At 35.9% G+C, this 115,343-nt stretch carries 93 protein-coding genes, 1 tRNA gene and 1 rRNA gene (1 of these 95 running past the window's edge); 50 read left to right on the forward strand and 45 right to left on the reverse strand.

Features of this window, described 5'->3' with window-relative positions:
- The 6 genes from FHR29_RS21790 to spt all read right to left on the reverse strand — a co-directional run.
- Nucleotides 1-538: ribosomal RNA gene (locus FHR29_RS21790) — 16S ribosomal RNA — on the reverse strand; it reaches 992 nt to the left of the window's first position.
- 1,262 nt (nt 539-1,800) lie between these two features.
- A complete protein-coding gene (locus FHR29_RS21795; protein WP_021190541.1) occupies nt 1,801-2,187 on the reverse strand; it encodes a GtrA family protein in 387 nt (128 codons plus the stop codon).
- Between the two features lie 3 nt (nt 2,188-2,190).
- On the reverse strand, nt 2,191-2,880 hold the full coding sequence (locus FHR29_RS21800; protein ID WP_132768988.1) for a CDP-alcohol phosphatidyltransferase family protein: 690 nt from the start codon (nt 2,878-2,880) through the stop codon (nt 2,191-2,193).
- Between the two features lie 11 nt (nt 2,881-2,891).
- On the reverse strand, nt 2,892-3,884 hold the full coding sequence (locus tag FHR29_RS21805; RefSeq protein WP_183917210.1) for an NAD(P)-dependent oxidoreductase: 993 nt from the start codon (nt 3,882-3,884) through the stop codon (nt 2,892-2,894).
- A complete protein-coding gene (locus FHR29_RS21810) occupies nt 3,881-5,005 on the reverse strand; it encodes a hypothetical protein (RefSeq protein WP_168127528.1) in 1,125 nt (374 codons plus the stop codon). The genes FHR29_RS21805 and FHR29_RS21810 overlap by 4 nt, the downstream gene beginning before the upstream one ends.
- Nucleotides 5,006-5,014: 9 nt before the next feature.
- On the reverse strand, nt 5,015-6,214 hold the full coding sequence (gene spt / locus FHR29_RS21815) for a serine palmitoyltransferase (RefSeq protein ID WP_021190543.1): 1,200 nt from the start codon (nt 6,212-6,214) through the stop codon (nt 5,015-5,017).
- A gap of 389 nt (nt 6,215-6,603) precedes the next feature.
- Between spt and smpB the strand changes: the two genes are divergently transcribed.
- Complete coding sequence (gene smpB / locus FHR29_RS21820) at nt 6,604-7,059, forward strand: SsrA-binding protein SmpB (protein WP_132768994.1); 456 nt, start codon at nt 6,604-6,606, stop codon at nt 7,057-7,059.
- 4 nt (nt 7,060-7,063) lie between these two features.
- Here the strand turns inward: smpB and FHR29_RS21825 are convergent, their stop codons facing one another.
- On the reverse strand, nt 7,064-7,972 hold the full coding sequence (locus FHR29_RS21825) for a helix-turn-helix domain-containing protein (protein WP_132768996.1): 909 nt from the start codon (nt 7,970-7,972) through the stop codon (nt 7,064-7,066).
- 208 nt (nt 7,973-8,180) lie between these two features.
- Between FHR29_RS21825 and FHR29_RS21830 the strand changes: the two genes are divergently transcribed.
- Entirely contained in the window at nt 8,181-9,683 is a 1,503-nt protein-coding gene (locus FHR29_RS21830) for an aldehyde dehydrogenase family protein (RefSeq protein WP_132768998.1), read from the forward strand.
- Between the two features lie 84 nt (nt 9,684-9,767).
- A complete protein-coding gene (locus FHR29_RS21835; RefSeq protein ID WP_021190548.1) occupies nt 9,768-10,145 on the forward strand; it encodes a DUF779 domain-containing protein in 378 nt (125 codons plus the stop codon).
- Between the two features lie 42 nt (nt 10,146-10,187).
- On the opposite strand, the gene FHR29_RS21840 is transcribed toward FHR29_RS21835, so the two are convergent.
- The 5 genes from FHR29_RS21840 to FHR29_RS21860 form a co-directional block, all read right to left on the reverse strand.
- Complete coding sequence (locus FHR29_RS21840; protein ID WP_132769000.1) at nt 10,188-10,592, reverse strand: acyl-CoA thioesterase; 405 nt, start codon at nt 10,590-10,592, stop codon at nt 10,188-10,190.
- A gap of 6 nt (nt 10,593-10,598) precedes the next feature.
- Nucleotides 10,599-12,422, reverse strand: coding sequence for a MutS-related protein (locus FHR29_RS21845; protein WP_021190550.1), 1,824 nt, complete (start codon nt 12,420-12,422; stop codon nt 10,599-10,601).
- 370 nt (nt 12,423-12,792) lie between these two features.
- Nucleotides 12,793-13,449, reverse strand: a complete 657-nt coding sequence (locus FHR29_RS21850; RefSeq protein ID WP_021190551.1) for a protein-L-isoaspartate(D-aspartate) O-methyltransferase — start codon at nt 13,447-13,449, stop codon at nt 12,793-12,795.
- Between the two features lie 129 nt (nt 13,450-13,578).
- Nucleotides 13,579-16,080, reverse strand: a complete 2,502-nt coding sequence (gene priA, locus FHR29_RS21855; protein WP_231577372.1) for a primosomal protein N' — start codon at nt 16,078-16,080, stop codon at nt 13,579-13,581.
- A gap of 79 nt (nt 16,081-16,159) precedes the next feature.
- The gene (locus FHR29_RS21860) at nt 16,160-16,549 is read right to left on the reverse strand and encodes a DUF423 domain-containing protein (protein WP_021190553.1); all 390 of its coding nucleotides are present in this window, start codon (nt 16,547-16,549) and stop codon (nt 16,160-16,162) included.
- A gap of 157 nt (nt 16,550-16,706) precedes the next feature.
- On the opposite strand from FHR29_RS21860, the gene FHR29_RS21865 reads away from it, so the two are divergent.
- From FHR29_RS21865 to FHR29_RS21890, 6 genes are all read left to right on the forward strand, one after another.
- The gene (locus FHR29_RS21865; RefSeq protein WP_183917212.1) at nt 16,707-19,346 is read left to right on the forward strand and encodes a PQQ-binding-like beta-propeller repeat protein; all 2,640 of its coding nucleotides are present in this window, start codon (nt 16,707-16,709) and stop codon (nt 19,344-19,346) included.
- Between the two features lie 117 nt (nt 19,347-19,463).
- Nucleotides 19,464-20,474 (forward strand): bifunctional oligoribonuclease/PAP phosphatase NrnA, encoded by a 1,011-nt coding sequence (locus FHR29_RS21870; RefSeq protein WP_183917214.1) that lies wholly within the window; start codon nt 19,464-19,466, stop codon nt 20,472-20,474.
- Nucleotides 20,475-20,492: 18 nt separating this feature from the next.
- On the forward strand, nt 20,493-21,476 hold the full coding sequence (locus tag FHR29_RS21875) for an FKBP-type peptidyl-prolyl cis-trans isomerase (protein WP_132769008.1): 984 nt from the start codon (nt 20,493-20,495) through the stop codon (nt 21,474-21,476).
- A 429-nt stretch (nt 21,477-21,905) separates the two neighbouring features.
- Nucleotides 21,906-22,892, forward strand: coding sequence for an FKBP-type peptidyl-prolyl cis-trans isomerase (locus FHR29_RS21880; RefSeq protein WP_183917216.1), 987 nt, complete (start codon nt 21,906-21,908; stop codon nt 22,890-22,892).
- 638 nt (nt 22,893-23,530) lie between these two features.
- Nucleotides 23,531-24,298 carry a TatD family hydrolase gene (locus FHR29_RS21885; protein ID WP_183917218.1) on the forward strand — a complete coding sequence of 256 codons (768 nt, stop codon included), beginning with the start codon at nt 23,531-23,533 and terminating at the stop codon, nt 24,296-24,298.
- 8 nt (nt 24,299-24,306) lie between these two features.
- The gene (locus FHR29_RS21890) at nt 24,307-25,326 is read left to right on the forward strand and encodes an asparaginase (RefSeq protein WP_021188735.1); all 1,020 of its coding nucleotides are present in this window, start codon (nt 24,307-24,309) and stop codon (nt 25,324-25,326) included.
- 192 nt (nt 25,327-25,518) lie between these two features.
- Here the strand turns inward: FHR29_RS21890 and FHR29_RS21895 are convergent, their stop codons facing one another.
- The 13 genes from FHR29_RS21895 to FHR29_RS21955 all read right to left on the reverse strand — a co-directional run bounded on the left by FHR29_RS21895 (nt 25,519) and on the right by FHR29_RS21955 (nt 44,119).
- Nucleotides 25,519-26,817, reverse strand: coding sequence for a folylpolyglutamate synthase/dihydrofolate synthase family protein (locus FHR29_RS21895; RefSeq protein ID WP_183917221.1), 1,299 nt, complete (start codon nt 26,815-26,817; stop codon nt 25,519-25,521).
- A 12-nt stretch (nt 26,818-26,829) separates the two neighbouring features.
- Nucleotides 26,830-27,657 (reverse strand): energy transducer TonB, encoded by an 828-nt coding sequence (locus FHR29_RS21900; RefSeq protein ID WP_132769014.1) that lies wholly within the window; start codon nt 27,655-27,657, stop codon nt 26,830-26,832.
- Nucleotides 27,658-27,716: 59 nt separating this feature from the next.
- Nucleotides 27,717-28,124 carry a biopolymer transporter ExbD gene (locus tag FHR29_RS21905; RefSeq protein WP_132769016.1) on the reverse strand — a complete coding sequence of 136 codons (408 nt, stop codon included), beginning with the start codon at nt 28,122-28,124 and terminating at the stop codon, nt 27,717-27,719.
- 43 nt (nt 28,125-28,167) lie between these two features.
- Nucleotides 28,168-28,869: a MotA/TolQ/ExbB proton channel family protein gene (locus FHR29_RS21910; protein WP_132769018.1), complete on the reverse strand. Its 702-nt coding sequence runs from the start codon at nt 28,867-28,869 to the stop codon at nt 28,168-28,170.
- Between the two features lie 34 nt (nt 28,870-28,903).
- Entirely contained in the window at nt 28,904-30,088 is a 1,185-nt protein-coding gene (locus FHR29_RS21915; protein ID WP_183917222.1) for an SPOR domain-containing protein, read from the reverse strand.
- Between the two features lie 43 nt (nt 30,089-30,131).
- Nucleotides 30,132-31,868: a TonB-dependent receptor gene (locus FHR29_RS21920; protein WP_132769022.1), complete on the reverse strand. Its 1,737-nt coding sequence runs from the start codon at nt 31,866-31,868 to the stop codon at nt 30,132-30,134.
- Between the two features lie 6 nt (nt 31,869-31,874).
- On the reverse strand, nt 31,875-34,910 hold the full coding sequence (locus FHR29_RS21925) for a tetratricopeptide repeat protein (protein ID WP_183917225.1): 3,036 nt from the start codon (nt 34,908-34,910) through the stop codon (nt 31,875-31,877).
- 237 nt (nt 34,911-35,147) lie between these two features.
- Nucleotides 35,148-36,086: an aspartate carbamoyltransferase catalytic subunit gene (locus FHR29_RS21930; protein ID WP_021188731.1), complete on the reverse strand. Its 939-nt coding sequence runs from the start codon at nt 36,084-36,086 to the stop codon at nt 35,148-35,150.
- A gap of 27 nt (nt 36,087-36,113) precedes the next feature.
- The gene (pyrR, locus tag FHR29_RS21935; RefSeq protein ID WP_132769026.1) at nt 36,114-36,662 is read right to left on the reverse strand and encodes a bifunctional pyr operon transcriptional regulator/uracil phosphoribosyltransferase PyrR; all 549 of its coding nucleotides are present in this window, start codon (nt 36,660-36,662) and stop codon (nt 36,114-36,116) included.
- Between the two features lie 86 nt (nt 36,663-36,748).
- A complete protein-coding gene (locus tag FHR29_RS21940; protein ID WP_132769028.1) occupies nt 36,749-38,143 on the reverse strand; it encodes an APC family permease in 1,395 nt (464 codons plus the stop codon).
- A 158-nt stretch (nt 38,144-38,301) separates the two neighbouring features.
- Nucleotides 38,302-38,934, reverse strand: a complete 633-nt coding sequence (locus FHR29_RS21945; RefSeq protein WP_183917227.1) for a gluconate 2-dehydrogenase subunit 3 family protein — start codon at nt 38,932-38,934, stop codon at nt 38,302-38,304.
- Nucleotides 38,935-38,939: 5 nt separating this feature from the next.
- Complete coding sequence (locus FHR29_RS21950) at nt 38,940-40,676, reverse strand: GMC oxidoreductase (RefSeq protein WP_132769032.1); 1,737 nt, start codon at nt 40,674-40,676, stop codon at nt 38,940-38,942.
- Between the two features lie 434 nt (nt 40,677-41,110).
- On the reverse strand, nt 41,111-44,119 hold the full coding sequence (locus FHR29_RS21955) for a DUF2723 domain-containing protein (RefSeq protein WP_132841240.1): 3,009 nt from the start codon (nt 44,117-44,119) through the stop codon (nt 41,111-41,113).
- Nucleotides 44,120-44,410: 291 nt separating this feature from the next.
- Between FHR29_RS21955 and FHR29_RS21960 the strand changes: the two genes are divergently transcribed.
- The 9 genes from FHR29_RS21960 to FHR29_RS22000 all read left to right on the forward strand — a co-directional run bounded on the left by FHR29_RS21960 (nt 44,411) and on the right by FHR29_RS22000 (nt 53,184).
- Nucleotides 44,411-44,481 (forward strand) — tRNA-Gln (locus FHR29_RS21960).
- 652 nt (nt 44,482-45,133) lie between these two features.
- On the forward strand, nt 45,134-46,090 hold the full coding sequence (locus FHR29_RS21965; protein ID WP_021188717.1) for a ribose-phosphate pyrophosphokinase: 957 nt from the start codon (nt 45,134-45,136) through the stop codon (nt 46,088-46,090).
- 140 nt (nt 46,091-46,230) lie between these two features.
- The gene (locus FHR29_RS21970) at nt 46,231-46,827 is read left to right on the forward strand and encodes a 50S ribosomal protein L25/general stress protein Ctc (RefSeq protein ID WP_183917229.1); all 597 of its coding nucleotides are present in this window, start codon (nt 46,231-46,233) and stop codon (nt 46,825-46,827) included.
- 179 nt (nt 46,828-47,006) lie between these two features.
- Nucleotides 47,007-47,861: a substrate-binding domain-containing protein gene (locus FHR29_RS21975; RefSeq protein ID WP_183917231.1), complete on the forward strand. Its 855-nt coding sequence runs from the start codon at nt 47,007-47,009 to the stop codon at nt 47,859-47,861.
- Nucleotides 47,862-47,869: 8 nt separating this feature from the next.
- Nucleotides 47,870-48,760, forward strand: coding sequence for a phosphate ABC transporter permease subunit PstC (pstC, locus tag FHR29_RS21980; RefSeq protein ID WP_183917233.1), 891 nt, complete (start codon nt 47,870-47,872; stop codon nt 48,758-48,760).
- Complete coding sequence (gene pstA, locus FHR29_RS21985; protein WP_183917235.1) at nt 48,750-49,607, forward strand: phosphate ABC transporter permease PstA; 858 nt, start codon at nt 48,750-48,752, stop codon at nt 49,605-49,607. The genes pstC and pstA overlap by 11 nt, the downstream gene beginning before the upstream one ends.
- Nucleotides 49,597-50,343: a phosphate ABC transporter ATP-binding protein PstB gene (gene pstB / locus FHR29_RS21990; RefSeq protein ID WP_132769040.1), complete on the forward strand. Its 747-nt coding sequence runs from the start codon at nt 49,597-49,599 to the stop codon at nt 50,341-50,343. Before pstA ends, pstB begins: the two co-directional genes overlap by 11 nt.
- Before the next feature lie 90 nt (nt 50,344-50,433).
- Nucleotides 50,434-50,997, forward strand: coding sequence for an aminoacyl-tRNA hydrolase (pth, locus tag FHR29_RS21995; RefSeq protein ID WP_183917237.1), 564 nt, complete (start codon nt 50,434-50,436; stop codon nt 50,995-50,997).
- A gap of 150 nt (nt 50,998-51,147) precedes the next feature.
- Entirely contained in the window at nt 51,148-53,184 is a 2,037-nt protein-coding gene (locus FHR29_RS22000; protein ID WP_183917239.1) for a beta-N-acetylhexosaminidase, read from the forward strand.
- Between the two features lie 71 nt (nt 53,185-53,255).
- On the opposite strand, the gene FHR29_RS22005 is transcribed toward FHR29_RS22000, so the two are convergent.
- Together FHR29_RS22005 and FHR29_RS22010 are read right to left on the reverse strand one after the other, a co-directional pair.
- Nucleotides 53,256-55,328: a M56 family metallopeptidase gene (locus tag FHR29_RS22005; protein WP_183917241.1), complete on the reverse strand. Its 2,073-nt coding sequence runs from the start codon at nt 55,326-55,328 to the stop codon at nt 53,256-53,258.
- Nucleotides 55,329-55,330: 2 nt separating this feature from the next.
- Complete coding sequence (locus FHR29_RS22010; protein ID WP_183917243.1) at nt 55,331-55,696, reverse strand: BlaI/MecI/CopY family transcriptional regulator; 366 nt, start codon at nt 55,694-55,696, stop codon at nt 55,331-55,333.
- A gap of 452 nt (nt 55,697-56,148) precedes the next feature.
- Here FHR29_RS22010 and FHR29_RS22015 point away from each other — a divergent pair, with 452 nt between their 5' ends.
- The 17 genes from FHR29_RS22015 to FHR29_RS22095 all read left to right on the forward strand — a co-directional run bounded on the left by FHR29_RS22015 (nt 56,149) and on the right by FHR29_RS22095 (nt 74,185).
- Nucleotides 56,149-57,054 carry a LysR family transcriptional regulator gene (locus FHR29_RS22015; protein WP_132769046.1) on the forward strand — a complete coding sequence of 302 codons (906 nt, stop codon included), beginning with the start codon at nt 56,149-56,151 and terminating at the stop codon, nt 57,052-57,054.
- 79 nt (nt 57,055-57,133) lie between these two features.
- On the forward strand, nt 57,134-58,114 hold the full coding sequence (locus tag FHR29_RS22020; protein ID WP_183917245.1) for a c-type cytochrome: 981 nt from the start codon (nt 57,134-57,136) through the stop codon (nt 58,112-58,114).
- 3 nt (nt 58,115-58,117) lie between these two features.
- Complete coding sequence (locus FHR29_RS22025; protein ID WP_021188704.1) at nt 58,118-58,588, forward strand: DsrE family protein; 471 nt, start codon at nt 58,118-58,120, stop codon at nt 58,586-58,588.
- A gap of 14 nt (nt 58,589-58,602) precedes the next feature.
- Nucleotides 58,603-59,514 (forward strand): substrate-binding domain-containing protein, encoded by a 912-nt coding sequence (locus tag FHR29_RS22030; RefSeq protein WP_183917247.1) that lies wholly within the window; start codon nt 58,603-58,605, stop codon nt 59,512-59,514.
- Between the two features lie 329 nt (nt 59,515-59,843).
- Entirely contained in the window at nt 59,844-61,130 is a 1,287-nt protein-coding gene (locus FHR29_RS22035; RefSeq protein WP_132769051.1) for a citrate synthase, read from the forward strand.
- Nucleotides 61,131-61,299: 169 nt separating this feature from the next.
- Nucleotides 61,300-62,373 (forward strand): complex I subunit 1 family protein, encoded by a 1,074-nt coding sequence (locus FHR29_RS22040; RefSeq protein ID WP_232789404.1) that lies wholly within the window; start codon nt 61,300-61,302, stop codon nt 62,371-62,373.
- Nucleotides 62,374-62,388: 15 nt separating this feature from the next.
- Nucleotides 62,389-62,952, forward strand: a complete 564-nt coding sequence (locus FHR29_RS22045) for a 4Fe-4S binding protein (protein ID WP_132769054.1) — start codon at nt 62,389-62,391, stop codon at nt 62,950-62,952.
- Nucleotides 62,952-63,500: an NADH-quinone oxidoreductase subunit J gene (locus tag FHR29_RS22050; protein ID WP_183917249.1), complete on the forward strand. Its 549-nt coding sequence runs from the start codon at nt 62,952-62,954 to the stop codon at nt 63,498-63,500. Before FHR29_RS22045 ends, FHR29_RS22050 begins: the two co-directional genes overlap by 1 nt.
- Nucleotides 63,497-63,802 carry an NADH-quinone oxidoreductase subunit NuoK gene (gene nuoK / locus FHR29_RS22055; RefSeq protein WP_132769058.1) on the forward strand — a complete coding sequence of 102 codons (306 nt, stop codon included), beginning with the start codon at nt 63,497-63,499 and terminating at the stop codon, nt 63,800-63,802. The genes FHR29_RS22050 and nuoK overlap by 4 nt, the downstream gene beginning before the upstream one ends.
- Before the next feature lie 2 nt (nt 63,803-63,804).
- A complete protein-coding gene (locus tag FHR29_RS22060) occupies nt 63,805-65,847 on the forward strand; it encodes an NADH-quinone oxidoreductase subunit L (protein ID WP_132841222.1) in 2,043 nt (680 codons plus the stop codon).
- Nucleotides 65,848-65,850: 3 nt separating this feature from the next.
- Entirely contained in the window at nt 65,851-67,452 is a 1,602-nt protein-coding gene (locus FHR29_RS22065; protein WP_132841220.1) for a NuoM family protein, read from the forward strand.
- Nucleotides 67,453-67,456: 4 nt separating this feature from the next.
- Complete coding sequence (locus tag FHR29_RS22070) at nt 67,457-68,947, forward strand: NADH-quinone oxidoreductase subunit N (protein ID WP_183917251.1); 1,491 nt, start codon at nt 67,457-67,459, stop codon at nt 68,945-68,947.
- Between the two features lie 156 nt (nt 68,948-69,103).
- Complete coding sequence (locus FHR29_RS22075) at nt 69,104-69,709, forward strand: DUF4254 domain-containing protein (protein WP_132769066.1); 606 nt, start codon at nt 69,104-69,106, stop codon at nt 69,707-69,709.
- On the forward strand, nt 69,709-70,734 hold the full coding sequence (locus tag FHR29_RS22080; RefSeq protein ID WP_183917253.1) for a glycosyltransferase family 9 protein: 1,026 nt from the start codon (nt 69,709-69,711) through the stop codon (nt 70,732-70,734). The genes FHR29_RS22075 and FHR29_RS22080 overlap by 1 nt, the downstream gene beginning before the upstream one ends.
- A complete protein-coding gene (locus FHR29_RS22085; protein ID WP_183917255.1) occupies nt 70,735-71,982 on the forward strand; it encodes a glycosyltransferase family 4 protein in 1,248 nt (415 codons plus the stop codon).
- Complete coding sequence (locus tag FHR29_RS22090) at nt 71,982-73,100, forward strand: glycosyltransferase family 1 protein (RefSeq protein ID WP_183917257.1); 1,119 nt, start codon at nt 71,982-71,984, stop codon at nt 73,098-73,100. Before FHR29_RS22085 ends, FHR29_RS22090 begins: the two co-directional genes overlap by 1 nt.
- On the forward strand, nt 73,097-74,185 hold the full coding sequence (locus FHR29_RS22095) for a glycosyltransferase (protein ID WP_183917259.1): 1,089 nt from the start codon (nt 73,097-73,099) through the stop codon (nt 74,183-74,185). The genes FHR29_RS22090 and FHR29_RS22095 overlap by 4 nt, the downstream gene beginning before the upstream one ends.
- A gap of 62 nt (nt 74,186-74,247) precedes the next feature.
- Here the strand turns inward: FHR29_RS22095 and FHR29_RS22100 are convergent, their stop codons facing one another.
- The 5 genes from FHR29_RS22100 to FHR29_RS22120 all read right to left on the reverse strand — a co-directional run bounded on the left by FHR29_RS22100 (nt 74,248) and on the right by FHR29_RS22120 (nt 80,601).
- Nucleotides 74,248-75,324 (reverse strand): glycosyltransferase family 1 protein, encoded by a 1,077-nt coding sequence (locus FHR29_RS22100; protein WP_132841207.1) that lies wholly within the window; start codon nt 75,322-75,324, stop codon nt 74,248-74,250.
- A gap of 524 nt (nt 75,325-75,848) precedes the next feature.
- Complete coding sequence (locus FHR29_RS22105; protein ID WP_183917261.1) at nt 75,849-77,006, reverse strand: glycosyltransferase; 1,158 nt, start codon at nt 77,004-77,006, stop codon at nt 75,849-75,851.
- A gap of 10 nt (nt 77,007-77,016) precedes the next feature.
- Nucleotides 77,017-78,267 carry a glycosyltransferase gene (locus FHR29_RS22110; protein ID WP_183917263.1) on the reverse strand — a complete coding sequence of 417 codons (1,251 nt, stop codon included), beginning with the start codon at nt 78,265-78,267 and terminating at the stop codon, nt 77,017-77,019.
- Entirely contained in the window at nt 78,264-79,298 is a 1,035-nt protein-coding gene (locus FHR29_RS22115) for a glycosyltransferase (RefSeq protein ID WP_183917265.1), read from the reverse strand. The genes FHR29_RS22110 and FHR29_RS22115 overlap by 4 nt, the downstream gene beginning before the upstream one ends.
- 70 nt (nt 79,299-79,368) lie before the next feature.
- Nucleotides 79,369-80,601, reverse strand: coding sequence for a hypothetical protein (locus tag FHR29_RS22120; RefSeq protein ID WP_132841199.1), 1,233 nt, complete (start codon nt 80,599-80,601; stop codon nt 79,369-79,371).
- A gap of 315 nt (nt 80,602-80,916) precedes the next feature.
- Here FHR29_RS22120 and FHR29_RS22125 point away from each other — a divergent pair, with 315 nt between their 5' ends.
- Genes FHR29_RS22125 through FHR29_RS22135 form a run of 3 tightly spaced genes read left to right on the forward strand, consistent with a single transcriptional unit; the run spans nt 80,917 to nt 83,956 of the window.
- Complete coding sequence (locus FHR29_RS22125; RefSeq protein WP_021192343.1) at nt 80,917-81,402, forward strand: histidine phosphatase family protein; 486 nt, start codon at nt 80,917-80,919, stop codon at nt 81,400-81,402.
- A gap of 22 nt (nt 81,403-81,424) precedes the next feature.
- Nucleotides 81,425-83,428: a thioredoxin domain-containing protein gene (locus FHR29_RS22130; RefSeq protein ID WP_132841197.1), complete on the forward strand. Its 2,004-nt coding sequence runs from the start codon at nt 81,425-81,427 to the stop codon at nt 83,426-83,428.
- A 30-nt stretch (nt 83,429-83,458) separates the two neighbouring features.
- Complete coding sequence (locus tag FHR29_RS22135) at nt 83,459-83,956, forward strand: peptidylprolyl isomerase (RefSeq protein WP_021190473.1); 498 nt, start codon at nt 83,459-83,461, stop codon at nt 83,954-83,956.
- A gap of 863 nt (nt 83,957-84,819) precedes the next feature.
- Here FHR29_RS22135 and mnmD read toward each other — a convergent pair.
- The gene (mnmD, locus tag FHR29_RS22140; RefSeq protein WP_132769087.1) at nt 84,820-85,485 is read right to left on the reverse strand and encodes a tRNA (5-methylaminomethyl-2-thiouridine)(34)-methyltransferase MnmD; all 666 of its coding nucleotides are present in this window, start codon (nt 85,483-85,485) and stop codon (nt 84,820-84,822) included.
- Nucleotides 85,486-85,688: 203 nt separating this feature from the next.
- Between mnmD and FHR29_RS22145 the strand changes: the two genes are divergently transcribed.
- Entirely contained in the window at nt 85,689-86,900 is a 1,212-nt protein-coding gene (locus tag FHR29_RS22145; RefSeq protein WP_165902376.1) for a VCBS repeat-containing protein, read from the forward strand.
- A gap of 61 nt (nt 86,901-86,961) precedes the next feature.
- Here FHR29_RS22145 and FHR29_RS22150 read toward each other — a convergent pair whose 3' ends face one another.
- The 5 genes from FHR29_RS22150 to FHR29_RS22170 all read right to left on the reverse strand — a co-directional run bounded on the left by FHR29_RS22150 (nt 86,962) and on the right by FHR29_RS22170 (nt 94,932).
- Complete coding sequence (locus FHR29_RS22150) at nt 86,962-88,113, reverse strand: metallophosphoesterase (protein ID WP_132841193.1); 1,152 nt, start codon at nt 88,111-88,113, stop codon at nt 86,962-86,964.
- 8 nt (nt 88,114-88,121) lie between these two features.
- A complete protein-coding gene (locus FHR29_RS22155) occupies nt 88,122-89,573 on the reverse strand; it encodes a RagB/SusD family nutrient uptake outer membrane protein (protein WP_132841191.1) in 1,452 nt (483 codons plus the stop codon).
- A 9-nt stretch (nt 89,574-89,582) separates the two neighbouring features.
- On the reverse strand, nt 89,583-92,930 hold the full coding sequence (locus FHR29_RS22160) for a TonB-dependent receptor (RefSeq protein WP_183917267.1): 3,348 nt from the start codon (nt 92,928-92,930) through the stop codon (nt 89,583-89,585).
- Between the two features lie 132 nt (nt 92,931-93,062).
- Complete coding sequence (locus FHR29_RS22165) at nt 93,063-94,250, reverse strand: FecR family protein (RefSeq protein ID WP_183917269.1); 1,188 nt, start codon at nt 94,248-94,250, stop codon at nt 93,063-93,065.
- Nucleotides 94,251-94,350: 100 nt separating this feature from the next.
- Nucleotides 94,351-94,932, reverse strand: coding sequence for an RNA polymerase sigma factor (locus FHR29_RS22170; RefSeq protein WP_132841186.1), 582 nt, complete (start codon nt 94,930-94,932; stop codon nt 94,351-94,353).
- Between the two features lie 393 nt (nt 94,933-95,325).
- On the opposite strand from FHR29_RS22170, the gene FHR29_RS22175 reads away from it, so the two are divergent.
- Nucleotides 95,326-96,576 (forward strand): dicarboxylate/amino acid:cation symporter, encoded by a 1,251-nt coding sequence (locus tag FHR29_RS22175; protein ID WP_132841184.1) that lies wholly within the window; start codon nt 95,326-95,328, stop codon nt 96,574-96,576.
- On the opposite strand, the gene FHR29_RS22180 is transcribed toward FHR29_RS22175, so the two are convergent.
- Nucleotides 96,565-97,512, reverse strand: coding sequence for a lipid A deacylase LpxR family protein (locus FHR29_RS22180; protein WP_021190466.1), 948 nt, complete (start codon nt 97,510-97,512; stop codon nt 96,565-96,567). The genes FHR29_RS22175 and FHR29_RS22180 overlap by 12 nt on opposite strands.
- Before the next feature lie 357 nt (nt 97,513-97,869).
- On the opposite strand from FHR29_RS22180, the gene FHR29_RS22185 reads away from it, so the two are divergent.
- From FHR29_RS22185 to FHR29_RS22200, 4 genes are all read left to right on the forward strand, one after another.
- A complete protein-coding gene (locus FHR29_RS22185; protein ID WP_132769103.1) occupies nt 97,870-98,280 on the forward strand; it encodes a cytochrome c maturation protein CcmE in 411 nt (136 codons plus the stop codon).
- Between the two features lie 20 nt (nt 98,281-98,300).
- Nucleotides 98,301-100,766: a heme lyase CcmF/NrfE family subunit gene (locus FHR29_RS22190; RefSeq protein WP_132841180.1), complete on the forward strand. Its 2,466-nt coding sequence runs from the start codon at nt 98,301-98,303 to the stop codon at nt 100,764-100,766.
- The gene (locus tag FHR29_RS22195) at nt 100,766-101,530 is read left to right on the forward strand and encodes a Rossmann-like and DUF2520 domain-containing protein (RefSeq protein ID WP_132841179.1); all 765 of its coding nucleotides are present in this window, start codon (nt 100,766-100,768) and stop codon (nt 101,528-101,530) included. Before FHR29_RS22190 ends, FHR29_RS22195 begins: the two co-directional genes overlap by 1 nt.
- A 217-nt stretch (nt 101,531-101,747) precedes the next feature.
- Nucleotides 101,748-103,298, forward strand: a complete 1,551-nt coding sequence (locus FHR29_RS22200) for an FMN-binding glutamate synthase family protein (protein WP_021190463.1) — start codon at nt 101,748-101,750, stop codon at nt 103,296-103,298.
- A gap of 41 nt (nt 103,299-103,339) precedes the next feature.
- Here FHR29_RS22200 and FHR29_RS22205 read toward each other — a convergent pair whose 3' ends face one another.
- On the reverse strand, nt 103,340-103,786 hold the full coding sequence (locus FHR29_RS22205; protein ID WP_021190462.1) for a MarR family winged helix-turn-helix transcriptional regulator: 447 nt from the start codon (nt 103,784-103,786) through the stop codon (nt 103,340-103,342).
- A gap of 241 nt (nt 103,787-104,027) precedes the next feature.
- On the opposite strand from FHR29_RS22205, the gene FHR29_RS22210 reads away from it, so the two are divergent.
- Entirely contained in the window at nt 104,028-104,345 is a 318-nt protein-coding gene (locus FHR29_RS22210) for a hypothetical protein (protein WP_132841177.1), read from the forward strand.
- A 5-nt stretch (nt 104,346-104,350) separates the two neighbouring features.
- Here the strand turns inward: FHR29_RS22210 and FHR29_RS22215 are convergent, their stop codons facing one another.
- Together FHR29_RS22215 and FHR29_RS22220 are read right to left on the reverse strand one after the other, a co-directional pair.
- Complete coding sequence (locus FHR29_RS22215; protein ID WP_021190460.1) at nt 104,351-105,127, reverse strand: amidohydrolase; 777 nt, start codon at nt 105,125-105,127, stop codon at nt 104,351-104,353.
- Between the two features lie 91 nt (nt 105,128-105,218).
- Complete coding sequence (locus tag FHR29_RS22220; RefSeq protein ID WP_132841175.1) at nt 105,219-106,187, reverse strand: polyprenyl synthetase family protein; 969 nt, start codon at nt 106,185-106,187, stop codon at nt 105,219-105,221.
- 273 nt (nt 106,188-106,460) lie between these two features.
- On the opposite strand from FHR29_RS22220, the gene FHR29_RS22225 reads away from it, so the two are divergent.
- Nucleotides 106,461-107,630 (forward strand): glycosyltransferase family 4 protein, encoded by a 1,170-nt coding sequence (locus FHR29_RS22225; RefSeq protein ID WP_165902375.1) that lies wholly within the window; start codon nt 106,461-106,463, stop codon nt 107,628-107,630.
- A 1-nt stretch (nt 107,631) separates the two neighbouring features.
- Nucleotides 107,632-107,961 (forward strand): metal-sulfur cluster assembly factor, encoded by a 330-nt coding sequence (locus FHR29_RS22230; RefSeq protein WP_021190454.1) that lies wholly within the window; start codon nt 107,632-107,634, stop codon nt 107,959-107,961.
- 36 nt (nt 107,962-107,997) lie between these two features.
- Here the strand turns inward: FHR29_RS22230 and FHR29_RS22235 are convergent, their stop codons facing one another.
- The 3 genes from FHR29_RS22235 to FHR29_RS22245 form a co-directional block, all read right to left on the reverse strand.
- On the reverse strand, nt 107,998-109,239 hold the full coding sequence (locus FHR29_RS22235) for a cation:proton antiporter (protein ID WP_183917272.1): 1,242 nt from the start codon (nt 109,237-109,239) through the stop codon (nt 107,998-108,000).
- A 24-nt stretch (nt 109,240-109,263) separates the two neighbouring features.
- Complete coding sequence (locus FHR29_RS22240) at nt 109,264-109,743, reverse strand: cation:proton antiporter regulatory subunit (protein WP_021190452.1); 480 nt, start codon at nt 109,741-109,743, stop codon at nt 109,264-109,266.
- 215 nt (nt 109,744-109,958) lie between these two features.
- On the reverse strand, nt 109,959-110,738 hold the full coding sequence (locus FHR29_RS22245; RefSeq protein WP_183917274.1) for an MBL fold metallo-hydrolase: 780 nt from the start codon (nt 110,736-110,738) through the stop codon (nt 109,959-109,961).
- 113 nt (nt 110,739-110,851) lie between these two features.
- On the opposite strand from FHR29_RS22245, the gene recJ reads away from it, so the two are divergent.
- From recJ to FHR29_RS22260, 3 genes are read left to right on the forward strand one after another with little or no spacing between them, the layout of a single operon-like run.
- On the forward strand, nt 110,852-112,552 hold the full coding sequence (recJ, locus tag FHR29_RS22250; RefSeq protein ID WP_021190450.1) for a single-stranded-DNA-specific exonuclease RecJ: 1,701 nt from the start codon (nt 110,852-110,854) through the stop codon (nt 112,550-112,552).
- A gap of 49 nt (nt 112,553-112,601) precedes the next feature.
- Nucleotides 112,602-113,342 (forward strand): LPS export ABC transporter ATP-binding protein, encoded by a 741-nt coding sequence (gene lptB, locus FHR29_RS22255; protein WP_021190449.1) that lies wholly within the window; start codon nt 112,602-112,604, stop codon nt 113,340-113,342.
- 18 nt (nt 113,343-113,360) lie between these two features.
- On the forward strand, nt 113,361-114,875 hold the full coding sequence (locus FHR29_RS22260; RefSeq protein WP_132841170.1) for a GH3 auxin-responsive promoter family protein: 1,515 nt from the start codon (nt 113,361-113,363) through the stop codon (nt 114,873-114,875).
- Nucleotides 114,876-115,343: the final 468 nt, after the last annotated feature.

The following is a 115,343-nucleotide window of genomic DNA, read 5'->3' on the forward strand; positions in this document are numbered from 1 at the left end:
CCGTATTACCGCGGCTGCTGGCACGGAGTTAGCCGATCCTTATTCTTCAGGTACATTCAGCTTCCTACACGTAGAAAGGTTTATTCCCTGACAAAAGCAGTTTACAACCCATAGGGCAGTCATCCTGCACGCGGCATGGCTGGTTCAGAGTTGCCTCCATTGACCAATATTCCTTACTGCTGCCTCCCGTAGGAGTCTGGTCCGTGTCTCAGTACCAGTGTGGGGGATTCTCCTCTCAGAGCCCCTAGACATCGTAGCCTTGGTGAGCCGTTACCTCTCCAACTAGCTAATGTCACGCGAGCCCATCCATATCCTATAAATATTTGATCAAAAACCGATGCCGGTAAATGATGTTATGCGGTGTTAATCTCTCTTTCGAGAGGCTATCCCCCTGATATGGGTAGGTTGCTCACGCGTTACGCACCCGTGCGCCACTCTCATCAGTTTGTAGCAAGCTACTCCCTGAATCCCGTCCGACTTGCATGTATTAGGCCTGCCGCTAGCGTTCATCCTGAGCCAGGATCAAACTCTCCATTGTAAAATGAAGTGTAAGATCAAGACTATTTATAATAAATAGAATTGTCTTGTATTTTAATTTCTAATTCTAAAATTGAACAGGTTGATTTTTTTAACTTTCGTCGTTTCTCAACACTACTCGTTACGTTACATGATTATATTTTTAAAGAACTTCTGTCGCTTCCGCATCTCGCTTCGGCTTTTATGATGTCGGCATTGCGCCGTTATCGATCTTATTCTGTTTCCCTTCGTTTCCGTTGGGACTGCAAAGGTAGAAATCTTTTTGGTTTCTCCAAAATAAATGTGAAAATTTATTTTTTTTGTTTTCCTGCTGTTTCTGCGTTTAACCTGAATTAAACCCTTCTTTTTTCAGTGCCTATCCTTTCGGATCAGCCGTTCCTCCCTTGCGGAGTGGTGCAAAGATAGCGACTTTTTATAATCACTTCCTAATCTTTTCCGGAAATAGTTTACCGTGAACCGGTAAACAGCTTATAACCTGACCGATAAATTTACCCACGACCTATTACAGGGGCTGAGAAACGGACAATCCTGGCTTTAAACTATAAAAAGGGGTAGCGGGGGAACTGTTCGTCCTGAACCGTCTTTTATGGATGCAGTATGCTTTTACGGAATAGCCAAGTGGAAATGATATCTTTTTCGGTACAGCGGCATCATCGACACTATTACTATTACTATTACTATTACTATTACTATTACTATTACTATTACTCTCCGTACAGATACTCCAGAATAAGGCATATTATAACCTGATCAGGAACTGAAAGGGACCTGATTATTACTTAAGCTAGGATTTATAGAGAGATTACTGGGATTTTATAGGGGGTTAATAGGGCTTGACCCCTACTAACCCCCTATAAACCCCCTCTTATCCCCCTGTTATATCTCTACTATATTCGAACAAGATCCCTACTTGCTTATAACATGGTATCATCTCGCTAACAATAGTAGGTTTCTTTTTATTTACTTAAGTACAGTGTGATTTATGATGTTACTAATTACTTTAACGTCGTGCTATCATCTTGTCAAAACAATGCTGCTCCATGAAAAAATCACACCTTGAAATCCCTTTAAATAAATGAAAGCTATAGCGTCCTTACGATGAGCATCGTAATATTAAGGAAAAATAAAATTGAAGTAAAAATCAAAATATACGCAAAGAAGCTCTGATTCATTTTATTCCGGAAAAGGCCTAAAAATAAAAAAGTCATCTCCCTTGAGATGACCTTAATAATCTTATTCCATAAATATTTTAAAAGCCGATTTCTACTTTTTAAAAACCCAAAATCGCTGAAGTGTATAATTAAATCCCAAGGAAACAATAATCTCCACTATTACTTTGGAGACTAATGGATGTAAGTGCCATATATCATCCAATAAATAAATACCACCCGACTTTAATAAAATACTTCCTGCAACTACAACTACAAATTTACCGAGCTGCTGGCCCAACGGGGCGGCAGTATTATTGAAAGACCAATAACGGTTAATAACGAAATTAACAATGGCTCCTAAAGAGCCACTGATTACATTTGAAAATGCTGGAGAAAAACTCAGCACTTTATAACAAAAAGTATAAATACCAAAATCGGAAAGACCACCTACAAAAGCAGATAACTGCGCCTTAAAGAACTCTTTGATTTTTGGGTTCATATCTTATAAATTTTCTGACTCTTTAGTTTTCTTCTCTTCAGCATCTCTGATATCGCCTAAATCTAATAACTTTTTAGTATCAATAGAATTGATAACAAAAAGAATAGCACAGATACCCATCACTAAGTAATGAATTGCACCTACAAAAAACACTTCTATAAGTAAAACAAGACATATAATGACCCTGATTTCTGTAGGCCCAACAATTCCAGCATCTATTGTATACTTATCTGTTACCTTATAACGCAACAAAGAAAGAATCATGGCCCAGCCATACAAAGCTACCAATACAAAACCTGTTAATTCAAAATTACCTTTTGCATAAAATACATACCCCAAACCAATCAGTACCGTACTGATCCAATCCATTACAATATCCAGTGAAAATCCATACCATTTACGCGATTTATTTCTATAAAAAGCAATACGGCCATCAAGAGAGTCCCCGAACCATTGAATAAAAAAGCCTAGAATACCTAGCAGTAGATAATTAATGTCACAATATTGGGCCAAGATAAAACTTGCCATAATCATGACGGATCCAAATAGACCGATCGCTGTCAAACCATCGGACGAAATCCAATTTGGAATACGTGGAACTAAATATGAAATAAATTTCTGTTCCGGATTACTCAATATATTTGTTCTTTTTCTATCTTGAAAAAGTTTTTTATTTATTTTTTGACCACTCATCTCTCTTTTTATTATAACCAATTATTATCACGGTACCACTGAATTGTAACCTTCAGTCCAGCATCCAAATCATAACGCGGTCTATATTGAATATTTTCTTTTGACGAACTGATGTCACATGCCCAACTGGCTGCTGTCAATTCATTTAATCTTTCCGGATACAATACCGGTATGGTGCTGGAATTTTTATAAGCCCGCTCCATAACCTGAGCAACACCTTTCACAAGACTAAATGGAAGATGAAATCTATATAATGATTTTGAAGTGTATTTCTTGAAAATTGTCGCCATTTCATAACGACCATAAACTTGACCGTCTGTAATATTGTAAGATTTTTTATTTCCATTATCGAGAAAACAAGCATTTAAAATAGCATCTGTCAGATCTTTCACAAAGACAAACGTTAATTTTTGTGGCGATTTCCCGATATAGGCATCAAATCCAGCATTTAATGTTTTAAATAAAACAAAAAGATCTTTCTCTTTGGGACCATACACCGCGGTGGGGCGAATAATCGAAAGCTTATTAGCTACATATTTTTCAAGCATGCGTTCTGCTAACACCTTACTTCGACCATAAGCAGTCACAGGATGATACTCATTTTGTTCATTGATAGCTGGTGCATCATAGGCCACCGGGCCAATAGCTGCCAAACTACTGATAAAAACAAAACGTTCAAGAGGAATATTAGCCTGAAATACCGCATCCGCTAAAACTTCAGTATAACCGACATTAACATCAACAAGATCCTGCTCATTCTTCGCTCTAGTCATAGCTGCTCCATGAACAATATAGGCATATTGCTCTTGCTCCAGCAGTTTCAATAATGAATCCTTATCTTTAAAATCAGGATAAACAAATTGATCAACAAAAGACTTTATTTCACTGACATCACTGGTTTTCCGAACAGCTGCATGCACCTCCAAACCTGCCTCACGGGCAGCTTGAACGAGATGATAACCGACAAAACCACTTGCGCCTGTGATTAGGATTTTTTTTCTCATAGCGCTTGCTCATACAAACGATAGCGTTTGTATAATTCTCCATTGATTTGCTCGATGGCGTGATTCATCATATAATTAGTATCAAGCATCCACGAGCATTCTGCTCCTTTGACGGTAAAGCCATCGCCAGAGTTTTTAATTATCCTACCATAAAGGCAGGCTTCTATTCCTAATTTACGATACTCATCCAATACGCCAAGCATCAAAACTCGAATTAGGTTTACCTTTTTCAATCCAAAGAGCAATTTAAAAATCCCAGTCGGCAATAGTCTACCACGTTTGATTTTAATTAGAATCTGATTGATATCCGGAATTCCTAAAGCGAATCCAATGACCTTCCCATCCTTTTCAGCCAATAAAGCATATCGAGGATCAACGATCATTTTCATTTCCTTTGCAGCGTAGTTAAATTCATCTTCCGTAAAAGGCACAAAACCTAAGTTTTTATCCCAAGCTTTATTATAAATCTCCCTAATTCGCTCGGTTTCATTTTTAAAATCCTTCAAGTTCATTTGACGAATCTTAATTCCCGAACGGTTTAATCGTTCTTCCAGTTTCTCCAACAACAGCACAGATCGTTTACTTGCTTTATTTTCCATCACTAGGTAGGCACGCAAATCAACTTTTTTTTGAAAACCTGCTTGAGTAACTAATTCTGGATAATAAGGAAAATTATAAGGCATCATCGCTACAGGTGGGCTATCAAATCCTTCGATCAATAAACCACAAGTATCATTAGTCGTTAAATTAATTGGACCAACAATATTAGTTCCACCTTTAGCTTTCACCCAATCCTTTGCTGCTTGAAACAAAGCATTTGCAACCTCTTGATCGTTAATACAATCAAAAAATCCCCATTGCCCTTCCTGCACTTGATTGAATGCATTATGATTAACATTCCAAATTGCGGCGATACGACCGACCAGTTTTTGATCTTTGTATGCTAAAAATAATTGTGTGGAGGAATGTTTGTAGAAAGGATGCTTACCAGGAGTAAGCAAATCATACTGAGCAAGATATAGCTCTGGTACATAATAAGGATTTTCCGCATATAAACTATGCGGAAAATCTATATATAACCGTTTCTGTTTCTTTGTTTCAACGGGAATAACCTGTATCATAATAGACACTTAGATTAAAGATTCAACATCTGCTAATTTGAAGACTTTTACCATCTTCTCAATAGCTTCATCAATTTGATCAAAGCTATGTGTTGCCATTAAAGAGAAACGAATCAATGATTCTTCTGCAGGAACAGCAGGTGAAACTACTGGATTAACAAAAACCCCATCGTCTTGAAGCATTTTGGTTACCCAGAATGTTTTCTCGTTATTTCTAATAAAGATCGGTAATATAGGGCTTTCTGTAGCACCTAAATCAAATCCACTTTCTAAAAGTAATTTTTTAGCATAATTTGTATTTGACCATAATTTCTCAATATGCTGAGGTTCGGTTTGTATAATCTCCAAAGCTTTCAATGTCGAAGCGACAGAAGCTGGTGTCATACTTGCACTGAACATAACTGAACGCGCAGAGTGTTTCAAGTAATCGATAACATCAGCATCGCCTGATACAAAGCCACCTAGAGAGGCAAATGATTTACTGAAAGTACCCATAATTAAGTCGGCACTGTCAGTTAATCCAAAGTGAGAGGCAGTACCTGCACCTTTTTCTCCGATTACACCTAAACTATGTGCATCATCAACCATAACAGTTGCATCAAATTCATCTGCAATCTTTATCAATTCAGGCAAATTAACAATATCTCCCTCCATACTGAAGATACCATCCGTTGCAATCAATTTACCACTTTCTTCTGGTAATCTAGCAATTTTTGCACGCAGATCATTCATATCATTGTGTGCATACTTGATTACTTTAGAAAAAGATAATCTACTTCCATCAATGATAGAAGCATGATCACGTTCATCCAATAAGATATAATCATTGCGACCAGTAAGACATGATAATGGGCCCAAGTTTGATTGAAAACCTGTACTGAATAAAATAGTAGACTCTTTCCCCACATAAGCCGACAATTTCTCTTCAAGCTCCACATGAATATCTAAAGTACCATTTAAAAAACGAGATCCAGCACAACCGGTTCCATATTTTGCTAATGCGTCTTGAGAAGCTTTGATAATACGTTCATCCGTCGTTAACCCTAAATAAGAATTAGAACCAAACATCAAAACACGCTTGCCATCAATTTTCACTTCGGTATCCTGTCTCGACTGAATCGGTCTAAAATAAGCGTATAAGCCCTTAGCTTTTAATTCATTAACGATTTTAAATTGCGATATTCTCTCGCCTAATTTTCCTTTACTCATGCGATTAAAAGGTATTTCTTAAATTTTATAATTGTTTTTGATTGTAATGATTACCAAAATAATAGCTTCATCATCAACACTTTCAATTCCTACTTCCAAATAGATTAACACAAAATGACTTCATAATACTGCACGAAAAACAGTATTAAATCAAAAACGATGCAAACATACGAAAACAAAAGCTGACTTTCACTTAATGTTAGTCATATTTTTCACATATAAATATCGTAAAAATAATTTTAATTTAACACTTAAATTAAAATCCAAAAATAACAATGCTAAAAAAACACCATTATAATATTTATATTTGCTTTCCTATGTGATTACATTTAACAAACTTAATCTGGTTTGTATTGGAAATGGAATAGGAATAAATATATTAAGAAATTATGGCAATATCATCAGATATCAATATAAAAAATAAAAGAGCTTCATTTGAATACAACCTTCTGGACAGGTATGTTGCAGGAATACGTTTACTAGGCACTGAAATTAAATCAATTAGGGAAGGGAAAGCAAATATCAACGACAGTTTCTGCAACTTTTTCCATGATGGACTTTATTTGCGGAACATGCATATTGCCGAGTATTCGCATGGATCTTTTTACAATCATGAAGCAAAACGAGATCGCCAGTTGCTTTTAACAAAAAAAGAATTAAAAAAATTACGCGTGAAAGGTGAAGAGAAAGGCTTTACAATCGTTCCTTTACGTATTTTCATCAGTGCCAGAGGATTTGCAAAAGTCGAAATTGCCTTAGCACAAGGTAAAAAAGACTTTGACAAGCGTGATACAATCAAGGAAAGAGAAGGCAAAAGAGAGCTTGATAGGATGATGAAAAAATAAAATTTTATTCTCCTATTATATAAGCACCGGGTGTCACTCCCACCCTGCTTTTAAAGAGACGGACGAAGTAGTTTACATCATTAAATCCCAAACTAAAGCACGTCTCTTTAACACTTCTTGTTTTCCGTAATAAGCTCTTTGCCTGTTGCATACGCGTTCGTATGATATATTCGATAGGCGTTATTCCCAACTCATTCTTAAAAAGGCGAAATAGACTTGATTTACTCATATTTGCCTGCTTTTCCAAAATTTCCACAGTAATGGATTCTGAAAGGTTGGCATGTATATAGTTCCGAATATGCTGTAATACCGTGTTTGTTTTTGTCTTGGCAATATCAAGTGATAATAGTGACTGCGTCTGTAGAAGACGAATAACTAATTCATTAAATGCTAAATCTGCTAATGCATCTTTCAACACATTATCTCCCGTAATGGTCTGAAATAATTTATTAATTAAATCTGTCAATTCGGGTGTATTATAGAGATGGAATAAATTCATATCTAATTTCCAATCTGCTAAATGTTGTTCTTTGGGATAGCACTCATTTAAACGGCTGATCACACCGTCTATCTTACTTTTACTTATGGTCAGCGCCGTACATTGCGTAGGGTCGGTAAAAGTCGCTTCGGGAAAATCGATCTGCATCTTACTATAGGCTGGCAAAACCATGGTCTGACCCGGTAAATAATCAAAGGAATCCACCTGTTGCAAATGCATCACTTTTTTACCCTGAATCATATTGATCATTACCAGATCATCAAACTGTAACGCTACTTTTTCTGACGCCTTATATGTTTCAAAGACATTAAGCTCCAAATTTTCTAACGTAAAAGCTCTCCTATTTTCTACCAAAGTAGAAAGTTCATGACGCGACGAAAATGGTAATGTATTTACAAGCCTGTTATTTATCATATCCCTATCTTTTATTATAATTGGCTGGTAATCAAACTTAGACAAATTGTCTTAAATATCCAATAGTGTTAACTTGATTAATAGAAATATTTGCTGACAGTGTTGCACCTATAGTGCTATCGTTTGAAACTATAATGCTATACGAGAACAATCGTTTTCGTTAAATTTGGTATTCAACAATTTGTATAACATTATAAAAATAAATATTATGGCAGCAATTCAAAGACCATCGTTTAAAGAACGTTATGGAAATTACATTGGTGGAGAATTTGTTCCACCTACATTAGGTAAATATTTTGACAATATTTCTCCCTTAGATGGAAAAGTATTTACACAAGTCGCACATTCTACAAAAGAAGATTTAGAACTAGCTGTTGATACTGCCGCGAAAGCATTTGAAACTTGGGGAAAGACTTCAGCAACCGAAAGAAGCATCATTTTAAATAAAATAGCAGACCGCATCGAACAGAATTTAGAATATATTGCCACAGTGGAAACTGTTGACAACGGAAAAGCTGTTCGCGAAACATTAAATGCCGATATTCCTTTAGCCATTGATCACTTCCGTTATTTTGCAAGTGTTATCCGTGCTGAAGAAGGTTCACTAAGTGAATTGGATCAAAATACGGTGTCTCTTATTGTGCATGAACCTATTGGTGTGATCGCGCAGATTATCCCTTGGAACTTCCCTATTCTGATGGCTGTATGGAAATTAGCTCCTGCATTAGCTGCAGGTAACTGTGTGGTTCTAAAACCTGCGGAAAGTACCCCCACATCAATTCTTGTTTTAATGGAAATAATCGGTGATTTACTTCCTGCTGGTGTTGTTAACATCGTGAATGGTTTTGGTGGTGAATTAGGTCGCGCATTAGTAACAAACCCTAAAGTTTCTAAAGCTGCATTTACAGGTTCTACCGCAACAGGTCGTATGGTAATGCAGTATGCAACTGAAAATATCATTCCTGTAACATTGGAATTGGGCGGTAAATCTCCAAATGTTTTCTTCAGTTCTGTCATGGACCACGACGATGCATTTTTAGACAAAGCAATTGAGGGAGCTGTTCTGTTTGCATTAAATCAAGGTGAAATTTGCACTTGTCCATCGCGTTTATTGATTCAGGAGGATATTTACGAACGCTTTATTGCTAAAGTAATAGACCGTGTGAATCAAATTAAAGTTGGTGATCCTTTGGACCCTGAGACTATGATGGGTGCACAGGCTTCAAAAATCCAAAAGGATAAAATCATGTCCTATATTAAATTGGGTAAAGAAGAGGGGGCAGAAGTATTAACTGGTGGCGATGAGAACCATTTGGGTGATGGCTTAGAAGATGGTTATTATATCAAACCAACTTTATTTAAGGGTCATAACAAAATGCGTATTTTCCAAGAGGAAATATTCGGCCCGGTATTAGCAGTAACTACATTTAAAGATGAAAAAGAGGCTTTAGAAATTGCTAATGATACCATTTATGGACTGGGAGCTGGTGTATGGACACGAGATGCTCATCAATTATACCAGATCCCGCGCGCTATCCAGGCTGGACGTGTATGGGTCAACCAATATCACTCTTATCCTGCAGGCGCTCCTTTTGGTGGTTATAAGCAATCGGGTATCGGACGTGAGAATCATAAAATGATGCTCGACCATTACCGTCAAACAAAAAATATGCTGATTTCTTATAGCAAAGAGAAACTTGGATTTTTCTAATCAGCAAAACACAATATTAAAAAATGGGGTTATCGATATAATCCCATTTTTTAATTTCTTATGATACTGATATAAAAGCAATATATGATGACAGAGCGTTTAGCAGTTACTGAAAAAGCCAAAGAACTGATTCGTGAATTAGTAGCTCAACACGGAGATCTGATGTTCTATCAGGCTGGAGGGTGTTGCGAAGGCACACAGCCGCAATGTTTTGAAAAAGGTGGATACTATCCCAGAATGAATGATGCTATGATCGGGCTTGCTGAAGGTTATGAATTTTGGATCGATCGGGATTTATTTGAATATTGGAAATTTTCACATTTCACACTTGATGTACTTGATGGGTTTGGCCCGGGGGGATTTTCTTTAGAGTCTTCTTTGGGGAAAACTTTCAAAGTACACTATAGGCTATTTACTGAGGAAGAGTTAAACGACCTATCTCCTATAAAACGTATGGAATAACACGACCTGTTATTCCATACGCAATTTAGGATATCCGATATACTAATCTTCGATTTCCAGTCCCTGTAAAACTGGTATCGGCTTTTTATTGTCATCTAAGGCAACAAATGAGAAAACACCCTTCACCGCTAATTCTCTTCCATCTTTATACATATCTTCTAAGAAGATCTCCACTTTTACCTTTAAGCTAGTTCTTCCTACATGTATTACTTCCGCAATAGCTTCAATCATACTACCTGCAGGGATTGCTTTTTCAAAATCAATCTTATCTGAGGAAACAGTTACGAGTGCTTTTCTACAAAACCGTGTTGCACACATAAAAGTTACCTCGTCCATGATCGCCATGGCTTTACCACCAAATAATGTTGCGTGGTGATTTGTTGTAAACGGAAAAACAGTTATAAAATGATGTGTTCTCGACTGTTCAATTCTTTCTTGTAATGTCATTTTTGTTTAATTTCTTCCTTGTTCTACGTCGACTCCAATACCTTTTAACAACATTGAAGCATTAAATATTTTACACTCTCCTATTTTCAGTTTATAATCGAATAGCATTTCTCCTTGGATCACCTGTATATCAAAGTGGTAATTCTTTACAACCTGTGGATATTCATCGGCTAACGTTGATAATTGCAGATCATGCGTTGCAACCATTCCCTTTCCTTTTTCTGTAATCAATTTTTTGATAATAGCTCTAGATCCTAAGTATTTATCAACAGAATTAGTTCCTCTTAACATCTCATCGATTAAAAAGAAACTATCGTTGCGTTCCGCTACAGTTTCTAAAATAAATTTCATACGGTCCAATTCTGCTTTAAAAGTTGACGTACTTTCATTCAGATTATCCTTAATGCGCATATAAGATATCAAATGAAACATCGGAATTTTGAAAGATCTTGCTGGCACTACTGCTCCCGCATAAGCCAAAACAGCATTTATACCGACAGTACGCAGAAATGTACTCTTTCCAGCCATATTGGATCCTGTCACCAAAGCGATTTCATGGTCAGCATTGGTATAGGTATTGGCAATAGATTTATCAGAAGCAATCAAGGGATGCGCCAAATCGACAGCTTCTATGGGTGTCTCCAGATGGTCAAGAATAATTGGGGTAGTCCATTCAGCATGATTACGCTTCCAAGTACCTAAACTCACCAAAGCCTCTACTTCTGCTAAAGTATCAAAAGCTTCCAAAATATTAGCTTGATACTTAGCTTTCCAGTCTACAATGGCCAATACCTGCTTAAAATCCCATAAAAATATCAGATTTAAAACTGTCCCGACCATCATGTTGTTTCGGGCATCCAGATTACTGATCAGCTTACCCAATTTCTTGAACGCATGGGAAACCGAATCTGATGACCCCTCTATTTTTAATTTTTCCTGTAATTCCTGGTTACGGTTCGCTGTCCAAGCCCTATTTTCGACCAGTTCCATACTTGCGGCATATGAATCCAGCAGATTTCCTACTTTATCGATCCGACTGGAAAAAAAAGAAATTTTGCCACCATTGAACATTGACCAAAGGATATGGATCAATCCTATGATGACTGGGAGGTATGCCACAGATGGAACAAAAACGGCTAAAACGACCGATCCTATAAATATAAAAGGGGCAAGCTTAACATAGATCCGCATAATTGCGCTTCCGAATGTAAAATCTCCGGACTCAAAATAGGTTGCTAAAAAAGACTTTACATCTAGCTTCTGATTCAGATTTGATAAAAGCTTTGCTTGAAAATCCTGACTCCAACGCATATCACTAGCTATTTCAGCTGCAGCTTCCTGACGTTTCACAATCTCGCCACGCTTTGCATCATTAAGTAACCAACTACCTAATACCGCTATACTCAGTTTTGTAGTTGAGCGGTTTAATAACTCAAATAGCGAATGATTTCCTACAATGTCCAGATCGGAGCTGTAAGGATGCTTACCATCTTCCAGATGCATACCGTTATCGTAGATATTGACTCCTGTATTTGCTAGCGTTAGCTCATTGACATTGACCGCTAATAACGCTTTCTGGTAATCACTTATTTTTTCTAATTTACTTTGTCTATTAACCAAAAAAGCAAAAAGAAATATCAGTGCAAAAAATAAAATCAATACAAGAACAAGATTTTCAAGCTGAAATGAATAGAATAGCGCTGCCCCACCAAAAATAATAACACCGAGGCGATAAAAACTATTCTTATTGATCACTCTGTCGAGCTTTTTTACTTCCTGTTCAATCTGTTCCTTATTGCTAAGATATAAATCCATTATTTTATCTTTCATTGAAGTATAATTTGTTGTTTAACGGTAATGAAGCGAGCATAAGCATACTCCTCCCCAAAAGCAATACATATGCTCATGCTCGCTTCCATCTGAATATAATTATTTATGAGTATCCATTTTCAACGGCATTATAGGCACGTTACACTCATTTTGTTTACTTTTTATTAATTATTTAAGGCATTCACATCTTCTTTACCAGCAGTTTGATGTATCATTAGTTATTAGATGCACGCAGTAAAACTGCCTCATTAATTTGATGCATTGAGATCACAGTGCTATTCTTTATCATCAGCCCTATATTCATCATTTCTCTGAACATTTAATAGTAAGAAGGGATCATAATCCAAATCGCTAAAAAAAAGCCTGGTTATTACCAAGCTTGATCCCCAACCAAAGGGACAAATCTAAATGTATCTAATTCAATTCTATCAAAATCATTCTCACCAACCCGAATGATTGTGACCATTTTTTGTTCTTTCTCATCACCTACCGGTATTACAAATATACCCCCTATTTTTAACTGCTTCAGCATAATCTCGGGTACAAATGGAGCACCCGCAGTTACGATAATCTTATCATATGGTGCATGCTGTTCAATTCCTTTGGAACCGTCCCCACAGAAAAAATGGGGTTTATATCCCATATATGGCAATACCTGTATGGTTCTATTATATAAATTTTCTTGTCGTTCTATGGTATAAACCTGAGCGCCTAGCTCCAGCAGTATACAAGTTTGATATCCCGAACCTGTTCCTATTTCTAAAACCTTATCTCCTTTTTTAACATGCAGCAGTTCCGATTGATAAGCAACAGTATACGGTTGAGATATCGTTTGTCCATCGCCGATTGGAAATGCGATATCTTTATATGCTTGATTCCAAAAGGTTTCATCAAAGAAAAAATGACGTGGTACTTTAGCAATGGCATTCAGCACATTCTGGTCACTAATACCTCTTGTCTTCAGCAGCTGCACCAATTGCTTACGAGCACCTTTTTCTCTATAATTATCTACAAATTTATACGCCATTATGACTCAAAAATACTATTGTTATTTAACAATTACCACTACAAGAACTTTTTCATAACTAATCAATTAGCCTGCAAGCTATTTCATTTGAAAAGAATAATTTTTGGCTAATTTCATCTACCGATTCCTCTAATAAGGATCTACATCGATCACAATGCGTGAACCCGTGTTTGCTTTATCTGCAATAAAATCATTCTTCACCATCTTAATCAGATCTTTTACTTTAACAATACTGATGTTATTGCGTTCAATTTTCAATGTGATCGTCTGAATAAAATAATTACGTACTCTTCCTACTAAAGGGGTTTCTGGTCCAAGAACCCGTGAACCTAATTGCTGGCGCAGACCTGACGCAAATTTTTTAGCTCCGTCATAACATTTCTGGATATCCATATGCTTAATATCAATTCTGATCACACGGTAGAACGGCGGATATGCGAAATTTTTACGTTCAATGATCTCCGTATCAAACATGGCTTGATAATCATGCGCAACAACCTGTTCTAACACACGGTGTTTTGGTGTGTAAGTCTGAATGATAACCTGTCCTCCTGCCTCTCTTCTTCCTGCACGTCCTGCGACCTGCAAGAAAAGTGAAAAAGCTCTTTCATAGGCTCTAAAATCAGGAAAATTAATCATGGTATCTGCATTGATGATACCGATTAAGCTGACCTTTCCAAAATCCAGTCCTTTTGCAACCATTTGTGTACCGATCAGAATATCAAATTCATGTTCATCAAAAGCACCTATAATTTTATCAAAACCATTTTTCCCTTTTGTAGAATCTAGATCCAAACGTCCTATTCGGACATTAGGCATCAGTAATTCCAGTTCTTCCTCTACACGCTCGGTTCCAAAACCTTTACTTTCGATATGTGGCATACCACATGCGGGGCAGATTTTAATTGGAGGTTCCACGTGGCCACAGTAATGGCAATGCATCATGTTTGAACTCTTATGATAAGTCATACTGACATCACAGTTCACACATTTAGCTACAAAACCACAGGTGTTACATTGAATTATGGTGGTATGTCCACGTCGATTCTGAAATAGAATCACTTGTTCCTTACGTTCCAATGCTCCTTCTATAGCTTTTAATAAAGTACCCGAGAAGTATGAAAACATATTTTCCTTTCTTCCTTCTTGCGGTATATCGACAATATGGATTTCTGGCAATTGTGCTTGACCAAAACGTTCTAAAAGCTGTACAAAACCATATTTCTTGGATTTTGCATTATAGAAACTTTCAATAGATGGTGTTGCAGAACCTAGTAAGACTTTAGTCTGATGAATATACCCCAAATATATCGCTGTATCACGAGCATGATAGCGCGGTGCGGGATCATATTGTTTGTAAGAACTCTCATGCTCTTCATCGACAATAATAATTCCCAGATCTTGAAAAGGTAAAAACACGGAAGAACGGGCGCCTACGATAACCTTAAATTCGTTTTTCATTACCTTATGCCATACCTCAGCACGTTCGTTATCATTAAATTTCGAATGATATACACCAAGTTTATCGCCAAAATGCAATTTGAGACGTGCGGTAATCTGTGATGTTAAAGCTATTTCAGGCAGTAAATATAGGGCTGAATGACCTCTTGCCAATGCTTCCTCAATCAATCTGATATAGAGTTGTGTTTTCCCCGATGCTGTCACACCATGCAATAAGGTGACATCTTTAGTTTCAAAGCACTGATGAATTTCGTCAAAAACACGTTTTTGATTATCATTAAATTCAAAATTAGCCTCCAATTCGAGATCTTCTCCTTGAAAACGGCTGACGACTTTCTCTTTAACCTGAAATACGCCTTTATCAACTAATGCTGTAATGGCGCCCGAACCACATCCCGATGCTTCCATTATCATCTGTCGGGTAACATCCACTCCTTTTTTCAACAATTGCATGAAACCCAATACGGCATCCTGTTGTTTTGGAGCTCGATTTAAGGCATCTAATAAGTTCCGTTTACCATCTTCATCCCGAAATTCCGGAGCAAAAGAGAAAAAAACTTTAGTCTTTGGTTTATATCGTTCAGTAATCTCTTCAGAAATCAATATTATTCCCTTATCAAACATCGCTTTCAATATGGGGAAAACAGACTTTTGACTCAATAGCTTAACGATATCATTTACTTTTAATTCACCGGCCACCTCAAGTGCTTCAATGATCAGATACTCTTTATCTGTCAAAGTCGAACGGTCGAAATCTTCTGGAATAGCCGAGGCGATCTTAGTTTCACTTGCCAATTTCAAAGCAGAGGGTAAAGCAGCTTGCATAACCTCTCCCAATGAACACATATAATAATCAGATATCCAGTCCCACAACTGTAGTTGTGCACCATCTACGATAGGTTTTTCATCAATGATGTCTAAAATATACTTTGCTTCATAATGCTTTGGCGCCTCTTTCGTTATTTGTTTTACAATAGCAGAATAGATTTTATTCTTTCCAAATTGCACCATAACACGAACACCGACCTGGATCTTATCATTCCATTCAACTGGAATTCGGTAAGTATAGGTATTCGCTAATGCTAAAGGCAAAATAACATCAACAAAAACAGTTGCTCGGTCTGTAAAAAATAAGTTTTGAGGCTCTGGCATATTCATTTCAAGTATCATGTAAAATTACTAAAAAATAAGCCCTCGAAAAAACGTTAATTTCTCCGAGGGCTCATCTTACGGTAATAAAACCGTTAAATTATGACTTATTCTTTAATGCAGCAACGAAAAGTGCTGCCCAACCTACTATAAAGGCAACCCCACCCAGCGGTGTTATTGGGCCAAGAATAGCTGGGTTTCCAAAACCTGTAATTTCGCGCACACTTAACAGATATAAAGAACCTGAAAAGAAAAGTAATCCAATTATAAAGGCTATAAATGAGACACGGATAGATGCAGTTTTTGCCCGCGAAAAAGTGGACAGAAACAACAAAGCCAAAGTATGGTAAAAATGGTACTGATTGGCAGTTTTCCAAGTTTCGATATGTTGTTCACTAATCTTACCTTCTAAACCATGCGCACCAAAAGCGCCTAAAATAACAGCTAGTGCACCAAAAAATGCAGCCACTAGGATGATTCTCTTATTCATTAATCGAAAATTACGTCTATATTTTATTAATGCTGGATAAATGTATCAAATCTTCCTCAGAAAAGGAGAATATTTGTTAAATTTATTGTTACAAAGGAGTACTTACATTTGTGACAACTCAGGTTCCAGATATTTTTTAGTACGTTTGTTATTAGATATGAGAAATACGATTATTGTTACTGTCCTACTTTTTATAGCCGTAGTTGCGGCTTCCATCTACTACTTCTCCGACAGCAGCAGCAAGCAAGAAACTGCGACAAAAACACTCCAGTATTTACCTGCTGATACCTACTTTATTGCAGCTTTCAGAAATAACGAAACAACGGATACAATTTTCCAGAATTTCGAACTGTTTGAAGCAATTCAGGGAAAACAAGATTTTGACAATCTCAAAACAATTAAGCAGGATTTCTTAAGTGCGGCATCGATTAAAGGCAAAGTGCAAGATGTGGAAGTCATTCTTTCCTATCACCCTACAAAATCGGGTATTACATCATTATATACGGTCGGTCTGAATGAAAAAATAAACGATAAGACCTTAGAAGCTTTATTTCAAGGTGTAGATAAGAAATACAAGAAAAATCAAACTGACACGCTAGGTCACCGCATTTACAGTTTTGATAGGGGTATTAAAGATTCTGTGCTGTTCTGTACACTTCATGAAAATATTCTTTTTGCTGGCTATAATCCTTCAATTATCCATCAGGTCATTGATAAATCGGTTAAAAAATTAGATCATAAGCAAATTGAATTCTTCATCAGTCAAAACAGTAAGAATACTCCGTTAAGTCTTTATTTTAGTAATAATCAAATTGCAGCTCTAGCAAAAAAAATCATGCGCAGTAAGTTTGGCATGTATCTTAATCAAATTGATTCATTACAAGGATCTACAGCCTGGAATCTAAACTTCAAAGATGATGCATTAATTTTTAAAGGAGAAACGCAGCTTAACCTGAATCAGCATAACTATCTGCAACTTTTTGCTCATCAATCACCACAAGTGCAAACTTTAGCTAATTTTTTACCAAAAAACACCTCTTCCTACATTAACTATAGCCTTTCTGATATCAATAGCTTTCATCGCTCACTTAGCGATTTATTTACCTATCGAAAGGAAGCTGATAAAATTAAGAGCCATCAAAAGCTCATTGAGAATGAAGGAAAAGTAATCTTTCAAACTGATATTTTACCTTTATGGAATGATGAATTTGCAATTGCGGAATTGGATAATGAGAATATTCTAGGTCTTGTTAGTTTAGCTGATAGCAGTAAATTTATAGAAACTTCAAAAAAAATAAGCAGCAATCAAGGAGATGATATCTACCAATTTGATTATTCCAACATTCTTTATTCAAGTTTCGGAGATCCCTTCAAAAGTTTTCAGCGTCCATACTTTACAAGAATCGGAAAAGTACTTGTTGTGGCAAATCAGACCGGTGTTCTACGAAAGTACCGTCAGGCTTATTTCGATAACCAGATGATGTCTGGAACAGCCATCTTCAAGAATCATAGTGCCATTCAGAGCAACAGAGCGAATGTTACGTTTTATATCGAACCTGAAACAGCGAAGAATACAATCATTAATAACTTAAAGTCGGAGTATGCTAAAAACTTCAGAGATAAGGAACTTTTTGGTTATCAAAATTTTTACTCGACTTCTTTGCAAGTAAGTGGAAATGCTGGTGGATTTATTTCAGGTTTTTATGCCTTATACAAATCTAAAAATCGTTTTGGAGGGACTGCGGCATGGACATTTCAAATGAACTCAAAATTAATCAATAATCCTTGGGTATTTAATCAGACTGAAAATAGCAAATTTATTTTAGTACAAGAGCAGGATCATACGGTCTATGCACTCAGCCCTTCTGGTAAAGAATTATGGAAAACACTCTTTCAGGGAGAAATTTTAGGGCAACCGATTCAATTGCAGGACCGTAGTATACTGTTGAATACCAGAAGTCGTCTGTATCGTTTTTCTCCTGATGGAAAGTTAATACCTGGTTTTTCTGTGGGTTTACCGAGCAATGCCTCTGCAGGTCTTACACTGACAAATTTCAACAATGAAAAAAGAATCTATATTCCGTGCTCAAACCAGATAGCTGTATACGATCTGACGGGAAAAAAGATCGAAGATTGGAAAAATCCAAGCTTGGACAGCAAAATTTTATTTGATTTGAAAGCAGCTACAATTGCTAATCAAAATTTTATCATTGCAGGAACCAGCCAAGGGTCAGTTTACTTTTTTAATGAAGCTGGTACTCTTATCCGTAAAGAAGAGCTTAATGTCAATGGGCAAACGTTAAAGAACCCAATTGGGTTGATAACAACTTCGGATATGAAGAATTCCTTTGTTATTGTACCGAAAGATAAAGGAGAAGTGATTAAAGTTCCTTTCGAGGGGGATCCGATCAAATTAAAAATTGGCGATTGGGGCACAAATTTTACGTTCAACTTTGAAGATGTAAGTGGCAGTGCGGATAAAGATTACGTTGTTCTTAGTGACAATAATCTATCTGTGTATAACCAGAAAGATAGCACTAAATATTTTGCATACAAATTTGTGGACGATGTCAGCAACAGACCTTTATTCTTTAAAGTGACAAACAATAACGATCTTGTTGCTGTAGGTACAGATAACCGTATGATTTATATCTTCAATGAAGATGGTCTTGTAAGAAATGGCTTTCCTGTAGAAGGTATGTCAAAATTCTATTTTGGTCCTATCGATTTCGGGAATAATTCATCGTATTTAATTAGCTCTAAACGAGATCACAAAATTTATGTTTATAAATTTTAACAAATTGTATTTCAAAAATTTAAAAACAAAAATCAAAAATCAAAAACGTCTCAAATGTTTATAAAAAAATGCTATAAATATTTTTTTTTATAGTAGGTTTGCAGACTTAATACGAATATGCTGACATCAGAACAACTAAAAACACTTTTATCAGAACCTAAAAGAATTGTAATCACTACGCACTTCAAGCCGGATGGCGATGCGCTGGGTTCTTCATTAGGTCTATTTTATTGGCTAAAAGCCCATAAACATGATGTAAGCCTTATCGTTCCATCCGATTTCCCATCCTTTTTAGACTGGTTACCGGGTTTAGAACATGTGCGCATTTACACCAAAGAAGTACAAGAAAATCAAAAATTAATTGCCGATGCTGAAATCATTTTCTGCCTTGATTTTAATGGACTGTCCCGTATCCATGATATGGCAGTTCCTGTTGAAAACGCGACAGGTATAAAATGTATGATTGACCACCATCTTGAACCTCAAGGTTTTCATGATTATGAATATTGGGATCCTAAAGCTGCGGCAACTGCACAGCTAATTTTCAGATTTATAACAACAGAAATGCAAGATGCTGGCAGTATCTCTGCAGATATGGCAACCTGCCTGTATACAGGCATTATGACCGACACAGGTTCATTCCGTTTCCGTTCTACGACTTCAGAAATACACCGTATAATCGCGAGCTTGATCGATTGTGGCGCAGAGAACTGGGCTATTCACGAGCTGATCTATAACAGTTCTTCGGAAGGAAGGTTAAAATTCTTAGGATACTGCTTACTCAATCGTTTAGAAGTATTCCCAGAGTACAACACGGCCATGATTTACGTTACACAAGAAGATTTAAAAAGCTTCGAAGTGATTACTGGAGATACCGAAGGACTTGTGAATTATGCATTGTCAATTAAAGGAATTCGATTAGCTGCATTAATTATTGACAGAAAAGAACAAATTAAATTATCTTTGCGCTCGATTGGTGATGTTCCATGCAATGAAATATGCAAAACATATTTTAATGGCGGTGGTCATCTCAATGCATCTGGAGGAAATTCACATGATGATCTACAAACGGTTATCAACACATTTAAATCCGCTTTACCGAATTATAAAGAAATATTAACAAAATAAGATAGCAATAAAACTGAAATGAAGAAATCAATTCTATTATTCGCGGCATCAGGACTATTATTAACTGCTTGCCAAAATTTTAAAAAGGCTGAAGGTGGCCTAGAATACAAAATCGCTAAAGATGCTGGTGCTGAAAAAGCTGTATCTGGTGATTTATTGTCGGTAGACATGGTTGTTAAAACAGATAGAGATTCATTATTAAATAGTACTTTTGATGCTGGAATTCCACAAATCGTACAATTATATCCAGATAGTATCATCAAACAAAACCCAGGAGATCCAACAGGTTTATTTAAACTTGTAGGTGAAGGTGATAGTTTGGTATTTAAAATCGATTTAGATTCTGTAGCTGCCAAAACACAACAACCAAAACCAGCATTTGCTGATAAATATATTATCTACACGATTAAAGTTCAAAAACACTTCAAAAAAGGTAAGTTAACTGATCAACAATTAGGTGAGCAAGTTACGAAGTATTTTGAAGCAGAGACTGCAAAATTAAAAGGCGCTGAAGCTGGAAAAGTTGAAGCTTTCTTGAAAAACAACAAATTAGCACCTAAGAAAACTGCTTCTGGTTTACAATATGTTGTTACTAAGGCTGGATCAGGTAAAAATGCGGCTGTTGGCGACACTGTAGTTGTTAACTACATCGGTAGATTGACAAACGATAAAGTATTTGATACTAACCAAGCTGATCTAGCTAAAAAACATAACAAATTTAATCCACAAAGACCTTACGAGCCTTTACGTTTACATTTAGGTGTTGATGGCGTTATTACAGGTTGGACTGAAGCTTTCCAATTATTGAACAAAGGTTCAAAAGCTACTTTGGTTATTCCTTCGGTTTTAGCTTATGGCGAACGTCCTGCTGGAGAAATTCCTCCATATTCACCTTTAATTTTCGATGTGGAAGTTCTTGACATTATCCCTGGAAAAGCACCTGCTGCAGCTCCAACGACAATTCCTGCAACAACGACACCGGCTACGCCTGTAAAGAAATAAGTACAGAAATTATCAAAATGAAAAGCACTTATCGGATCACCGATAAGTGCTTTTTTTTGGGGCGGACCTAAATTTAAAATTTATATTATATTTTCACAAGAATCACCTTTCCTTTATATCCAAATTAGGGTTAATAAAAATTCAAATCGCATGATTTTCTTTAAAAATTTTTAATGTTTTCTTTTGCCTTCCATGATAATTTAAAATCCATGTTTAAGCAGTATCATAGCTATTTTTCATATCCATGTTTCCATTTTTTTACGTAAAAATTACTGCCAGAACTGAACAAATTAAATTATCTTTGATCTGAGATGTTTCCTTCCATAGAAGAGGAAGACTATTTAAAAGGAACAGAATCTCAATACGACTAAAGTCGTATGACCAAATTATAAGAATTAATAAAAAAAATAAGAAAGCAATTAAACTTAAATGAAAAAATCAATTTTACTATTCGCGGCATCAGGGCTTTTATTAACTGCTTGCCAAAACTTTAAAAAGGCTGAGGGTGGCCTAGAATACAAAATCGTGAAGGATGCTGGTGCAGAAAAGGCAGTTGCAGGTGATTTATTGTCGGTAGATATTATTCAAAAATCTGATAGAGATTCTGTCATGTCGAGTACTTACGATGCAGGAGTTCCACAAATCCTACAATTATATCCGGATAGTATCATCAAACAAAACCCAGGAGATCCAACTGGTTTATTCAAATTTGTAGGTGAAGGTGATAGTTTGGTATTTAAGATTAATTTAGATTCTATAACGGCTAAAACAAAGCAGCCAAAACCTGATTTTGCTGACAAATACATCATCTATACGATTAAAGTTCAAAAACACTTCAAAAAAGGTAAACTTACCGATCAGCAATTAAGCGAGCAGGTTACGAAATATTTTGAAGAACAGAACGCTAAGTTAAAAGGGGCTGAAGCTGGGAAAGTTGAAGCGTTCTTAAAGAATAATAAATTAGCAACTCAGAAAACAGCTTCCGGTTTACAATATGTAATTACAAAACCAGGATCAGGTAAAAATGCCGCTGTTGGTGATACAGTAGTTGTTAATTACGTTGGGAAATTAACAAACGATAAAGTATTTGATACCAATCAAGCTGATCTTGCTAAAAAATATAAAAAATTCAATGCACAAAGACCTTATGAACCTCTTCGTCTACATTTAGGTGTAGATGGTGTTATAACAGGCTGGACGGAAGCTTTCCAGTTATTAAACAAAGGCTCAAAAGCAACATTGGTTATCCCTTCTAATTTAGCTTATGGCGAACGTCAGGCTGGAGAGATTCCTCCATATTCGCCGTTAATTTTTGACGTAGAAGTTATTGACATTATTCCTGGAAAAGCTCCTGCAGCTGCTCCAACAACAATTCCTGCAACAAAATTGACACCTGCTACACCAGCAAAAAAATAAGGACATAAATATTCAAGAAAAAAGGGCTTATTGGTAATTCAATAAGCCCTTTTTCATTGGTCTTCTATTTCCAAATGTTGATAAACCATTCAATGCGATAAGGATCAATAATTAGCTTGGGCATTACGCAAAATTGGCTTGGTTAAGTCCATAATTATCAGAATTTTATTATCTGTAAAACTTTTAGCAATTTGCTTGAAATGGTGACCTGACAAAGTGTACTTAAACAAATAAAGAGGAAATAAGAATAAGTAAGCGTTTGATTTTTATATCAAATAAATGGATGGATGAGTGACTGCATCTTTTCTAATTGACGGATAGATGAGTGCTATAAATCCCATAGTAAAAGGAAGGAATATGCATTATTTAGGTGATTTAGCTACAATCTTCTTAAATACAGGAATTTTATCCTGTTCTAAATAATAAAACAGTTAAAATTTTGATCAAATATTTCTCATTTTTAACAAAAAATCAAAAAAAAAGCTGTGCAGTTTTATATTCGTAATAAAACAGCTATATGAGTTTCTAATTTTCAAAGCATTGGCGCTATATCCATCACCGTGATAATGACTAAGTTTCATCAAATTAGGTCGTTTCATCCTAAACATTTATTTTTACCGTCGCTATAACTATAATCCATGTTACTAACAGATACCCATACCCATATATACTACCACACCGAAAACGATTCATTAGCAGAACAAATGCAACGTTGCTTTGATAAAGATATTCATCGCCTTTTTCTTCCAAATGTCAATAGTGCATCGATAGCTGCAGTCATGAAAACTGTTGATGCATACCCAAACAACTGTTTTCCGATGCTCGGTTTACACCCCTGTGATGTAAAAGAAAACTATCAAGAAGAACTAACAAAAATCTATGCGGCACTGCAGCAACACAAAGTGTATGCTATCGGAGAAATTGGCCTAGACCTGTATTGGGACAAATCTACTTTGGAGATTCAAAAAGATGCTTTTCGTCAGCAGGTACAATGGGCTAAAGATCTTAATTTACCAATAGATATTCATTGTCGTGAGGCTTTTGACGAATTATTTGAATTATTAGAAGAACTAAAAGATGAAAAACTTTTTGGGGTACTACATTGCTTTACAGGAAACATTGAACAAGCGCAACATGCTATCGATCTGGGTTTCGCACTGGGTATTGGCGGAGTTGTCACTTTTAAAAAAGCGGGGCTTGACGAAGTGGTTAAACAGATAGACTTACAACATATTGTACTGGAAACTGATGCGCCTTATCTTGCTCCGATGCCGTTTCGAGGCAAACAAAATGAAAGTAGTTATCTGTACTATATAGCACAAAAAATAGCTGACATTAAAGAATTACCAATAGAACAGGTAGCTACAATAACAACTGAAAACTCAAAAAGAATATTTGGAATCTAACTCACATCATGCATAACATATTTATCATATACACAGGTGGCACCATAGGAATGGTCAAAGACGAAACAGGAACTTTCGTTCCCTTTGACTTTGAATTAATCAAGCGCAATCTTCCAGATCTAAGTCGATTAAATTATAAATTAACCGTACATTCCTTTAATCCCATTATTGATTCTTCCAATATGAAGCCTGAAATATGGATTGAAATGGCACAGATCATTAAGGATAATTACGATGAATATGATGGTTTTGTCATCTTACATGGATCGGATACCATGTCATTTTCGGCTTCGGTTTTAAGCTTTATGCTGGAAGGGTTACAAAAACCCGTCATTTTATCAGGTTCTCAATTACCGATCGGAGAAATTCGCACCGATGCAAGAGAAAATATGATGACTGCCTTAGAAATTGCGTCTACAAAGCATTTTGGGGTCTCCATGATTCAAGAAGTATGTATTCTATTTGACAATAAATTATTTAGAGGTAACCGATCTTTCAAATATAATTCGGCAAAATTTGAAGCTTTCCGTTCCCCCAATTATCCGGTTCTTGTAGAGGCAGGTATTCATCTCCAATACAATCAAGATGCTTTATTAAACAACAGTGGTAAAGAGTTTATTTTGCATACCAAACTTGACGATCGCGTGGGTGTTCTGAAATTGTTTCCAGGTATAAGTCCTAGCACAATCAGAGCAGTATTAAATTCGGATGTCCGTTCTATTGTTATGGAAACATTTGGCTCCGGAAATACCACTACCGATCAATGGTTTTTAGATTTGCTGAAAGAAGCCATTGATAACGGTAAGAATATTTTAAATATATCACAATGTAAGGTTGGTTCTGTTGAACTGGGGCGTTATGAGACGAGCACTGGACTAAAAGCGATTGGAGTACTCAATGGTTACGATATGACTTTTGAAGCTGCTGTAACAAAGCTCATGTACCTACAGGGTGAATGCGAAGATCAAAAAGATGTTGCCTATTGGATCGAAAAGGATATCAGAGGTGAATTGACTATCAACGATTAATTTCTTCATAAACTGAATTGAATTTGGATAAATTTTACATAGAATAAAATTCCCAGCACTTGAAGAAAATTCGAAAATTGGGTAATTACTTAACTACAATCTTGTGGCATAAAAAAGAGCGAGCAGATCTAAAGATCTGCTCGCTCTTTTTTTTTGCTTTACTTTACAATAGCTGTCTTATCAGGCAGCACATTAGTTTATAGCGGCAAGCACTTCTGATACCACAAAGTTACTTCCTCCTATAAAAATTAAATCTCCGTCCTGATACTGTTTTTTTGCTGCTTCAAAAGCTTTTACGACAGGGCCATATGCATTTCCTTTTAGTCCCAATAGATGTGCTTCAGCTGCAAGTTCTTCTGAAGGCATCGCTCTAGGCATATCAGGGTTACTAAAATAATAGATCGCATCTGTAGGTAACAATGGGAGCATATGTCCTAAATCTTTATCCTTCATAGCTCCTATTACAAAATGCAATTGCCGATAGTTTGTATTGGCTAAATTTTTCAGAACTTCCCTAATTCCATCCTCATTATGTCCAGTATCGCAAATGATAAAAGGTTTTTTGGAAAGTGTCTGCCATCGACCTTGAAGGCCAGTAAAAGACTGTACTTTTCGCAAACCATTTTTTACATCGTCCTGTGACAGATCATAACCTCGTGTCCGCATATGATCAACAATCCGCAAGACACCTAATATATTTTTTGATTGATACGTTCCTTTTAGATCTAATTCGTATTGCTCGATATGACCTTCCTTATCCTTGACTTCAATCTGTAAATGATCTTCATTAATGGCTTTAATTTCTGATTGCAATTTGTCGGATGCAAACTCAAGCGCTGCATTTTCAAGCTTAGCTTTTTCTAGAAATACAGGCGCAGTATCTTTATGATATTCCGATACGACAACAGGAGTATCTTTTTTTATAATACCTGCTTTTTCAGATGCTATAGCTGGAAGCGTATCACCCAACATATTCATATGGTCAAAACCGATGTTAGTGATTAAGGATGCCAGTGGCATGATGACATTTGTAGAATCAAGACGACCACCTAAACCAACTTCAATGATGGCAATATCAACGTGCTGTTTTGCAAAGTAATCAAATGCCATAGCCACCGTAACCTCAAAAAATGAGGGTTGAATCTCTTCAATCAGTGCATGCAGATTATTCACAAAATCAATAACAAATTGCTCATCGACCATCTGTCCATTGATACGAATACGTTCCCTAAAATCTAATAAATGTGGTGAAGTATACAGGGCTGTTTTATATCCTGCCTCTGCAAAGATAGAAGCCAACATGTGAGAGGATGAACCTTTCCCATTCGTACCGGCAATATGAATAGATTTGAATTTATCTTGTGGATTTCCTAACGCATGAAGTAATGCTAAGGTATTATCTAAATCCTTTTTATAGGCGGATGCCCCGTCACGGGTAAACATAGGTAATCGAGCATATAAATACTCGATTACCTCATTATAATTATGCATTGACAATAAATTTTATCTTAGTTTAAAATTGAATACAATTCTGCCTGTCTGAGAGTCAGGCGCATTTGGCAATTGATTCAATCGAGCTCCACGAACAGCTCTTTCACATTTTTCCAATAAGCTTGGATCCGTGATGGTTGTACCTTTCACTCCGGCACGTGCATAAATGATCACTCCCGATTGGTTTACGCGGAACTCAACAGCTACTTTACCAGCCTGCTGTCCATTATCATCAATCTGAGGTCTCTGCGTAAAACTTCTGTTTTCAATTGAAAGCATCATATTACCGTTTCCAGAACCACCTTCACCATAATTACTGGCTAAAGGATCACCTAATTTACTACCTTGATTGCCAGGTACCGTTCCTGTACCATCACCAGAACCTGTGCCGTTATTCTTTTTGCCTTTATAAAGGGCATTCGAATTTACTGCAGGTTTACTGTCCTTCACTTCTTTTGTTGTTTCAGGCGCAACTGTTTTTACGGGCTTTGAAGCCTTCGTAACAACGGGAGCATCTTCAACATCTTGTGTCACGACTGCTTTGTCAGCGACCTGCTGTGAAGGTGTAGGTGTCGGTATTTCTTCTGGAACGACGCGATCTGGTTTTACATTATTAGCATTGGGATCTACAGAAGGTTCTTCAACACTCATGTAATCATCGCCCATGCCTTCTTCTGCTGTACCATAATTCACAACCATACCGCCCATACCGTATTCATCGGGCATTTTAGTTCCAAAAATGACAAAGAAACTTATCAATACCAAAATCCCCATTATAGCAGTAGAAATCCCTAATGCTTTGGGGAAGTTATTTTCCTCATGTTGAAGATGGTAAGCCATGTATTTATCTCCTATTCTTTAAAATTAGAACTTAAACCTTAAAAAAGGTTTAAAACTCTTTAATCTTTCTTTGGTTCTGTCGCCAAAACAACTTTTATTTTCAAGCGGTTGGCAATATCCATTACTGAAATTACATTCTGAATAGGGACTGAATTATCAACATACATCATGATCGTCAATTCTTCTCCTGTTCTCATTTGCGATTGGATTGCTGCTTCTAATGCATCATAAGGTACAACTGCCTTTTCAACATGGTAAGCTAAATCCGAGGTAATCGAAACCGTCAATGTTTTTTTGGATACAGACTGCTCTCCAGCACTGGATTTTGGAAGTAATAACTTCACAACCTGCGGATTGGAAACAGCAGATGCCAACAAAAAGAATAACATCAGAAAGAACATGATGTCGTTCAATGCTGAAGTATGTACTTCAGCTGCTGGTTTATTTTTTCTACTTCTTAGATTCATTATTCTAAATTTTAATTGATTAATTAGCTATACGACCCTGCGATTATGCGCCAGGTTCATCTAATAAATCAATAAATTCAACTGCATCTGTCTCCATACGTAAGATCAAACGCTCAACCATCATATTTAGGATATGGTAACCAATATATGCTAAGATACCAACTGTTAAGCCAGATGCCGAAGCTACCATCTTCACATAAAGACCTCCGGATACTGAACCAATATCAATACCACCAGCCATCTCTACTTCATGGAAAATTGTAATTACTCCAAAAATTGTTCCTACGAAACCAAGCATCGGCGCAATACCTGCAATAATACCTAGAATATTAATATTCTTTTCCAATTTAGCAACCTCAAGTTTACCTACATTCTCAATAGCACCTTCAATATCTTTGATTGGACGTCCTACACGTAGTAATCCCTTTTGCAACATACGTCCCAATGCTGAGTGACTTGAACGGCAAACTGCTAAAGCAGCGTCCAATTTACCAGAAAGCACACTTGCTTTTACTTGTGACATTAGTGAAACATCATACTTTGCAGCTTTACGAATAGTCAGAAAACGCTCAAAAAAGATGATCAAACCAATAAACAACAATAATAAAATGGGAACCATAATCCATCCCCCCTTCATCATCATTTGAATTAAGCTCAAATTTTCGTCTCTTACTACAGGTACTGCTTGCTGTGCAGCTTGATTAACGGTGTCCAAAAGATTGCTGTCGCTTTGAATCAATGACATAATAATTTATAATTTTAAAATTGTTTATATTAGACTATTTCGCTATTTTCTCTACCCATGCTCCTGAAAAAGTCTTCGCGACAGTTGCCTGGTCCCGATCTGCTTCTTCTTTTGTCATGTAGGTATCCCAAATCACACGTTTTTTATTTCTTTTAAATTTGCTATCAACTGCCCGCACAGTTTGATAACCTTTTTTACGCAACCTCTGCACTTCCTCTTCTGCCAACTCCATTGTTTTTGGCGTGGCAATAACCAATTGATAATTGGGCTGTGCTACAGGTACTGATTCTTTTACGACTACCGTTTCCTTTAGTGTTGTTTGAAGTGCTGCTGTATCCACTTTTAAAGAATCAACTATTGCAGTTGAATCTTGCTTCAATTGTGTACTATCGATTTTAGGTAGTGTATCCACTGGTGCGGGAACGACGACCGGTGCTGTTGCTTGTTTCTTTCCAAACAATTGATCCTTCAATGAAGGATTAAGCAAGAAAGCAACAATAACAGATACCACAATAATGATCGCTGCTGAAATATAATACCAAACTGTATTTGATTTAGTACTTCTTTCCTGATAAAATATCGCTGGATCAGTTTCTACTCTTTCGTCAATCGTTTCGGATACAGGTTCATGTATTATCGGCGCTACAGGTGTTTCAACTTGTGAAGGTGCTACCACTACCGTTTCAGGTACGATTTCCTCTTCTACTTGCTCTGTATCTGCCGGTTCATCCTCGATAATATCTTCCACGGGTTCCTCTCGTTCAGTCGGAGAAAATGGAATATTTTCTTCCAATTCACGATCGGGAATAACAGTCTCTATTTCTGGAGCAATAACATGTCTGATCGGTTCAAAATTAAAACCTGAGAGATCTAATGGTTTAAAAACTAAACTTGAACCATAGCTCACAATGTGTCCTAAGTCTTCAAGTTTAGCCTGTCCATTTTGGATCAATTGATCCTTTAAATCAGCAACAGCATCCTGCAACACCTGCGTTGCGGCATCAAGATTCAGGTTTTGCTGTTGTTGTATATAATGAATAAAATTAAAACCGCTTTCAGCTGTAGAATCAAATTCCACATAAGAAATAGGTGGTAAAAACAGGTCGCGCTGCTTATCGAATTGAGCTGCGGAATGCTTTCTTTTGAACACCCCCAAGCCCTTAACGTAAACTTCAGCGTAACGCTTTAATAGATTATTGATGTTTTTACCTAAATTCATTCTTGTTCCTTATTTGCTAACGCAAAGTTATAATCTTCTTGTATTAAAAAGAAAAGTTTATACCACCAATTATATTAAAACCTAAACGTGGGTAGTATTGATAGCGCTCGTACTCTTTTCCAAAGATATTATTAGCCTTTACAAAAACACCCAATTGCTTTTTAATCCGGTACTCTGCTCCTGCATTAAAATCTGCAAAAGAAGGGATGGTTACTTTACTTGGATTTTCAGATCTTACTGTTGCACTTGTATATGTATAAGCTAAAGCGGAAGTCTGCCCTTGTGTAGATAATTCAGCATCTACAAAGAATTTATCCGAAATATTGAATCTTGCATTGGCTAAGAAACGGAATTTCGGCAATGACCATGCCTCTTCATTATCTTTCACTTTGTAATCATCGATATTAAGTTTACCGCTTAAATTAACCAATTGTGAAACACGGACATTCATCTCACCCTCTATACCAAAATGAGTTGCTTTACTTGAATATCCATCATAAATGACATCAAATTTGTAGGGAACAAAACCGCCTCCTAATTCTTCTCTACTATTCACATACAAAGGAAGTCCTTCGATCTGCTTGTAAAATGCTTTTACTTTATAGCCAAAATTTGCTCCTGCATTACCCTTTAATCCTGCATATACATTTAGTTTTTCAAGAGTATTGCGTACATCAATATTGCTATTTAAGTAAGGATTTTCTTTTGCAAAACCACGTAATGATCCTTGTTTAACACCTCCATTTGCACCTGCAAATAAGTATACATACTGCGGTACAACTGCAAAATCAGCTTCCACTGTTGGAAAAACATTAAAACGGCTGGTATCTCCAAACTCAGAAACGAGATTGGCACCCAAAGTAACATTATAATTATCACCTTTAAATTTAATGTATGGATTGATCGATGCTACATGATTTTTTGTTGCCACCTTAACATCTTCAACTGAGTTAAAGCTAGCACTTAGATTAGCCCCCACATTAAATGTATTGACTTTTTTATTCACATAACCGGATATGGCGAATGAATTTTCTTTAGCATCATATTTATCTTTAAAAAGATAAGCATCTGCTTTCGCAGAATAGCTTACCGCCCCGGCCTTATCCACATCTGCATTACTTGTCAGTTCACCGTTGAAATAGATATCATTAAAAGCTTGTGCCTCTGGCGTGGTATTGATTAAATTAGAACTGTTATCAAACACCTGTCCGTAGAAGTTTGTCGAATAACGATTATATCCTAAAGTTCCATTTACTGTAAAAGGTTCGTAAACACGACGGCCAAAAATACCGACATCCTGTGTAGCGAACTTCTGACCTTCAATACTGCCTTTTTGGTTTAAGTGCTTGGCAAATAATCCGAATCGTGTATTTTCAAATTTATCGACGGCCAAATATGCTTCTCCTAAGATGGTATTGTAGTTTCCTACACCAAATTTAACATAGTTACTTGTTTGATCAGCAAGTTGTGAGAAAGGCAATTCTTTCACATTTAACTCACGCAATCCAGTATTGATATCGAGTTTCTTATCTGAAATATTATTATAGCTCAACTTAGGCTGATACTCCCTTTTATTGGTCATATCAGGACTACGACGGATTTTTACCGCATCTGCAAGAATAGGTTTATAATCACGTACGACATCAAAAGAATCAATTGTCACTGGTGTAGCAGGATCAACTTTTTTTGGTGTTTCTTGTGCAAAGGAGTGCATTCCAGCTCCCAATAACAAGGTCGCTAATGTATATTTCTTCACTGTTGTATTGTGCAACTTCTTCATTATTTCCTATTTCTTTTTGTTCAATTTTTCTAGACGAGCTTTTGCTGTTGGCAAAATATCATCCTTACCGTCATAATTCTCAATCACACTTTCTAAAGTAGATTTCGCCTGGAAGTTATCTCCTTTTCCTACGTAAGCATCTGCCATTAGTATAAAACTTTTTGCAACCCAGTAATCATAAGATGAAAACGAATCTGAAACATCAAAAGCAGATTTAATAGCGGCTTCGTATTCTTTATTTTCATACTGCATCAAAGCAACATTATAGCGTGCTTCGGCACCAATAACTGTACGGCTCTTCAATGCCGCTAAATTAAATTCCTTCAGCGCTTCTGCACGCTTACTTTGTTTCAAATATGCTTTACCTGCATAAAGTGATGCATTTGCGATCTCTTCCTCAGATGATTTTTCGTAATTTCTTACTGCATTGGAATAATTCAATGCTTCTTTATAGTCACCGATCTCGAAATAGCTGACCATTAAATTGTTGATCGCATAGCTGTAATTAGATTTATACTCAGAAGTCAATTCTAATTTTTTCAACAGTTGTGTTGCTTCATTATATTTCTTCTGTTTCAAATATAAGCGTGATACACTCACCAAAGTACGTTCTGTATAAGCGCTTGTCCAGTCATTCAAGATAATGTTATAGTCATGTAAGGCCTCATCGGTATGACCTAAAGCAGCATTACTTTCAGCGCGGATAAAACGTGCATATTTCTCTTGAATAGGCTTAGGGAATTTATCAAAATAAGCATTCACGGCTTCAACTGCACCTTGGAAGTTTGATCTTGAGAATAGTGTTGTTGCTGTCGAAAATGTACGGCTATCCTGCTCAGATGTTGTTAAATTTCCAATATTGGTACCAGTAGCATATTTGATATAACCAGTAGCATCACTATTGTCTAAATAGATATTTTCAATAGAACGCATTGCTTGCTTAGCTTCATCCGTTGTTGCATATTGATCCACTACGCGTTGGAAAGTCTTTAAAGCAGCTTCGTTATTATCTTGATTATATTGTACTAAACCGATTGTTACCAAAGCACGAGGTACATAACTGCTACGTGGATATTTCTCCACCATCGTTTGCAGACCTGAAATAGCTTGGTCGGACTGTCCCATTAAGAAATAAGTGTATGGGATCTCAAAAGAAACGTCATCGGCATAATTTGATGTCGGATATTTAGCAATTACAGACTTCAGCGTGGCAATTTTACCTTCATTATTTCCCTGTAGTCCCTGAATGATACCACGTTGGAATAATGCGTAATCTTGACTTGCTGCTTTCCCATTAATCAATCGATCATACTGTTCCATTGCTTTACCGTAGTTCTTTGCTGAGAAATAGGAGTCTCCTAAACGAGCAATAGCATCGTTACGGGTATTCAACTCGATTCCTTTTGAACCACCTGTCGCTAAAAAGCGTTCAAAATAATTTGCAGATGTATTGTAGTTTCCATTTCTAAATGCAGCATATGCTAAAGCATAATTGGCATAGTTGTAAACATCAGTTTTAGCTGCTGCCGGTAGACGTAAAAATTTATTAAAATTGGTTACGGCTTCTCCATATTTACGAACTTCATACATCGCCTCTGCTTTCCAGTAGGTAGCTAACGCATAGATTTCTTCATCATAACGATTTGCTTCAGAACGCATGAATAATGAAATTGCATTTTCAAATGCACGTTCGTTATAATATTCTAAACCTCTATAGTAAGTTACTTTTTGATAAGCGACATTTGCTTCTCTACCTCTTTTCTGAATGGTCTCTAAGATATCAACAGCTTCGCGGTAGTTCTTTGTACTCAATAAAACTTCAGCTAATAAAGTTTTCGCTTCTTCCTGACGTTTTGATTTTGGATAAGTTTTCAGATATTCCTGAGTGGAAGCTAATGCTACTTGATGGAATTCCAATTCGTAAGAAAGCTTAGCATAGTTAAATAATCCTTCTTCTTGCAGATCTTTATCAAAATCTAATTTTGAGGCTTTGAAGAATGCGTTACGTGCTGCTTGCTTATTTCCTTTTTTCAAGAATGAATCTCCCAATGTAATCATCGCACTTTGATAATATGCATCAGGTTCTGTCATTTTTTCCAATTCTGTTATTGCCTTATCATAATCTTTCAATTTGTAAGCGATATAACCGATTTGGTAGCTATCTTGATTATTCTGTGTTTTTCCTTGATCTTGTGCCTGGAACTTATCGTAGTAACTTTTGGATGATTTTAAATCTCCTTTGATAAAGTAGGTCGCCGCCACAATACGGAACAATTCGGTTTCATTCTCCTGTTTCGTGCGTTGCATGATAGGCAAGGCATAATCCAAAACGTCATCGTAACGTTTGTCCAAGAAATACAAAGCTGTAATGTAATAAGGATAACTTGTTTCAAATGTTTTTGAACCATTCAAACGTTCAAACTCATTTAATGCAGTTTTATACTCCGCATCTAAATAACATAAATAAGCGTAGTAATATATTGATGCTTCCTGGTATTCAGACTTTTGATCTTTTAATGTTTCAAAAAGTGGTTTGGCAGCAGTATAATTCTTTGTTGTAAAGTAAGAATATCCTAATTTAAAACGATATTCTAAACTTTCATTACCTGCCAGATTTTTACTATCGATTTTGGTAAACCACTCAATAGCTTTTACATAATCTTTCTTAGCATAGTAAGATTTTCCAATTTGAAAATATGCTGCTTTTGCGTTAGCACTACTTGGATAGTCTTTGATATATTTCAAAAACTGTGCTTCGGCATCTGTTTCCCCCAATTCTAAAGCGCATACAGCTTGATAATAGCGTACATTTTCTTTTAACAGCGTTAGTTCTTCTGTTTCATCCAATTGCAGAGAGGATTTTGTCCGCAACGCTTCTACACGATTAAATTGTTCTGAAGCAGATGTAAATTTGCCTCTTTCAAACAACTCCATCCCGGACTTGTATGCTTTGTTGATTTGTTGCCATTCTGTTTGCTGTGCTAAAGCTGGTGTCGCCATCAAACTTAGCGCAAACCCTACCTGGTAAATCTTTTTATACATAATATGTGAAATATTTTATATGTTTTTATTTTGTATTGCAAGTACTTAGCTCAAAAAAGCGAAGTAAAATTCATAGTAATATTCAAAGTACTAAATTAAGCCTAAAATAAGGAGTTTTCCTCAAAAGTTATTCACAATTGTTAACATTATCCAAAGTATAACGTATTTAATACAAAAAAAATATGCCTGATTTAAAAATAAAAAATCAGGCATATTGATCTATATCGACAATTAATGCTATCCGCGCTGTCCTGCCAATAGGTAAAGTACAGCCATACGTACTGCTACGCCATTTTCTACTTGATCTAAAATAATAGAGTGCGCGCTATCTGCAACGTCCGAAGTAATCTCTACCCCTCTATTAATAGGTCCTGGATGCATAATTGTTATTTCTTTATCCAATGAATCCAACAGCGTTTTATTCAATCCATACAACATGGTATATTCTCTTAGGGATGGAAAGTAAGCGATATCTTGTCTTTCCAGCTGGATGCGTAACATATTGGCTACGTCACACCAGTTCAAAGCTTTCATTAAGTCATGCTCCACTTTTACTCCTAATGAAGTAATGTATTTAGGAATCAATGTTGTTGGTCCGCACACCATCACTTCAGCTCCCTGTTTTTGTAAACATAGAATATTGGATAGTGCTACACGTGAATGGGTGATATCACCTATTATGGCAACTTTACGTCCTGCGACATCTCCAAAGCGCTCACGAATCGAGAAAGAATCTAACAAAGCTTGAGTCGGGTGTTCATGTGCTCCGTCGCCGGCATTAACAATTTGTGCGTTAACATGCTTACTTAAAAACACACCTGCTCCGGCATAAGGATGACGCATAACAATCATATCAACCTTCATCGCTAAGATATTATTGACGGTATCGATCAATGTCTCACCTTTACTTACAGAAGAAGAGGAGGCCGCAAAATTAACGATATCTGCAGAGAGTCTTTTTTCAGCTAGCTCAAATGATAAACGTGTACGTGTAGAATTTTCAAAGAAGACATTTGCGATTGTAATATCACGAAGTGAAGGAACTTTTTTAATCGGTCTGTTTAAAACTTCTTTAAAGTTACTCGCTGTATTTAAAATTAATTGAATATCAGATTCATTTAAATCTTTTATTCCTAACAAATGACGTGTACTTAATTGTTCAGCTGTTGATGACATTTTTAATGTATTCAGATTTTCTTTATTCTATTTCTTTTCTGTTACCAAGATGATACTATCTTGATTATCCAACTCTTTCCAATTCACAATGACTTTCTGAGAATCAATAGAATCCACTTGGATTCCAATGTAATCGGGCTGGATCGGAATCTGTCTCGAAAAACGGCGATCAACCAGAACCAATAGTTCGATACGTTCAGCGCGACCAAATGCTTGGATTGCATCCATTGCAGAACGAATGGTTCGACCAGTCCAAAGGACGTCATCCATTAAAATGACTTTCTTACCTTCTACAATAAAATTAATGTTTGTGCTGTTAGCTAAAATGGGACCATCGTTTCCTTTTCTACGAAAATCATCACGATAAAATGTAATATCCAAATCACCACTTAAAATTGAAGTACCTAACATCTTCTCTAATTCCTTGACAATGCATTTGGCTAAGAAAGTTCCGCGAGGCTGTATACCAATTATAACTGTATTTGAAAAATCTCCATGATTCTCAATCAATTGACGACAAAGTCTTTGAATGGTAATCTGAAATTTTGGTCCATCTAATAAAATCGACTGTTTCATTAAGGGAATGTTTAAGCAAACGTACCACTTTTTTTGAAAAAATCCGAATAAAAGATGAATTTAATATATCCAACGTCCCCTAATCTTTATTCAATCGGAGATGCTTTCTTTTTATTGATCAACCAATATACAGGAAGTCCTAAAATAATAAGAATAAATCCTGGCCAGGTATACTGTGGTTTATACAGGATGAGCAAAATACAGAAAGTGGCGCCAATAACAAGATAAATAACCGGAACAATGGGATAACCCGCAGTTTTATAAGGGCGATCCAATGTTGGTGCTTTAAATCTTAACCAAATAACGGCAAACACCGTGATCATGTAGAAAAGCACAATAACAAAGGATATCATATCGAGCAAATCGCCATACTGACCACTTAAACATAGCAAGGATGCCCATATACCTTGCAACCATAAAGAGCGCTCGGGAACTTCATACTTATTATTGGGGATTGCTTGTTTCAAGAACAGTCCATCTTTAGCCATACGCTGAAATACTCTTGCGCCGGATAACACAATACCGTTGACACAACCAAATGTGGATATCATGACTAAAATGGCCATAATGATGGTACCTGTTTCCCCTAAAATTTTATGTGCTGTTGCTACTGCAACCCGATCATTGACTGCAAATGCAATTTCATCTCTGCTTAAAGCAGCAAGATAAACATAGTTACATAGCAGATACAATACCATAACTAAAGAAGTTCCAATCACCATTGCACGTACGACGTTGCGTTTTGGATTTTCAATTTCTCCTGCTATAAATGTTACATTTTCCCAGGCTACACTGCTAAAAACCGATCCAACCATTGCCGCCGCTATACCTCCTAAAAGGATACCACCACTGATATCCGTCCAACCAAGGCCTTTTAAATTTTGATAGGAACTTAATCCATAACTTAAATTTTCTGAAAAATGATTCTCTTTAATCATAAATATACCACCTATGATCAACAGAATTAATGCAATTATTTTTGATGATGTAAAAAAAGACTGAATCATTTTACCACTTCGCACTCCCTTCGTATTAATAAAGGTGAGGACTAAAATAATGAACATGGCTAATACCTGAATCCAGGTGATCTTAAATGATCCATTTTCATATAAGGGAGGGGCATTATTAAGTTCAGGAATGAGATAGGCTGTAAATTTACCGAATGCCACAGCGACCGCAGCAATAGTGCCTGTCTGAATGACGGTAAAGAGACTCCAACCATATAGGAAGCCCGTCATTTTTCCAAAAACTTCCGTTAAATAGGTATATTGACCTCCTGCTTTTGGAAATAAAGCTGATAACTCACCATAACAGATTGCCGCCGATACAGTCATTATTGCAGTAATAATCCAAACAATAATCACCCACCATCCGGAACCCAATTGCCGCATCATGTCCGATGAAACAATAAAAATACCGCTTCCAATCATTGATCCCATTACAATCATAATGGCATCCCAAAGTTTGAGTTGTCGATTCATATATTTTAGGTTGGTTACCTGACAACAAACTTACAAATATTCCTGAAAAACAACAGGTTGTCGAAAAATAAAAAATGCCTTCATTTCTAACTAAAATAGAAATGAAGGCATAACAGTTTTGCGTATATTTAAACGCTTTATTAAAGTGAATTTTAGTCCTATCCAAAGAATTTAGATGGATCAAAACCATGTTCTTTCAAAACATCGTCGGGCACACCTGTCCACACTCCTGGTGTGTTTCCTTTAAAACCGATAGCCTTTACACCGATTTCACTGGTATAAAATCCAGAAGAAGTTAGGTTACGCATCAGCGAGAAAAAAGCAACTCCTTGTTGCATTTCAGGTCTTGCTAATTCGGGATATGCAATATCATCTACAATCGCCAATTGCTCCTGTTGTTTACAGTTTACAAACGCTTGTCCAAATCTCTTTTGACTGTGTACATCCAGCCATTTCAATCCGCCACGCATTGGAATTTTATTATCTGGTAAATCTTTTACAATGAACTCGATAAAATCTGGTACTCCAGCATCTGTAGCACTTCCTGAAGATGCATCCTTTGGTATGATGATATCTGCTAAAACAGTTATTGTTGCAAACTCATGTTCATTAAAGAATTTTTCTTCTTGTAATGCTTTAGTACGTTCATATTCAAAATCCTGAATTCCGGGGATTCTGTCTGCTGCATCTGCAACAGCAGTTTTACTATTATCGGTTTTACAGGAGCCTGCCAGTAGACCAGTCCCAGCAGCGATCAGCCCTAATGCTTTTAGTGATTCTCTTCTATTCATGAGTTCTAGCTATTTAAATTTTTCTTTTCCTGTAAAATATATTCTGCTGTACGCATTGACAGGGCCAGGATAGTCCAAGTCAAATTTTTATCACCCTGTTGTACAAATGGCCCGGCATCTACAACAAACAGATTTTTACAATCATGTGCTTGCCCCCATTTGTTCAGAGCTGAAGTTTTAGGATCATTTCCCATACGTGTGGTGCCACCTTCGTGGATAATTTTTCCTGGTGCTTCTAAACCATACAATGTATCTGCTCCCGGAATCTTTGAGGTTATCACAGCTCCCATTTCGTGCATAACAGACTGAAATGTTTCTTGCATATGCTTTGCCTGTGCAATCTCCTCGTTTGCCCATTTATAATGGAAGCGCAAGACGGGTATTCCAAATTTATCGACTTTATTGGGGTCTATTTCACAATAATTATCTATTCTGGCTAATGCCGTTCCTCTTCCTGCCATACCTACATTAGCACCGTAAAAACTGTTATAATCCTGTTTTAAAGATTCTCCATATCCACCTAATGGCTTTTGCTTACCATCAGGGCCTTTTGCATTGTTATTTACATTGGGCACCCAGTTTAAAAAACCATAAGAAGGCATGTGTAAACCTCCTCCATACTCAATATGATAGCCACGAGGAAAATTAAGCTTCTTATTATCTTCCCACCATGGTGAGTAGATATGTACGCTTCCAACTCCATCTTCATTATAACGTTTACGGTCTAACAATTGTGGTAAAAAACCGGAGAGACTTGCTCCCGTTGAATCATGAAGATATTTTCCCACAACACCACTGCTGTTCCCTACACCTCCTGGATGTGCTTTAGATTTCGAGTTAAGCATTATGCGCGCACTCTCACATGCACTAGCTCCTAATATGACAGTCTTTCCTTTCACCGCATATTCCTGCAAATCTTTAGTGTCAACATATGAAACCCCGATAGCAATCCCTTCATCATTGGTCAGTACTTCACGAACCATTGCATTATCGATTACTTTTAGATTTCCGGTCTTTATTGCTGGTATCACCAAACAGGAAGATGAAGAAAAATCGCCATATACTTTACAGGCACGTCCACACTGCCCGCAATAAAAACATGTACCTCTACCTTTGATTTCTTTGGATACTTCCGTTAATACTGCTCCACGCCCCGGAATAACAGGTACCCCTGCTTTCTTTGCGCCCTTGGCTATATACAGCTCATTCAATCGTGGTTTTGGTGGTTTCATAAAGATACCATCAGGTTCGTTATGTATGCCTTCTACTGTACCATATACACCGATCATACGATCTACACGATCATAAAAAGGTTTAACTTCGTCATAGGTAATTGGCCATGCATCAGTAACACCATCTTTAGGTTTGAAATCATCAGGCCCCATGCGCAATGATATTCTGCCCCAGTGGTTGGTACGACCGCCTAACATACGGGCACGAAACCATTCAAATTCAGTACCTGCTACTTTACTATAAGGCTCTCCTTCAAGTTGCCATCCCCCGTATGCGGCGTCAAAGTCGCCAAAAGGACGGGTCGTCGAGGCACCGCGTCGGGGAGATTCCCAAGGCCAGCGTAGCTGTTGAGAATCTTTTGCCGGGTCATAAAAAGGACCGGCTTCCAACATCAGCACTTTAAGGCCTGCATTGGCAAGTATATAACCCGCCATACCACCACCGGCTCCCGAACCGACGACAATAGCATCATAGACTTCTGTACTTTCCTTTATTTGATAATTTACCATAATCAATTTTTAATTTTCTTAGAAGCCGTTTATCTTACGTTTGAAAAAAATAAAACAACATGCACTTCAAATCTGTTTGGTTATAATTAATTGTATAGATGAAAGGACAAATTAGGTAAAATTACTCAAAATCACAAAACCGTTTTATCGTTTTAGCGCTTTGTAAACAAGCCTTTACAATTACCCTCCCATCATCCCCTTTTTATGACCATAAACCATATCAAGACTAAAATAAAGTTAGTATAAAGGTTCAGTTAAGAAAATGACTTTTTAAAATGTCAGTATTAATGCTTGTTCATTCAAATATTTTTAATGTCGTAAAAAACACCTCCATGGTCGATCACTTGTTCTAGTAATTGTCTGCTAACAAAAATAATAGACAAAAAAGAGGGGCTTGCAAAACTGCAAGCCCCTCTTTTTTATCTATTAATCTACTATATTCCAAACTGCTTTTTATAATTTTCTTCAAGCTGTTGTATTTCTTGTAGTAATTTCGTCTCTTTTGTCTGAGATAAAATACTCTTATAAACACCCAGTGTTCTTAAAGCAGTTTCAATATTTGAATATTCCAATTCTGGTTTTGTCTGCGCAATAGCATTATAATAAGACATATTTTGAGTTAAGAACTGCAAATTACGCTTAACAATGTCGTTTGCTTTTTGAGTTTCACCGACACTGTATAAAACATTAATGATCGGTGTATAGTTTAAAACATCGCGCATCAAGAAAACACGTTTCGGCATTTTGTCGTACACTAACAAAGCGATTTCTTTCGCTTCTTTCTCTTTTCCTTGTTCCAAGAGCTGTGTTGCAGTACTTCCCGTTATTGAGTTGACAATTAAACCAATCATACGGTACGATTCTGGATCCAAGTAAGGTGATGTTGCCATATTTCCCCAAGCATACTTCTTGGTAATATCAGTATAAGCGGCTTCAGTATTTACAAGCGCTCCTGCATTTTCTTTTGCAACCTGAATAGGCATCAAACGATATGCAAAACCTTCCTGCACTAGGTACTTGTCTAGACCTAAGTAATTATCATTTGGAACTGTAGCGGCAAAGTAAATAGGTCTTTTCCAATTGTTATCTGCTAAAATAGATAAGATCGACAGTTCGGCTCTGGTTACATAATTCTTATTATAAGTCCATGCTAAAGTATCTGGAATCGTATTTTCCCATTCCTTTGGTACTGTTTTATTTTGGATAACCGCATTTCTATCTACCGCTAAAGCAAGATTTTTAGTTGGTAAGAAGTTCTCAAATTCACCTGAGTTCAGCTGTGCCTTATTTTTAGCATCATCCGAAAGCATAAACTGTAAAACTAAATTTAAATCAGCATGTCCTGGAATTTGAACATCTTGAAAGTACATCACATCACGCACTCCTTTTTTAAATTTCTCTTTATCAATATTGATCGGTAACGCATCAGCATCATTTGCCTTTTTCTGCATTTGAGCCATATACCAATCGGCACTTAATAAACTTAAGTTTACGACACGTACATCTGTTCGTATACCTTCCACTTCCTGTGCATACCACAATGGATAAGTGTCGTTATCCCCGTAAGTGAATAAAATAGCATTAGGAGCACAAGATTCTAAGTAATCTTTAGCTAGATCACGCGCCGTTAATTTATGTGAACGATCGTGATCATCCCAGTTTTCTTTTGCTAATAAAACGGGTGCTGCAAGTAAACAAACCACTGTCGTAAGTCCTGCCGCTGTTTTAGGATTCATTTTCTTACCTAAGAAATCTGCTATCGCAAAAACCCCTAGTCCAATCCATATAGCAAATGCATAGAACGATCCAGCATAGGCATAATCACGTTCACGTGGTTGTAAAGGACTTTGATTTAAATAAAGAACAATTGCTAAGCCTGTAAAGAAAAATAACAATCCAACAACACCAGCATCTTTTTGTCTTTTACCGAAGTGCCAGAAAGCACCTATTAATCCTATAATTAGCGGTAAGAAGAAATACTTATTATTTGATGGATCGGTATTTAAAGAATCAGGAAGCGCATCTTGTCCACCTACCAACATTTGATCGATCGGTTTAATTCCAGAGATCCAGTTTCCTTCTGTAAAAGTACCGTGTCCTTGCTGATCATTTTGACGACCTGCAAAATTCCAAAGGAAATAACGACCGTACATATGACCGATCTGGTAATTAAAGAAGAATTTTAAGTTATCACCAAATGTCGGAGACTGTCCTTCACCTAATCTTAAATAGTCCTGATAATAGCCAGGATGACCATCTCTATTACTATACACACGAGGGAATAAAACTTCTTTATCGTATTGGTAAGTAGATCCTGTCTGGATTTTTGTATACTTATCTTTATCTTTTCTGTAAGAATAGGTAGGTTCTACTCCTGTAACTTTAGAATCAAAGTTAGGACCTTTAAATAAAGGCTCACTAGCATATTGCTCACGTCCTAGATAACTTAAGAAAGTAAAGGCATTTTCTGGATCACTATTATTTAACGTTGGATTTGCTTTTGCACGGATCATAATCATGGCAAATGAGCTGTATCCGAAAATAATAAAAGAAGCACTGATCATTACGATATTTAAGATCGGTTTTACTTTTTTGATCGAATACCAAATACCATAAGCTAATAATGCAACCAATAACACAACAAAAAATGTGAATCCTGATCCAAATCCCAATCCTAATGTATTGACGAAGAATAAATCGAAATAAGCCGCGAATTTAACCGAGTACTGAATGATACCCCATAAGATCACCGCTAAAACCACTACTCCTAATAAGAATGACTGAATAGCTCCTTTGCTTGTAATTGTCTTTGCTCTCTTAAAGTAAATAACAACTGCAATAGCAGGGATAACAAGTAAGTTTAATAAGTGAACGCCTATGGAAAGTCCCATTACGTAAGCGATAAAAATCAACCAACGGTCAGCACCAGGTTCATCTGCATGGTTTTCCCATTTTAGAATACCCCAAAATACGACAGCTGTACATAAAGAAGACATGGCATATACTTCGGATTCTACTGCTGAGAACCAGAATGTATCTGAGAATGCATATGCTAAAGCTCCTACCAATCCTGATCCGAAGATCTTGATCAAATCTGCACTTGAATATGTTCCATCTACAGATTTTGTGACCACTTTTCGAGCTAATGCTGTAATGGTCCAGAATAAAAACAAAATGGTAATACCACTGCATACTCCAGATCCCACATTCATCCAAAAAGCAATTCTTGTAACATCTCCCCCTGCAAGGTTCGAGAATATATTTTGAATCATCAAAAATAACGGAGCACCTGGTTGGTGAACCACCTGCATTTTATATGCTGAGGCGATAAACTCACCGCAGTCCCACCAACTCGTTGACCTTTCTGCGGTTAACATATAAGTGACGGTAGCAATAATTGCGCAGGCCCACCCTAAAACATTGTTAATTTTAGTATAGTTCATATAATTATACTGTATAAAGATTATAATACGTTCCGAAAATAAGGATATTTAATAAGAAACGAATAAATTATATTTTTTTATACGCTTAAACTCAAATTTGTTACTGCCAGATAGGCTCTATACTAGGCAAAGAACTGGTCTTTCAGAATAAATTAAAAAATTATTAGCCTGAGAATCAATTAAAAGGCATTTACCGTTCATTTTTTATTTGCAGAAATGAAAAAGCGCCGTATATTTGCATCATCAAAAGTGACCAACACGCTTCCATAGTGTTACACTTTTGAGAATGTTTGCCCGATAGTATAAGGGTAGTACGACAGTTTTTGGTACTGTTTGTCTTGGTTCGAATCCAGGTCGGGCAACATTAAAAAAAGCTTACTTCGGTAAGCTTTTTTTGTTTTAATACATTTTCAAAAATACTTTCATGATGTATTAATCCAATCCTGTCTAAAGGGAGTATGTCCATAATGTATACTACACCAAAAAGATAGTTCTCAATAAATATTTCCACCAGTAGTAAATATGACACCTGTTAGTAGATACTATTCAAAAGAGGTTATCATACATTATACACCTTGAGATTGGATTTTGAAATTCTACACTTGTTTAACACTAAAAATATCGTGGGTAACAGTCGAACTATTATAATAACAAAATTATGCAATCTACTTGACTTTTACTTTTTCCTGCTCATAATGAGGCATTATTTAAATTTTTACATTTTTTTTTCGATTGAAATTTTGAAATTAAAAACATTTATCTAACTTTGCACCATCGAAAGGATAAAGGTTGACATGTCAATCGAATCTATAAGATAGATTGCTCGATAGTATAAGGGTAGTACGACAGTTTTTGGTACTGTTTGTCTTGGTTCGAATCCAGGTCGAGCAACTTTAAAAAGAAAAAAATGGATTGTTATAAAAACAATCCTTTTTTTTTAAGTCATTAGAAAGTAATTGGCAACATACAAACAGAAAATTCTATTCTAATCCACTATATCAAAAATAAAAAACCATGCCTTTGCAATTCAACACGGTTAAGTTATTCGCCGGTTCTGGCACTACAGAATTAGCAGAAAAAATCGCTACCTCCTACGGGAAACCTCTTGGAGATAAAACGTTATCTCGTTTTAGCGATGGAGAAATCCAACCTTTTTACAATGAATCAGTTCGTGGAAGCGATGTATTTATTGTTCAATCAACAAATCAACCAACAGACAATTTATTTGAATTATTGTTGATGATTGATGCAGCAAAGCGTGCTTCAGCCCATTACATTACTGCTGTAGTTCCTTATTTCGGTTTTGCACGTCAGGATCGTAAAGACAAACCACGCGTAGCCATTGGTGCTAAAATGATTGCTAATTTAATTACCGCAGCAGGTGCACACCGCATCATGACAATGGATCTACATGCGGCGCAGATCCAAGGTTTCTTCGATATTCCTGTTGATCACTTAGACGGTTCGATTATCTTTGTTCCTTACATCAAATCATTAAACCTTCCTAACTTAACGATTGCATCTCCAGACATGGGTGGTTCTTACCGCGCACGTACATTTGCAAAATTCTTCAATGCAGAAGTAATCATCTGTGACAAACGTCGTAAACGTGCCAACGAAATTGAATCAATGTCTATTATTGGTGATGTTACTGGTCAAGACGTTGTTTTGATTGACGATATCTGTGATACTGCAGGTACTTTATCAAAAGCAGCAGCTTTGATCATGGAAAGTGGCGCTAAATCTGTGAGAGCAGTATGTACACATGCTGTATTATCAGGTAAAGCTTACGAAACAATTGAAAACTCTGTATTATCTGAAATGATTGTTACCGATACCATTCAATTGGATCCAGAAAAAATGAAACAGTCTACTAAAATTAGAGTGTTATCTACTGCAGAATTATTTGGAAAAGCAATTAAGAATGTTAACCAACACGGTTCTATCTCTGATTTATTCGAAGTTGAATAAGCTAAATATTTAGAATTCAAAATATATTAAAACCTTTCTCTTTATGGAGGAAGGTTTTTTTTGTTATAATATTAGCAAGGACAGTAACATTATAACAAAAAAAACATATCTTTGCACCTTAAATTTTAATCAAATTAAAGATGAAATCAATTGCTATTAGCGGTTCTGTAAGACAGAGCGTAGGGAAAAGAGATGCAAAAGAATTGCGTTACGAAGGTAATATTCCTGCAGTTCTTTATGGTGGTTCTACACAAACTCACCTTTCTGTATCCGCAGCTGATTTGAAACAAGTTCTTTACACTCCAGAGGTTATCTTCATTGAATTAAACCTTGATGGAAAAACTGTAAAGGCTATCGTTCAAGACGCTCAATTCCACCCATTAACTGACTTAGTTACTCACGTTGACTTTTTAGAGTTGAATGATGAGAAAGAAGTTACGTTAAATATCCCTGTTAAGTTAACTGGAACATCTCCAGGTGTTAAATTAGGAGGTAAATTAGTTCAAAAATTACGTAAATTACGTGTTAAAGCTTTACCTGAAAACTTGCCTCAAGAAATTGCAGTTCCTATGGAATCTTTAGAGGTTGGTAAATCATTCCGCGTAGCTCAAGTTGTTTTAGAAAACGCTAAAGTTTTAAACAACTCTGACGATACGATCGTATCTGTTATCATGTCACGTGCTTTACGTCAAGCAGAACAAGAAGCTGCGAAAGCAACTAAAGGTGGTAAAAAATAATCTTTCGGGATTTATTAAACAGCTTATTAAAAGGCATCGAATTATCGATGCCTTTTTTTGTTAAGAAAAGTTTAGGGAATTAATTCTTAACACCATCTTAACATTGACTTTATCACGAATTAACAGTGTATCATTACTTTTGAGATCATCTTCAGGTCTCGACTTGTTTTATAAAAGTAATGAAAAAACACATTTTTGGATATCCTCAGATATTCCTGTTCTCCATCCTTATTTTGATTCAAAGTTGTGCTGATTCCGATCATGCGATCAAAATGAAAGGTTCAGACACCGAAGTGAACTTAGCTGTAAATCTTGCAGAAGAGTTCTCTAAAGAAAACGCTGATTTTAGTATAGCTATCTCCGGTGGAGGTTCAGGTCTAGGTATCACTGCTCTCCTCAATGGACAGGCTGATATTGCAAATTCTTCACGTCCACTTACAGAGGACGAGATTGATCTCTTCAAAGAAAAAAATATTCCTTTAAGAACGGTTGTGTTTGCGGAAGATGCTACGGCATTTGTGGTGAATAAAGACAATCCTATTGACTCCATCAACCTAAAAGATCTAGCAGAAATTTTAGATGGGAAACAGGATTCCTGGTCTAAATTGTCAAACAGCAATTTACCGATCACCATTTACGGTAGACAGAGTAGTTCTGGAACTTATTCTTTTGTCAAGAAAAAATTAAAAATCAAATTCAGTCAAGCAGCGAAGGAGATGACTGGTAATTCGCAGATTTTAGAAAGTGTAAAACTGGATAAATCTGGTATAGGGTATGTTGGCGCAGGTTATATCTCTCAAAACACCAATGTTCAGCAAGGAATCAAAGTTTTAAAAATCATTGATAAAACGAATACAGCTGTATCGCCATTAGACCAAGAGGCCATCCGTCAAAATCGATACTACTTCCAGCGTCCGTTATTCCAATTTATTCCGGAATCATCATGGGAAAAAGTAGAACCGTTCATTTCATTTGAAAAAAATACGAAAGGCAAAGCTTTAATCGAATCTTCGGGGTATTACGTTATTCATTAATAAAGGTTATGAAGTATAAAAATAGAATTTTAATTGATCGTGTTGCCCAGCACACGTTCAAATTGACAGGATATCTTGTGTTAGCACTTCTAGGTGGTATCTTCGGAATGTTACTCTACAATGCTATTTCTTTCTTTTTAGAAGTAAAACCATTGGATTTCCTAACAGGACGTGAATGGAACCCTACAGCTGCAATTCCTACCTATGGTATTTTACCATTGATCGTGAGTACAACAATTGTTGCATTTGGCGCTATGGTAATTGCGATCCCTTTGGGTATTGGTACAGCAGCTTACATTTCGGAATATGCAAGTCCTAAAGTTAAAAATATATTGAAACCCTTAATCGAAATGCTTGCCGCTATTCCTTCTGTTGTCATCGGTTTCTTAGGAATTGTATTGGTAGGACCCAAAATAGCATCGCTTACAGATCTTCCAAATGGACTAAATGCTTTAAACGGTTCTCTTTTACTTGCTATTATGGCATTACCGACCATCATCACCATTTCTGAAGATGCCATCCATGCTATTCCAAAAACTTATCGTGAAGGTAGCTATGCACTTGGCGCAAGTAAATGGCAAACGTTGATCAAAATTACTATTCCAGCAGCAGCTCCGGGAATCATTGCAGCCGTTATGCTCGGACTTGGAAGAGCCATCGGTGAAACTATGACGGTATTAATGGCGACTGGGAATGCTGCACTTTTTCCTAAGGATTTCTTTGACTCGGTCAAAACCATTACAGCAACAATTGCTATAGAAATGGGCGAAGTGCCTTTTCAGACAACACATTACTTTGCTTTATTTGCCATCGCAATTGTATTGTTCTTCATGACTTTAATAGCCAATCTGGTTGGTGAATATTTTATTAATCGTTTTAGAAAATATCATGCGGCTTAATTTTAAAAAAATAACTCCCATTATTGAATGGGGTTCATTATTACTTTCTACTGGATTAGTCTGTTTTTTCATTATTGTCATCCTTTACGAAATTTTTTCAAAAGGCTGGTCTGCGATCTCGTGGTCTTTCATCACTGAATTACCAACCGATGGTATGACTAAAGGTGGCGTGCTTTCGCCAATAATCGGAACAGTTATCTTGACATTGATAACGGCGCTATTTGCAATTCCTTTTGGTGTCTGCTGTGCGATCTACTTAAATGAATATGCCAAAAACACATGGCTAACACGTACCATCAGAGCTTCTATACGTAACTTATCAGGTGTACCATCGATCATCTATGGTTTATTCGGATTAGCATTATTTGTGCAGGGCCTACATTTTGGAACTTCACTTTTATCTGCTGGTTTGACATTGGGGCTTTTATCCTTGCCCTATATCATAACGACAACGGAAGAGGCGTTACTACGTATTCCTGCGAGTATGCGTGAAGCGGCACTTGCTGTTGGGGCTACAAAATTTGAATCGATTAAAGATGTTGTGCTTCCAGCTTCATTGCCCGGTATCCTCACGGGTGTTGTTTTGACATTATCGCGAGCGGCAGGTGAAACAGCGCCAATTTTGTTTACCGGTGTTGCATTCTACATTACAGATGTGTCTGTTAACACTAGTCAGGAATTTATGGCTTTGCCTTATCACCTTTACATGCTGTCGACACAGCATCAATCTATAGAAGAAGTGCGTCCATTGGCTTATGGAACTGCACTCGTACTTATTATCGTGGTTTTCTTAATGAATTTAACCGCATTTTACATTCGTTATAAATACAGAAAAAATGACCAATAATTTATATACCAAAGATCTGAATATCTGGTTTGGTTCTAAACATGTTTTAAAGGGAATTGATATTGAGTTTCCTGAGAAAAAAGTAACGGCATTGATCGGTCCTTCCGGATGTGGCAAAAGTACTTTACTTCGCTCCTTTAACCGCATGCATGACCTAGTTCCTGATGCTAGAATTGAAGGAACAGTCAGTATCGACGGTCAAAATATTTATGAAAAAGGTATCTCGGTTACGGATATACGCAAGAGAATAGGCATGGTTTTCCAAAAAGCGAACCCATTTCCAAAAAGTATCCAAGAAAATATCGCTTACGGCCTGAAGCTGAACAATCTAGATGCAAGTCCTGCTGTTATTCAAAAAGCTCTTGAAGAGGTGTATCTGTGGGATGAGGTGAAAGATGATCTTAAAAAACCGGCAACCCGTTTATCTGGTGGACAGCAACAACGCCTATGTATTGCCCGTGCAGTTGCACTTCGTCCTGATGTTATTTTAATGGACGAACCTTGTTCGGCTTTGGATCCGGTGAGTACCTTGAAAATAGAGGAACTGATCCATCAGTTAAAAGAACAGTATACGATTGTTATTGTGACACATAATATGCAACAGGCACAACGTGTGGCTGATAAAACGATCTTCATGTATCTGGGTGAAGTGAAGGAAGAGGGTGCTACTTATGATATCTTTAACAATCCGCAACATGAAATTACGAAAAACTATATTAGCGGACACTTTGGATAAGAACTGAGTGTGCTATTTTGTTTGTTAAAGCATGGAAGAACTATTGTATATGAAAAGGTTTCCTTACTTTTGCAGGCTAAGTATTAAACAATGAATTATCTTATCGTAGGATTGGGCAATATCGGAAGGGAATATGCCGACACACGTCATAATATCGGTTTTATGGTCGCAGATCAACTTGTTAAGGAAGCTAATGCTTCTTTTTCAACGTTAAAACTTGCGGCATATGCGGAGTATAAGCAACGGGGCCATAATGTATATGTAATCAAACCGACTACTTATATGAACTTAAGCGGTAAGGCAATGAATTATTACATGCAACTGCTGAAAGTTCCTATTGAAAATACGCTGGTTATTGTGGATGATCTAGCTATTCCTTTTGGATCCTTACGTATCAAGCCTAAGGGCTCTGCGGCAGGACATAATGGTTTAAAGTCTATTGAAGCACTATGTGGCGGGCAGGCATACCCGCGTCTGCGTTTTGGAATTGGTGATAATTATCCCAAAGGCAGACAGGTGGATTATGTGCTTGGGCCATTTGATCCTGAAGAGCAAAAAGAACTGCCACAGCTTATCGATCATGCTGTAAAGATGATCAATAGCTTTGTCAATATCGGTATTGAACTGACCATGACCAATCTGAATACAAAATAAAACAAAGCCGTTAACCTGTTAACGGCTTTGTTTCTTTTATAAAGCGATGCTCAAAAAAGCGCAAACGTTTGATATTCGAATGCCTGGTTTTAATTTAAAATGATTTTCTACCTTTAAGCAGACTTAAATCAATATAAAACCGACTAAAGCATGTTTTATTTCCAAAAAACAAAGCAGAAATGTCTTACTGTATTAGCCATTTTATTGCTTTCTCATCAGGTAGAGGCCCAGGATTCGCGTTATTCTATTATACCGAAACCAAGTGAGCTAACTGCTCAAAATGGAGCGTTTTCTTTAACCTCCAATACCAAGATATTCATCAATAAGGAAAATCGATCTGAAATACAGGAACTGGCAGGTTTAATAAAAATTGCTACGGGTTTTGATCTTAAAATAGAACCGGAAAATACCGGTAAAAAAGGGATACACTTTGTTTTGGACAAGCGCTTAAAAAACAGCTCGGCAGAAGGATATACCTTGGATATTAAATCGGATAATATCATTGTGAAAGCAAAAACTGCTACGGGTTTGTATTATGCGTCTCAAACACTCAGACAGCTGTTACCAAGTACGATTGAAAGCCAATCGGTAGTTAGTAATGGTCAGTGGACTATTCCCAACGTGTCAATAAGTGATATTCCGAGGTACAACTGGCGCGGCTATATGCAAGATGTAAGCCGGACATTTTATAGCGTGGATGTGATCAAAAAATATCTGGATGTAATGGCACTCTATAAACTGAATACTTTTCACTGGCATCTAACTGACGATCAGGGTTGGCGCATAGAGATCAAAAAATATCCTAAACTAACATCTGAAAAAGCAACAATTTTCCACCATACAACTCACCAACCTGCTGAAAGGAGTGGTTTCTACACGCAGGAGCAAATTAAGGATGTTGTGGCTTATGCCAAAGCAAGACATATCACGATTGTTCCTGAGATTGATGTTCCGGGACACTCCTGGCCAACGATTTTGGTATATCCGGAACTCGGCGTTAATAATAATAGCTACCCCAATCATGTATTTCCTTTTGTCTCTTCTTGGGGATACTGGGGAAATCAATTTACACCGAATACTTTAGACCCAACAAAAGAAGCTGTTTATCAATTTCTTGATGATGTATTTACTGAAGTTACCGCATTATTTCCAGGCCAATACATACATTTCGGTGGTGATGAGGTACGACACGACCTATGGGAAAAAGAACAACACGTGATCGACTTCATGAAAAAGAATAATATTAAAACGGTTACGGAATTACAGAGTTACTTTGTGACCCGCGTTTCTAAAATTATCACGAGTAAAGGGAGAAAACCATTGGGATGGAATGATATCTTGACAGATGTTAAAAATCTACCTAAAGAAACAGCTATTATGAGCTGGCTCGGAGCTGATGCGATCAAAAAGGCTGTAGAAAATGGATTTGAAAGTGTAGCAACGCCAACTGATCCTTTGTATTTTGATATTACACAGGCAGATCGAAATGACGGTACTATGAGTGATCTAGCCTACGGTAATATCAATACGCTTGAAAAAGTATACGAGTATGATCCGAGTAAAGGATTAACTAAAGATGAGGAAAAACTGGTGTTAGGTGTACAGGCTAATCAATGGACTGCATTAACACAAGAACTAAAGGATATGAATATCCATAACTTCCCGCGCGTACTGGCACTAGCTGAGACGGGATGGACAGTGAAGAATAAAAAAGATTTTGCAGATTTTACAGCCCGATTGGAAAAACATTATGATCGATTGGATGAACTGAAAGTCGACTACTATAAAAAGGGCGGTTTTACGGTAGCTAAATGGAGTCCTGCAACAGTTACTGAAGAGTTTAAAGAAATGACAATTGACGTGACTAAAAAGGTGTATACTACAGGTCGTGTGCAGGCGGGCTTCCTCTTTACAGCAGGTAAAAACTTTTTGGAAATAGATGGTGTCGAACTTTTGGAAAATGGTCAGGTGATCAGTGCAGACAAACATCACGCATTAGCAGATAAATTTAGAGGGACAAATAAGATCAAACCATTCTTCTTCAATTTTGAAGTGAAACAGTACAATCCCAAAGCGAAATACACCGTCAGAGCTAAAGTAAGAAGTGTTGGTGGTACAGATTCTAATGGAAACTTTACTTTTAACCTAAGTCCTTATCAACCCTTCACGGTAGCGGAACCGAGATAAAAGTTCTTTCACAAAAAAGCCTCAAAATTTAAGGATTTTGAGGCTTTTTTGTGAAATCTAGAGTATCAGGGTCATTTGATCACAATACGCGGATTTTGATCACCTTCACTTACCAGCAACTTAATTTCCTTACCATTCTTAATTACAGAGGCACTTGCACCCCGAACTGCTTTTTTATTAGTGGATGATTCTAATGCCAATAGTCCTATTATATTTTTCGACAACTCACTATTTTTTGCTGTTAAATCTGTAGCCATTACTTTCGTAACTGATTTGGCATCCACTTCCTTAAGATCTGATTCTCGGGCAACTTTTCCATTTATTACTAAAACATAACCGTCTTTTGGATTGATATTTTCTTTGTTATCTTTTAAAAACTTTTTTAGTTTTTCCTGTTGCAAAGTTGTCGCATAAAAATCATCCGCTGACTTTTTGTATCCCGTAACCTTTATTTGATTAACTTGACCACCCTTTAGCGTTTTAACAGAATCCTGACGGGTTCTTTCCTTGGAAATTTCACGATTAATTGTTTTTTTAACGTTGTCTTTTAAGGCATCTGGATTTTTCTCTGCAAATGATTTTGTCTTAATTAAAATAACACCATCTTTACCTTTATTACCATAGAGCGTTTGGGCATAAGGACTTTTTAATATTTCCATGGACTCTATAGAATTGGGGTCAATCTTATTTATATTTTCCGATATTTTACCATCAACTACAAATAATGGTTGAGGTTGATCAGGATTTAGCTTCCCTAAAGTCACCTTATCGGATTTGTCTGGGGCATATGTTAATTCAATTTTATTGGATTTATCATCATCATCCTTAGCAATCACCATACTTCCTACAGACACTTTATCTAAAGATTTTTTTTCTCCTGATATAGTTATTATTTCAATAGCGGCAGTCTTACCTGTCTCCCCATATTTATTGATTAAAGCCGCATCCTTAAATACCGTCATTGATGCAATATCATATTGATCTAAATTAGCAAGATCATTTGCAGAGATTTCAACTCCGTCCACAAAACACATTACATCTTTAGGTAAAATTAGATTTCTTATACTCACCGCACCTTTCCCATTGCTACTAGATATACTATCCTTTACACCTGTTATCCTTACACCAAAAGACTTTCCCTTTAATGAATCCTGTAAAGAAGCAGTTGTTTTTTCAATTGTATCTTGCTCTATTTGAATAGGTGAAACATTTGGCTGAAAAACAGATACTGCAGGCTCTAGATCAATCTCTTTCGCGGCATCTGTCGCTTGCGTGATCTTAGCCTCTGCTTTATTTAACGTAAAAGCTCCAGCTGTCAATACAAAAATAGGCAACATAAATGCGTACTTTCCGAGCTGTATTTTTGCGGATCTTTTTTTATTCATCATCATTATCCTTCGCTTTAATGTCTTAAAACTAAACTGATTTCCTAATGTCGCCGACCCGCCACTAGCATTGACACGGAGCAAGCTATACTGGTAGGTCTGTCTATCTACGCCGTTGTTGAGTACCTGCTGATCTGTTAGAAATTCCAAATTTTCACGGATTGCCTTTCGCATGAGCCATACAAAAGGATTGAACCAGCTGCTGATTAAAGTAAACTCACTGATCAGGATATCAATAGAATGCAAACCCTTCACATGAATATCTTCATGTTTAAAAATATCCAAGAGCTCCGGTTCTGGATGATGATCTCGATTAACGTATATTTTATTTAAAAACGAAAATGGTACAATAGGGATAAAAACATTTCTAAAAATATAAGATTGCCACTGTGCAGGTTCAGAATAAATATGAATCCGCAATAGGCTGATCATCTGAATTAAAAATCGAATTGATAATATCGTTACACCTATAATGAGTAGAACAATCAATATATTATTTAAGGTAAAAACCGATTTGTCCACCTCTTGTCCTAGATCCATTGACCAATCCATCGCGATCTCCCCTACGGATGGAATTGGTTTTCTAAACCAAGATTGAATATCTAAGAACGGATAGGTAAATGAAAATAAAATACCTGTAATAAAATACATGCGGTTAAGCAGGTAAAATGTCAGGTTCTTTAATAACAATACATATCCTAAGTATACAACACTTAGTAATACATTAATCTGGATCGCATAATTTAGGATATTTTCCATGGTTACTTGCTTTTATTTTCCTTGATCATTTGCATGATTTCTTCCAATTCAGATGCAGACAGCTTTTCTTCTTTCACAAAAAATGTAACCATCTCCTTATATGAATTCTTAAAATAGTCTCCTACGAAAGAGTGCATAAATGTCTCTTTATAATCTTCTTCAGAAATCAACGGTTCGTATCGATTTGCATTTGCATACTTAACGGACTTTACGAATCCCTTTTTTTCTAGATTTTTAACTGTAGAGGCCAATGTCGTATAGGGCATCTTCTCGCCTTTGATATTGTCCAAAATCTCTTTCACAAAACATGCCTTAAGATTCCAAATGGCCTGCATCGCCTGTTCTTCTTGTGCTGTTAACTTTTCCATACCTGATTATTAAACTACTAATTATACACAAGTCTACGAAATAATCGTAATAATTCAAATTAATAATTCTTTTTTTTTATTCTCTGGATTTTCAAATACTATTTCTCCATTGAAAAAAATGAAACACGAAATGCCAAAGCTGTCCTTGCTTATAGTTCAAGAGCATTATTATCAGAATTCAATATTGTGATCAAGTTCAAGATATCCACCTTGTCTAGTAATTCCCGATAAAAGTAAACTGTCAATAGATCTATGGCTGATAAACATGCTTTGACTGGGCCTGAATTAATATTCTAAATCCAAACCATATTCTATCATGCTATTCAAATCTTCAATAAATTTGAAAACAACTTACATTTATAATTGTGACAATTTTGTTAATAGCTAAAAACGCATTCAATTTTTTTTAGATTTGGTTCTATACATTTCATTACGATAAGGGTATTTCATTTATGGATTTCGATTTTAGGTTAAAAGTTTTTTACGTTGCGGCCAATACGCTCAACTTCACAAAAGCGGCATCAGAGCTTTTTATCTCACAGCCAGCTGTAAGTAAAAATATACAGGAGATTGAAAACTCCATTGGTACACCGTTATTTGAACGATTAGGCAACCGGCTTGCCCTTACTCCTGCTGGAAAGATTCTTTATAAACATGCGCAGGTCATTTTGGAACAATACAATCAGGCGACTTATGAAATCAACGAAATAACAGGAAAGCAAAATGGAAATCTCTTCCTGGGAATCAGCACAACGATTTCTCAATATGTAATTCCTAAAATGTTAGTGGAGTTTAACCTCCATTTTCCACAAAATGAAATAAAAGTCACGCAGGCTAATTCAAAACGGGTTGAGCAACTTCTCATCAAGAACGAAATTCATCTGGGGATTACAGAGGGATTGCCAGATAATAGATCATTAAAATTCACACCCTATATCAAAGATGAAATTGTTTTGGTCACCCGCAATACTAATCCTTTATGTAAAGAAGAGAGATTTGTCTTAAATGACATCTATAAATTAGCACTCGTATTCCGGGAACCTGGATCTGGAACTCGTGATATCATCGATTGCAAATTGAAAGAAGCTGGAATTTCGTTACAGCATCTCCATACAGAAATTATTTTATCATCCTCCGAAAGTATTAAAAGGTATCTTAAATACAGTAATACCGCAGCATTTCTTTCGATCCATGCGATACAAGAAGAGCTTAAAAACGGTGATTTAAAAATTATTGAGTTAGAAGATTTTAGCATAGAGCGTTATTTCTACATCACCCATTTGGTTGGAGGACTTGCTGGCCTTCCACTAAAATTCATGAACTTTATTCAACAGCATAAGGGTAAAATCTACTCATAACATTTCGTTATAACAGATAATAATTATGAATTATAACAGCATTCTGTAATAGGGTACATTTGTTTAAAACCTAGTATGAATGGAAGAGGATATTAAAAAAATTAGGAGGAGCAGCAATACCATTATTATCGTGACGAGCATATTATTATGCTTCATTGTTTTATCTGCTTATATGACAAATGCTTTAGCGCATAAATCTCCTGATAAAGAGTCTGAACAGAGCGAAATAATTAACCATGTTGATCAATTAAAACTGACACCTTATGCTGACAATGCCGAAGATAAAATGGCAAGCTATGGTGAAACACTGATAAGGGAGACTTACAACTATTTTTATGAAAAAGATGGAAGTAAAATTGGTAATCATCTGGCCTGCACCAATTGCCACCTCAATGGCGGAACAAAATCATTTGCGGCTCCCTATGTTGGGCTTACAGGTGTTTTCCCGATTTACATTGGCAGAGAAGATAAAGTGGAATCACTAGAAGAGCGTATCAACGGTTGTTTTGAACGTAGCATGAACGGAAAAGCTATTGATGTGAACAGTACCGAAATGAGGGCAATTGTTACCTATATTAAACATATCAGTAAAGATACGCCAATTGGAAAGCGAATTACTGGCCAGGGATTTGTCAAAGTGACTATTCCAGAAAGAGCTGCCGATCAAAAGAATGGAGCTACTGTCTTTCAACAGCATTGCCAAAGTTGCCATGGTACAAATGGAGAAGGCCAAAAACTTGCTGGTACTAAAGGATATCAATATCCACCTCTATGGGGAAATGATTCCTACAATGATGGTGCAGGAATGGCACGTATGTTAACAGCAATGAAATTTATCAAAGCAAATATGCCTTTAGGTGCTACTCACGACAGTCCGATTTTAACTGATGAACAGGCATTTGATGTGGCTGCTTATATCAACTCTTTTTCTAGACCAATCAAAGCAAATAAGGAAAATGACTATCCTAACTTAGCAAAGAAACCAAAAGACTCACCTTATCCACCTTATAACGACGAGATAAGTGCAATACAACATAAATTCGGTCCTTTTAATTTTTAAAAAATGAATAAAACAATTATGATCATGATCCTTGCTATCTGTAGCATGGGTAAATTAGCTGCACAAACGCAAGAGGAAGCATTGGTAAAAAATGCATCATTTCAAGGAGCTGTTGCTGAAAAAAAATCGTATCATGCGATCTACCAATTGGATAGCAATGATCCAAAAACAATTGAGAAAGCAATTCGCAACATCAACAATGTGTTGGACGATCCACGATTAAAAGGAAAATTAACGCTTGAACTGATTGCTTTTTCTGGTGGTACTGAGGCATTTTTAAAAAGTACTTCTAAATATGAAGAACAGTTCAAAAAACTAATCGCAAGAGGAGTCCAAGTAGCACAATGTACCAACTCGTTAAAAGAACGCAATCTGACAAAGGAACAACTGTTTGATTTCATCGGTTATGTTCCCAGCGGTAATGGTGAATTGGTGATCAGAGCTCATCAAGGCTGGACAATTGTTAAACCATAATTTGAAAACAAAACATGCAAAAACTCGCTAAAACTATACTTGCTCTGTTACTTGGAACCTCATGTTCTTATGCACAAGATCATCAATTTCATCCTCCTTGGAATACCCCTCCTGAATCTGCTGTTAATTTTACGATCCCTGGGATTGACAACATCCCTGATCTTTATGGTGAAATTGAAAATCCACAATTGGTTATTTTCTTTGCCGGAAACCAGTTTATGGTTATCGATGATCTTATCAAAACTTTCAAAAAAGAACATCCGCAATACGAGCGTATATTTGTCGAAACATTACCTCCGGGAATACTGGCAAAGCAAATTCAAGGCGGATCATTAACAATCGGCAATTTGAAGATTACGCACACGCCAGATATTTACACTGCGGGTCAAAGACGGATCACAGAGATGGCTGACTATTTTGATCAGACTATTGCTTATGCAACCAACAAACTTACCTTAATGGTTCCAAAGGGTAATCCGAAAAACATCAAATCATTGAAGGATTTAAAACGTAAGGATGTTCGTGTCAGCATGCCTAATCCAGCTTGGGAAGGTGTTGGCGAGCAGATAAAAACCGCTTATCGCAAAGTTGGCGGAGAAGAACTCGTACATACCATTATGGAAGACAAGGTTGCTGATAAATCTACTTATCTCACTAAAATACATCATCGAGAGAGTCCACTTCGAATATTAGAAGGTCAAGCCGATGTTGCTCCAGTATGGTACTCAGAGGCATTTTTTCAAAAAATGATCAATCATCCGGTAGAAAGTATTACCATTCCGGATAATGAAAACATTACGGCGAAATATATGGCTGGTAAATTGAAAAAATCTAAAAATAAACAAGCTGCTAGTGATTTTATGGCTTACCTCCAATCAGATTCTGCAAAAAATATTTATAAAAAATATGGTTTTCAGGTAGATTAAGCTTTAGCATTGCCTAAATTTTGTTTCAGGTTTCTGCGTGGAAAAATCAAAAAAGTCTTTCCTTTTATACTCATGGAAGAGTCAAATTGGAAGGGCTTTTTTTGTATTATGTGCATAAGCAACATTATGCTTAAAAAATTAGATTTTTACCTTATCAGCCAATTGAAAACTTTTGGATAAACAAATGGCGCGTATCAGTAATAACTCAGATTTTTAATTAAAAATAATGTCAAAAATGCTTAGATTATGGCATTATTATTACGAAAACCTAGTATATTAGCCCTCAATTTTATTACATTTGCATAAACACATGATAACATAAGAAGCTTATGTCTGAAACAGCATCTATTATTTTAAATGGTTCGTCATACGAATTTCCAGTTATTACTGGTACAGAAAACGAAAAAGCAGTTGACATCTCTAAATTGAGAGATCAATCTGGATATATTACATTAGATCCAGGTTTTAAAAACACTGGTGCAGCAAAAAGTGCTGTCACTTTCCTTGATGGTGAGACAGGTATTTTAAGATACCGTGGCTACCCTATCGAACAATTAGCTGAAAAATCAACTTTCTTGGAAGTTGCTTATTTATTGATATACGGAGACCTTCCAACAAAAGCAGTTTTAGAACAATTCAGAACGGACATCAAATCACAGATGATGATTCATGAAGACATGAAAAACTTCTTTGCGGGTTTTCCTTCAAAATCCCATCCAATGGGACAATTATCGTGTCTAGTTGGAGCTTTATCAGCATTTTACCCTGAATCTTTAGATCCAAATCCAACACCTGAAGAAGAAGACAAAACGATTATCAATTTATTGGCTAAAATGCCTACGATTGTTTCTTGGATTCAAAAGAAATCTTTAGGTCATCCTGTTGTATATCCTAAAACTAATTTAGGTTATATCGACAACTTCTTAAATATGATCTTTGGTGAAGTCAATCAGGATAAAACTTTTGATCCAGTTGTGATTGATGCCATGCATAAATTATTGATTTTGCATGCTGACCACGAACAGAACTGTTCGACTTCTACAGTACGTATTGTAGGTTCATCAAACGCAAATTTATATGCTTCTATTTCTGCTGGTATCAATGCCCTTTGGGGACCGTTACATGGTGGAGCAAACCAAGCTGTAATTGAAATGCTTGAAGCGATCAAAAATGATGGCGGAGATGCTGAAAAATATTTAGCGAAAGCAAAAGATAAAAATGATCCTTTCCGTTTGATGGGATTCGGTCACCGTGTCTATAAAAACTTCGATCCTCGTGCTAAAATCATTAAAAAAGCATGTGATGATATCTTAGAAAAATTAGGTGTTAATGATCCTGTTTTAGATATCGCTAAAAAATTAGAAGAAGCGGCATTAAATGATCAATACTTCATCGATAGAAAATTATATCCAAATGTTGATTTCTACTCAGGTATTATTTACCGTGCATTAGGATTTAACTCGGAAATGTTTACCGTATTATTTGCTTTAGGTCGTCTTCCGGGATGGATTGCACAATGGAAAGAAATGCGTGAAAACAAAGAACCTATCGGTCGTCCAAGACAAGTATATACTGGTCCGACGGAACGTGATTATGTTGAAATAACACAACGTTAATTCTTAAAATATTTTAATAAAAAAGCATCTTTCGAGATGCTTTTTTTATTTCCATAAACAAATGTCTATTAAACCAGTATATAATTTGTTTTTCCTTCTCTTAATTCATACCTTTTCATTAAATTTGCCTACTAGAATTTCACTTATTAATAATCATTACAAATAAGAATTGTTAGATTTATTCATCCATATCCTTGTTCCTGTTGCTATATTCATGTTTATAGCAATTTTTACGTTGTTTGCGGTATATGCGGAACGTAAAATTGCTGGCTTTGTTCAAGATAGACTTGGTCCTATGGAAACGGGAAAATATGGATCTCTCCAGACCATCGCAGATATTTTAAAGCTCCTGCAAAAGGAATTGATTACTCCGCTACTAGCGGATAAAATTTTATTCCGCCTGGCTCCTATTGTTATTTTCGTAGCTGTTTTCACGGGTTTTTCTGTTATGCCTTGGTCTAAGGATTTTATTCCAGTTAATACACACACTGGCTTATTCCTGATTATGGCTATAGTCTCCATAGATGCTATTGGTATCTTAATGGCCGGTTGGGGTTCTAACAATAAATTTTCATTGCTTGGTTCTATGCGTGCAATTGCACAAATGGTTTCTTATGAAATTCCTGTAGGATTATCCTTAATCGCAGCCGTGATGCTTACGCAGACGCTAAATCTGAATGATATTGCGACGAATCAAGGTGTATTATCAACAGAAGAAATTAAGTTTTTAGGTATTTGGTCTGTTAAAAATGTCGGTGGTATATTTGCCTGGAATATTTTTCAAGCACCCCATATGATCGTCACCTATATTATATTTTTTATAGCGACTTTAGCAGAGTGTAACCGTGCTCCTTTTGATATTCCGGAAGCAGAATCAGAACTTGTTGGAGGCTTTCATACCGAATATGGAGGGATACAGTTTGCATTTTTATTTCTAGCTGAATATGCTATGATGTTTCTGGTATCCATGTTGGGTGTAGTTTTATTCTTAGGCGCTTGGAATACACCTCTTCCGAATATTGGCCCATTAAAACTGGCTGACTGGACAACAGGCTTTGGCTGGGGAATATTTTGGACTTTTTCCAAATCCCTCTTTTTAGTTGGGGTTCAGATGTGGATCAGATGGACTTTACCGCGTTTACGTGCAGATCAACTGATGAATTTATGCTGGAAGGTTTTAACACCTCTCGCGTTTTTATGTATGGCTATATCAGCGATCTGGAGAATTTTAGTAATTGTTTAATTTGGTTAATTCGATATGATATTCAAAACGGCTTTTCATGCATTAACAACTGCTTTCAAGGGACTATCTTTGACAGTAAAGCATCTGTTTGGTGCTCGAAAGGCACGCCAAGAACTGGATATTACAAAAGATAATTATTTTGATAAACAGGATGGTATTGCAACAGTGCAGTATCCGAAAGTCAAAATGCCTATTCCTGAGGTAGCGCGATATCAGCTTGAAGTTGAGATCGACGACTGCATTGTCTGTGATCTATGTGCTAAGGCTTGTCCTGTCGATTGTATCGCAATTGAAGCGATCAAATCTCCGGAAGCAATCGGAAAAACTTCAGATGGTAGTGTCAAACGTCTTTACCCAGCTCAGTTTGATATTGACATGGCAAAGTGTATGTACTGTGGATTATGTACGGTTGTATGTCCAACAGAATGTATCACTATGACAAATCAATATGACCGCAGTTCAACGAAATTAACGGATCTGATTTATGGATTTTCGGATATGACCGACGATCAAGTTGCGCAAAGAAAATCTGAATGGACCAAATTTCAAGCTGAAAAGGAGGCAGCAAAATCAAAATAATGACTTTAGAGCTTTTTTTATTTTATGCTTTTGCACTTTTAGCTATAGGTTCTGCCCTATTAGTAGTAAGCTTAAAAAATATAGCACGCGCGCTATTTTTATTTTTTGTTGTTTTATTTGCTATGGCCGGGCTTTACTTATTTGCTTTAGCAGACTTTGTTGCTATTACGCAAATCATGGTATATGTCGGCGGTGTATTAATCTTATTGCTTTTTGCATTTATGCTTTCTAACAAAGAGCTGTTGCAAGATTTACAGCAAACAACAGGTTCTTTATTCTCCCTACCGACATGGAAGGTGCTACCTGTTGCTCTCGCCTTTTTTGGAGTCATGATTTTTGGCATTCTGGAATGGCAAAAATCTTTCCCAGCTTGGATGGCAACAGCTATCCAAAATAATACGGTTATCAAAAGTACAGACAATAATATTCATCAATTAGGTATTAAGTTTATGACTCAGTATGTGCTTCCATTTGAAGTTATTTCCATCTTTTTGATGATGGCTTTGATCGGAGCATCACATCTTTCACGAAAGGATTTACAAAAATGATCACCTTAACACACTTTCTAGTTGTCTCGGCCTGTATTTTTTGTATTGGTCTATATGCCGTTCTCGCAAAGAAGAACGCCATTATGATTTTAGTTGGCATTGAATTGATGATCAATGCGGCTATTCTCAATTTTGTAGCTTTCGGAAAGTATGATAAAATTAATTATGGGGGTCAAATATTTGCACTGTTTGCAATCGTACTTGCTGCGGCTGCAGTTGCAGTTGGATTGGCCATCATTTTAAATGTATACCGACAATACAGAAGCATTAATCCGGATCAAATTCGTGAATTAAAAGACTAGCATTGAACTATTTATTTGACATATCACCCATTAATACAGCATTGTTTGCTTTGGCAATGCCTTTGCTGGCTTTTCTATATCAGGCTGTTGTTGGTAAAAAAGATCAATCTGGCCTTGTTGGTACAGCGGCGATTATTTTAAGCTTCATCTTTAGTTTAATTACCTTTCTGGATGTCTGGAACGCGATGCCTTTATCATCTGAGATCAGATGGTTTACAATAGGAAATACCACTTTTACAGTTGGTCTATTGCTGAATAACCTCAGCTCTTTGATGCTACTGTTAGTTTCGACAATAGCGGTTCCGGTGCATATTTATTCTAAATCATATATGCACGATGATACCGGCATACATCGTTATTGGATGTATCTCAGTCTATTTTGCTTCGCAATGCTCGGGCTTGTCATCATGAACAATTTACTGCTTATGTATGTGTTCTGGGAACTTGTCGGGTTTGCATCTTATCTATTAATTGGATTCTGGTATACGAAGGATGCTGCCGTGCAAGCAAATAAGAAGGCTTTTTTAGTCAACCGAATCGGTGATCTGGGCTTCTTGATCGGCATAGCGATTGTCTACGCTCAATTTGGATCCCTCAATCTTGTCAATCTATTTGGAAATGATGGACTTATCGCTAATACTAGTATTGAAAACGGCCTATGGATATCTCCACACAATAGTATGGATGCGATCTGGTTGACGATTACTGGCCTTGCATTTTTCTTAGGGGCTATGGCAAAATCAGCCCAATTTCCATTACATGTCTGGTTGCCTGATGCTATGGAGGGACCTACATCTGTTTCATCTCTAATACATGCTGCGACCATGGTGGCTGCCGGTGTATTTTTAATGAGTACTTTATTTCCTTTATTTAACGAAACAGTCCTTTTGACTATTGCTATCATCGGTACCATCACTGCTACTACTGCTGCATATTTTGCTTTGGGACAATATGACATCAAAAAAATACTTGCTTTTTCGACAATTTCCCAATTGGGTTATATGATGGTGGGAATAGGTATAGGCACCTGGGATGCGGCCATGTTTCATCTATTGACACATGCTTTTTTCAAGTGTTTATTATTCTTATGTGCTGGGGCTGTTATCCATGAGATGGCACATCTGAAAGCGCATAGCAAGCATGATTTCGACCCACAGGATCTGCGCAATATGGGTGGACTTCGTCACTATATGCCACAAACATTTGTACTGATGACAGTAGCTTCCTTGGCACTTGCGGGTTTTCCGTTGACTTCGGGCTATTTATCAAAAGATAGTATCATTATTTCTGCATTCGAATGGGCATCAACAAAAGGAGCTTTGTTTCAGATCGTGCCAGTGACATTGATTATCGTCAGTATTATGACTTCATTTTATATTGGACGTCTAATTTTTAAGGCCTTCTTTTCGGAACTGCGTATCAAAAATCTATTGGGATCATCTATACATTTGAGTGAATCGCCTAAGCTTATGCTTTGGCCAATGTATTTCCTGGGCATATGCTGTTTCTTTCCTCTATTTTCGATCAATCCAATTTCCTATCATGACTCGTGGATAATGGATGGATTACTGGTTGATTACCCTTACGAAGCAAATCATCTTGCCCATCTTGTTATTCCTGTATTACTAACAGTCGGTGCATTATCAGTGTGGATATTAGGATGGAAATGGTATGCAAAAGGTCAATATCCACTAAATGAAAATAGTCTTGCAAACCGGTTATCCTTGCATCAGGGATATATGAATTCATTTAATGAAACAATTATTGTCAACAGTATTTTGAAATTAAGTGCTCTTTCCTATTGGTTAGATCGAAATATTGTTGATGGTTTTATACACAGCTTAACAAAATTGATCCAGCAGCTCGCGCATTTGAGTCATTGGCTTGACAAACATATTGTTGACGGTATAGTTAATGCTATTGGAAAATTCGCTCTTCTGTTAGGAACTTTTGTGCGTTCACCCCAAAATGGGAGACTACAGACTTATTTATATTCTGTATTCTTACTTGTTATAGTTGGTTTAATTTATCTTTTATTACGTTAGAAAATGCCTACACTATCCTTATTAATCTTTTTACCTCTACTAGCGACAGCGATTATATTAGCACTTCCTAGTCGATTCAAGGATGCTTATAAATATATTGCCCTTGCTATAACTGCTATTCAGTTTCTACTGGCAGGAATGGCCTACTTCTCGTTTAATCCAACCGCAACAGGTATCAATACACTTGAAGGATATCAATTGGTAGAGCAACTGCCGTGGATCCGCCTAGATCTTGGAACTATTGGCAAACTGGAGATTGACTATCTGCTCGGGGTAGACGGGATTTCTATGCCTTTATTGGTTTTAAGCGCATTTGTGATGTTGATGGCAATTGGTGCTTCCTGGAATATCCAGAAAAGTATGAAAGGTTATTTTGCCTTACTTATGCTTCTGAATATGGCAGTCATTGGCATATTCTGTGCTTTAGACTTCTTCTTATTCTATTTATTTTATGAGGTGATGTTACTCCCTTTGTACTTCCTCATCGGAATCTGGGGTGGCGAGCGAAGAGAATATGCTGCCATGAAGTTTTTCATTTATACATTATTCGGTTCTGTTTTCATGCTCTTGGTCATAGTAGGTCTTTACTTCTCGGTGATCAATCCTGTTACAGGTGCTCATACCTTTAGCATGATCCATATGATGAATCCGGACAATTATGTACAAGGTTCTATTTTTGCACTGGATGGTTATCAGGAGATTTTTGGTATATCAGCACGTCTGATTGGATTTATTGTACTTTTCTTTGCTTTTGCTATTAAAGTTCCTATTGTCCCGCTACATACCTGGCTGCCTGATGCGCACGTAGAAGCTCCGACACCAGTTTCTATTATCCTAGCGGGTATCTTATTAAAGATTGGGGGATACGGTATCATCCGCGTTTGTTTCAGCATCTTCCCTGATGCTGCAGCCACTAGTAACTGGTGGCTGGGTCTTATCGGGGTGATTTCGATCTTATATGGTGCCTTTAATGCATTAGCACAAAAAGATTTGAAACGAATGATTGCTTATTCTTCTGTATCCCATATGGGATTTGTGCTTTTGGGCTTAGCTTCTTTTACTGCAGAGGGTATTTCTGGAGCAATGTTTCAGATGATTAGTCATGGTTTTCTATCTGCAGCTTTATTTTTCTTGGTCGGTGTTATCTACGACCGTGTACATGACCGTTATATTCCACATTTTAGAGGATTGGCCAGTATTATGCCTAAATATACGGCATATATAGCTATTGCATTTTTTGCTTCTTTAGGTTTACCTGGTTTCTCTGCATTTATTGCAGAGGCATTTGTGATTATCGGAACATTTAATTCGGCAAGTTTAGGTACTGGTCTCCCAAGATGGATGGCTATAGCTGGATCTGTTGGAATTCTAATGAGTGCGGCCTATCTATTATGGACATTACAAAGAATGTTTTTTGGAGAAACAAGATTAAAAGGTGGAGATTCTTGGCAACAGGCCCTAGTCGATCTTTCCGTTAGGGAACAGCTAATCTTGTTCCCCACTTTAGCACTTGCTTTACTTTTAGGAATATGTCCTTTTATTATATTCGACCAAATGAATGCTTCTGTCATCAATTTGGTTTCCTTTATTCAACAGTATAACTAAAAACATGGCCGCATTTGCTTCATCAATTTCGTCAATTTTAGACCATATCATAGTAAGTATCCCTTTATTCAAGCCGGAACTTGCACTCATGATTGCTTTTGTATGCAGTATATTTTGCAGTTTATTTATAGACCGAATTTGGAAACAGAGTTCATTTGCTATTACCATAATCGGTTTATTACTTAGTTTATATTTCCTTTTTGATCAGAATAGCCTATTTACTGGTGAATCTGGATTTTTTGAGATGATCAAAATTGATAAATTATCTATTTTATCCCGCATCATCTTATCGCTATCGACTATATTTATAGCTGTTTTCATCCAGCAACGTTTTTCAAATCAGATCCGTCCTATTGGTGATCTTTATGCAGTATTGCTCACAGCTACACTCGGACTGCACTTATTAACGATAAGCAGCAACTGGTTGCTGATTTTTATCGCGATTGAAACTTTATCGATCAGCTCGTACGTCATGGTCGGATATTTCTCTAAAACGAAATTTGAGGCTGAAGCGGCAATGAAATATGTTTTATTTGGCTCCATCTGTGCAGCGGTGATGCTGTATGGTCTATCACTTATTTACGGTTTCACGGGAAACTTAAATTTTGATAGCCAGCAACATATCCAGGGACTTATTGAAGCTCCAAAAGTCATGACCTGTATTGCATTTCTATTTTTACTAACCGGAATTGGTTTTAAATTAAGCTTTGCACCTTTTCATGTGTGGAGTCCTGATGTTTATCAAGGTGCTCCGACCCCGATAACTGCCTATCTATCAACAGTACCAAAAATTGGTGCGCTGGTTCTGTTATCGCGTTTACTGGCGAGCTGGACTGCTAGCCCTTTCTTCTACTCAGAGTTCTTAATCTCCGTTATCATCATCATTGCAATCGCTACAATGCTTATTGGAAATCTAGCCGCATTAAAGCAAAAAGATATTAAAAGAATGATGGCCTATTCTTCTATTGGTCATACTGGTATACTCTTGATGGTGGCTCTTGTTTATATTGACAACGATCCTGATGTTCTATTATTTTATCTGGCAATCTATGCTTTGATGAATATCGCAGTCTTTTTATTTATTGATCAACTGGAACAAGGCCTTGAAAGTACCACTATTGAATCTTATAAAGGTTTGGGTAAAAAATACCCGGTGATATTTGTGAGCTTCTCTATTCTGTTGATCTCACTAATCGGACTCCCTCCTACTGCGGGATTTATCGGAAAACTTCTGGTATTTTCTAAGGTATTTGAACAGTATCAAACGTTAAATGAAATACCTTTATTATTCCTACTTATTGTAGGAGCCTTAACTTCTGTGATCTCGTTATTCTATTATTTTAAAATTCCACTATTTGCATTTTTAAGAGATAATGACACGGCTATAGCGTTACCTAAGTTCAACAGATTTTTAGTTCTTATAGCTGTTTCGATCAGTATTTTGGTTGTACTCCTCGGAATATATCCAAGTCTGCTTTTAGATTTATTAAAATAGGCATCCCAATTTTCTTTCATCAATTAAGAAGTTCTTTTCGGGTCTAGCGGCTAATACCCTAAACGCATTTCATAAAACAGATTCTGGCAAATAAATTTGTTTTAGATATGACGCAATTAAGATTGTAAATAAAACAAATTTATCTAAGTTTGTAGTATGATAAGTGCATTAGCTAACACTATTTTTCAACGTGCAATCGCAGATTATCACGTTGAAAACGAAATTGATCAAGTTATTCAAAACCCTTTTGAGTCGTCATCATTAGAACATTTACTGTATATGAAATGTTGGATTGATACCGTACAATGGCATATGGAAGATGTGGTCAGAAATCCTGAAATCGATCCTAAGGTAGGTTTATACTGGAAAAGAAGAATCGATGAATCCAATCAGCATCGTACAGATACTGTGGAATATATAGACAGCTACTATCTATTGAAATTTCAAGATGTTACTCCAAACGAAGATGCTAAAATCAATACGGAAAGTCCTGCTTGGGCAATTGACAGATTGTCGATACTAGCTTTAAAAATCTATCATATGGAGCAAGAGACTTTACGTAATGATGTAGCACCGAGCCATATCGATGCTTGTCAAATTAAATTGAATATTCTTTTAGAACAACGTGTTGATCTCTCTCAGAGTATTGATGAATTGCTTTCTGATATCCAAGCTGGAAAAAAATACATGAAAGTCTATAAACAGATGAAAATGTATAACGATCCGAGTTTAAATCCTGTATTGTATCAAGCATCAAAATAATGTCTTTACCATCCAAAATAATTGTTACGCGCTTCTCTGCCATGGGAGATGTTGCCATGGTTGCTTCAGTCTTGAAGGAATTTGTGCAACAGTATCCTGCTGTAATGATTATTATGGTAACCCGTCCAGCTTTTAAGGCTTTTTTTGAAGTTATTCCGAATGTACAATTCCATCCTTTTAATCCCAAAGAACAACATAAAGGTTTAAAAGGTATTGTGAACCTAAAAAGAGAATTAACTTCTTATGGTGCCGATGCAGTTGCTGATCTACATTTTAATTTAAGATCTCGAATTTTAGCAGTTCTTATTAAGGTATCGGGACTTGTGGTCAAGCAATTGGACAAAGGCCGAAAAGAAAAAAAAGCACTTACCCGATTTCAAAATAAGGTTTTGAAACCGTTAAAACCGACTGTTGAACGTTATGCCGATGTATTTCGTGATCTTGGTTTTAAATTTATATTGCAGAATAAATTAGAGCCTACTAAGTTGGCATTACCCAACTTAGCACATGCTTTATTTTCGGATGATGAAAGCAGAAAAATTGGGATAGCCCCATTTGCACAACACTCCTATAAAGTCTTTCCTCTTCCAAAAATGCAGGAAGTAATTGCTTTCTTATCTCAGAACAACTTTGACACATTCATATTTGGCGGAGGGAAATTGGAACAAGCACAAGCTGAAAAATGGCAAGCACTATATCCCAGTGTCCACAGTACAATTGGTCGTTTCAATCTTAAAGAAGAACTTGCTATTATTTCTAATTTAGACTTAATGATCAGTATGGATTCTTCAGGTATGCATATGGCTTCTTTAATGGGTGTTCGTTGCTTGTCCGTGTGGGGTGCTACCCACCCTTTTGCGGGATTTCTTGGTTATGGACAATCCATAGAAGATTGTGTTCAGGTAGAACATCCTAATAGACCAAATTCAATATATGGGAATAAGCCCTGTGATTGTGATGGTAAGGAAGCAATTGATTTAGTCTCTTCGGAAATGATTATTAACAAAATAAAACAGCTAATATAAATGGGAAAAATCGGTTTCATTACCGTACGTTATGGCTTGGATGTAACTGGTGGTGCTGAATTTCATTGTAGAATGTTAGCTGAAAGAATTGCAGGTCAATACGATGTGGAAGTATTAACAACTACGGTAAAAGATTATACAACATTTATTCCTGAAGTAAAAGAAGGGACTTATGAATTGAACGGTGTCAAAATCAGACGTTTCGATAATAATCCTTTTAACAGAACGTACTACGAACAATTACAAAAAAAATCGAAAAAGGCAAGTAAAATTAGACGATTGATTTATCGTTTAAATTTATCCAATATTATATTTCCTATTTTTCCCATCTGGAACTATCAAAAAGATGTTGAATATAAGCTCATGAAAAATTATGGCTTTTATTCAGATAATTTACTCAACTATCTTAAAGAACATAAAGATGAATATGATGCGCTAATATTCATCACCTATGAAAATGCTCTTACACAATTGGGAGATTTTATTGCGCCAGAAAAGACTATTCTGATACCAACAGCACATTTAGAAAGCATGCTTTTTCGTTCTATTAACTCTCATTTATTCACAAAAGTGGGTTTTATCGCATTTAATACCGATACAGAACGAAAAATGTGTCAGAAAATCTTTCAGCATAAACTAGCGCCGAACGATGTTGTCTCTGTTGGTGTAGACATTACTTCAGCAAGCAAAGAAGAAATTGAAAAAGTAAAAGATCATTTTCCTAAGCAATATCTACTTTTCTGTGGACGTATTGTCGAAGGAAAATTGAATAATTTTCTTGATTATTTTCTAGCATTCAAAAATAAGTACAATACAGATCTAAAGTTAGTTCTAACGGGTGATCTATTTATGCCTAAGGTAGAACATCCAGATATTATTTATACGGGTTTTGTTACTGAATCTGAAAAGACAGCTTTAATCATGAACTCTTTTGCTGTTGTCAATCCGTCCATATATGAAAGTCTTTCTTTAATTGCACTTGAGGCTTTATCTTTAGGGAAAATGGTCATTGCCAACAAGAAATGTAATGTAATGATCGAACATGAAGCTAAAAGTAATGGCGCTTTAATTTGCTATAAATCAGAAAATAACCTACACAAAATTTTATTAGAGCTTATTGAAAACCCTTCTTTAATGGAGGAAAAAGGTCGTGCTGGCATAAAATATGTATCTGAAAATTATCAATGGGATGTGATTATTGATAAACTACTTGCTGTGATTGAAAAATTTAAATTAAAAAGATTGTAATGTCAAAAATAGGGTTTGATGCAAAACGTTTTTTTAATAACTATACGGGTTTAGGAAACTATAGCCGTGATTTGATCCGCATATTACGTTCGAATTATCCTGAACAGGAATTCCTATTGTATACACCGCAAACCGGAATACCCCAATATAGTAATCTTGTACCCAATAGTGTCATTAGACGTCCTTCTGGTATTCTTAACAAAATCTTAACGAGTAATTGGCGCACGAATCGTATTGTTAATGATTTGAAAAGAGACAAAATTGATATTTATCATGGCCTTTCTGGAGAAATTCCAATCGGTTTGGACAAAACATCAATTACATCGGTCGTAACAATACATGACCTGATTTTTATTCGTTATCCTGAACTTTATAAAAAAATAGATCGCACTCTGTATCATAAAAAATTTAAATATGCGTGCGAACACGCAGATCAAATTGTAGCGATTAGTGAGCAGACCAAATTAGATATTATTCATTTTTTTAACATTCCTGAAGAGAAAGTTAAAGTCATTTATCAAGGATGCAACGATTCATTTAAATCGGTCAAATCGGAACAGGAAAAGCAAACCTTAATTAAGAAGTTGGGTCTTCCTCAGGAATTCATATTGAATGTAGGCACGATCGAGCCTCGAAAAAATGCATTTTCAATTGTCCAGGCAATTAAAGATAAAGATATTCCTTTGGTTATAGTTGGTAAACAGACTGCTTATGCAAAGGAAATAAAATCGTATGTGGCGGCTCATAATATGGAAAATCGCGTAATCTTTTTACAAGGATTGACAATGAATGAATTATCGGTTCTCTATAGCATTGCTAAGATATTTGTTTACCCTTCAATTTTCGAAGGTTTTGGAATACCTATCATTGAGGCATTATATAGTGGAACCCCTGTTATTACAACAAATTCTGGTGTTTTTCCTGAAGCTGGAGGACCATTTTCACACTATATTGATCCGAATGATATAGATCAATTAGCCATTAGTATTGATGCCATCCTGAATTCTCAGGAAAAACAGGAAATAATGCGTCAAAAAGGATTAGCATATGCGCAGCAGTTTAATGATGAAATATTGGCTGCTCAATGGATGAAGCTTTACAAAAAAATTAGTAAATGAGAATAGGTTTTTTTAATTCGATAGAGACGTGGGGCGGAGGTGAAAAATGGCATTTTGAGTCTGCAGTACATTTTGCAAAGCTTGGTCATGATGTTTATTTTTTTGGATCAAAGAACAGTAAATTAAAAACAAAGCTACTTGCATTCCCTGCAATCACATATATTGAAGTCCATTTAACTAATCTTAGTTTTCTAAATCCGGTAAAGAGGTGCTATTTGACTTCGACATTTGAAAAGTTACAGATTGAAGTCGTATTAATCAATAATCCGAGAGATTTAAAAATTGCCGCTTACGCCGCTCATAGTGCAGAAGTTCCTCGTATTATATACCGAAGGGGATCTGCTATTCCTATCAAAAATACATTTCTAAATCAGCGTATTTTTGGAAACTATATCACTGATGTGCTAGCAAATTCCTATGCAACTGGAGAAACGATATTAGCAAATAATCCTCAACTGTTTCCAAAAGAAAAAATTAGAGTAATTTATAACCCTATCGATTTTCAAAAATTTGATCAATTAGTTTATAAGAAAATAGTTCCCGATCGCAAAGATGATTCATTAATTATAGGAAATCTAGCAAGACTTGCTCCACAAAAGAATCAGAAGTTTTTAATCGATCTCTCTTTAGAATTAACCCGACTACAGATTAAACATCAGATTTACATTACAGGAAAAGGTGAGCTGGAAAGCGAATTAAAAACTTATAACATAGAAAAGGGTACAGATAAGAATGTTCATTTTCTAGGATTCACGGATTCCCCGAGGAGCTTTTTAGTTGATATTGATATTTTTATATTAAGTTCACTATGGGAGGGTTTTGGATATGTACTAGCAGAGGCTTCTCTAGCAGAAAAGCCCATTATAGCTTTTAACAGTAGTAGCAATCCTGAATTAGTAAAGGATAACATCTCTGGCTTTTTAACGGAAGTAAATAGTATTCCACAAATGGTGGAGAAAATCAAAAAACTTCAAGACATTAAGCTTCGAAAAGAAATGGGTATATCAGGCCGGAAATTTATCCTAGAGTCCTTTGATAAAAATATAATCTACAAAAACCTCGAAGATTATATTTTGAAAGGCTAGTTCCTTGTCTACTTTTACTTAAAGATCTAAATATTTCAAAAAAACACAGGAAGAAACTTGGTTTACTTATTTAAAACTTGTTCATAAAGATTCCAATATCTTTTTGCTGCCATATCCCATGAAAATTTCCTGGACCAATTTTTTATTTCAGTACTTCTATCTTGAGAGTTAATCAAATTCATGATATGAGATTTTCCAAAATTCATCATATAATCCTTCTCCGTTGAATCTAAGAAAAAAGCTTCTGAACCTCCTATTTCAGGCAAGCAGGTATATTTAGACAACAGGACTTTTTTACCAAATGACATGGCTTCTATAACAGGCAGACCAAATCCTTCTGCAATTGAAGGGAAGACAAACATGGCACAGTTACTTAGATATTGATATTTTACTTCTTCTGTAATAGGTCCTGTGATCACAACGCGGTCCAATACGCCTAATTCTTTGGCTATACTTAATATATACTGATCATATCCAACTTCATCTAATACACCACTGATCACCAACTGTAGGTCATTTCCAACTAACAAATATGGCAAAACATGAAAATTTTTCTTTTTATTTACAGTACCAATAGTAAATAAAAACTGTCTTTCACCTTTGTTCAAAGGATTTTCTACTTGAAAATTACTAACAATTTTATGATCAATATTATTTCCATTATATACCACCTGTACAGACTTGCCTTTTAAATCACAATATTCTTCTAAATCATTTTTAACATAATTAGAAATAGCAACAATGCAATCTGCTTTATCCAAATTAGCCTGCAGTTTTTTTAAATAGAACTTCTCTTTATCAGGAGTTTTACCTTCTTTAAGAAAATTAAGGTCATGAATGGTCGAGATGATCTTAGTCTTTTTACCTTTCCTTGGAAAATAAGAGCTTAATTGATAGGTAGAATGCCACAAAGAAATATCATCAAAATTTGGCATCCAAAATTTATGAAGGGATTTTTGCTGAACATATGTAACCTCACTACCAAATTCTTGAGAAAGCGGGTCTGGAGAGTAAAATAACAGATCAGCATCGGTTGAACGATTTTCCAATAATGCGGATCCCAAATGTTTACAAAAGAAATACAAGCCTGTATGCTTGTGTTTCATTCTTTCAGTATCAAATATAATTCTATGACTCATTGACTAAATGTCAGATTTTCAATTAATAGTATTTTCTCTAGCAAACAAACGAATAAGTAATCATAAATATTATCACATTTAGCCTATGATACTTAAAACTAGCCCTGAGCAAAAGAATATTTATTTTTTTCTATCTCAAAATGATTACACTATACTACATAATAACGGTAATTGTTACCGAAACGTAACACATATCTTAAAAGATTTACATATCTTTTTCATGAAGTGATAAAACCATATTTAACAACACTCTTTATAATACTTATTTTATATTTAGAATAGAGCCTCACCCTTAAGATAAAACTCATGATATTAATCAATTATTAAAAACGCATCATTACTTCTATGGCAAAAGAATTCTCAGCTAAGATAGCAATTCTGTCAATTCTATGTAAAATAAAAGTAACTTTTATTTTACATAGAATTTTTAACAACTAATAATCAAAGGCTTACCCTTCTACTTCAATCGTGCTATCACAAAATTTTTCTACTATTTTTTCCTTAACATAAAGAAATAAAAATTACTAACTCGGAATAAACAGATCATTAAGTATCTTATCCTCTTTATCTTCATGATAATTTTGAGAAAAATAAGACAATGCTTCTGCACACGTTTTTGAATAAAGCTGTTGGTCGTTTAATAATTGTTTGATATTATTTGCAAAGCTTAGTGGATCATCACTAACCATACAGCCATTTTGAGATTTATTAATCAAGCCATCTACTCCACGCCGCGTTGTTACTATAGGCAACCCATAAGACAAGGATTCTAGTACTTTTATTTTAACTCCTGTACCCGTAATCATAGGACAGATACAAATTCGTGTATTTTGATATATCGCATCCAGATCATCCACAATGCCCAATTTAATGATATTAGGACTGTCTTCAATAAAATTGCAAATCTTTCCAACGATATAAATATTTACATTTTCTAATAGGGGGAAAACTTTATCTAAAAACCACTTGAAACTATTTACATTATGAGGATTAGCACTTGCAACATACAAAACATCATACTTGATCGTTCTCTTTTCATTCAGATGAACTGTTGGAAAAGAAACTGGCATCAGTGTAATTTTTCTATTTGTAAATTGTTCAAAAATATACTGCTCTTCAATGGAATATGTCCATATTTCATTGAACTTTTTGAGTATACTCATTTCATTTCCAAAAAGTTTCCCAATATTTATTTTTTTATGACCTTCGTATCTAATTTTATATTGCAGTGCCATAAAATCATGTGTATCTATAATAAAATAAGGACCATGAATATTTTCAATCACATTTCCCCAAGTAGAATAGCTTATCACTACAATATCATAGTTATTCTCCTGAATGTCTTTCTTAAATTTATTTCTAAAATAAGGAGTGCTGGAATCCAGGGGGTTTCTTCTTATAGCTCTGGAAATTTGCTTCGGAATTTTGTCCTTTATTAAATATTTTAAAATATTTGATTTGGGCAGATTAAAAAGAAATATTTTCAATTGTATGTCAGGATATCTTAAATGAAATTCTTCTTTACTTTCGTTATCCCAATCAATAGAAGATATAAAGTGCACATCTAGTAAATCACTATTCTTTTGGAAATAGGATAACATTTGATTGCACCTGGTTAAATTCCCTCCTTTTCCTTTTAAGGGATTATCCGGCATATAATATAAAACTTTCTTTTTTGACATAAAACAACCCTCAATTCTGCTTGAATAAGCTTTCTATTTTAGTTACAAATTCATTCCAATCATGTAATACTTTACTTTCACTAAAAACTTCTACAGCTTTTTTTGCATTTGTACCTAAGTGATCTCGTAGGTGGGCATCTCCCATAAGTTTATCTAATTGAGATGTCATTTCGTCCATGTCTTCTGCAAGAAATCCTGTTTCTTGATGTTTTATCAACTCATTTACTCCAGAGCAACTTTTAAAACCTAGACATGGAAGACCTACCGACATAGCCTCAACTAATGCTAATCCGAAACCTTCATATTTACTTGGAAATATAAATACATCAGCTTCACTCATTTTTACAATAGGACTTTCAGTAAAACCTTTCAAAAAAATTCTATCCTTCATCTTAAGGTCTGAAATCTGCTTCTCCAGTCTATTCCAATCTGGACCTATACCCCATAATTCAAAATCCCAATTCATATATTTATTTGATAGTTTTGAGAAGCAATCTATTGCCAGATGTTGTTGCTTGCAACCTGTATCCAATCTTGCTAAATGAATGATTTTATAACGATCTTTACTTTTAAAATGGTCTACTTGATATAGATTTTTTGAAACTGGATTAGGAATTACGACCACATCTCCCTTAAAGCTTGACGGTAAATAGTTACGATAGCTATCAAAAAGTATTTGAATTCCTGATAAATTTTGAAAAGATTCTTCTAATAATTTTACTTCAAATGGTTTCCTTCCGCCAAAAATATTTGTGAAATCATAATCTGGTCTTCCATTTACAGAATCAATAATTGGAACATTTAAATTATTTCGATAAGTGATCTCAAGCAATGAACCTATTGACATTGTAATAATAAGATCAGGTTGTACCTGATTAATATAATTCTTCCATGCTTTTGCCCGATTTGCTAGATTATAGATAAATAAATTCTCTTCACCATTCATGCTCTTTTTTAAAAGCGTATTATATGCTTTGGCATACTTCTTCCTTATTTTATGGACGAACCAAAGAAATGGATTCCTTCCTATATAGTTGACAATCGGAATCAGCTCTTTTTGATGAACAGACGCATCATAAATATTTGTTACAGTAACTTGGTCGTCTAATTTAAAAACGGCCTTTCCGGAAACATGCTCATTCGTAGCAATTTCAACCTGATGACCGTTCTTAACAAAACTATTTGCAAGAAATGAACAGATTTTTTCTGTACCACCTGTTCCGTTAATAAAATATAAATGCTGAACGAATAATATCTTCATAACTGATGAAACTTTCTACTGAATTTCTTTCGTAAACTTCTTCTAAATTTAGATAATGGTATAAATTTTAATAAAAAAAGCTGCGTTTTAAACTTTTTTGTTTTCTTCCTTTTATAGTCAATATAAAAAGTATCAAAGCTTTTTAAGTCTTTAGATTCTAAGAAGTAAAGAAACGGTACACTTAGTTGTGCCTTCTCATCAGTATTTAGGTTTGGGAGAACCTTTTCATGCATAAAAACTTTTATTAAATCGAATAATTGCATTCTTTGCTCATCATCAAACGGCATTCTTATATAACGCAGTTCAAAAGGTTCATGTTCAATAAATAATGCTAAATGTAGCGCGTGTGACTTATAGAAATTGTTCCTTGTATAAAATTCTTTTAATAGACTCAACCATTGAGGAATCTGAGCTAATACCTTTGATGTATTTTGATTAATGATAATGTGATTTTGAAAATCATGCTGTCGGTAATGATATTTTCCTTCTGGATACAGACTAACTTTGTCTGTTAATGCTAATAATTGATGCGAAAACAATCCATCTTCACAGGGTTGAATGCCAATAGGAAAGTTAATATCAGGATGTTTTTTTAGAAAATCTGTTTTTAAAAACATAGCACAGGTAGGTAGAGCCATCATATGGCGCGAGCGAAAACAGTAATCTTCTCCTATCGCTACAAAATCACTTTCATTATTTAGTGCTATTGCAAGTGCTTCTTCTAAAAATTCTGTAGCAATGGTATCATCTCCGTCTAAAAAAAACACATAAGCTCCGGTAGATTCTTGTAGTCCTCTATTCCGTGCTACAGATACACCTGAGTTTACCTGCTCTATATAGCGTACATTACCATATTGACTACTATACTTTATGCAGATATCTAACGACCTATCTGTACTACCATCATTGACCAATATTAATTCTACAAAGGGATAACTTTGTTTTAAAACACTTTGAATTGATTCTTCAAGAAATAATTCTTGATTATAAATTGGTATTATTACGGATATCAATAATTTATCTGACTGCATAAAAACATTTTATTACTTTACTAGCAAATAGCTTGTAAAGGTAACGAATAGAAATAGGCAAATGATAAAATTATTTCCAACAGTTATCAATCTTTTCTTTACTAAGTGTAAATTCCCTATATCTAAATTCTCCTGATTTTGTAGCGATCATGGCCCCCATCTGAATAATTTTCTCATCTGTCTTCATTGGAAAAATTGCCGATCGGTAGGCATTCTGTTCAAGGATAGCTTTTGGAAAAACCTGGTAGTTAATACCATCTTTAGAATAGGCTACATAGAGTGCTTCGGATGTGTATTTTTTAACATCTCCAATAGCTATACATAGAAAATAATATCCATCAACATAAGTTGCCTGAATATGCCATGGTGAATATGCAGCATTTAGTTTTAACCAAGGCTTATTTAGAAAATTTACTATTTTACTTTGTTTAAACTGATCAAAATTTAGTCCGTCACTAGAGGTTCTACGGATTACATAAGAAGGATTATTTCCTCTAAAACTTCTTTTACCCATATTTAACTCAATTTCATAACTCATAAATTTACTTCCATCATAAATAAAAGATGGAGATAAAACATGGTTATTGCGGGGAGAAAACGGAGGGTTACTTGTAAAAGCTATGCTCATTGGAGACCAGTTCACCCCATCTCCGGAAGTTTGTCGGACTATTGTTCTTTGGGCATTAGCTTCTAACTTCTTAAAATTTTCATTATTTTTCTCGACTTTTTTTCTTAGTGCTGATGCAGAAATAAAACTTGCTCGGTAGTATAAATAAAATTTATTATTTACATAGAGCCAATCAACATCTGACCAAAATCCTTGTTTTGGATCTTGATTATTTTCCTTGATGCTTTCATTCGGATTTGGAGCAGCAGTAATAGGGTTTATTAAATTGGGAGGATTTGTCCAATTGATCCCGTCGTTAGATACAACAATACTTGGGTTTTCAAAACGCTTAGAATTTTGATTTGTTCCTACCGCACCAAAGTAAGGAGTAAATACCATCCAATATTTAAAACCATTCAAACCGGTAGGAAAATACAGCACATCGGGATGACAATAACTATGATTATCATTTGCAATATTTAGCAAAAATCTTGTATCATTAAAACCTAAAAAATTAGCATTTGCCGTAGTATGGATATTAATAAGTCCTTTCTCATCATCAAATGTGACAGAATCTAAAGGTTTAGCCTTTAAATCAATACTATCAACATCTTCTGCATATATACTTTCATCAGAACGGCTACATGATAACAATAAATTTAACAGACATAAAGCTGTTAATATACTTTTAAACATAAAATTGAAACCAAAAAGATTAATTAAAAATTCAATAATAAGCAACTTAGTACAGCCTACTTATCGCAATTTTTTTCAATGTCCAAAAGTATATTATTAAAATTAAATTTTACAACATCTCGAACGATTTACCGGTAAAATTGTACATTAATTTATTCATATGGACAGAACTAAAAAATTTACACATCATCATATTTTAAAAGCCTAAAGCTATTTCTGATAATCAGTGGTTTTCATTAATTTAATGTTAAACTTTCCTAATCTTTGAAATAAATAAATCGATTTTATTTATATTTATATGGATAACTTCAGAATATGTCTAAAAATCTCTATATCGTCCGTCATGCCAAGGCTGAACAGTCATTTTCTAAGAAAGATTTTGACCGTATATTATTAGACAAAGGCATAGAAAGAGCACAACGTGTTTCCCATCAGCTTGCTCTACAGATGCAAGCGGATTCTACTACGCTCTGTATTTCCTCTTCTGCAATTAGAGCATCTGAAACAGCAGAGATATTCATTAAAGCAATTAAATATCCTCAGATTGCTTTAATTAAAGAAGATCAGCTATATGAGGCTACTTATTTGGATATTCTTAAACTAATTAACCAAGTTCCACCACATATTCATACACTATTTATATTTGGCCACAACCCTGGTTTATCAGATTTTATTGAATATGTGAGTAATGAATCTGTCCCTTTATCAACATCGCAAGTTGTACATCTGATTCTTGATGAAGGTTTTGATTTTAATACCCTAACATCCAATACTGCTACGCTTTTAAATACCATAGTATAATTCATTTTTGTACCTTCGGGTTATGGCAAATCAATTGCAATTTGAAAATTCTCCTTATTTGAAACAACATGCGCATAATCCGGTTCACTGGATGCCATGGGGGGAAGAAGCATTAAAAAAAGCACAGGAAGAAAATAAATTGATCATCATCAGTATCGGCTACTCTGCCTGTCACTGGTGTCATGTGATGGAACGCGAAAGCTTTGAAAATGATGTGATCGCACAGACCATGAATAAGTTTTATGTTCCGATCAAAATAGACAGAGAAGAGCGTCCAGATATTGATCAGGTCTATATGACTGCGGTACAGTTGATGACAAATGCTGGTGGATGGCCATTAAACTGCATCTGTTTACCTGACGGTAGACCCATATACGGTGGTACTTATTTCAAAGCTCATGATTGGCAGAATATTTTAATTCAGATTGCCCGCATGTGGGAGGAACAACCTGCTGTAGCAATGGAATATGCTGACAAATTGACAAAAGGCATTCAACAGAGTGAGCGATTACCTATAAATGCAATACCGGAGCAATATAAGTTTGAAGATTTAGAAGATATTATAAAACCCTGGAAAGAATTATTTGATCCAAGGGACGGTGGCTACCATCGCAGTCCAAAATTTTCGCTTCCTAACAACTGGTTATTCTTATTGCGTTACGCTGTTTTAGCGCAGGATACTGAAACACTAAGCCATGTTCATTTTACGCTCCAAAAAATTGCTTCTGGAGGTATTTACGACCACATCGGAGGTGGCTTTGCGCGCTATTCAGTCGATAGTGAATGGCATGTCCCACATTTTGAAAAAATGCTGTACGACAATGGCCAACTCATTTCCCTGTATGCAGAAGCTTATCAACAGCAACCCCATCCTTTATATAAACGTGTCGTTGAAGAGACAATTGCTTGGGCGCAACGCGAAATGTTAGCTCCGAACAATGGCTTTTATGCAGCTTTAGATGCCGATAGTGAAGGCGTCGAGGGAAAATTCTACACATTTGACATCGCCGAAATTAAAACGGTGTTAGGTGAAGATGCTGATTTATTTATAGCTTATTACAACATTACTGTTGAAGGTAACTGGGAAGAAGAAAAAACTAATATATTGATTTGTGACATTGATGCTGATGAAATGGCTAAGGAAGCTGGCTACAACACAGAAGAATGGGAAATTTATCTACAGTCAATAAAGAAGAAACTATTTGACTACAGAAAAAATCGTATTCATCCTGGACTTGACCACAAACAATTAGCAACATGGAACGCGTTACTACTAAAGGGGCTGATTGATGCATACCGCATCTTTGATAAAAAGGAATACTTAGAGCTGGCTTTACTGAATGCTGAATTTCTGAAGAGTGAATTGATTGCCGGCGATTTCAGTATGTTACATCAGCCACAAGATTCAAATCGCAGTATCCCCGGTTTTTTAGATGATTACGCTTTTACGATCACTGCATTTACAGCACTTTACGAAGCTACTTTTGAAGAAAAATGGTTACAAATAGCAACCTCTTTACTCGATAAAACAATCGAATTATTTTATGATAGCAACGAAAAAACGTTTTACTACAGTGCATCGAGCGCAGAAAAATTAATTGCCCGAAAAAGTGAAGTCATGGATAATGTCATTCCGTCATCTACATCAGCAATTTGTCATCAATTAAAAAAAATAGGGCTACTAACTGACAATGAGGAGTATACAGCAATTTCAGATCAGTTATTTGCCAATGTATTCCCACAAATCAAGACATATGGTTCTGCATATTCAAATTGGGCAATATTATTGTTAGAAGAATTGTATGGTTGCAATGAGATTGCGCTAACTGGAGAAGATGCACATGCATTTCGTAAGGAGCTAGATCATTATTACATTCCGAATAAAATTGTATTGGGTGGAACAAAAAGCAGTCTGCCATTGTTATTAAATAGACAGGGTTTAAATTCAAAAGCATACCTTTGTCGAAATAAAACATGCAGTCTGCCACAGAATACAATTGCAGAACTTATAAAAATAATAGAATAATAACGGGGGATATCCCAAAAATCAAAACAAATGGCAATAGTAACTAATGACGTAGTAGCGTTAACTTACAAACTTCACACAATCGAAAACGGCGAAAAAGTATTCGTAGAAGAAACAACAACAGAAAATCCTTTAGACTTCTTATACGGTGTAGGCATGATGCTTCCTAAATTTGAAGAAAACATCGCTGGCTTAAATGTTGGTGACACTACTGCATTTGAATTATCTGCAGAAGATGCTTATGGCGAAAAAGACGAGCGTGCTGTTGCCCAATTACCAGCAGATATGTTCAAAGAAACTGGTCTACCTCCAGTAGGTGAAGTTATCCCTTTACAAGATAACCAAGGTAACCAATTCCGTGCAGTAGTTGTAGAAGTAACTCCTGAAGTTGTAGTTGCAGACTTAAACCACCCAATGGCTGGTAAATCATTACATTTCGAAATCGAAATTTTAAATGTACGTCCTGCAACTGAAGAAGAGTTATCTCATGGTCACTCTCACGGTGTAGATGGTACTCAAGGTCACTAATTCTGACCAAAATATTTATAAGAGACGGATGTTGGTTCAAACCAGCATCCGTTTTTATTTGTAGTAATTATAACGTGTTGTCTAATTTCAGAAAGGAGCTAACAGTTCTGACTGTTGGTTAATAACTTCAGCGAGAAGAGAAAGGGTAATTTTTCATCGATTTCGCACTATGGCGGCCTCATTTCGTCGCCAGTATATGACATTTCCGCACGTGGCGGAATCGTATTGACCACTGTATGTTTCATTTCCCCACGTGGCAGAATCGTTTTGTCCTATGACTGCATCATTTCACAGGTTATAGAATCTTGTCGTAGGTTGCATGCATCATTTCCCCAAGTGACAAAATCCTGTCGTCGCCTATCCCTGCCATTTCCTTACGTGGCAAACTCGTTTCGCCACCTGTCTGTTTCATTTACCCCTGTGGCGGAATCGTTTTTTCCTTTGTTGAAAGCCTTCCGCCATAATGCGAAACCACGCTCTTATTTTGCAATAACTCTAAAATGAAGCGTAACTCATAGCCTCCATAGCGTGTTCTCTAGTATAACTACCGCAAATACTACATATCCTTCTTATTCATTTCAAAGTAGTCTGACTCTTAATTGTCTCCAAACCATAAAATGGTCATGACAGTTACTTGGTCCATATTCTTGACTTGAAATGATCGAGACCCCAAGGACAAAATGAAAGAAGAATACGGAAAACATCTTCCTATCTGTGGCCTAACTGCACCGAATCGCCCAACTCACAAACCTATAACTTTTGAGCTTAAAAAACTTTAGCTAAATCCTATTTTTTAAGAATTGTCTTTATAATCATATTGTTGTAACTTTCATATTCACAACCTACTATTATGAATCATTGCCTTAAACCTTTGTCGCCCGTAACATCTCTCTCTTCCCTGGTGCTCCCGGTGCTTTTTCGATCGTAAATCCTAGTGCTTTCATGCTTCTTTTGAGATTGCCGGTAATAGCATAGGTAACAAAAACACCTCCTGGTTTTACAAATTTTGCAACATGGGCCAAAGCCTCATCTGACCACATTTCGGGTTGATGAATAGCAGCAAAGGCATCAAAGTATACCAAATCAAAAGTTTTATCTGAACCAAAATCCATCAATAAGGTATGATCGATATATAAATTCGTATTTGAATCAATTTGCGTAGTTTCATTTAGAGCTTGTTTATATCCTGATATATAATTATTCCAGTTTTCTTCAGAAACGAATGCATCATAACCAATTTGCTGAATAACCTCCAGTGACAATGGATAGCCTTCTATACCTACATAATCTACCGAAATTTCTTTACCAGATGTATAAGCGAGCGTTTGCGTAAAGTTTAAGCCTGTTCCAAAACCTACTTCCAAAATAGTGATATCCTTTAAGGAGTGTTTCTGAATGTAATAATCAAGTCCTGTCTGAATAAAAACATGTTTACTTTCTTGAACAGCTCCATGTTTGGAGTGGTAGCACTCTCCTATTTGTTCATTAAACAATGTTTTTGAACCATCTCCTGTTGTTACAAATTCCATTTCACGCATATATAACAAAAATAGAATAAAATGAACTTAATTGCTATGGATATCCATATAATCAGTCTTTATATTTCATTGAGGTTATTTAAAGTAAAAAACAATACCTCATAAAATTGTTTGTTCTTATCAAGAAAATTTAAAAACCTTTCATTAAAAATGAATAATTATTTATATATTAACATCTTGTAAACAAAATGATTATGAAAAATTACATCCAACAGTCACTAAGTTATATGAGCATATGCTTATTGTTTGGGTCTACGCAATGCAGTGTGGCTCAACAGAAATATTTTAATGATGTGACGTTAACAAATATTCCACAAGATGCAAAAGCCCATGCTTTGGATGTAATCCTTATCGATGTTGATGCTGATGGAGATCTTGATCTTGTACTGGCTCTAGAATCTGAACCCAACAGATTATACCTTAATGATGGAAGTGGTAAGTTTTCTTGGAAGAAAGGTGTTTTTGCTAATAAACCGCATGATACCGAGCATGTAAGGGCGGCAGATTTTAATAAAGATGGTTTTATAGACTTTATTTTTGTGGCTGAGGATGATCAGAACCATGAGTATTATTTAGGTAAAGGTGATGGCACATTTATCGATGTATCCGATCGAATATTAGGCAAAAGCGAAGCTAACGGCCTAGACATAGCAGATGTCAACGGAGATGGCCTTATGGATATTGTTATCGGCAATTCGGGTAAATCACCACAAAATTTTTTATGGATAAATGATGCTAAACGACCTGGTTATTTTTTAGACCATACTTCAATTTCACTTCCACAGGTTGAAGATCAAACTCAATCCATCAAATTTGCAGATTTGGATGCTGATGGTCACATGGATATGATTATTGGTAACGAAACTCCGCCAAATCGCTTATTATTTAATGATGGGAAAGGAAATTTCATAGAACATACCGCAGGATTACCGCTCATGGTCCCCTTACACACGCGCGAGGTGATTGTATTTGATGCAAATGGCGATGGGAAACCCGATATACTTTTCGCCAATCTAACAAGTAATGGGGGCGCAAAAGATAAAGATCCCAGAGCCCGATTGTTTATAAATCAGGGCGACCGTCGTTTTGTAGATGAAACAGAATCTAGAATGCCAGAACAAACATTTTCTACGTATGCGGCTACTGCAATTGATTTTGATCATGACGGACACTTAGACATTATACTGAGTGCAATCAAGATTCCTCCTTTTGAAGAGATGCAAGTGCAAGCTTTAAGAAACGATGGAAAGGGTCACTTTTCTTTTGTTACTGACAAAACAATCCCTGAAATTACACGTGGTAGAAGCTGGGGTATTGCAGTTGGCGATGTCAATGCTGATGGAATAGCTGATATGGTGATCGGCGGATGGGGCTCTCAGGTTCGTCTGTTATTAGGTCAAAAATAAATTTTAACAAATAGGCTGGGAAAGTCCCAGCCTAAACATTCATTTATAAAACAATAGTACTTTATTGTGCTAATATCTTATTCTTCTTTACATCATCATAAATGATGCTGGTCTTATTTCCTTCAATAAGTAATCCACGACTTTTGCCTCCTAATCTATTTGCTTCATTATTCACATTTACAGCAACAACGCGACCTTTATAAAAAGAGGTAACTTCTGGAAAAATTGTATGTCCAAGATATATTCTTTTTGCACTGTAAATCTGCAGTATTTTTTCTAAATCTGCTTCGCTTAAAGGGTGATACTTTTCTTCTTGACGAACCATGCCGCGATACCACAAAGGTCCTTCACTACCAAATAGAAAAGTACCTGCACGCGACTTATGTCTCTCTTCTTTGGTTTGAAACAAATAAAAACGAACAGAATCATTTACTGCAGGTATTGTCCATTGTGGATCTAGCATGGTATGACTAAGTCCTGCATGTACAAAAAGATGATCCCCTATCTTCTCCATCGTATTTTTACTTTGTAGCCATTTTCCTAATTCAGTATCTAATGACCAGAAATCACGATAATCTTTTCCAATAGCGTCAGCAAGCATTTTATACTTATCTTGGGTGTATTTATAATTACCTCGTAAGATCATTTCTTCATGATTGCCCAAAAGGAAGTGCACCTTACCGCCAGCTTTTTCAGCCTCGTTTTCCAATTTATAGATTAACCAAAAGATGGGTAATACGTCTTTACCGCGATCAAATACATCTCCGATAATGACAAGGTTATTTTTTCCAAAAGTCCATTGATAATTACTTCCTATTACTTTCTGCGCTTTTAGAATAGCATAAAAAGATTGAAAATCGCCGTGAGGGTCTGACAAAACAAGCATCTTATTACTTTTTGGAGAATTCCAGCTAGGTGTATTATGCGGGTGTAGCTTTATTTCAAATTGATGTTCACCATCTTCTGTCATTACTTTAAATGATGAATTGACCGGCACTTCACTTCGAATATCACCATTCTCGACACGCACAAGCTTCGTTCCTCCATTTTCATAAAAGAAATAGGGGCCATCGTTATTTCCCAATGTCGTTTGACTATGTGTATCGGCAATCTGAAAAAGAATAAATACCGCTGTCAAAGCACAAGTTATACTGATCCTCCTAGGATCAGTATAACTCGTTTTTAAAAAAAATTTAATGCTATTATACATCATAATATATATTAATAACCGTCGTTCTGAACGATATTTTTATTCGCATCAATCTCAATTCGTGGAATCGCCATTAACGTTTTGAAAAATGTGCGATCAAACGATTTGGTTTCCAGTCTTAGTGATGGCGAATTATGAGCACTACCTTTACGTTCTATGCGCATATTGTTGCGTAATGCATCAAATAGTCTATGCCCCTCACCTACAAGTTCACGACGGCGCTCTTCCATAACTCGTTCTAGAGTAACGACACCAGAAACAGATTTTGCAGGATTAGCACGAGAAACTATAGCATTAAGATACTTCAAAGCATTTGCATTGTCGTTTATTTTAACTGCTGCTTCAGCTGCAATTAAATATCCCTCCGAAAGACGAAGAACAGGAACATCTGCAAATTCAGGATTTTCACCATCAGCAGTATTTCCTGGATATTTGTTCAAATAATAATAGTCAACCTGTTTACTGGTATATTTTGTAATGACCTTATGGCGGACATCATTGGAGTCATCTTTGATTAATTTCATGTAATCGTCCGATAAAATAATGTCATTATATCCATTTCTCCACAATAGGTACCCTATTCCTTCTTTTCCAGGACCGTTTTCAGTCTTTACAATAGATAGCTGAAACAAAACTTCATTTGTAAAATCCTTTGACCAAACAGAAGCGTATTCACTATTTGTCCATAACAGATATTGACCTTTAGTCGAGCTCTGGGTTGTTTCCGCTTCCTTGATCAATTGCATCGCGGCAGTTAAAGCTTTGGAATTTTCGCCCATATAAAGATAAGCTCTTGCTAATAATTGCTGTGCACCAAATTTATTAAATTTGCCATTTTTTTTCGCAGTACTCAATAAGGTTACAGCATTTTCCAAATCATCTACAATCTGTGTATAGACTTCTTTTACTGAATTACGTGCAGGTTTATTAGTTGAATTATGTTTTTCTATTTCAATCGGTACCCCTAGTGAGGCCCCGTTGTTTTTTGTATAAGGATCTCCAAACACTTTAACTAAATCAAAATGTGCCAACGCGCGAAGTGTTAATGCCTGTCCTTTTATGTCATTGAGTTCATCGGTCAATTGTTCTTTCTCAGCTCCATTAACGAAGGCCAAAACACCATTCGCATTTCTTAAAACACGATAAGGCTGATACCACAGTGATGAAGGAGTATTGTCCTTGTTAAAATCAAAAAGATAATATTTTGCCGCACGTTTTGTGTCACCGTTCGACAACATATCTTCTCCAGTTACATCGCCATAATAAGTCATACGAGCTCCATAATATTCAGAACCACGTAGAATATCGTAAATGCCATTTAAAGCATATTGAGCTTCTCGGGCAGATTTAATTGCTTCAGAACTTTCTGTAGAAGTACTTGGCTGGGATTTCTCCAGCCATTGGTCCCCACATCCAACTAACAAAGTACAAGATATCAGAACCGTTGATAATATAAGTTTCATAGTCTTTTTTTAGAATTTAATATCCAAACCAAAAGTAACCGTCTTCAGTTTTGGGGATTCAAAATATACTGTACCATTTACAGGTACCTCAGGATCATAATTATTATAAGCTGCAAAAGTCAAAAGATTGACTCCTGAACAATATGCTCTGATATTACTCACTTTAAGACGACGTGCAATGTGTTGCGGAAGAGATACTCCGAAAGTCAAGTTTTTCAATCGGATATGATCTGTTGAATGAACACGACGTGTATTGGCTACACTGCTCATATCGTAAGTATTTCCAACCATAAACATCTCGATATCGGTATCATCACCTGGCTTTTGCCATCTGCGTTCATAATATTGCGGAATATTATCATAACCCGTTTTTCCAGCAAGCTCTGTTTTACTCGCACCGCTATCGTATGAATAACCACCCAGAGAATATGTCCATGTAAAGTTTAGATCAAAAATCTTATAACGAAGGGTATTAGTAAAACCACCGATCAACTTAGGATCAACACTTTTATAAAGAATTCTGTTTGCTTTGGTATAATCTTCTGTGATATCTCTTGAATCTAGATCAGCTGGATCATTGATGTAATATTGCGGAACACCCGTTTCCTTACTTATCCCCGCAAATTCGATCAGATAATAGCTATACCATGGTTGGCCGACACGGTGAATCAATGTACCGTCCCTTAACTCAGAACTTCCATCAGCTAATGATACGGTCTTATTTCTATTCATTCCAAAATTTAGATTTGAAGTCCATTTAAATTCAGAATCTCTTAAAATATCTGCATTCAAATCAACTTCTATTCCTGAGTTACGAAGTGCTCCAATATTGGTTAGATAAGCAGAAAAACCTGTTGTATAGGACGTAGGCATATCGTTCAATAGATCTGACGACTGGCGTCTGTACCATTCGAAGGTAGCTCCTAAACGATCAAAAAGACGAAGATCTAATCCAATATTTAGATTATTTTGTTTCTCCCATTGCAAAGCCGGGTTTCCAATCTGAGTTTCTCTTATACCAGGATTATTAAGATAAGGAAAACCAAAACCGGTCAAATCCATATAAGTATAATACGTATTGGGTAGAGTACCATTAGTACCATATGACACCCGAATCTTACCGTCAGTTACAACGTCACCTAATGATTCCATAAAGTTTTCTTTTGAAAACTTCCATGCTCCTGATAAGGACCAGAATTTCCCCCAACGGCTATCGCGATGAATACGAGAGCTACCATCCATACGAACGCTACCACCAAAGAAATATTTATCATCATAATTATAGTTTGCTCTGGAAAGGTAAGACAACAAACGCCATTCTAAATTGGAACCAGAAAGATCTGTAATTACAGAACCATTTGAAAGAACAACTTTATCTACTGAAGGAAAATTATCTTTTGCACCATCAATTCCATCTTTACGAAATTTATTAACCTCATATCCGCCCAATATATCCAAATGATGTTTGTTAGCAAAAGTCTTATTATAAGTTAAACTATTCCGCCATACGATCTGATTATAATCTGTAAAACTTGTAGTTAAAGAACCATTTGTTTTCTCACCGTCTGATGTACGTGGATCTGACCAAGAATTATATTTGGTATTGGTATGGTCTAAACTAAAAGTTGTATTAAAGACTAAACCATCAAAGAACTTATAATTGGCAAATACGGTATTAAAAGAACGATCACCCTGTTCTCTTCGGTAATTATACAAGGAAGTTGCTTTAGGATTACGCGGTCCATTAGAAAAGAAATCTGTGAAAAATGAACCATCTTCATTGTACACCGGCTCCGAAGCTGTAATCTTATGACGAGTTGAATAGATCGGTGAAGTATAAGCTCCTCCCTCTGAATTCACATCTTGAGCAATGTTTGAGTATAGAATATTAGCTCCAAGTTCTATTTTATCGCTCATTTTATATTTAACATTCAAACGGCCAGTTATACGCTCAAAACCAGATTGATAAGACAAACCTGTTTGATTGACATACCCCATCGATGTGTAGTAAGAGAGCTTACCATCACCTCCTGAAGCAGAAAGATCTGCATTTCTAAAAGGAGAATTTTGGCGAAACAATTCTTTCTTCCAATCTGTCCAACCACTCCAAGGTTTAGGTGCATACTTATCGATGTTCGCTTGTGCATATTCTTCTATTAAGTTATCATCGACCACCTTATCGATGTAACGAGCACGGTTTCGAAGTCCTTCCAAAAGCATCTCGCGTCGTTGGGGACCATCCATGACCTCACGGAAATCTGTTGCTTGATTTGAAAGACCATAAGCACCCTTAAATGAGAATACTGGCTTTCCAGCTTTTCCAGACTTTGTGGTAATCAAAATTACTCCACCAGCAGCACGTGATCCATAAAGTGAAGCTGCTGCGGCATCTTTAATTACTGTAATCTGCTCAATATCGGCATTACTCAAAGTAGACATGACATCCAATCCAGCATTATTTGAACTACTTGATGAAATATCATTAGACATTACCGGAACACCGTCGATGACAAATAAAGGTTTGCTAGAAGCATTAATAGATCCCATTCCTCTAATACGGATATCAGTAGCACCACCTGGCTGACCGGAAAGTGAATTAACTTGCACCCCAGGCGCATTTCCCTGAAGCATTGTCGAAAAATCGACAGCAGGCACGTCGGACATGCGCTCAGTACGGATTGTTGAAGCAGATCCAGTATAATCTGATTTCTTAAACGTACCATACCCCGTTACAACAACCTCTTCTAAATTTGCTTGACTAAACTGCAGGCTCACATTTACGGTCTCAGAAACAACTTCTAATTCTTTTCTTTCATAACCTAAAAAGTTAAACTGTAAGATAGATCCTCGTGATGCCACAATCGAAAAATTGCCATTTTGGTCGGTTCCTACAGTATTTTTTGTTCCTTTAATCGAAACACTGACACCAGAAAGCACCTGTCCACTTTGGTCTGTTACTTGTCCATGTACCGATTTTTGTTCGCTTAAGATTGTGATTTTGGAATTCTTAATAGTTTGTTGGTTATCAAAATCAGGTTTACCCGATTTAACGACGATAGACTTTCCATCTTTAATATAAGTCAGTCCACGTGGAGTTAGCAACTCGGAAAGGGCACGGTCTAACGTTACATTATCAAAATCTACACTTACAGAAGGCGTATTGTTGATAATTTCCGATTTACAAAGAACTGTATATCCAGTCTGCTTTTTTATTTCACGGAATACGTCAACAATAGCACTATTCTTCTTCTTAATACGTACCGTTTGGGCAAAACTTCCTGCATGAAGCTGTCCCACGGTAAACAAAAGAAGCATAATAATCATTTTCATAATAATGAGGTATTTATACTTTTTCATTACATTTGGTTGGTTTTGTTAGTTTAATAAATAGTTAGCAAGTATTTTTTAATTTTCGAACCAATTGCTGGGGAAGTACCACCTTCCTCAGCTACTTAAGATTACGAAATATTTAGATTCTGAGTGTAATCATTATTTCATAAGCTTTACCCTCCTCCCTTCGATTTGAATTTTAATTTTATCGTCAGTCATTTTTATAATTTTTAACACTTTATCAAAAGTATCAAGTCGGGAAACGGATCCCCATAGCGTAATTTTTGAAAGACTAGGGTCTATATCGATATCTATATCATACCATCTTGCGACCTGTGTCAGCACTGTACCTAAAGGTTCATTATTAAACATAAACTCATCATTTGTCCAAGAGATACTTTCATCTATAGAGACTTGTTGCACACGAAGGTTTTCTCCATTGACCACTGCCTGTTCGCCTGGTGCAAGTACTTTCTCTTCGCCAGTGGGAACAGAAACTTTAACTTTACCTTCTTTTAAAGAAACTTTGGATTCTTTCTCATCTGGATAAGAATAGACATTGAAATGAGTCCCTAACACTTCTATTTTTTCCTTTGCAGTAATAACAATAAATGGTCTACCTTGCGATTTCGCTACTTCAAAGAAGGCTTCACCATCTAATTCCACTAAACGTTGCTGTTCTGTAAATTTATCGGGGTATTTTAGACTTGTAGATGCATTTAGCCATACTTTTGTACCATCCGACAACTGAATCTCATATTGCCCTCCCCGCGGAGTTGATAAGGTCATCATCTGTCTTTTATCCGTCGAGCTACCTAAGGCTACGGAACCATCATTATAGGTGATACTACTGCCTATAACGATTCCATTATGGCTTTGATCTAATCCTAAACTGCTCCCGTCAGAAAAATGAAGTGTTGCTTTGTTTCCACCAGGGTGCAGGTTTTCTGCTAATTTTGTAACATCAATATTGTTATTGTGATCTTTACTTTTGATGGTCCAAATACCAAATATTGCTAATCCAATGAAACAAGCAGCAGCTGTATACCATAGTGGTAATTTTTTATAACTTGTCGTTTTCTTTAAAGATGGTTTCTCAATTTTTGTCATGATATTGGAGAGTACTCGAGATTCTCTTTTTTCGATATCTTTGACGTGCACACTATAATATTCTAGTTCTTGACGCAAATGATCAGCATTTTCCAACTTTTCCACCATGATTCGTAAATCTGGATATTGCTGAAAAAGCATCCGAAGCTCTCTATCTGTAGTTGGATGAATATTCCCTTTCAAATATTCTTGCAATAGGATTAAGGTGTTGTCTATATGATGCTTCGTGTTTGCCATTATTCATTTTGATAATAGAAACACGAGTAACTTCACAATCTTACAGCATATTTGAGAAAAACACCTAAATATCTAAGAATGAGTTAAATAAAATATATATTTACTTTTGGCCAACAAAAGATAAAAAAGCAAAAAGTGCTAATGTATTTTTTGTCTTTAACAGGTGTCTAATTGTGTTAATTGCCCGAGAACGGTTAGTGTATACGGCGGAAGGACTCATTGCCAGTTCTTCTGCAATTTCCTCAACGGTCTTATCTTCTAGGAAGGTTAAATTAAAAACTTCTTTTTGTTTTTCAGGTAATTTTTCTACTTCTGTAAAAATAGCATGAACAAGTTCGGCATGTATCAAATTCGAAAAGGCATCCTTGTCATCAACTAAAAGATCTTCATAGTCTGATAAAGATTCATGAATACCTTTGGAACGTTTTGCCCGAATCGTGTTAAGACTTGCATTTTTAGCTGAAATATAAACAAATGCCCGAAGGTTTTCCATAGTGGGGAAATCCATCCGACGATCCCACACCTTAACAAATACATCAGCTACGATCTCTTCCGCAATATCTGCTTCTTTAATATACTTCAGTATAAAAAAGAATAATTGCTTATAAAATCGATGATAGATGGTAACAAATCCCGTTTGATCGTCTCCTTTCAAACTGTCTATCAATTGTGAATCTGTCATAAGGCAGTGTGAAATAATACTATTTTCTCAAAAAAACGAAAAGGCATCTATTTAAAGTGATACATAGGTTAGAGTCACTATTTTGGACTAAAATAGAAAAGACTTTTTAGAATAACAAGTTGTTAATAATTATTTAAAATACCGGCATCATACCGTTAACCGTGCAGAGGCATTATACTACCAATAAAATGTACAAACCTTTTAACCATTAAATCAATAATAAAATTGCAAGCTGTTCGAGGTCTACCAACAATTAGACAAATCATATTCAAAATCAAACTAGTATAAACTGAAAATTTTGAATTTTAAGTTCCGTTCACTATATATTAAATGATATCCGTTCACTATATATTAAATGATATATAAATAAAAAAAACTAAATTAGTATCCACAATGACATACACAACCAACATATTTCTCCAAAATTATGGAAGCATCATCCTACTTATTGTAGGTATCCTTGCAGGGAGTATCTTAGGAATATATTTACCTACTATAGTTCCATATATCAAGCCTATAGGTGATATTTTCCTGAACTTGTTATTTGTTGCTGTCATTCCTCTAGTTTTTTTTGCTATCTCATCATCTGTAGCTAATATTGAAGGAACAAACCAACTCGGCAAGATCATCGGGGCAATGACCGGCGTCTTTTTAATGGGTGTACTCATCTCTGCCTGTGCTACGATTGCCGTCCTTTATTTCTTTCCTCTTGACGCTCCCATAGTACCAAATGGTTCAGAACTTCTAGACAATAATCCTGATGACACCTGGAGTGATAAGATGGTTCGCTTTTTAACCGTTTCAGAGTTTGGTAAACTACTATCACGAGAGAATATGCTTGCTCTTGTGATTTTCTCATTTTTAGTGGGTATAGCTACGCGAAAATCAACTGCTGTTGCACAGCCATTCCTATCTTTCTTAAATGCTGGAAATGAAGTGATGAAAAATTTATTGATCTTAATCATGAAAATTTCACCGATCGGTTTAGGTGCTTATTTTGCTTATCAAGTCAGTAGTTTAGGACCACAGCTTTTTGGTTTCTATGCCAAACCTTTAGGGCTTTATTATTTATTTGGAACCTGTTATTTTTTTGTGGGTTTCACTGTCTTTGCATTTATTGCGAATGGCAAATATGGAATTACCTCTTATTGGAAAAATAATATTGTTCCCACGCTGACTGCATTAGGTTCTTGCAGTAGTTTGGCAACAATGCCTGCTAACTTACTGGCTGCAAAAAAAATTGGAGTTCCAGATACTATCGCTAATGTGGTCATTCCTTTGGGAACAACGCTACATAAACAAGGATCCAGTATATCTTCTATTTTTAAAATATACGTTGCATTTTTGTTAATAGGAAAAGATTTTTTTGATCCGATGACGCTCGTTATGTCCCTCGGAATTACTGTTCTAGTTAGTGTGGTAGCAGGAGGAATTCCTAATGGCGGATATATTGGAGAAATGTTAATGATCTCTGTGCTGGACCTTCCAATCGAAGCCGTTCCAGCCGTAATGATTATCGGAACGCTCGTTGATCCATTAGCGACCATATTAAATTCTACCGGAGACACTGTAGCAAGTATGCTCGTGACAAAATTTACCGGAAATAAATATCAGGTTGTTACAGCGGAGGTTTTAAAATCGTAATCCATAAAACAAGGATCCATATTGATGCGTACCATAAAGCATTTCTTTCGCTTCTCGTGATTGAAAGACATAGGATAATCCTAGGGTTGATCGACCACTTGCCAGCATAAATCCAACTTTATGGCTAGGCATGAATTTCTCAATCGTATATTGATCTCTGAATGTTTTATCATGTCCAATCCCGCCTTGAATAGTGGAATTATAGCCGTGATAATATAAGGATGGTATATAATAGAAAAATAATTCTCGATCGGTCTCCGTACTTTGAACATGTCCCTTAGTAAATGCAGAATGATAAAATGACCGTAAGCGCCCCCATCTGATAGGCAAACCAATATTTGCATTTACATGGTTCATTCCTAATGTTCCTGAACCTACACCCGAAATTTCGAAACTTCTGCCAGATGATCTATAGAACAGCCTTTGATACTTTAATCCTAGATCAACACCAAATGCATTTGGGATCTGTCCTTCCCAACCAGATACTTCATAAATATTGAATACCTGATGGATAATTTTTTGCACCTCCTTTCCTTTTGCAAGTGGTCCAACCTGCCCGAATTCAACTTTTAAACTTAATACCTGTTCCTGTCTATAATACTGATTCAATTCACCCGATAGGTATAGATAGGCTGCAAACGGTCTATCCCATTGTGATGATCTATTATTATACAAATTAACCCCGTTGTACATCTTTTGTCCAAGCTCAATATCCAACACACGATTTTTAACTTTCGAAGTATCTGATTTTAAACCTAATCTATAGTTTATATTGATTCCATTTGTATAATAACGGTCCTGAGATGTTAATAAATAAACGTCATTATCATTTTGGAGAGCAATTTCACTTTTTAAAATTTTGCTTTGCGATAAAGCAAGTTGTAAAGGCAATATCCCTACGAGCAAACACACAATACGCAATACGATTATTTTCATTCGATCCAAATGATTGTAAAAATTAAGATATAAACTAAATTAAAGATATTTAATAAGATTAAATGTATGTTGCATAGAATGATTTAAACCTATTTTCAACGCATTATAAATTTATTTAGAAAGGTTATAAATAAACGATCCCGGTTGCAAATTTAGTTACTTCGCCAATCTATTCGTAATTTTGTATTCGATAAAGTGTTAATTTTTTTTAAAAATGAAACCATCATGAGCTTAAATCAGCTCATTAATAAAATGAATAACTGCTCATGATAGCTTCATGGCCTTTAAAACCGAGTGTTAGCGAGCTCAATAATACAAATAGAAAGCTGACGCTCATTTATTAAACAAATTATTCTAATGAAAAAAAGTTCCATTATTCTAATCGCCCTTATTGCTGTTGCAATTGCGATGATTCTTGTAATTTACACAGATTCAAGCACCTATTCAACTTTTACTGAAGCGAAAGAGAAAAAAACAGAACTCTATGTTGTAGGCGTACTTAATAAGGAAAAAGCATTGCATTATGATCCAAAAACTAATGCAAATCACTTTTCATTTTACATGTATGACAATGATAGTACAGAATGTCAAATTGTATTCAATGGTTCTAAACCTCAGGATATCGAACGATCTGAACAAATCGTATTAACAGGTAAAATGGATGGCAATGTATTTCATGCGTCAAAAATATTGATGAAATGTCCTTCGAAATATAACCAAGATAAATTCGAGGTTACAGAAACTAACGCTACAGCATTTAATAACTAAAATTCATAATCACCAAATAAATGGACGTAAACTACGTAGGCGAGAATCTATTGCCTGGAAAAATAGGTCAGTTTTTTATTGTTCTCTCATTCGGAGCAGCATTACTATCTTTCATTAGTTATTATTTTGCTACTACAAATAAAGAAGAGAAATCTTGGTTAAAAATTGCCCGGATTGCTTTTTGGACGAATGCCGCTTCAATCATTGCGATTGCTGCAACGCTTTTTTTCATTATTCATACTCATTTATTTGAATATCATTATGCTTACGCGCATAGTTCTAAATCATTGCCTACACATTACATCATCTCCAGTTTTTGGGAAGGTCAAGAGGGTAGTTTTTTACTCTGGATGTTCTGGCAAAGTGTATTAGGATCAGTTTTACTTTTTAAAGCTAAAGATTGGGAAGGCCCAGTTATGACATTCATTATGCTATGTCAAGTTTTTCTAGCCTCTATGATTATTGGAGTTCAAATCTTCGGGTTTCACCTCGGCAGTTCTCCATTTATTTTATTAAGAGAGGCAATGGATTGGCCAATTCTAAAACAAGGTGATTATTTATCATTAATTCCTGATGGTCGTGGATTAAACCCATTATTACAAAACTATTGGATGGTTATTCACCCCCCAACGCTATTTTTAGGTTTTGCTTCTATGGTTGTTCCCTTTGCTTATGCGGCGGCTGCTTTATGGACCAAACGTTATAAAGAGTGGATAACACCAGGATTACCATGGGCACTTTTTGCTGTCATGATATTGGGTGTAGGTATAATTATGGGATCATTTTGGGCATATGAGGCACTTAACTTTGGTGGCTTTTGGGCTTGGGATCCTGTAGAAAATGCATCTATTATTCCTTGGTTTACTTTAATTGCTGCGGTTCACGTAATGATCGCTTATAAAAACTCTGGGCATTCTTACTTTACAGCTACATTCTTGGCATTAATCAGTTTCATTCTTGTTATCTATGCTTCCTATTTAACAAGAAGTGGGATTCTTGGAGAAACATCTGTGCACTCATTTACTGATTTGGGATTAAATGTTCAACTTATTGCCTTTAATGCGACCTTCTTTATAATTATGGTTGTGGCGTTGGCTGTCCGTAAAAAACAAATGCCGACGACTCAAAAAGAAGAGGATATCTATTCAAGAGAATTTTGGTTGTTCATAGGCGCTTTGGTTCTAACTGTTGCCTGCGTTCAAATGATCTCTTCAACTTCAATTCCAGTCTTCAATGCTATTTTTGGAACCAAGGTTGCTCCACCTTTAGATCCGATCCAACATTATAACAAATGGCAGTCGGGATTTGCGGTCATTATTATGATTTTAACTTCAATCACGCAGTTCTTGAAGTATAAAAAAACAGATCCTAGAAAATTTTTCGCGTCCACCATCGCTTCTTTAATCGTAGCTATTGTATTAACTGCTGCAGTTTCTTACATCACGAAAACATACACAAATTTAATTTTCATCTTAATTACCTTCTCTTCTTTATTCTGTATTCTCGCGAATATTCGCGTATTAGCAGATGCCGTAAAAGGAAAATGGAAATTAGCGGGGTCAGCAATTGCGCATATTGGGTTTGGATTATTATTAATCGGAGCCATGATAGCGGCATCTACCAATGAAGTGATTTCAATCAATAATACGGGTTATATTGCTGTATCTGGATTTGACAAGGTTGAAAAACCTGGTGACAACCTGTTCTTAACAGAGGGTGAACCGGTGCAGATGGGTGAATACCGCATCACTTATATTGGTGATAGTGTAGCACAACCCAATGTGTTTTATAAGATAAAATATGAAGCAATTGATGAGGAAAGTGGAAAAGTAAAAAATTCGTTTGTACTTATGCCGTTTGCTCAGAATAATGAGAAAATGGGAGGCTTGATCGGTACTCCTGCGACAAAGCACTACTTCACACATGATATTTACACCCTAATAACTGCGGCGGCTTCGGACTTACAGGCGAAAAATGCAAATATCCCTGCCGATCAGAAAACAGGCTTTGAGGATTATGAAGAACCGGCAACTTATGAGGTCAATGTTGGTGACACTCTTCGTTATAGAAATGGTTTCTTTGTCATTGAAGGTATTAACAGAAATGCTCATTTAGAAAACATCCCTAAGGGAGAGAAAGATGTCATTGTAGGATTAAAAATCAAAGTTATCGCTTCTGATAAAAAAGAATACAACGTTGAACCGGTGTTCTTAATCAAAGATGGTACCTCATATGATTTTAATAAAGATGTAAATGAAGAAGGACTACGTTTCCGTTTTTCAAATATCTTGCCTAAAAAAGATAAATTAGAAGTTATGGTTTACCAAAAACCACTTCCAGAGAAAAAATGGATTGTATTTAAAGCGATTAAATTTCCATATATTAATTTCTTCTGGTGTGGTACTATTGTCATGACAATCGGATTTTTCATGTCTATTTTTAGAAGAAATAGTGAGGCAAAAAGATTAGATAAAAAACAAAGCTAATGAATATTGTCATCTTGGGAAGTGGAAATGTTGCAACACACTTTGCAAATAACTTCCATAACAAAGGTCACAAAATCTTGCAAATATTCAGTCAACAGAAGGTCAATGCTCAAGCATTGGCCTTTGCTGTAAATGCAGAGGCTATTTCTAAGGTATCAGAAATAAATAAAGAAGCTGATCTCTATATGATCGCAATTGCTGATCATGCTATTCCATCACTTATTGAAACCATACCTACAGCTATCTCCGGTGTTGTGGTGCACTGTTCTGGAGCTACAGATATACAAGTATTAAGTAAATTTCAGCATTATGGTGTAATATATCCTCCGCAGTCCATTTCTAAAAATGATCAATCCGACTTCAGTCTGATTCCATTTTGTATCGAAGGAAATAACTCCATAACATTTAATATTCTGATGAAGCTTATGGCTACTATAGCACCAAAATCTATCGCTTGTAGCTCAAGTCAAAGATTAGCTATTCATATAGCCTCAGTATTTGCGAATAATTTCACAAACGCGCTCTTTCAAATCAGTTATGATCTCTTACAGCAGCACGATTTACCGTTTGATATAATCAGGCCAATTATTCTTGAAACTGCACAAAAGGTACAATCTAAGCTACCTAGTCAAGTTCAGACCGGACCAGCTGTTAGAAATGACGAAATCACGATAAAAAAGCATTTAAATTTTATCAGCGAACATGATGATTGGAAACAAATCTATCAACTATTGTCACAAGAGATTGTAAAAAGAAAAAGCTAAATATCATTTCTTTACCAAGATTTTAAAACTTCTTCATAACGGCCATTAATTTTCTTTTACAACAAGTAACTTAGTACTTTTGCTTTGTATAAAATGAACATTGGTTCAATATTTGAAAGCATAGTAAACATTAAAATTGTAACAGTTCAATCGATTACATTTGATTGATATTTGATCAAATTTTTATTAAAGTAAGAGTCTAAATACTATTTAAATTATGACCGTTAGAAAATTAATTCTTGGCACCATGACTGTAATCAATTTGATTATAATCTCTTTTGGGCTTATTTTTACACCACAGTGGTTTTGGTTGTTAGTCATACCGATGCCTCTTTTATTTGTGGCGATATATCACAGTTTCCAACATAAACATGCAATTTTAAGAAACTATCCTTTAGTTGGATATTTCCGTTATTTCTTTGAATCCATTCGTCCAGAATTACGTCAATACTTTTGGGAGTCTGATACTGATGGACGTCCTTTTAATAGAAGACAACGTTCTATCGTTTATCAACGCGCTAAAAACCAACGGGAAACTGTTGCTTTCGGTATGCAGACAGATCCACAAACAGTCGGTAATGAATGGGCAGCTCACTCTGTCTTTCCTTGTCACATTGATAATCATGACTTACGTACTACTGTAGGGAATGCAGCTTGTAAACATCCTTATAGTTTAAGTGTTTTTAACATTTCTGCAATGAGTTATGGCGCATTGAGTAAAACAGCTATTACAGCATTAAATAAAGGTGCTCAATTACAAAATTTTGCACACAACACTGGAGAAGGTGGTATCAGTGACTATCATAACAGTGGTGGCGATTTGATCTGGCAGGTAGGTACGGGTTATTTTGGTTGTCGTACGCATGACGGTAAATTTGATGGTGAACTTTTTAGAGAAAAAACTTCACGTCCTAATATCAAGATGATTGAACTGAAAATATCACAAGGTGCTAAACCTGGCCATGGAGGTATACTACCTGCAGCCAAAAACACACCCGAAGTTGCTGCAATTCGCCACGTCATCCCAGGTACAGATGTCATGTCACCTCCTGCACACAGTGCATTCTCAAATCCAATTGAAATGATGGAATTCATTCATAGATTGAAAGAATTAAGTGACTTCAAACCTGTGGGATTCAAAATGTGTATCGGTGATAAACAAGAGTTTATTGAAATCTGTCGTGCAATGCAAACAACACAGATATTCCCGGATTTTATTGCTATTGATGGTTCCGAGGGTGGAACAGGTGCAGCGCCACTCGAATTTACAGATAATCTAGGAATGCCATTATATGATGCTTTAGCTTTTGTTACAAAAACTCTAATTGCTTTTGGTCTTAAAAGACATATCAAGCTCTTAGTTTCGAGTAGAATCGTCACTGGTTTTGATTTGTTAAAAGTAATTGCTCTCGGAGCAGATGCATGCTATAGTGCCAGAGGAATGATGTTTGCATTAGGTTGCATTCAAGCTTTGAAATGTAACGAAGATACTTGTCCTGTAGGAGTTGCAACACAACAGCCCCACTTGTATAAAGGATTAGATGTTAACGATAAATATGTACGTGTCGCACAATTCCATCGTAACACTTTACGTGCCACTGTAGAGATTATGGAAGCTTGTGGATTTAAAACTTTATCCGATGTCAGTGCCGATAAATTTTTCAGAAAAGTTGATGCTGTTAACACATTAAGTTTTCAAGACATCTATTTTGGAAGAGAAGGTCGTCTAATCGAAAGTCATACTGATTTTGAGGCAAAAATATTTTAATAATAAAGAAGGGCTTTTCATAAAAAAAAAGCCCTTCTTTATTATTTTCTCAAATTGCAGATAACTTGTTGAAGCGTTACTTGCGCCATATCAATTGTATCTGGAGATACCCCATCCAATGCTTCAGCAATAGTCTTATTAGCTTGTTGCATACCCATCTCTTTTAACTTACGGGCAGACTTAGTTAAATAAATCAAATTTGATCTACGATCATCTTTATCATTTACTCGGATAACTAAATTTAATTTCTCCAAATTATTAATTAAACGCGTAATACTTGGTTTATCTCTAAATGTTCTAATGGCCAACTCTTGTTGTGTAAGTCCCTCTTCTTGCCATAAATTGTACAAAATACTCCATTGCTCAGCCGTAATATTGATTCCCACATCTTTTAAATTACGCTGCATTCTACGCGATATGGCTGTAGTCGCTTTTCCAGTTAGAAAATCATAGAACTCTATCTTTCCAATTAAATCTTCATTAAGCATAATAATCAAAGTCTTTTTAGGTTATACTATATCGTACTTTTTAGCCAACGGATATTTATTTTCAAAAAAGATAAAATTAACTATAACTCGTTGGCCAAATAGGTTTATATTATAAATATAATGCTTTACATGGTATAACAAAAATTAAATTGTTTTTTTTTGTTATCTTCATGCTATGGAAAAGTTGATACCCCTATTAATTGCATTAGCAATCTTTGGTTTTAAGTCATATCAGAACTATATGAAAGAGCAAGAGGCTGCGTTAAAAAGAAGAAAGGCGAATGCCCCTATTCCTAGCAAAAGCAAAACAGAACCATCTGCATATCAACCCTCTCAGAAAGAAAAGAATGTGGTTACCCCACCACCTTTTTACTCAGAAAAAATAAAAGACACAAACGAAATTCAGCGATTTAAAAAAGAAAGAGAAGAGCAACGTTTAGCTTTGAATAAAAAAAATAAGTTAACTCAATCTTTACAAAAAGAACCTACAGTAACAGAGGATTTTGATTTAAGAAAGGCAGTCATAATGTCTATCATTCTTGATAGACCCTACAAATAATGCCATTAATCTATTGTGAAGCTATCTGCATCCTGTAAAAAAGGAAAAGATTTTCTTGCTTCATGAAGATCTTTGGGATGAATAGTAAATGTATACAGATCTTCATCTTCAGGTTTATAATAAACCACATCTCCTACGGGAGAAATACACATAGAACCACCTGAATAATAAATATCATTACCATCGTGACCTACACGATTAACACCAATAACAAAAGCTTGATTTTCTATAGCACGGGCTGGAATTAAGGTTCTCCAATGAGCAGAACGTTTATCTGGCCAGTTTGCAGTATATATCAATAAATCATAAGCGCCACCAATATTTCTTGACCATACCGGAAAGCGTATATCATAACAAATCATAGGACATATATTCCAACCTCTGATGTTTACAATAATACGTTCTCGTCCAGCTGTAAAATAGAGGTCTTCTTTTGCCATTGCAAACAAATGTCTTTTATCATATTTTACGTAAGTTCCATCTGGAGACATCCAGACAAAACGATTAAAGTATTTCCCGTCTTCTGTTATAATCAATGAACCTGCTATCACACAATTTAAACTTTGGGACATGTGGAACAGCCACTGCATGGTTTTACCATCACTTGGTTCTGCACACTTCTCTACATTATTTGTAAATCCGGTGTTGAACATTTCAGGCAAAATAATAAGATCCGTTTTTTCTCTTAAATTCGAGAGTTTAAGCGCGAGATTACTCAAGTTCTTATCGACATTTTCCCAAAAGATATATGCTTGAAAGATTGTTACTTTTAACGGTTCCATTGTAGTTGTTTCGTAAATTATGATGACCTAAGTCTACAAATTAAGAATTTTTTAAATAAATAAAGATTAAATAGACAATTAATAGCTATTACTATTGTTCCCTGATGAGGAGTTGAGTCGATAATGTTATTAACGTCTCTTTCTTGTGATTTGGTATATTAATCGCCGATAATCTTTCAAATGCACGTTGTGTATATGCATCTTTTAATTTGTCTGCATATTCTTTAATGTTATAGCTTTGGTATAGTGATAACATATCAAGCAATTTGTCTGGATTATCTTGGATTGTTGCGTTTAATAAATTCTGAAGCCTTGGAAGATCCTCTTCCTTTATAATTTCCATTAATTTGACCAACAGATAGGTCTTTTTATTAATTAGAATATCTCCTCCAATCTGTTTACCAAAAGTTTCAGGATTACCATAAGCATCTAGGACATCATCTTGAAGCTGGAAAGCTATTCCTATATATTCTCCAAATTCATAAATTAATTTTTGATCACTAAGATTTGCTTCGGCCAATATTGCCCCCATCTGTAGTGCACCTCCTAACAGTACTGAAGTTTTAAGCCTAATCATCTCAATATATTGATCCATACTAATTTTATCAGTATGTTCATAATCCATATCCAGTTGTTGGCCTTCACAGACTTGCATAGCAACTCTATTAAAAGTTTTAAGGAGATCTGCTATATAAAGCGGATTGCTATTAGCCAATTCATCATAAGCTTTTACTAATAATCCATCTCCTGAAAGGATAGCGACATTTAAATCCCATTTCTCATGAACGGTTGCTTTCCCTCTTCGTAGAGGTGCTTTATCCATAACGTCATCATGAACTAAAGAAAAGTTATGAAAATATTCGATCGATTTTGCAGCGGGTAAAGCATCTGTGATTTCCCCAATATCAAACATTTCAGCGGCAACTAATGTCAAGGCCGGTCTAATACGTTTACCACCTAAACTTAAAAAATAGCGAATTGGATCGTAAAGATTAGTCGGTTGATTCGGAAATTGACTGTTTTGAATCGAGTCAGAGATTAGTTTTTGTAAATGCTGCATAGTATCTAGTCATCTTCTCCTAATGATACGCGAAGATAACAATTATAAAAACAAACTTTTACTAAGTACCGTTGAAAACAGTTTAATTCATTTCAAATAGTATATATCTCCTACACCTACTTTCTTAGTGAGAAAAAGATAAAATATTTAAAGTTAATGAATCGTGAGCAGATAGATACCTTACCTAGGATCGATTATATTTGTTGTTACTGCACTGGAATTAAAATTGCACATAAAACAAATTTATCTAAGTTTGTAAAAAAGCAAGCATATATGCGCATTCTAATCATCCATACTTTTTATCAAGGGCCAGGAGGTGAAGACACCGTTTTCAAACAAGAAAGTGAATTACTCGCTATAGATCATGATGTGGAGACGCTTACCTTTCAAAATAAAAAAGGATGGAAAGGTGCTTTGCAAACACTTTTTTCTTTTTGGAATATTGCAGCGGCTTATCGCGTACGAAAGTGCATTAATAATTTTAAACCTCAGGTTGTCCATATTCATAATACACATTATGCAAGTGGTCCTATCATTGTAAGAACAATTCACAAATTGGGCGTTCCACTCATCATGACCTTGCACAACTTTCGTATTCTTTGCCCTTCTGCTATATTATATCATAATCAGCAGCTATTCCTTTCCAGTTTAAAAGAAAATTTTCCATGGACAGCCATTAAAAAGAAAGTACTAGACGGATCTACTGTCAAGACTTTTGTGCTTGCATTGAACTATTGGTTTCATAGACGAATTGGAACATGGAATATGGTAGATCGATATATAGCTTTATCAAGTTTTGCGAAAAAACTATTTATAGATTCAACCTTACATGTTCCTGCACAAAAATTTACGATCAAACCAAACTTTACCTTTCCTATTAAAGATACAATCGATGCTCAGGAAGACTATTTTATATATATCGGAAGACTTACAGAAGAAAAAGGTATCGTAAATCTATTGAAAGTATTTTCAAAAACAGATAGCAAGATCATCATTATAGGTGACGGACCTTTAAAACAAACAGTAGTCGATACTGCAAATCGTCATGCCAATATAAAATATATGGGTTTTAGAACCCGTGATGAAATACTGCCATTAGTTGAAAAAGCCGAAGCATTGCTCGTGCCCTCAGTATGGTTTGAGGGCATGCCAATGACGATCTTAGAGGCTTTCTCGGTCGGAACCCCAGTGATCGGCAGTGATATCGGGGCTTTAAGTGAATTAATTATCCCAGATAAGACAGGATTACTATTTAACCCACAAAGTGTGGATAATATGTTAAAAACTGTACAGCAATGGAAAAATTACAGTATTAAAGAAAAATATAACATTAGACAAACAACAAAAGAGTTCTATTTTAGTAATTTTACTCCAGAAGAGAATAAAAAGAAATTGCTTGAAATATATAATGAAGCAATTGAAGATAACATAAAACGATCTTAAAATGAGTATTATAATTTTAGATAAGTTAAATATTGCGCCAGCTATCCAGGAAGCATTAGAAACTGTTTATGATCCAGAATTAAAACCGGCAAATATTGTCGATTTAGGATTGGTATATGAAATCATAACCAAAGAAAATGGAACCGCTAAGATAGTGATGACATTAACTGCGCCAGGATGTCCAGTTGCTGGTCAGATCATGGATGAGGTACAAAGTAAGGTTGCTGCTGTACCTGGTGTTACAGAGGCTCTTGTTGAGCTAACATTCGATCCACCGTGGACAAGGGATATGATGAGCGAAGAAGCAAAATTAGAATTAGGCTTCTTGTAGTGGTAAAAAAGGGAATCTATAATAGATTCCCTTTTTTTATAATGTTTGACCAGACTCCAGATCACTTAGTCTTTTGACTTTTTTTGGTTTAATTTCATCCTTACCGAATAATTTTGTCCATAGATTACGGGATTCTTTTGTTAACAGTGGTGATACAATTGACAGAATCAACACATACACAACGACAAACGACTGGATAACAGGCAATAACCCTCCTGCCTTACCGATATTGGCCATGATAATGGAAAACTCACCTCGAGCAGATAATGTAAATCCGATATCAAAAGCTGTTTTATTCTTCATTCCTGAGAACCTTGCCGCAAAGTATCCTGAAGCCAAATTACCGAGGATAGTAACCAGAGCAGCAATTGAGGCCCATAATACCGCACCGCCCAAGGATAGTATATCTATTGATAAACCAAAGCTAAAAAAGAACATTGCTCCAAAAAAATCTTTATAAGGCAATACCATCGCTTCAATCTTCTTAATATATTGCGAATCTGCCAAAACTAATCCTGCCATTAATGCTCCAATGGCTTCCGCAACGTGAATAGTTTCAGAAAATCCAGCTGTTATAAATAGTAGTGCAAAGATAACAAGGACAAATAGCTCAGAAGATTTAACCTGCAATAGCTTATCAATTGCAGGAACTAGCTTTCTTCCCAGAATTAGAAATGTTAAAATAAATCCCAATGCTAGCAATGAAGTTCCGGCAACAGTCCAAAAGGAACTACTTCCCGTTAGAATCAATCCCGAAAGGAAAGAAATATGCATGGCAATAAATAAATCATCAAACATAATCATTCCCATAATCACTTCTGTTTCAGGATTTGCAGTTCGTTTCAAATCTGTCAATACCTTTGCTACAATGGCTGTGGAAGAACTTGTCATAATACCACAAAGTACCATCATCTCTTTAAATGGCAGATCCATCATCCATCCAATGAGTAACCCAGACACAAAATTGAGTAAAACATACACTGTTCCACCTGTCACGATTGATTTTCCGGACTTAATTAATCGGCCAACCGAGAATTCCAGTCCGAGATAAAACAAAAGAAAAAGTACGCCTAAGCGCCCCATAAAATCAATAAACGGTTTACTTTCCGTAAATGTCAGGTCTATATGACCAATTTGGGGAGCATGCTGGCCCAACACCATACCTATCAATATAAAAAATGGAATAACTGAAAACTTTAACTTATTGGCGATTAAACCAACAAATGCGACAAGGCCTACTGCGATTCCAATTTCTAAAATAAGTGTGTGTGATGGCATATATATTTATTTAGTTTACAATGTTTACAATAATATCTCTTTCAATAATTTAATATTATTCTTTTTTCCGGCAATAACTAAGGTAGTCCCTGGACTAATCATATAATCAGGTCCTGGATTAATAACCGTATTATCACCTAGTATTCCAGCTATAATAGATGCTCCTGTACGTTGACGAACCTCCAATTCGCCAATCGTTTTATTGGCTCCTTCAAATTTGCCTTCAACTTTATACCATTCAATTCTTAAATCATCTAAAGCGACTTCAATTGTTTCTAAAGCTTTAGGCTTATAGGACAATCCTCCGATAATACCGGCAACCTGTCTTGATTCCTCATCGCTTAAGGTCATGACACAGCGAGACTCACTCTCTTCCTCATCATAACGATATAATTCTCTTCGACCATCGTCATGAATAACCACGACCATATTGTCTCCAGCTTCAGTTTCAATTTGATACTTTTTTCCAATACCAATAAGATCCGACTCTCTTACAATAGACATATTTTTTTGCTTTATTATAAAACTTAATTTTTCAATAGCTGAAGTAAAAAGGCATACTATACAGCTTTATACAAACTTAACCAAAAATCCAGTCATAATAGAATTTATATGACGTGACCATCGGATTAATTCAAATACAGATACAATGAAGTCCTTGTACACAGGTCTTCCTTAAGTTAAGAAAAGATGCGGTATTTTTTATCTTTTCTTGATTTTTATTTTGCTTCAATCACTGTAAAACTTCTATCAAACTGCATGTTAGGCTTTCCTATTGCTATACTTGTGGCATGATAAAAAAGATAGATCCAATCGTTTGCAGCTCCATTTTCCCAGTACTCCTGACGTAACTTTCTTGACAAATGTCCATCATAGTCATATTTTGCGCTATGATTTTGAAAGATCATCTCTGGTTCCGGAAGGACGTCTCCTCCAAAAAAATAATGATCTTTTCCATTATTAATGTGGAAGGTCTGATGATGTTGGGTATGGCCGCCACTTAAACAATATTCAACTTCTTCATTAACTTTACCATCTCCTTCAACAAGATTCAGATTACCGCTCCTTTGCACAACATCAAAAATTTCAGTACGGTAAGAGCTATTGATTCCGGAATAAGCATCTTCCCATTCACCTCGCTGCACTATATATTCTGCTTCGGGAAATGCAATCCTTCCGACCTGATCAGTGAAACTCACCATACCACCAGCATGATCTTTATGCAAGTGTGACATCAATACATACTTCACATCTTTGGGAGAATAACCTAATTTTTCAATATTTTCATAGAGAAGTAGTTTCCCTTCACTGTTTGTTAATCCAAGTCCAGTATCACATAAAACCAATCCATTTGTGGTCTCGATTAGAAACGGATGCACTTGAATAAACATAGAAACTGGACGATCATTTTTACTATCAACAGCAGGGTCAAAGGGAATAAATTTTTTAGAAACATCGACCGAAAATGAGCCTTCGAATAAGGAATATGCTTGTAACATCTTTAATTTATTGGAAACTTGCGTGTTAGACACAACGCTATGATTACCCTAGTGTATAATTAGGTTAGTCAATAGACAAAACGTATATTTACACATAATTACGATGCAAAGATATGCAAAAAAGGTGGGTACTAAAATCTAAAAGTGAGGTCAAAAAAGTTAATCAATTAGGCAATGAACTTGGTATTAATCCAGTATTAGCAGAATTGTTAGTCAGTAGAAATATTGAGACTTTTGATACTTCAAAACAGTTTTTTAGACCTTCTCTAGACCAACTGCACAATCCATTCTTAATGCAAGATATGGAAAAAGCCATTGCGCGAATTACGACCGCAATCGGCCAGAATGAAAAGATCTTAATTTATGGAGATTATGATGTAGATGGCACTACTGCTGTAGCTGTTGTGTATAGTTTTTTTCGAGAGTTTCACTCGCGCATTGAATTCTATATTCCTGATCGTTATGCTGAAGGATATGGTATCTCTACACAAGGTATAGATTATGCTGCAGAAAACGGTTTCTCATTGATCATTGCACTTGATTGTGGTATAAAAGCAAACGATAAAGTTGACTATGCCAATTCTAAGAATATCGACTTCATTATTGGTGATCACCATTTACCTGGAGATGAACTTCCAAAAGCATTTGCTGTACTTGATCCAAAAAGAAAAGACTGTGCTTATCCATACAAAGAATTATCGGGCTGCGGTATAGGATTTAAACTTATCCAAGCCTTTATCATGAAAAATGATATGTCTTTGGATATTTGCTATCAATTTTTAGATCTTGTTGCGGTAAGTATTGCATCGGATATTGTACCTATAACTGGAGAAAATAGAATTCTGACGCATTTCGGACTCATTAAATTAAATACTAACCCTTGTTGCGGTCTTCAAGCACTTGTTGATTTATCCACCAATAAAACAAAGACATTCACAGTAAATGATATTGTTTTTCAAATAGGTCCGCGGATCAATGCTTCTGGTCGTATTGATCATGCTAAAGATGCGGTAAAATTATTAATATCAAAATCACTGCAAGAAGCAAAAGATTTTAGTATCAATATTGACGATCAAAATAATGTTCGTAAAGATTTTGACCTTAGAATAACAGAAGAAGCTCTAGCGATTATAGATCAAAATGACTCGCTAAAAACACGAAAATCAACTGTGCTCTATAAATCAGATTGGCATAAAGGTGTTATCGGCATTGTGGCATCAAGGTTGACTGAAAAATATTATAGACCAACGATTATTCTGACCGAAACCAATGGTCATATCGCAGGTTCCTGTAGATCTGTAATCGGGTTTGATTTATATGAAGCCTTAAGTGAATGTAGCGATCTATTAGATCAATTTGGAGGGCATAAATATGCAGCAGGGTTGACGATGCAGATCGGAAATATCAAATTATTTCAGGATCGTTTCGAAGAGGTTGTTTCTAAACTCATTACTCCTCAGATGTTAATACAAGAGATCTTGATTGATACTAAACTGAACCTGCAAGATATTGATGCCAAATTTCACCGCATTCTGAGTCAATTTGAACCATTCGGGCCTCAAAACGAAAGCCCCATTTTCCTTAGTCAAAAAGTTAGTTTAATCGGACCTGCCTATTTAGTAGGATCGAATCACTTAAAAATGACCATCAAACAAGAAAACTCTCCTTCTTTTGATTGCATTGGTTTTGGATTATCTGAACATATACAGGCTATTAATAGTGGTAAGCCATTTGACATCTGTTATAGCATAGAAGAAAATGTATGGCGAGGCAAAAAGAATTTGCAATTAAATATAAAAGGAATCCGATATTAAATATATTTGTACTTATCAGATTGTTTTTTTGAGTTAAAACACGAATCAAATGATACTAAGAGCAGAACATCTCATCAAAAAATATAAGCAACGCACTGTTGTAAACGATGTTTCTTTCCAGGTAGAGCAAGGGGAAATTGTTGGTCTTCTAGGACCCAACGGTGCGGGAAAGACGACTTCTTTTTATATGATTGTTGGATTAATAAAACCTAATGAGGGTCATGTTTATTTAGACGATCAAGAAATCACACAGGATGCCATGTACCAGCGTGCTCAAAAAGGAATCGGTTATCTTGCCCAAGAAGCTTCGATTTTTAGAAAACTATCGGTTGAACACAACATATTATCTGTACTGGAGATCCATTATCCAAATAAAAAGGAACGCTTAGAAAAACTGGAAGAACTTTTAACCGAATTTAGCTTGCACCGTGTCCGTAAAAACAGAGGTGATCTTCTTTCCGGTGGAGAAAGACGTCGTACGGAGATCGCGAGAGCATTAGCGGCAAACCCATCTTTTATCTTGTTAGATGAACCTTTTGCGGGTGTCGATCCAATCGCGGTGGAAGAAATTCAAACAATTGTTGCAAAGCTAAAAACACGTAATATTGGAATTTTAATTACCGATCATAACGTACAAGAAACGTTATCCATTACAGATAGGGCCTACTTATTGACAGAAGGTAAAATTATGCTTGCTGGAACTCCTGAAGAAATTGCCAGTAATGAAATGGCTCGTACATTCTATTTAGGCCAACATTTTGAACTCCGTCGCAAAAAGATTATTATTTAACGTTAATTCTACCTTTATATGGCAATATTAGACTCCCTACTTACTTGGTTCATGAAAAAACGGATTCATCAGATTGAATTATTCATGAAATATCCACACGATGTACAAGAAGAATGGTTTCAAAGTTTAATATCATCAGCCGAAGCAACAGAATGGGGAAAAAAATACGATTACAATAGTATTTTAACGCCTGAGGAATTTAAAAACAGAGTTCCAATTCAAGATTACAATTCATTGAAGCCTTATATCGATCGGATGATCAAAGGCGAGCAAAATATACTATGGCCATCTGACATCAAGTGGTTCGCCAAATCTTCGGGAACAACTTCAGACCGTAGCAAATTTATTCCAGTCAGTGAAGAGTCTTTAACAGAATGTCACTTTCAGGGTGGGAAAGATATGTTGACAATTTACTTCAACAATAAACCCGAAAGCCAGATTTTCTGTGGAAAATCGGTCGTATTAGGAGGGAGTTCTCAGATTAACAGTTTTAGTTCAGACTCTTATTATGGTGATTTATCTTCTATTCTGTTGCGAAATCTCCCTTTTTGGGCTGAATTTAAGCGTACGCCAAATTTAGAAGTCACTTTACTTCCTGATTTTGAGGAAAAAATAGAAAAGGTGGCCAATATCACCATCCATGAGAATGTTACCAATCTAGCTGGTGTTCCAACATGGAATATTGTTCTTGCAAAAAAGATATTGGAAATCACTGGTAAGAATAATTTGCTGGAAGTCTGGCCTAATCTAGAATTTTATACACATGGTGGCGTAAGTTTCAAACCTTATCGCGAACAGTTTAAAAAACTGATTCCTTCTGATAATATGTATTATTTAGAAAATTATAATGCATCAGAAGGATACTTTGCTCTTCAAGATCTGCCCGACTCAGAAGAATTATTATTAATGCTTGACTACGGCATTTATTACGAATTCTTACCGATCGAAAATTTATATGATGAGAATCCGCAAACATTAGGATTGCACCAAGTAGAATTAAATAAAAATTATGCTTTGATCATTTCGACCAATGCTGGTTTATGGCGGTACATGATCGGTGATACCATCAAATTTGTCACGCTATCCCCATACCGTATTCAAATAACAGGACGGACAAAACAATTCATCAATACCTTTGGCGAAGAACTTATCGTCGATAATGCAGAGGATGCTATAAAGAAGGCTAGTGAAAGTACACATGCAATTGTAAAAGATTATACTGCTGGACCGATTTACTTTAAAGAAGGTGAAGCTGGAGCTCATGAATGGATTATTGAATTTGAACAACAACCTGATAATTTTGAAACGTTTTGTAAGATACTGGATCAAACATTGAGAGAGATCAATTCGGATTATGATGCTAAACGTTATAAAAATATGGCATTACAATTTCCGGTTATTCACAATGCCCCTGCATACACATTCTTTCAATGGATGAAATCAAAGGGTAAGCTTGGTGGACAAAATAAAGTACCGCGACTGTCGAATAATCGTGATTACCTTGAGCCTATATTGGACATAATAAAGAAGTAATGTACCTTAAAAGTTTATAGGGAAAGATTTTAATAAAAAATGAGATTGATCAGTTTATGAGCAATCTCATTTCAATTTTTAGTACCTACTAAATTTGAAAAATAATAAAATACCCTAGGGTTTGATAGCCGTTTTATAAAGAAAAACAAAAAAGCCTAAAATAAAATTTAGTGAAAATCCTTTTTTCTCCACAGCTGTGTTTTGATCAAATTCTAATTCATCATTTTCCAATGCATTGTTTTTACTGTTTAATCGGTGCATGGTTTTTAATCGTTTAGTTTGTTTTTTATTAGTGAATATCTGTTTAGAAGTGTTAGCCCTTTTTAAAACCTACCACTTTTGATGGTAGATTAGTGTTTCCGTTAATCCAAATAACATGCCACTTTACAATTTTTGTATTAATTCATCTAAAATTAACACAGAATGAAGAGAAAGGTAACAAAACAACTAAAAACGCCTAAAAAATGA

This window comes from Sphingobacterium sp. JUb56 (assembly GCF_014191365.1).
Classification (GTDB): Bacteria; Bacteroidota; Bacteroidia; order Sphingobacteriales; family Sphingobacteriaceae; genus Sphingobacterium; species Sphingobacterium anhuiense.

Coding starts and splice junctions, on each gene's coding strand:
- FHR29_RS22215 (WP_021190460.1), bottom strand. CDS start 105,127: ATGGAACCGTTAAAAGTAACAATCTTTCAAGCATATATCTTTTGGGAA.
- FHR29_RS21930 (WP_021188731.1), bottom strand. CDS start 36,086: ATGTCATCAACAGCTGAACAATTAAGTACACGTCATTTGTTAGGAATA.
- mnmD (WP_132769087.1), bottom strand. CDS start 85,485: ATGGAATTTGTAACAACAGGAGATGGTTCAAAAACATTGTTTAATGAA.
- pstA (WP_183917235.1), top strand. CDS start 48,750: ATGCGGCTTAATTTTAAAAAAATAACTCCCATTATTGAATGGGGTTCA.
- FHR29_RS21845 (WP_021190550.1), bottom strand. CDS start 12,422: ATGAAAGATAAAATAATGGATTTATATCTTAGCAATAAGGAACAGATT.
- FHR29_RS22120 (WP_132841199.1), bottom strand. CDS start 80,601: ATGTTTAAAAGTATATTAACAGCTTTATGTCTGTTAAATTTATTGTTA.
- FHR29_RS21880 (WP_183917216.1), top strand. CDS start 21,906: ATGAAAAAATCAATTTTACTATTCGCGGCATCAGGGCTTTTATTAACT.
- FHR29_RS22065 (WP_132841220.1), top strand. CDS start 65,851: ATGCCTACACTATCCTTATTAATCTTTTTACCTCTACTAGCGACAGCG.
- pstC (WP_183917233.1), top strand. CDS start 47,870: ATGAAGTATAAAAATAGAATTTTAATTGATCGTGTTGCCCAGCACACG.
- FHR29_RS22165 (WP_183917269.1), bottom strand. CDS start 94,250: ATGGCAAACACGAAGCATCATATAGACAACACCTTAATCCTATTGCAA.
- FHR29_RS22125 (WP_021192343.1), top strand. CDS start 80,917: ATGTCTAAAAATCTCTATATCGTCCGTCATGCCAAGGCTGAACAGTCA.
- FHR29_RS21910 (WP_132769018.1), bottom strand. CDS start 28,869: ATGTCATTGATTCAAAGCGACAGCAATCTTTTGGACACCGTTAATCAA.
- FHR29_RS21865 (WP_183917212.1), top strand. CDS start 16,707: ATGAGAAATACGATTATTGTTACTGTCCTACTTTTTATAGCCGTAGTT.
- FHR29_RS22200 (WP_021190463.1), top strand. CDS start 101,748: ATGACCGTTAGAAAATTAATTCTTGGCACCATGACTGTAATCAATTTG.
- FHR29_RS21970 (WP_183917229.1), top strand. CDS start 46,231: ATGAAATCAATTGCTATTAGCGGTTCTGTAAGACAGAGCGTAGGGAAA.
- FHR29_RS22005 (WP_183917241.1), bottom strand. CDS start 55,328: ATGGAAAATATCCTAAATTATGCGATCCAGATTAATGTATTACTAAGT.
- FHR29_RS22185 (WP_132769103.1), top strand. CDS start 97,870: ATGAAAAAAAGTTCCATTATTCTAATCGCCCTTATTGCTGTTGCAATT.
- FHR29_RS22085 (WP_183917255.1), top strand. CDS start 70,735: ATGGGAAAAATCGGTTTCATTACCGTACGTTATGGCTTGGATGTAACT.
- FHR29_RS21870 (WP_183917214.1), top strand. CDS start 19,464: ATGCTGACATCAGAACAACTAAAAACACTTTTATCAGAACCTAAAAGA.
- FHR29_RS22220 (WP_132841175.1), bottom strand. CDS start 106,187: ATGCAGCATTTACAAAAACTAATCTCTGACTCGATTCAAAACAGTCAA.
- nuoK (WP_132769058.1), top strand. CDS start 63,497: ATGATCACCTTAACACACTTTCTAGTTGTCTCGGCCTGTATTTTTTGT.
- FHR29_RS22075 (WP_132769066.1), top strand. CDS start 69,104: ATGATAAGTGCATTAGCTAACACTATTTTTCAACGTGCAATCGCAGAT.
- FHR29_RS22050 (WP_183917249.1), top strand. CDS start 62,952: ATGACTTTAGAGCTTTTTTTATTTTATGCTTTTGCACTTTTAGCTATA.
- FHR29_RS22180 (WP_021190466.1), bottom strand. CDS start 97,512: ATGAAAATAATCGTATTGCGTATTGTGTGTTTGCTCGTAGGGATATTG.
- FHR29_RS21950 (WP_132769032.1), bottom strand. CDS start 40,676: ATGGTAAATTATCAAATAAAGGAAAGTACAGAAGTCTATGATGCTATT.
- FHR29_RS22225 (WP_165902375.1), top strand. CDS start 106,461: ATGCGCATTCTAATCATCCATACTTTTTATCAAGGGCCAGGAGGTGAA.
- FHR29_RS21945 (WP_183917227.1), bottom strand. CDS start 38,934: ATGAATAGAAGAGAATCACTAAAAGCATTAGGGCTGATCGCTGCTGGG.
- FHR29_RS22000 (WP_183917239.1), top strand. CDS start 51,148: ATGTTTTATTTCCAAAAAACAAAGCAGAAATGTCTTACTGTATTAGCC.
- FHR29_RS21810 (WP_168127528.1), bottom strand. CDS start 5,005: ATGATACAGGTTATTCCCGTTGAAACAAAGAAACAGAAACGGTTATAT.
- FHR29_RS21895 (WP_183917221.1), bottom strand. CDS start 26,817: ATGCATAATTATAATGAGGTAATCGAGTATTTATATGCTCGATTACCT.
- priA (WP_231577372.1), bottom strand. CDS start 16,080: ATGATACTTGAAATGAATATGCCAGAGCCTCAAAACTTATTTTTTACA.
- FHR29_RS22210 (WP_132841177.1), top strand. CDS start 104,028: ATGAAAGAGCAAGAGGCTGCGTTAAAAAGAAGAAAGGCGAATGCCCCT.
- FHR29_RS21875 (WP_132769008.1), top strand. CDS start 20,493: ATGAAGAAATCAATTCTATTATTCGCGGCATCAGGACTATTATTAACT.
- FHR29_RS22015 (WP_132769046.1), top strand. CDS start 56,149: ATGGATTTCGATTTTAGGTTAAAAGTTTTTTACGTTGCGGCCAATACG.
- FHR29_RS22035 (WP_132769051.1), top strand. CDS start 59,844: ATGTCTGAAACAGCATCTATTATTTTAAATGGTTCGTCATACGAATTT.
- FHR29_RS22100 (WP_132841207.1), bottom strand. CDS start 75,324: ATGAGTCATAGAATTATATTTGATACTGAAAGAATGAAACACAAGCAT.
- FHR29_RS22195 (WP_132841179.1), top strand. CDS start 100,766: ATGAATATTGTCATCTTGGGAAGTGGAAATGTTGCAACACACTTTGCA.
- FHR29_RS21830 (WP_132768998.1), top strand. CDS start 8,181: ATGGCAGCAATTCAAAGACCATCGTTTAAAGAACGTTATGGAAATTAC.
- FHR29_RS21965 (WP_021188717.1), top strand. CDS start 45,134: ATGCCTTTGCAATTCAACACGGTTAAGTTATTCGCCGGTTCTGGCACT.
- FHR29_RS22110 (WP_183917263.1), bottom strand. CDS start 78,267: ATGAAGATATTATTCGTTCAGCATTTATATTTTATTAACGGAACAGGT.
- FHR29_RS22175 (WP_132841184.1), top strand. CDS start 95,326: ATGACATACACAACCAACATATTTCTCCAAAATTATGGAAGCATCATC.
- FHR29_RS22230 (WP_021190454.1), top strand. CDS start 107,632: ATGAGTATTATAATTTTAGATAAGTTAAATATTGCGCCAGCTATCCAG.
- FHR29_RS21825 (WP_132768996.1), bottom strand. CDS start 7,972: ATGATAAATAACAGGCTTGTAAATACATTACCATTTTCGTCGCGTCAT.
- FHR29_RS22130 (WP_132841197.1), top strand. CDS start 81,425: ATGGCAAATCAATTGCAATTTGAAAATTCTCCTTATTTGAAACAACAT.
- FHR29_RS22095 (WP_183917259.1), top strand. CDS start 73,097: ATGAGAATAGGTTTTTTTAATTCGATAGAGACGTGGGGCGGAGGTGAA.
- FHR29_RS22170 (WP_132841186.1), bottom strand. CDS start 94,932: ATGACAGATTCACAATTGATAGACAGTTTGAAAGGAGACGATCAAACG.
- lptB (WP_021190449.1), top strand. CDS start 112,602: ATGATACTAAGAGCAGAACATCTCATCAAAAAATATAAGCAACGCACT.
- pth (WP_183917237.1), top strand. CDS start 50,434: ATGAATTATCTTATCGTAGGATTGGGCAATATCGGAAGGGAATATGCC.
- FHR29_RS21975 (WP_183917231.1), top strand. CDS start 47,007: ATGAAAAAACACATTTTTGGATATCCTCAGATATTCCTGTTCTCCATC.
- FHR29_RS21840 (WP_132769000.1), bottom strand. CDS start 10,592: ATGACATTACAAGAAAGAATTGAACAGTCGAGAACACATCATTTTATA.
- FHR29_RS21850 (WP_021190551.1), bottom strand. CDS start 13,449: ATGGCGTATAAATTTGTAGATAATTATAGAGAAAAAGGTGCTCGTAAG.
- FHR29_RS21900 (WP_132769014.1), bottom strand. CDS start 27,657: ATGGCTTACCATCTTCAACATGAGGAAAATAACTTCCCCAAAGCATTA.
- FHR29_RS22070 (WP_183917251.1), top strand. CDS start 67,457: ATGGCCGCATTTGCTTCATCAATTTCGTCAATTTTAGACCATATCATA.
- FHR29_RS22090 (WP_183917257.1), top strand. CDS start 71,982: ATGTCAAAAATAGGGTTTGATGCAAAACGTTTTTTTAATAACTATACG.
- FHR29_RS21890 (WP_021188735.1), top strand. CDS start 24,307: ATGCATAACATATTTATCATATACACAGGTGGCACCATAGGAATGGTC.
- FHR29_RS22190 (WP_132841180.1), top strand. CDS start 98,301: ATGGACGTAAACTACGTAGGCGAGAATCTATTGCCTGGAAAAATAGGT.
- FHR29_RS22245 (WP_183917274.1), bottom strand. CDS start 110,738: ATGTTACAAGCATATTCCTTATTCGAAGGCTCATTTTCGGTCGATGTT.
- FHR29_RS22105 (WP_183917261.1), bottom strand. CDS start 77,006: ATGTCAAAAAAGAAAGTTTTATATTATATGCCGGATAATCCCTTAAAA.
- FHR29_RS21835 (WP_021190548.1), top strand. CDS start 9,768: ATGATGACAGAGCGTTTAGCAGTTACTGAAAAAGCCAAAGAACTGATT.
- pyrR (WP_132769026.1), bottom strand. CDS start 36,662: ATGAAACAGTCGATTTTATTAGATGGACCAAAATTTCAGATTACCATT.
- FHR29_RS22020 (WP_183917245.1), top strand. CDS start 57,134: ATGGAAGAGGATATTAAAAAAATTAGGAGGAGCAGCAATACCATTATT.
- FHR29_RS22025 (WP_021188704.1), top strand. CDS start 58,118: ATGAATAAAACAATTATGATCATGATCCTTGCTATCTGTAGCATGGGT.
- FHR29_RS22030 (WP_183917247.1), top strand. CDS start 58,603: ATGCAAAAACTCGCTAAAACTATACTTGCTCTGTTACTTGGAACCTCA.
- FHR29_RS22010 (WP_183917243.1), bottom strand. CDS start 55,696: ATGGAAAAGTTAACAGCACAAGAAGAACAGGCGATGCAGGCCATTTGG.
- FHR29_RS22155 (WP_132841191.1), bottom strand. CDS start 89,573: ATGAAACTTATATTATCAACGGTTCTGATATCTTGTACTTTGTTAGTT.
- FHR29_RS21905 (WP_132769016.1), bottom strand. CDS start 28,124: ATGAATCTAAGAAGTAGAAAAAATAAACCAGCAGCTGAAGTACATACT.
- FHR29_RS21885 (WP_183917218.1), top strand. CDS start 23,531: ATGTTACTAACAGATACCCATACCCATATATACTACCACACCGAAAAC.
- FHR29_RS21915 (WP_183917222.1), bottom strand. CDS start 30,088: ATGAATTTAGGTAAAAACATCAATAATCTATTAAAGCGTTACGCTGAA.
- FHR29_RS22160 (WP_183917267.1), bottom strand. CDS start 92,930: ATGAAAAAGTATAAATACCTCATTATTATGAAAATGATTATTATGCTT.
- FHR29_RS22260 (WP_132841170.1), top strand. CDS start 113,361: ATGGCAATATTAGACTCCCTACTTACTTGGTTCATGAAAAAACGGATT.
- FHR29_RS21860 (WP_021190553.1), bottom strand. CDS start 16,549: ATGAATAAGAGAATCATCCTAGTGGCTGCATTTTTTGGTGCACTAGCT.
- smpB (WP_132768994.1), top strand. CDS start 6,604: ATGGCAATATCATCAGATATCAATATAAAAAATAAAAGAGCTTCATTT.
- pstB (WP_132769040.1), top strand. CDS start 49,597: ATGACCAATAATTTATATACCAAAGATCTGAATATCTGGTTTGGTTCT.
- FHR29_RS22235 (WP_183917272.1), bottom strand. CDS start 109,239: ATGCCATCACACACACTTATTTTAGAAATTGGAATCGCAGTAGGCCTT.
- FHR29_RS22240 (WP_021190452.1), bottom strand. CDS start 109,743: ATGTCTATTGTAAGAGAGTCGGATCTTATTGGTATTGGAAAAAAGTAT.
- spt (WP_021190543.1), bottom strand. CDS start 6,214: ATGAGTAAAGGAAAATTAGGCGAGAGAATATCGCAATTTAAAATCGTT.
- FHR29_RS22135 (WP_021190473.1), top strand. CDS start 83,459: ATGGCAATAGTAACTAATGACGTAGTAGCGTTAACTTACAAACTTCAC.
- FHR29_RS21800 (WP_132768988.1), bottom strand. CDS start 2,880: ATGAGTGGTCAAAAAATAAATAAAAAACTTTTTCAAGATAGAAAAAGA.
- FHR29_RS21795 (WP_021190541.1), bottom strand. CDS start 2,187: ATGAACCCAAAAATCAAAGAGTTCTTTAAGGCGCAGTTATCTGCTTTT.
- FHR29_RS21955 (WP_132841240.1), bottom strand. CDS start 44,119: ATGAACTATACTAAAATTAACAATGTTTTAGGGTGGGCCTGCGCAATT.
- FHR29_RS21940 (WP_132769028.1), bottom strand. CDS start 38,143: ATGAATCGACAACTCAAACTTTGGGATGCCATTATGATTGTAATGGGA.
- FHR29_RS22205 (WP_021190462.1), bottom strand. CDS start 103,786: ATGCTTAATGAAGATTTAATTGGAAAGATAGAGTTCTATGATTTTCTA.
- recJ (WP_021190450.1), top strand. CDS start 110,852: ATGCAAAAAAGGTGGGTACTAAAATCTAAAAGTGAGGTCAAAAAAGTT.
- FHR29_RS22045 (WP_132769054.1), top strand. CDS start 62,389: ATGATATTCAAAACGGCTTTTCATGCATTAACAACTGCTTTCAAGGGA.
- FHR29_RS21920 (WP_132769022.1), bottom strand. CDS start 31,868: ATGAAGAAGTTGCACAATACAACAGTGAAGAAATATACATTAGCGACC.
- FHR29_RS22145 (WP_165902376.1), top strand. CDS start 85,689: ATGAAAAATTACATCCAACAGTCACTAAGTTATATGAGCATATGCTTA.
- FHR29_RS22150 (WP_132841193.1), bottom strand. CDS start 88,113: ATGATGTATAATAGCATTAAATTTTTTTTAAAAACGAGTTATACTGAT.
- FHR29_RS22080 (WP_183917253.1), top strand. CDS start 69,709: ATGTCTTTACCATCCAAAATAATTGTTACGCGCTTCTCTGCCATGGGA.
- FHR29_RS21925 (WP_183917225.1), bottom strand. CDS start 34,910: ATGTATAAAAAGATTTACCAGGTAGGGTTTGCGCTAAGTTTGATGGCG.
- FHR29_RS22115 (WP_183917265.1), bottom strand. CDS start 79,298: ATGCAGTCAGATAAATTATTGATATCCGTAATAATACCAATTTATAAT.
- FHR29_RS21805 (WP_183917210.1), bottom strand. CDS start 3,884: ATGAGAAAAAAAATCCTAATCACAGGCGCAAGTGGTTTTGTCGGTTAT.